Annotated in this window: 84 protein-coding genes and 6 pseudogenes; 42 read left to right on the top strand and 48 right to left on the bottom strand. The window is 55.1% G+C overall.

From position 1 onward, the window contains the following. Positions 1-45: 45 nt before the first annotated feature. On the bottom strand, positions 46-786 hold the full coding sequence (locus tag HFM78_RS06245; protein WP_287128566.1) for a Uma2 family endonuclease: 741 nt from the start codon (positions 784-786) through the stop codon (positions 46-48). 100 nt (positions 787-886) lie between these two features. On the opposite strand from HFM78_RS06245, the gene HFM78_RS06240 reads away from it, so the two are divergent. From HFM78_RS06240 to arsH, 4 genes are all read left to right on the top strand, one after another. After that, complete coding sequence (locus HFM78_RS06240) at positions 887-1,222, top strand: helix-turn-helix transcriptional regulator (RefSeq protein ID WP_287128565.1); 336 nt, start codon at positions 887-889, stop codon at positions 1,220-1,222. Positions 1,223-1,357: 135 nt separating this feature from the next. After that, a complete protein-coding gene (locus HFM78_RS06235; protein ID WP_287128564.1) occupies positions 1,358-2,035 on the top strand; it encodes an MIP/aquaporin family protein in 678 nt (225 codons plus the stop codon). Between the two features lie 3 nt (positions 2,036-2,038). Beyond that, positions 2,039-2,500 carry a dual specificity protein phosphatase family protein gene (locus HFM78_RS06230; RefSeq protein ID WP_287128563.1) on the top strand — a complete coding sequence of 154 codons (462 nt, stop codon included), beginning with the start codon at positions 2,039-2,041 and terminating at the stop codon, positions 2,498-2,500. Positions 2,501-2,504: 4 nt separating this feature from the next. After that, positions 2,505-3,107: an arsenical resistance protein ArsH gene (arsH, locus tag HFM78_RS06225; protein WP_287128562.1), complete on the top strand. Its 603-nt coding sequence runs from the start codon at positions 2,505-2,507 to the stop codon at positions 3,105-3,107. A 38-nt stretch (positions 3,108-3,145) separates the two neighbouring features. Here the strand turns inward: arsH and HFM78_RS06220 are convergent, their stop codons facing one another. The 4 genes from HFM78_RS06220 to HFM78_RS06205 all read right to left on the bottom strand — a co-directional run bounded on the left by HFM78_RS06220 (position 3,146) and on the right by HFM78_RS06205 (position 7,292). Then, entirely contained in the window at positions 3,146-3,511 is a 366-nt protein-coding gene (locus HFM78_RS06220) for a cupredoxin domain-containing protein (protein ID WP_287128561.1), read from the bottom strand. Next, positions 3,508-5,757 (bottom strand): heavy metal translocating P-type ATPase, encoded by a 2,250-nt coding sequence (locus tag HFM78_RS06215; protein ID WP_287128560.1) that lies wholly within the window; start codon positions 5,755-5,757, stop codon positions 3,508-3,510. The genes HFM78_RS06220 and HFM78_RS06215 overlap by 4 nt, the downstream gene beginning before the upstream one ends. A 137-nt stretch (positions 5,758-5,894) precedes the next feature. Next, positions 5,895-6,833 carry a M56 family metallopeptidase gene (locus HFM78_RS06210; protein ID WP_287128559.1) on the bottom strand — a complete coding sequence of 313 codons (939 nt, stop codon included), beginning with the start codon at positions 6,831-6,833 and terminating at the stop codon, positions 5,895-5,897. Positions 6,834-6,836: 3 nt separating this feature from the next. Further along, the gene (locus tag HFM78_RS06205) at positions 6,837-7,292 is read right to left on the bottom strand and encodes a BlaI/MecI/CopY family transcriptional regulator (RefSeq protein ID WP_287128558.1); all 456 of its coding nucleotides are present in this window, start codon (positions 7,290-7,292) and stop codon (positions 6,837-6,839) included. 101 nt (positions 7,293-7,393) lie between these two features. Here HFM78_RS06205 and HFM78_RS06200 point away from each other — a divergent pair, with 101 nt between their 5' ends. The 4 genes and pseudogenes from HFM78_RS06200 to HFM78_RS06185 all read left to right on the top strand — a co-directional run. Beyond that, positions 7,394-8,797 carry an efflux RND transporter periplasmic adaptor subunit gene (locus tag HFM78_RS06200; protein WP_287128557.1) on the top strand — a complete coding sequence of 468 codons (1,404 nt, stop codon included), beginning with the start codon at positions 7,394-7,396 and terminating at the stop codon, positions 8,795-8,797. Further along, a complete protein-coding gene (locus HFM78_RS06195) occupies positions 8,790-11,936 on the top strand; it encodes an efflux RND transporter permease subunit (protein WP_287128556.1) in 3,147 nt (1,048 codons plus the stop codon). The genes HFM78_RS06200 and HFM78_RS06195 overlap by 8 nt, the downstream gene beginning before the upstream one ends. A gap of 18 nt (positions 11,937-11,954) precedes the next feature. Next, complete coding sequence (locus tag HFM78_RS06190; RefSeq protein ID WP_287128555.1) at positions 11,955-12,344, top strand: hypothetical protein; 390 nt, start codon at positions 11,955-11,957, stop codon at positions 12,342-12,344. Between the two features lie 120 nt (positions 12,345-12,464). Next, positions 12,465-12,752: pseudogene (locus HFM78_RS06185) on the top strand (DUF305 domain-containing protein); the annotation flags it as partial. A gap of 194 nt (positions 12,753-12,946) precedes the next feature. Here the strand turns inward: HFM78_RS06185 and HFM78_RS06180 are convergent. The 7 genes and pseudogenes from HFM78_RS06180 to lysS all read right to left on the bottom strand — a co-directional run bounded on the left by HFM78_RS06180 (position 12,947) and on the right by lysS (position 20,024). Continuing rightward, on the bottom strand, positions 12,947-13,612 hold the full coding sequence (locus tag HFM78_RS06180) for an SOS response-associated peptidase (RefSeq protein WP_287128553.1): 666 nt from the start codon (positions 13,610-13,612) through the stop codon (positions 12,947-12,949). A 79-nt stretch (positions 13,613-13,691) separates the two neighbouring features. Then, positions 13,692-15,797, bottom strand: coding sequence for an acyltransferase family protein (locus HFM78_RS06175; protein ID WP_287128552.1), 2,106 nt, complete (start codon positions 15,795-15,797; stop codon positions 13,692-13,694). Between the two features lie 469 nt (positions 15,798-16,266). Further along, positions 16,267-16,390: pseudogene (locus HFM78_RS16190) on the bottom strand (IS4 family transposase); the annotation flags it as partial. A 63-nt stretch (positions 16,391-16,453) separates the two neighbouring features. Continuing rightward, positions 16,454-17,527, bottom strand: a complete 1,074-nt coding sequence (locus tag HFM78_RS06170; RefSeq protein WP_287128551.1) for a hypothetical protein — start codon at positions 17,525-17,527, stop codon at positions 16,454-16,456. Then, positions 17,493-17,708, bottom strand: coding sequence for a hypothetical protein (locus tag HFM78_RS06165; RefSeq protein WP_287128550.1), 216 nt, complete (start codon positions 17,706-17,708; stop codon positions 17,493-17,495). The genes HFM78_RS06170 and HFM78_RS06165 overlap by 35 nt, the downstream gene beginning before the upstream one ends. 28 nt (positions 17,709-17,736) lie before the next feature. Beyond that, complete coding sequence (gene rsmA / locus HFM78_RS06160; RefSeq protein ID WP_287128549.1) at positions 17,737-18,525, bottom strand: 16S rRNA (adenine(1518)-N(6)/adenine(1519)-N(6))-dimethyltransferase RsmA; 789 nt, start codon at positions 18,523-18,525, stop codon at positions 17,737-17,739. Beyond that, a complete protein-coding gene (lysS, locus tag HFM78_RS06155; RefSeq protein WP_287128548.1) occupies positions 18,522-20,024 on the bottom strand; it encodes a lysine--tRNA ligase in 1,503 nt (500 codons plus the stop codon). The genes rsmA and lysS overlap by 4 nt, the downstream gene beginning before the upstream one ends. Positions 20,025-20,380: 356 nt before the next feature. Between lysS and HFM78_RS06150 the strand changes: the two genes are divergently transcribed. Together HFM78_RS06150 and HFM78_RS06145 are read left to right on the top strand one after the other, a co-directional pair. Next, positions 20,381-23,557 carry a BPSS1187 family protein gene (locus HFM78_RS06150; protein WP_287128547.1) on the top strand — a complete coding sequence of 1,059 codons (3,177 nt, stop codon included), beginning with the start codon at positions 20,381-20,383 and terminating at the stop codon, positions 23,555-23,557. Between the two features lie 354 nt (positions 23,558-23,911). Next, positions 23,912-27,556 carry a BPSS1187 family protein gene (locus tag HFM78_RS06145; protein WP_287128546.1) on the top strand — a complete coding sequence of 1,215 codons (3,645 nt, stop codon included), beginning with the start codon at positions 23,912-23,914 and terminating at the stop codon, positions 27,554-27,556. Here the strand turns inward: HFM78_RS06145 and HFM78_RS06140 are convergent. The 3 genes from HFM78_RS06140 to HFM78_RS06130 are packed head-to-tail and all read right to left on the bottom strand — an operon-like array spanning position 27,549 to position 31,029. Further along, positions 27,549-29,255: an NADPH-dependent assimilatory sulfite reductase hemoprotein subunit gene (locus tag HFM78_RS06140; RefSeq protein WP_287128545.1), complete on the bottom strand. Its 1,707-nt coding sequence runs from the start codon at positions 29,253-29,255 to the stop codon at positions 27,549-27,551. The two genes, HFM78_RS06145 and HFM78_RS06140, sit on opposite strands and share 8 nt — an antisense overlap. 57 nt (positions 29,256-29,312) lie before the next feature. Continuing rightward, complete coding sequence (locus HFM78_RS06135) at positions 29,313-29,960, bottom strand: hypothetical protein (protein ID WP_287128544.1); 648 nt, start codon at positions 29,958-29,960, stop codon at positions 29,313-29,315. Next, on the bottom strand, positions 29,953-31,029 hold the full coding sequence (locus HFM78_RS06130; RefSeq protein WP_396032921.1) for a 3-deoxy-7-phosphoheptulonate synthase: 1,077 nt from the start codon (positions 31,027-31,029) through the stop codon (positions 29,953-29,955). Before HFM78_RS06130 ends, HFM78_RS06135 begins: the two co-directional genes overlap by 8 nt. 125 nt (positions 31,030-31,154) lie before the next feature. Between HFM78_RS06130 and HFM78_RS06125 the strand changes: the two genes are divergently transcribed. The 7 genes from HFM78_RS06125 to HFM78_RS06095 are packed head-to-tail and all read left to right on the top strand — an operon-like array spanning position 31,155 to position 34,861. Next, positions 31,155-31,544 (top strand): ATP synthase subunit I, encoded by a 390-nt coding sequence (locus HFM78_RS06125; protein WP_287128542.1) that lies wholly within the window; start codon positions 31,155-31,157, stop codon positions 31,542-31,544. Positions 31,545-31,561: 17 nt separating this feature from the next. After that, positions 31,562-32,311: a F0F1 ATP synthase subunit A gene (atpB, locus tag HFM78_RS06120; RefSeq protein ID WP_287128541.1), complete on the top strand. Its 750-nt coding sequence runs from the start codon at positions 31,562-31,564 to the stop codon at positions 32,309-32,311. A gap of 48 nt (positions 32,312-32,359) precedes the next feature. Next, a complete protein-coding gene (gene atpE / locus HFM78_RS06115) occupies positions 32,360-32,626 on the top strand; it encodes an ATP synthase F0 subunit C (RefSeq protein ID WP_287128540.1) in 267 nt (88 codons plus the stop codon). Between the two features lie 18 nt (positions 32,627-32,644). Further along, positions 32,645-33,157, top strand: coding sequence for a F0F1 ATP synthase subunit B' (locus HFM78_RS06110; RefSeq protein WP_287128539.1), 513 nt, complete (start codon positions 32,645-32,647; stop codon positions 33,155-33,157). Between the two features lie 9 nt (positions 33,158-33,166). Continuing rightward, on the top strand, positions 33,167-33,721 hold the full coding sequence (locus HFM78_RS06105; RefSeq protein ID WP_287128538.1) for a F0F1 ATP synthase subunit B: 555 nt from the start codon (positions 33,167-33,169) through the stop codon (positions 33,719-33,721). Then, entirely contained in the window at positions 33,708-34,265 is a 558-nt protein-coding gene (atpH, locus tag HFM78_RS06100) for an ATP synthase F1 subunit delta (protein ID WP_287128537.1), read from the top strand. The genes HFM78_RS06105 and atpH overlap by 14 nt, the downstream gene beginning before the upstream one ends. Next, on the top strand, positions 34,265-34,861 hold the full coding sequence (locus HFM78_RS06095) for a DJ-1/PfpI family protein (protein ID WP_287128536.1): 597 nt from the start codon (positions 34,265-34,267) through the stop codon (positions 34,859-34,861). The genes atpH and HFM78_RS06095 overlap by 1 nt, the downstream gene beginning before the upstream one ends. Here the strand turns inward: HFM78_RS06095 and HFM78_RS06090 are convergent. The 3 genes from HFM78_RS06090 to HFM78_RS06080 are packed head-to-tail and all read right to left on the bottom strand — an operon-like array spanning position 34,840 to position 37,265. Further along, entirely contained in the window at positions 34,840-35,883 is a 1,044-nt protein-coding gene (locus tag HFM78_RS06090; protein ID WP_287128535.1) for a glycosyltransferase family 1 protein, read from the bottom strand. The two genes, HFM78_RS06095 and HFM78_RS06090, sit on opposite strands and share 22 nt — an antisense overlap. Continuing rightward, on the bottom strand, positions 35,883-37,088 hold the full coding sequence (locus HFM78_RS06085; protein ID WP_287128534.1) for a hypothetical protein: 1,206 nt from the start codon (positions 37,086-37,088) through the stop codon (positions 35,883-35,885). Before HFM78_RS06085 ends, HFM78_RS06090 begins: the two co-directional genes overlap by 1 nt. A gap of 39 nt (positions 37,089-37,127) precedes the next feature. Beyond that, on the bottom strand, positions 37,128-37,265 hold the full coding sequence (locus tag HFM78_RS06080) for a hypothetical protein (RefSeq protein WP_287128533.1): 138 nt from the start codon (positions 37,263-37,265) through the stop codon (positions 37,128-37,130). Between the two features lie 366 nt (positions 37,266-37,631). Between HFM78_RS06080 and HFM78_RS06075 the strand changes: the two genes are divergently transcribed. After that, complete coding sequence (locus tag HFM78_RS06075) at positions 37,632-37,955, top strand: hypothetical protein (protein WP_287128532.1); 324 nt, start codon at positions 37,632-37,634, stop codon at positions 37,953-37,955. Positions 37,956-37,959: 4 nt separating this feature from the next. Here the strand turns inward: HFM78_RS06075 and HFM78_RS06070 are convergent, their stop codons facing one another. From HFM78_RS06070 to HFM78_RS06060, 3 genes are read right to left on the bottom strand one after another with little or no spacing between them, the layout of a single operon-like run. After that, positions 37,960-39,192, bottom strand: a complete 1,233-nt coding sequence (locus HFM78_RS06070; RefSeq protein ID WP_287128531.1) for a type II secretion system F family protein — start codon at positions 39,190-39,192, stop codon at positions 37,960-37,962. 29 nt (positions 39,193-39,221) lie between these two features. Further along, positions 39,222-40,379 (bottom strand): type IV pilus twitching motility protein PilT, encoded by a 1,158-nt coding sequence (locus tag HFM78_RS06065; RefSeq protein WP_396032919.1) that lies wholly within the window; start codon positions 40,377-40,379, stop codon positions 39,222-39,224. Between the two features lie 19 nt (positions 40,380-40,398). Next, positions 40,399-42,483, bottom strand: a complete 2,085-nt coding sequence (locus tag HFM78_RS06060; protein ID WP_287128529.1) for a GspE/PulE family protein — start codon at positions 42,481-42,483, stop codon at positions 40,399-40,401. Between the two features lie 244 nt (positions 42,484-42,727). Here HFM78_RS06060 and HFM78_RS06055 point away from each other — a divergent pair, with 244 nt between their 5' ends. From HFM78_RS06055 to HFM78_RS06045, 3 genes are all read left to right on the top strand, one after another. Beyond that, positions 42,728-43,495, top strand: coding sequence for an RNA polymerase sigma factor SigF (locus tag HFM78_RS06055; protein ID WP_287128528.1), 768 nt, complete (start codon positions 42,728-42,730; stop codon positions 43,493-43,495). A gap of 45 nt (positions 43,496-43,540) precedes the next feature. Continuing rightward, positions 43,541-44,263: a PIG-L deacetylase family protein gene (locus HFM78_RS06050; protein ID WP_287128567.1), complete on the top strand. Its 723-nt coding sequence runs from the start codon at positions 43,541-43,543 to the stop codon at positions 44,261-44,263. A gap of 184 nt (positions 44,264-44,447) precedes the next feature. Then, positions 44,448-45,170, top strand: coding sequence for a class I SAM-dependent methyltransferase (locus HFM78_RS06045; RefSeq protein WP_287128527.1), 723 nt, complete (start codon positions 44,448-44,450; stop codon positions 45,168-45,170). A gap of 110 nt (positions 45,171-45,280) precedes the next feature. On the opposite strand, the gene HFM78_RS06040 is transcribed toward HFM78_RS06045, so the two are convergent. Together HFM78_RS06040 and HFM78_RS06035 are read right to left on the bottom strand one after the other, a co-directional pair. Next, the gene (locus HFM78_RS06040; RefSeq protein WP_287128526.1) at positions 45,281-45,676 is read right to left on the bottom strand and encodes a DUF2267 domain-containing protein; all 396 of its coding nucleotides are present in this window, start codon (positions 45,674-45,676) and stop codon (positions 45,281-45,283) included. A 58-nt stretch (positions 45,677-45,734) separates the two neighbouring features. Continuing rightward, a complete protein-coding gene (locus HFM78_RS06035; protein WP_287128525.1) occupies positions 45,735-46,799 on the bottom strand; it encodes a spore photoproduct lyase family protein in 1,065 nt (354 codons plus the stop codon). Between the two features lie 174 nt (positions 46,800-46,973). Here HFM78_RS06035 and HFM78_RS06030 point away from each other — a divergent pair, with 174 nt between their 5' ends. Next, on the top strand, positions 46,974-47,795 hold the full coding sequence (locus HFM78_RS06030; RefSeq protein WP_287128524.1) for a YihY/virulence factor BrkB family protein: 822 nt from the start codon (positions 46,974-46,976) through the stop codon (positions 47,793-47,795). A 13-nt stretch (positions 47,796-47,808) separates the two neighbouring features. On the opposite strand, the gene HFM78_RS06025 is transcribed toward HFM78_RS06030, so the two are convergent. Continuing rightward, entirely contained in the window at positions 47,809-48,975 is a 1,167-nt protein-coding gene (locus HFM78_RS06025) for a bifunctional oligoribonuclease/PAP phosphatase NrnA (protein WP_287128523.1), read from the bottom strand. 168 nt (positions 48,976-49,143) lie between these two features. After that, the gene (locus tag HFM78_RS06020; protein WP_287128522.1) at positions 49,144-49,896 is read right to left on the bottom strand and encodes a DUF2993 domain-containing protein; all 753 of its coding nucleotides are present in this window, start codon (positions 49,894-49,896) and stop codon (positions 49,144-49,146) included. Positions 49,897-50,060: 164 nt separating this feature from the next. On the opposite strand from HFM78_RS06020, the gene HFM78_RS06015 reads away from it, so the two are divergent. Further along, the gene (locus HFM78_RS06015) at positions 50,061-50,936 is read left to right on the top strand and encodes an alpha/beta fold hydrolase (protein WP_287128521.1); all 876 of its coding nucleotides are present in this window, start codon (positions 50,061-50,063) and stop codon (positions 50,934-50,936) included. On the opposite strand, the gene prfA is transcribed toward HFM78_RS06015, so the two are convergent. Beyond that, positions 50,933-52,024, bottom strand: coding sequence for a peptide chain release factor 1 (gene prfA / locus HFM78_RS06010; protein ID WP_287128520.1), 1,092 nt, complete (start codon positions 52,022-52,024; stop codon positions 50,933-50,935). The two genes, HFM78_RS06015 and prfA, sit on opposite strands and share 4 nt — an antisense overlap. A gap of 306 nt (positions 52,025-52,330) precedes the next feature. Between prfA and HFM78_RS06005 the strand changes: the two genes are divergently transcribed. Next, on the top strand, positions 52,331-53,599 hold the full coding sequence (locus HFM78_RS06005; RefSeq protein WP_287128519.1) for a histidine phosphatase family protein: 1,269 nt from the start codon (positions 52,331-52,333) through the stop codon (positions 53,597-53,599). Positions 53,600-53,777: 178 nt separating this feature from the next. Here HFM78_RS06005 and HFM78_RS06000 read toward each other — a convergent pair whose 3' ends face one another. Further along, positions 53,778-54,131, bottom strand: coding sequence for a hypothetical protein (locus tag HFM78_RS06000; RefSeq protein ID WP_287128518.1), 354 nt, complete (start codon positions 54,129-54,131; stop codon positions 53,778-53,780). A gap of 111 nt (positions 54,132-54,242) precedes the next feature. On the opposite strand from HFM78_RS06000, the pseudogene HFM78_RS05995 reads away from it, so the two are divergent. Then, a pseudogene (locus HFM78_RS05995) lies at positions 54,243-54,401 on the top strand (transposase); the annotation flags it as partial. A 178-nt stretch (positions 54,402-54,579) separates the two neighbouring features. On the opposite strand, the gene HFM78_RS05990 reads toward HFM78_RS05995, so the two are convergent. The 3 genes from HFM78_RS05990 to HFM78_RS05980 are packed head-to-tail and all read right to left on the bottom strand — an operon-like array spanning position 54,580 to position 58,584. After that, complete coding sequence (locus tag HFM78_RS05990; protein WP_287128517.1) at positions 54,580-55,728, bottom strand: lipid-A-disaccharide synthase-related protein; 1,149 nt, start codon at positions 55,726-55,728, stop codon at positions 54,580-54,582. Then, positions 55,728-58,061, bottom strand: a complete 2,334-nt coding sequence (locus HFM78_RS05985) for a hypothetical protein (RefSeq protein ID WP_287128516.1) — start codon at positions 58,059-58,061, stop codon at positions 55,728-55,730. The genes HFM78_RS05990 and HFM78_RS05985 overlap by 1 nt, the downstream gene beginning before the upstream one ends. Before the next feature lie 37 nt (positions 58,062-58,098). Continuing rightward, positions 58,099-58,584: an allophycocyanin subunit beta gene (locus tag HFM78_RS05980; RefSeq protein WP_287128515.1), complete on the bottom strand. Its 486-nt coding sequence runs from the start codon at positions 58,582-58,584 to the stop codon at positions 58,099-58,101. Between the two features lie 90 nt (positions 58,585-58,674). On the opposite strand from HFM78_RS05980, the gene HFM78_RS05975 reads away from it, so the two are divergent. Beyond that, positions 58,675-60,453, top strand: a complete 1,779-nt coding sequence (locus HFM78_RS05975; RefSeq protein ID WP_287128514.1) for an asparagine synthase-related protein — start codon at positions 58,675-58,677, stop codon at positions 60,451-60,453. Positions 60,454-60,514: 61 nt separating this feature from the next. Next, positions 60,515-61,753 carry a DUF445 domain-containing protein gene (locus HFM78_RS05970; protein ID WP_287128513.1) on the top strand — a complete coding sequence of 413 codons (1,239 nt, stop codon included), beginning with the start codon at positions 60,515-60,517 and terminating at the stop codon, positions 61,751-61,753. On the opposite strand, the gene recO is transcribed toward HFM78_RS05970, so the two are convergent. Further along, positions 61,750-62,496 (bottom strand): DNA repair protein RecO, encoded by a 747-nt coding sequence (gene recO, locus HFM78_RS05965; protein WP_287128512.1) that lies wholly within the window; start codon positions 62,494-62,496, stop codon positions 61,750-61,752. The genes HFM78_RS05970 and recO overlap by 4 nt on opposite strands. 143 nt (positions 62,497-62,639) lie before the next feature. Between recO and HFM78_RS05960 the strand changes: the two genes are divergently transcribed. Together HFM78_RS05960 and HFM78_RS05955 are read left to right on the top strand one after the other, a co-directional pair. Beyond that, positions 62,640-63,803 (top strand): hypothetical protein, encoded by a 1,164-nt coding sequence (locus tag HFM78_RS05960; RefSeq protein ID WP_287128511.1) that lies wholly within the window; start codon positions 62,640-62,642, stop codon positions 63,801-63,803. 47 nt (positions 63,804-63,850) lie between these two features. Beyond that, a complete protein-coding gene (locus HFM78_RS05955) occupies positions 63,851-64,165 on the top strand; it encodes a 2Fe-2S iron-sulfur cluster-binding protein (protein ID WP_287128510.1) in 315 nt (104 codons plus the stop codon). On the opposite strand, the gene HFM78_RS05950 is transcribed toward HFM78_RS05955, so the two are convergent. The 7 genes and pseudogenes from HFM78_RS05950 to HFM78_RS05925 all read right to left on the bottom strand — a co-directional run bounded on the left by HFM78_RS05950 (position 64,143) and on the right by HFM78_RS05925 (position 69,634). Then, positions 64,143-65,777, bottom strand: a complete 1,635-nt coding sequence (locus HFM78_RS05950; RefSeq protein WP_287128509.1) for a WD40 repeat domain-containing protein — start codon at positions 65,775-65,777, stop codon at positions 64,143-64,145. The two genes, HFM78_RS05955 and HFM78_RS05950, sit on opposite strands and share 23 nt — an antisense overlap. Positions 65,778-65,838: 61 nt before the next feature. Next, a complete protein-coding gene (locus HFM78_RS16185) occupies positions 65,839-65,919 on the bottom strand; it encodes a hypothetical protein (RefSeq protein ID WP_396032917.1) in 81 nt (26 codons plus the stop codon). A 115-nt stretch (positions 65,920-66,034) separates the two neighbouring features. Next, positions 66,035-66,766 (bottom strand): annotated as a pseudogene (locus HFM78_RS05945) (DUF3616 domain-containing protein); the annotation flags it as partial. Positions 66,767-66,969: 203 nt separating this feature from the next. Then, on the bottom strand, positions 66,970-67,353 hold the full coding sequence (locus HFM78_RS05940) for a hypothetical protein (protein ID WP_287128507.1): 384 nt from the start codon (positions 67,351-67,353) through the stop codon (positions 66,970-66,972). Between the two features lie 106 nt (positions 67,354-67,459). Further along, positions 67,460-67,936 carry a hypothetical protein gene (locus HFM78_RS05935; protein ID WP_287128506.1) on the bottom strand — a complete coding sequence of 159 codons (477 nt, stop codon included), beginning with the start codon at positions 67,934-67,936 and terminating at the stop codon, positions 67,460-67,462. A 170-nt stretch (positions 67,937-68,106) separates the two neighbouring features. Next, positions 68,107-68,781 (bottom strand): M48 family metallopeptidase, encoded by a 675-nt coding sequence (locus tag HFM78_RS05930; RefSeq protein ID WP_287128505.1) that lies wholly within the window; start codon positions 68,779-68,781, stop codon positions 68,107-68,109. After that, positions 68,771-69,634: a DUF1338 domain-containing protein gene (locus HFM78_RS05925; RefSeq protein ID WP_287128504.1), complete on the bottom strand. Its 864-nt coding sequence runs from the start codon at positions 69,632-69,634 to the stop codon at positions 68,771-68,773. Before HFM78_RS05925 ends, HFM78_RS05930 begins: the two co-directional genes overlap by 11 nt. A 60-nt stretch (positions 69,635-69,694) precedes the next feature. Between HFM78_RS05925 and csaB the strand changes: the two genes are divergently transcribed. Then, positions 69,695-70,726, top strand: a complete 1,032-nt coding sequence (csaB, locus tag HFM78_RS05920) for a polysaccharide pyruvyl transferase CsaB (RefSeq protein WP_287128503.1) — start codon at positions 69,695-69,697, stop codon at positions 70,724-70,726. Then, a complete protein-coding gene (pyrR, locus tag HFM78_RS05915) occupies positions 70,723-71,250 on the top strand; it encodes a bifunctional pyr operon transcriptional regulator/uracil phosphoribosyltransferase PyrR (RefSeq protein ID WP_287128502.1) in 528 nt (175 codons plus the stop codon). Before csaB ends, pyrR begins: the two co-directional genes overlap by 4 nt. Positions 71,251-71,264: 14 nt before the next feature. Here pyrR and menA read toward each other — a convergent pair whose 3' ends face one another. The 3 genes from menA to HFM78_RS05900 are packed head-to-tail and all read right to left on the bottom strand — an operon-like array spanning position 71,265 to position 73,097. Next, complete coding sequence (menA, locus tag HFM78_RS05910) at positions 71,265-72,143, bottom strand: 2-carboxy-1,4-naphthoquinone phytyltransferase (RefSeq protein WP_287128501.1); 879 nt, start codon at positions 72,141-72,143, stop codon at positions 71,265-71,267. Next, the gene (gene ubiE / locus HFM78_RS05905; protein ID WP_287128500.1) at positions 72,140-72,829 is read right to left on the bottom strand and encodes a bifunctional demethylmenaquinone methyltransferase/2-methoxy-6-polyprenyl-1,4-benzoquinol methylase UbiE; all 690 of its coding nucleotides are present in this window, start codon (positions 72,827-72,829) and stop codon (positions 72,140-72,142) included. Before ubiE ends, menA begins: the two co-directional genes overlap by 4 nt. Before the next feature lie 40 nt (positions 72,830-72,869). Further along, complete coding sequence (locus tag HFM78_RS05900; RefSeq protein ID WP_287128499.1) at positions 72,870-73,097, bottom strand: hypothetical protein; 228 nt, start codon at positions 73,095-73,097, stop codon at positions 72,870-72,872. Positions 73,098-73,239: 142 nt separating this feature from the next. Here HFM78_RS05900 and HFM78_RS05895 point away from each other — a divergent pair, with 142 nt between their 5' ends. Then, positions 73,240-73,527, top strand: a complete 288-nt coding sequence (locus HFM78_RS05895; RefSeq protein WP_396032899.1) for a DUF4090 family protein — start codon at positions 73,240-73,242, stop codon at positions 73,525-73,527. On the opposite strand, the gene HFM78_RS05890 is transcribed toward HFM78_RS05895, so the two are convergent. From HFM78_RS05890 to HFM78_RS05875, 4 genes are all read right to left on the bottom strand, one after another. Continuing rightward, positions 73,512-74,147, bottom strand: a complete 636-nt coding sequence (locus HFM78_RS05890) for a TIGR04282 family arsenosugar biosynthesis glycosyltransferase (protein WP_287128497.1) — start codon at positions 74,145-74,147, stop codon at positions 73,512-73,514. The genes HFM78_RS05895 and HFM78_RS05890 overlap by 16 nt on opposite strands. Beyond that, the gene (locus HFM78_RS05885; protein WP_287128496.1) at positions 74,144-74,539 is read right to left on the bottom strand and encodes a MerR family transcriptional regulator; all 396 of its coding nucleotides are present in this window, start codon (positions 74,537-74,539) and stop codon (positions 74,144-74,146) included. Before HFM78_RS05885 ends, HFM78_RS05890 begins: the two co-directional genes overlap by 4 nt. 26 nt (positions 74,540-74,565) lie before the next feature. Continuing rightward, the gene (locus tag HFM78_RS05880; RefSeq protein WP_287128495.1) at positions 74,566-77,580 is read right to left on the bottom strand and encodes an SMC family ATPase; all 3,015 of its coding nucleotides are present in this window, start codon (positions 77,578-77,580) and stop codon (positions 74,566-74,568) included. A gap of 203 nt (positions 77,581-77,783) precedes the next feature. After that, positions 77,784-79,052, bottom strand: a complete 1,269-nt coding sequence (locus tag HFM78_RS05875) for a ChaN family lipoprotein (protein ID WP_287128494.1) — start codon at positions 79,050-79,052, stop codon at positions 77,784-77,786. Between the two features lie 324 nt (positions 79,053-79,376). Here HFM78_RS05875 and HFM78_RS05870 point away from each other — a divergent pair, with 324 nt between their 5' ends. The 6 genes and pseudogenes from HFM78_RS05870 (at position 79,377) to HFM78_RS05845 (ending at position 85,833) form a co-directional block, all read left to right on the top strand. Beyond that, complete coding sequence (locus HFM78_RS05870) at positions 79,377-80,027, top strand: hypothetical protein (protein ID WP_287128493.1); 651 nt, start codon at positions 79,377-79,379, stop codon at positions 80,025-80,027. Positions 80,028-80,440: 413 nt separating this feature from the next. Then, positions 80,441-81,964 carry a carboxypeptidase M32 gene (locus HFM78_RS05865; protein ID WP_287128492.1) on the top strand — a complete coding sequence of 508 codons (1,524 nt, stop codon included), beginning with the start codon at positions 80,441-80,443 and terminating at the stop codon, positions 81,962-81,964. Beyond that, on the top strand, positions 81,954-83,255 hold the full coding sequence (gene aroA, locus HFM78_RS05860; RefSeq protein ID WP_287128491.1) for a 3-phosphoshikimate 1-carboxyvinyltransferase: 1,302 nt from the start codon (positions 81,954-81,956) through the stop codon (positions 83,253-83,255). Before HFM78_RS05865 ends, aroA begins: the two co-directional genes overlap by 11 nt. A 51-nt stretch (positions 83,256-83,306) precedes the next feature. Continuing rightward, entirely contained in the window at positions 83,307-83,840 is a 534-nt protein-coding gene (locus tag HFM78_RS05855) for a hypothetical protein (protein WP_287128490.1), read from the top strand. A gap of 284 nt (positions 83,841-84,124) precedes the next feature. Beyond that, positions 84,125-84,765, top strand: a pseudogene (locus HFM78_RS16180) (MBL fold metallo-hydrolase); the annotation flags it as partial. Then, on the top strand, positions 84,742-85,833 hold the full coding sequence (locus HFM78_RS05845) for a flavin reductase (RefSeq protein WP_396034914.1): 1,092 nt from the start codon (positions 84,742-84,744) through the stop codon (positions 85,831-85,833). The pseudogene HFM78_RS16180 and the gene HFM78_RS05845, both read left to right, overlap by 24 nt. On the opposite strand, the gene psb29 is transcribed toward HFM78_RS05845, so the two are convergent. Both psb29 and HFM78_RS05835 read right to left on the bottom strand, forming a co-directional pair. After that, positions 85,830-86,465, bottom strand: a complete 636-nt coding sequence (psb29, locus tag HFM78_RS05840) for a photosystem II biogenesis protein Psp29 (protein ID WP_287128487.1) — start codon at positions 86,463-86,465, stop codon at positions 85,830-85,832. The two genes, HFM78_RS05845 and psb29, sit on opposite strands and share 4 nt — an antisense overlap. A 68-nt stretch (positions 86,466-86,533) precedes the next feature. Further along, on the bottom strand, positions 86,534-87,859 hold the full coding sequence (locus HFM78_RS05835; RefSeq protein ID WP_287128486.1) for a DUF3370 domain-containing protein: 1,326 nt from the start codon (positions 87,857-87,859) through the stop codon (positions 86,534-86,536). Between the two features lie 282 nt (positions 87,860-88,141). Here HFM78_RS05835 and rpsT (HFM78_RS16175) point away from each other — a divergent pair. The 3 genes and pseudogenes from rpsT (HFM78_RS16175) to rpsT (HFM78_RS05820) form a co-directional block, all read left to right on the top strand. After that, positions 88,142-88,417, top strand: a pseudogene (rpsT, locus tag HFM78_RS16175) (30S ribosomal protein S20); the annotation flags it as partial. 391 nt (positions 88,418-88,808) lie between these two features. Further along, a complete protein-coding gene (locus HFM78_RS05825) occupies positions 88,809-89,405 on the top strand; it encodes an RES family NAD+ phosphorylase (protein ID WP_287128484.1) in 597 nt (198 codons plus the stop codon). 41 nt (positions 89,406-89,446) lie between these two features. Continuing rightward, the gene (gene rpsT / locus HFM78_RS05820; protein WP_287128483.1) at positions 89,447-89,740 is read left to right on the top strand and encodes a 30S ribosomal protein S20; all 294 of its coding nucleotides are present in this window, start codon (positions 89,447-89,449) and stop codon (positions 89,738-89,740) included. Here the strand turns inward: rpsT (HFM78_RS05820) and HFM78_RS05815 are convergent. Then, the gene (locus tag HFM78_RS05815) at positions 89,730-90,908 is read right to left on the bottom strand and encodes an MFS transporter (protein WP_287128482.1); all 1,179 of its coding nucleotides are present in this window, start codon (positions 90,906-90,908) and stop codon (positions 89,730-89,732) included. The genes rpsT (HFM78_RS05820) and HFM78_RS05815 overlap by 11 nt on opposite strands. A gap of 202 nt (positions 90,909-91,110) precedes the next feature. Between HFM78_RS05815 and HFM78_RS05810 the strand changes: the two genes are divergently transcribed. Beyond that, positions 91,111-94,071, top strand: a 2,961-nt coding sequence (locus HFM78_RS05810) for an amidohydrolase family protein (RefSeq protein ID WP_287128481.1), incomplete at its 3' end; no start/stop codon positions are given.

Raw genomic sequence — 94,071 nt, 5'->3', positions numbered from 1 at the left:
TTTTGGACATTGAATAATTCCAGTATAACGCATTTTAAATGCTTGTCAGCTTACTCCGAGTTCTCGCAATTTAGCGGCTAGACGCTCAGCCCGTTGTCGTTCAATTTCTTTTGCTTGTTCCGCTTGGTCGGCTCGTTGTTGTTCAGCTTCTGCTGGGGCAAGGACTGGATTACCCGCTCGGTCATACCAACGCAACCACCATTGCGTAGACTTACTCCAAAACCCATACCACAATCCCAGATGTAACCCCAACTCCGCTATCCAAATGAGAGACTGGCTACTCACCTGTTGATACCGCCCCTCAACCAACTGAAATAATTGCAGCGTGCGGGTGTTCTCATCGAAAACCACATAGTTTGGAATCTGGAGAATCTGCTCGTACACTTCCCACTTCGTCGGTGGTCTCCCCGCTTTTCTCTGGGTTTTACCTAAGTCCTCCTCCGCTGTACTCGGGGAGAGAATTTCGATAGCCACCACCGGACGTACTTGCTCTTGCCACATCACATAACTCTGGCGCAAGTGTTGGCCTTGATAGAGACTAGCTACTCCTACTACGCCAAACCAATCCGGTCGTTTGTACCACAGGGTATGGTTGACATCGTAATAAAGATAGAGGTCATAAGCACTGAAGACCTGCACTCCAGGCCAACCCGGAGGACGAAAAGTCAAAGACAGCAGCGGCCCCTGTAGACAATGAAATTCATCGGGCAACCCCGGCTCTCCCACTTCCTCACTGGGTAAATCATACATGGTGGGTAGATGAGTCCGGGCTGGGGGTTGCAGCATTGATTCAGGGGTGCAGGTTGTCCATAGTTTAATGCATCGCCAAGAGCAGGGACCCCGCCCTCTGGTTAAACATTCCATAGAAATAAGCTTCAATAAAATTATGCAGTCACCCACGCTAGCCCCCGTCGCACCTGACTTGATCCCCGCTGGCTTTCAGGCCCTCTCAGAACCCCTACGTCTCAAAATCCTAGAGCTACTGCGCGAAAAAGAATTATGTGTCTGTGAATTATGCGCTGTACTGACGGTGCCCCAATCTAAACTGTCCTTCCATCTCAAAACCCTCAAGGAAGCCGCGCTCATCCGTTCTCGTCAAGAGGGACGTTGGGTTTACTACAGCCTCAACCTCGCCCAAATGGTTGCCCTCGAACAGTATTTGGCGGAATACCGTCGCTATAGTACCCTCCTCCCGGCGCGGCTGTGTAACGATCTGCCCTAAAACAATTTTTCTCACTACATACAAAACTAAATTCACCTAGACAGCTATTTCTCAACACTTATGCATCAAGTTTTATGGAAATATCCTTGCCCTCTGGCCCCCTGCTTGGTATGGTTGGGCAGACTGAGGCGAGCCATGAACGGGAAAGACTGGTTACAGCGCGAGGTTCTAGCCGAGGTCATTGGGACTTTTTGTCTAGTCTTTGCTGGCACTGGAGCTATCGTCGTCAATGATGTCTCAGGCGGTGCGATTACCCATCTGGGGATTAGCTTTGTCTTTGGAGCCGTGGTCGCCGCCCTCATCTACGCCCTGGGTCCGGTCAGTGGAGCCCATTTCAATCCGGTCGTGACCCTAACGTTTTGGTATCTCGGGCAATGTCCGACCCGTCGGGTGTGCCCTTTTATTGGGGCTCAACTCCTCGGTGCGACCCTTGCTAGCGGACTCCTCTGCCTCTGTTTGGGCAAGGTAGCGGCTTTGGGCAGTACGCTGCCCCGTGGAGGCAATTGGCCCCAAGCGTTTGTGATGGAATTGGTGCTGACTTTTATCCTGATGCTAGTCATCTGTGGTGCTGCCCTCCATCCGGGGGCGGCACCGGGCATGGCTGGGCTGGCTATCGGCTTAACCGTGGGCTTAGCGGCTGCCTTCGGGGGTCCGATTAGTGGTGCCAGTATGAATCCGGCCCGGTCTTTTGGTCCGGCCTTGGTCAGTGGTACTTGGCAAGCCCATTGGATCTATTGGGTGGCACCGCTGTTGGGAGCGATTTTGGCTGGCTGGCTGTGGCAAATTTTGTACCCGCTAAAAATCAAGGAGTGACCGATGGCGCAAGCAGAAGTAGTTCAACCCCTGGCCGCGAGCCTGTGGTGGGTCATCCCCAGTAAATTAGCTGGAGTCCGTAAGCCAGAGGTAGCAGAACTGGATGAGCTACGAGCGTTGGGCGTGGCGGCGATTGTGTCGGTGATGGATGACCCAGCCAATCTAGAGGCCTATGCCCAGGCGGGTCTCCCCTACCGTTGGTTGCCCACGAAGGGGGGCACGGCTCCGAGTTTGGCGCAGATCCAGGCGTTACAGGATTTTGTGGATGAACAAAATAAGCTCGGTCATGGGGTAGCGGTGCATTGCACTAGTGGTAGGCGGCGGACGGGTACCATGCTCGCGGCCTACCTAATCCGGCAGGGTGCAACCTATGCAGAGGCTATACAAACCGTCCAACAAGCTAATCCCCAAGCGGAACTGCGGTCGGCCCAAACGGATTTCTTGCAAGCCTTAGCGAGTCACTAAGCCCATGTTTGACCATCCGCCACGGATCTTGTTTCTCTATGGCTCCTTGCGAGAGCGTTCCTATAGTCGTCTACTTGCCGAAGAAGCGGCGCGGATTATTACGGAGTTGGGCGCACAAGTGCAGTTCTTTGACCCCCGCGACCTACCGATCTACGGCAGTGTTCCCATTGAGCATCCCAAAGTCCAGGAACTGCGGGCGTTAAGCCTGTGGTCGGAGGGGCAAGTCTGGTCTAGCCCAGAGATGCACGGACAGATTACTGGGATTATGAAAAACCAACTGGACTGGATACCCCTAGAGATTGGTTCCGTGCGCCCGACCCAGGGCCGGACCTTGGCGATTATGCAGGTGAGTGGCGGTTCCCAATCCTTCAACGCGCTCAACACCTTACGGTTGCTGGGACGCTGGCTGCGGATGTTCACCATTCCCAACCAATCCTCAGTGGCGAAAGCCTACAACGAGTTTGATGAAGCCGGTCGGATGAAAGACTCCAGCTACCGCGACCGGGTGGTGGATGTGATGGAGGAATTATATAAATTCACGGTCTTATTACGTCCCCACACGGCCTACTTAACGGACCGTTACAGTGAACGCAAAGCTACTCATTGAGCAGTGGCACAGATTTTGACAGCTTGGACTACTGACCGCTAACGGGCAATGAGTTTGCCCTTCAGCATATTCATCCCACAGACGAACTCATATTCACCGGGCTGACCAGGAGTTACTTCAAGCGTCACAGTTTGGTTCTGGGGGAGGTGGGAGCGCAGGCCAAAATCCGGGAGGACGATTTCTTCGCTACAGGCAGAGGATTCGCGGCGCGTGAAATTGAGGCGGACCCTTTGACCGACTTGGACCACAATCTCAGCAGGCCGATAGCCGCCCTGAACCGTAATATCTATTTCCTGGACTCCGCTCTGGTTGGTAGCTTGGACACTTTCACCCTTCCAGAGCCAAAAGTACCAGACGACCCAAACGATGAAGACGATGCCCAAACTGTTGACCAGCAGATTCATGACTTGACCTCAGCAAAGGATTGGGGCGCGAAAAAGCGCAGCCGATTGGCATTGGTCACCACAGTAATGCTCGAAAGAGCCATCGCTCCTCCGGCAATAATGGGCGAGAGCAACAACCCAAGGGCTGGGTAGAAGACCCCAGCGGCAAAGGGAATGCCTAAAGCGTTGTAGATGAAAGCACCAAAGAGATTTTGACGGATGTTGTTTAAAGTAGCCCGTGAGACTTCAATGGCGTAGACCAAGGCCCGGAGATTGCCCCCCACCAGCGTGATATCCGCCGCCTCAATGGCCACATCGGTGCCAGTACCCATCGCAAAGCCAACGTCGGCTTGGGCGAGGGCGGGCGCGTCATTAATCCCGTCCCCGACCATGCCAACTAAACTTTTAGCCTTGGTCTGTTGCTGGAGCGTCTTGACCATTTGGGCTTTATCAGCAGGGAGGACTTCAGCCAGTACCCGCGTAATCCCGACCTGACGGGCAATCGCTTGGGCGGTGCGTTGATTATCCCCGGTCATCATGATGACTTCAATACCCATTTTTTGCAGGGTACGGATAGCTTGGGTTGAATCCTCTTTAATCGTGTCAGCCACCGCAATTACCCCAGCGGCCTGACCAGCCACGGCGACAAACATGGGGGTTTTACCTTCATCCGCTAAGCGGTCAGTCGCGGTACTAAACTTGGCTAAGTCAATGCCCTGGACGGTCATCAGCTTGGCATTCCCGACCAAGACAACTTGTTGGTCAACCGTCGCTTGGACCCCCTGTCCAGGAATGGCCTCAAAAGCCTGGGGTTCAGTTAGCGTGAGGTTACGCTTCAGCGCACCCTGGACAATCGCTTGGGCCAGAGGATGCTCACTGCGGCGGTCAGCGATGGCAGCGAGGGTTAATAAAGTCTCAGCACTATAGCCCCCGAGCGGCAAGACATCGGTCAGGGCGGGTTGACCTTTGGTAATTGTCCCCGTCTTATCGAGGACTAGCACCTTGAGATGGGAGGCATTTTCAAGAGCCTCGCCGTTACGAATCAGCACCCCGTTTTGTGCAGCTTTACCCACGCCCACCATCAGACTCATCGGTGTTGCTAGCCCCAAGGCACAGGGACAGGCAATCACCAGTACCGTCACCATCGCCACCACCGCGAAGTTGAGGGACGGACCAAAGTTAAACCAAGCTAAAAAAGCCAGGACTGCCAAGATGACTACCGCCGGGACAAAATAGCCCGACACCAGATCCACAAGTTTGCCAATCGGTGCTTTGGAGGTTTGGGCTTGGGCGACCATCTGGACAATCTGGGCCAGGGTCGTATCTTTACCAACCTTGGTGGCCCGGAAGGTAAATGCGCCGGTTTTATTAAGACTGGCTCCAATCACAGTATCACCCGGTTTTTTGTCCGTGGGTACCGACTCGCCCGTTACCACGGATTCATCAATGGCGGACTCCCCGGTGAGGATCAGGCCATCCACCGGAACTTTCTCGCCGGGACGGACTAGTACGGTGTCGCCCACGATGACCCGCGCCAGAGGAATATCAAGTTCCTGGTTATCCCGAATCACCCGTGCGGTTTTGGCTTGGAGTTCGAGGAGTTTTTTAATTGCTTCGCTGGACTGTCCACGGGCTTTGGCTTCGAGGGCTTGTCCCAGGAGTACTAGGGCAATGACCACGACCGCAACATCAAAGAACATCCCCGCTGCCTCTGGCGGAAATAAACCGGGAGCTAGGGCATAAACCGCTGAGTAGAGCCAAGCTGAGCCAGTCCCCAAGGCAACGAGGGTATCCATATTGGCGTTGTGGTTACGAAAACTATGCCAAGCCCCCAGGAAAAAAGACCCGCCGGACCAAGCTAAGACGGGCAAGCTCAACAAGGCCGCACCGATACTCAGCACATGCCAACCCATGAGTGCCTCACGGAGGGCCGGGAAGTAGTCTGGTAAAGAAAGCAGCAACACGGGTACAGCCACAACTGCGGCAAACCAAAACTTCCGCATCGTGTCTTGATAACTCTGGTCTTCAGGGGTTATTGCCGTGACAACAGGCTCTTGGCGTATCGGCTCAGCATCCTGTACGGGGTACCCAGCCTTAGCCAAGGTCTCGTGGAGGTCTGAGGCGGTGGCCTGAGTGGTCACACGTACTTTTTTACCCGTCAAGTCTACTTCCACCCGGGCCGAGGGGTCTAAGGTCTGGAGGGCTGTGGTTACGGTTTTGGCACAACCCCCGCAGTGCAAGCCGGGAACTGATAGTTCATAGTTCATCAATCAAACCTCTTTGTGTTAGGCGTCCATCTGAGCTGGGGCTTGGTTGACTTCAAATTTTAGGGGAGTAATTCGATGTTAATCTCTATAGCTGGCTACAGAGTCAAGGCGGCTTCGCGCAATCGCCCTAAGGAGATTTAGGGCAGGTGGAGCAGATGGGGCAATTCAAAAATGAGCCAGCCTACGGGTAGTGGACTCAACAAAGTCAAGGCCAGTAGCCACAGCTTCTCTTGGTTTCCCTTGCGCTGTGGTCTTGGCTTCAGGTAATGGAGCCGGACCAAATTCTTCACGCGTAGGTCGACGGTGTCGGGCTGGATCAGTCCGGCGGCTGGGGAGAAAGCGGGATGACCAGGAACCGCAACTTTTAGCAGGGCACGGGCTAAAGCCACCGGCTTATCCGTCACACTAACCGCCAGTTCATCCGCCGCTAGCTCACGCTCTCGCAACAGATAGCCAAAGGCCCACCAGCTACTCGGCAAGTAGGCCGTGGCTCCGAGGAAGAAAACACTGACTAGGGCAATGAGGTTGTCTCGTCGCTGGATGTGGGCTAATTCATGGGCGATGACCTGTTCCAGTTCGACGGCGTCCAGAATTTCGAGCAGCCCCGGCGAGAGATAGATCCGGGCTTTTTGAATGCCCAGCGCGAAGGCCACGGGCTGTTGCGTAGGGATGACGAGTACCGGGGGAACTGCTATGCCAAAGCCTTGCGCTAGCCTATTTGCGGTGTCCTGGACTGCGGGGCTAGCTGGATTACACAAGGTAGCCAACCCGCCCACGCGCTGTTGTCGCCAGAGGTAGCCCCCGACAAATAGTGACCCAATAAACAACATCATCCCGAGCACGACGGTCAGCGGACAAATGACCCGGTGTTCATAGGTGGAATGGGCGTACATATCTAAGGACAGGTGCCCCACCCCCAAGGTCAGAGCTAGGGAAGGAACAAAAATACTCGCGTAGCAACTGAGCACCCGCCCATCGCGCAAGGCCCCGACCCTCAAAAACCAACAGGAAATCCCGAGAGCCACCAGCGAGATGAATAAGGCCGTAAACAGGGGTACCAGTGCGGTAAGGTCCATGGCTTACTCCTTGAGGTCGAGTACCGCCTCGACTAGACCAGGGGTATGCAGACCCTCGCGCTCCACCACTGCCGAGACTGCCCCAGGGAAGTCCTCAATCAGAGCGCAAATCACCCGCTCCACCGCCTGATTGATAAAGTCTTGTTGCGAAATAGTAGGCAGGTAGCGGTAGGGCTTGGTGGTGTCATCAATGACTCGCAGCAGTCGTTTAGTCACCAGTCGTCCCATGGTGCAGACTACAGTCGAGTACGCAAGCCGCTCCCCGCTGGGCATCCGCTCATGGATCTGTCGCGCCAAGACCGGCCCGCCGAGTGCCCACACCTGCTCCATGATCTCCGCTTCCTGGTCGCCGAGGAGCTTCTTGAGTCCGGGTCGGTGCGAGCGCAGGGCCATATTGTCAATGTATGGGTCCATGGGTTGCATGAAATTCCAGCAGAGAATATTGAGTAATTTCATCATAGATAGTTCTCAGGCAGTGAAAAACAAATGCTATATTTTGCATATACTACAAAGCCCCAGCGTGAGTCCATCGCTGTGCCCTTCTGTAGTTTAAGGAGCGCATGATGAAGCTCAAACAAGCCGTGGTCATGCTCCTGCTGCTAGGTTCAGGAGAACCAACCTGGGCACACGGCGGGCATAACGACGCTTTCAAAGAGGCCGCTGCCGCCCCCACGGTCGGGCAGGTGAAGGTAGCTCCCGATGTACAACAAGCTTTGGGAATTAAAACTGCACCAGCGGGGGAGCAATCTCTGAGCACTAGTCTCCAGGTCAATGGTCAGATCCAAGCCGTACCCAGCCAGTCCGCCCAGATTAGTGCGCCAGTTACCGGGCGGGTACTCAAGGTACAGATCCAACCAGGGCAAGTGGTCCAAAAAGGTCAGACGCTGCTCGTCCTCGATAGCCCAGAGATCCGGGAGTTGGCGGTGGAGGCTGAACGCACCCGGACGCAAGCCCAAGTCCAGGTCACCCAGGCTCAGTCTCGCGTCAACCTCGCCCAGCGCACCTATGAGCGGGAGCGGGAGTTGGTGGACCTCAAGATTTCGCCCCGCAAGGATTTCCAAGTGGCCCAGGCTGAACTACAACAGGCCCAAGGGGATTTGGTAGCAGCGCGTTCCTTAGTAAAACTCAGTGGGGCACTGCTTGCGACCCGGTTGGCACAATTGGGACGAGCCCGCGCTGATGGTCAAGTCGCTCTTTTGGCTCCCTTTGCTGGCGTGGCGACCCATCAGGAGGTGAGTGTCGGTGAGGCGGTCGAGCCCGGAAAAATTCTTTTTGAGATAGTCAACCTCAACCCCGTGTGGGCGGTCGCCCAAGTCTACGAAAAAGATCTAGGACGGGTCCGTGCTGGGCAAGCCGTCGAAGTCGTCACCGAGAGCTATCCCGGTAAGGTCTTCCGGGGACAAGTCACAAGCCTAGACCCCACCGTGAACGCCGAGACCCGGACCCTAGCCGTGCGGGTGGTGTTGGCTAATCCAGAGCGTCTACTCAAGCCCCAGATGTTTGCCACCCTGCGGCTAGTGACGGGCCGTACTGCCCAACCTGTAACTGTTATCCCCCGCTCAGCTGTCCTTGATGTGGACGGCAAAAAAATTGTCTATGTCCAAAATGGGGATGCTTTTGTGCCGACGGAGGTTCAGCTTGGTCAAGTCAGCGGCAAGCTCGTGGCCGTCACGGATGGGGTCTTCCCGGGCGACCAAGTTGTCACGGAGCGGGCTTTTCAACTGCGGGCACAGTCTCTAAGAGGAGATGTCCCTACCGAGGAAGGTGCTTCCAGTCAGGCGACAGATAAACCAGCTACGGAAGCTGCCATCAATACACTCCCGAACTGGGTCTGGCTCCTCGGAGCCCTCGGCTTCTCCACCGTCACTTTCCTGGCCGGGATCGGGGTAGCCCGCCGTGGGGTCGTGAATCAACCGCTCAGTCCGGCCTACTTTGACCGCGTCGAGAGCAAGAAGGATGCTTAACCGCCTCATCCTTTGGTCGCTGACTCAGCGTTGGTTAGTGGTGCTCACTTCTGTGGCTGTTTTGGTGGTAGGAGCCGTAACTATTCTGCGGATGCCGCTCGATGTCTTCCCAGACTTCGCGCCGACCCAAGTTGTCATCCAGACGGAGGCTCCCGGACTGGCCCCGGAAGAAGTCGAATCTCTAGTCACGTTGCCCTTAGAAAGTGCGCTTAATGGTACGCCTGGACTGACCGATATCCGCTCCAGTTCGGCGATTGGTCTATCGGTCGTCACCGTCGTCTTCGATTGGAACACGGAAGTCTTTCGCGCCCGTCAACTGATCACCGAACGGGTCCAGCAGGTCGCATCACGCCTACCCCAGGGCGTAAGCCCGCCCCTACTCTCGCCCATTAGCTCCCCGATTGGGGATGTCATCAAGTACGCGCTGACCCTTGACCCCAAGGTACAGACGACTAAGCCCACCCAAATTTTGGACCTTGCGACTCTTGCTAACTGGCAAATTCGCAACCGCCTACTCGCTATCCCTGGCGTGACACGAGTCCTAGTGATTGGTGGCGGGGAGCTTCAGTATCAGGTCTTGCTTGAACCAGCTCGCCTCAAACAGTTTGATGTCAGCCTCACCTGGGTCACTGAGGCCGTCCGTCAGGCCAATGTGAACGCGCCGGGGGGATTTCTAGTCACGACGGACCAGGAATTCCTCATCCGGGGCGTGGGTCGTACTTCCTCTCTAGTAGACCTCGGGAACTCTGTGGTCAGTGTGCGGGCTGGTGTCCCTGTACGGCTAAAAGATGTTGCCCGGATTCAAACTGGTAGCGGGATCAAGCGCGGGGATGGTTCCCTCAATGGGCAGGAGGCAGTCATTATCACCGTCACCCGCCAACCCCAAACCGATACCCCGACCGTAACCCGCGCCGTGGAGGCGGCGATGGCGGAGATTCGCCCTACGCTTCCTAAGGATGTCCAAGTCACGACCACTTTTCGCCAAGAAGATTTCATCGAGAAGTCCGTCAGTAATGTATTTGAGGCCCTCCGCGATGGCGCGATTATCGTTGCGGTCATCTTGGTGTTGTTTTTGGGTAATTGGCGCACCATGGTCATCACCCTGTCGGCCCTGCCCCTCTCCATTGCCCTGGGTCTATTGGTCTTGAATGCCGCCGGGATTGGCCTCAACACCATGACCTTGGGCGGACTCGCCATTGCTCTCGGGGAGGTGATTGACGATGCCATCATTGACGCTGAAAATGTCTACCGCCGCCTGCGCGAAAACCAACTCCGCGCCGACCCAGACCCGCCCCTGAAAGTCATTTTCCAAGGCTCCATCCAGATCCGGGGCTCGGTGGTTTTTGCAACCTTGATCCTCTGTATTGTCATCGCGCCCATCTTTGTGCTCTCTGGAGTCGAGGGCCGCATCTTCACGCCCCTGGGTCTGGCCTATATCCTGGCGATTCTGGCTTCGCTGGTCGTCGCGCTGACCGTCACACCCGCCCTGTGTTACCTACTACTGGCGAACCGACAGCTTCCTGAAGATGAGACCTGGACTGTCCGTACCCTCAAGGAACGCTACCGCCCAATACTACTTTTCGCACTCCGCCACCCCAACACCATCCTGGTCGGTTCAGTCTTGGCTCTGGTAGCCTCGCTGACCCTGGTGCCCGGTCTCGGTAAAACCTTCCTGCCCGAATTTCAGGAGCGCAACTTAATCATTGCCGTCACCCAATTACCGGGGGCCTCCCTCCAATCCACGCAGCAGGTGGGTATAGCGATTGAGAAGGCTCTCTTGAAATATCCCGAGATTGAGACGGCTCAGTTCCGGGCGGGGCGGGCCGTGGGCGATGACGATGCAGGGGGGGTCAACTTTGGGGAGTTGGATGTCCAGATTGCCGCCGATGCGCCTGACCGTGGGCGGGTCCTTGAGATCATCCGCGCTGAGTTTGCCCGTTACCCCGGTGTGGTTGCCAACGTCGGCGGCTTCATCTCCCACCGGATTGATGAGGTACTTTCGGGGACCCGCTCAGCCATTGCCATCAAGTTATTCGGCCCAGACCTAGACTTACTTAGAAACAAGGCTCAAGAAATCAATCAGGTCATGGGTACGATTCCTGGTGTGGTAGACCTCCAGGTGGAACCCCAGGTCCCCGTCGCTCAACTCTCGGTGCGCTTCAATCGAGAACAGGCTGCCCGCTATGGCCTGAGCGTGGGTGAGTTAGCCGAAACCATTGAGACAGCCCTCAACGGACGGGCGGTCTCCCAGGTACTCAAGGACCAACGCCTCTTTGATTTGGTTGTCTGGCTGGCTCCTGAGGCCCGGCTGCAGCCGGAGCAGATTGGCAACTTGCTCATTGACACCCCCATCGGTCAAAAAATCCCGCTCGCCCAGGTAGCAACTTTGGTCCAAGACAAGGGACCGAACACGATTAACCGCCAGAACGTTTCACGGCGGATTGTCATCGCCGCCAATGCCAGTGGTCGCGATATCGGTTCACTTATTGCCGAAGCCCGTCAGAAAATCTCCGCCCAAGTGGACCTGCCGACGGGCTACTTCATTCAGTACGGCGGTCAATTTGAAGCTCAAGAGCGAGCTACCCAGGAGTTGCTGCTGTTTAGTGCCCTCGCGCTCATCGGGGTCGCGGTGCTTCTCTATCAGGCCGTGCATTCGGTGCGCTCGACGCTTTTGATCCTGGCTAACCTACCCCTGGCTTTGATTGGCGGCATTATTGCGGTCTGGCTGGGGGGCGGGGTGTTGTCGGTGGCCTCCTTGGTCGGTTTTATCACGCTCTTCGGGGTCGCCAACCGGAACGGGATCATCCTGGTCACGACCTATTACCAGCGCATGGCAGCGGGCGAGCCCTTCGAGAAAGCCTTGGTCGAGGGCTCGATTGAACGGCTCTCCCCAGTGCTGATGACCGCCCTCACCGCCGCCCTCGCGATGGTGCCCCTGATGGTCGGGGCCGGGGCGGGTAAGGAGATCCTGCAACCCTTGGCAGTGGTCGTCTTTGGTGGACTCTTTACCTCCACCGCCTTGACCCTGGTGGTCATCCCGGCCCTGTTTGACCGTTTTGGTTCCCGCCGACCTCCGGCCCTCTCTGAGCAAGAGCTACGGGCGATGGGGATGGAAGGGATGCTGGTTGACCAAGAGTAATTCACAAATGGAGTGTCCATGTTCATCCGCACAATGTTCCATGTCCTCACCCTGACGGTCATCTTGACCGCCCCAGGCTTGGCCTACGGTGGTAAACCAGAATATGGCGGACAGACCGTCGAAGTGCAAGCGCACCACCTTGAGTTTGTGGCGGAACCCACAGCCCAGGCCACACACCTACACCTGTACATCCTTGACCCCCAGGACAAAAAAGTGACCAACGCCGGGGTCAAGCTCCAAATCCTGTCCCCAGACGGGCTAAAAACCGCCCTCGCTCTCAAGTACAACGTCCAAGAGGCGAGCTACGTCGGTGACCTCCCACTGACCGTAAAAGGCGTATACAAAGTGGTGGCCCTCACCACCATCGGTGGGAAAAAACTCAATGCCCGCTACACGTTTAAGCGTTGAAAATCCCTTCTCAAAACCTTACTCTCGGAGCACCTCATGAACCTACAACTCAACCGCAAATTCCTGACCGCTTTCGTCCTCGCCAGTGGTCTGATCCTGGGTGGAATTTATCTTGGTGCCCCTAGGAGTGTGGCCCAAATGATGAAGCAAGACGAGACGATGAAGATGGACAAACCGATGTCGGACATGGGGATGATGCAAAACCTCGGTCCGGCGGACAAGGAGTACGACCTGCGCTTTATGAACGCCATGATTGAGCATCATGAAGGAGCAATGGTCATGGCCCAAGACGCGCTCAAGAAATCCAAGCGGCCTGAGATTCAAAAGCTGGCTAAAGATATCATTACCGCGCAACAAAAGGAAATCGCCCAAATGAAGACTTGGCGCAAGGCTTGGTACCAAAAATAATCACTTCTTTAGTAGTGAGTTTTGATGTAGCCTTCTTGCGTCTGACCATGGGGGTAAGCCGTCTTCGTACTTGAAGATATAGATGCGCTTGCCCTCATCTGGACCAAGCTGCGGGTAACTCATGGTGGTGACTCTGTGTTGTAGTAAATGTCAAACTAAGTAGGCCGGTTAATTAAACATATACTTTTCTACTTTTATATCACCGGTTCAATACACACTGGACCATCCACGGCAGGGCTGTTGACTTGAGTTGAAACCGGGTAGCTCAGCATTTGGTCCGCCGGGTAGGGACCTAGGACCGCAAGTAGGGGCTCTACCCGTTGCTCCCCTGGGGTCAGCCACGATTCATAGTGCTCGGGGGCCAGGATGACGGGCATCCGCTCATGTACCGGGGCAACGAGACCGTTGGCCTCCGTCGTGATGATGGTACTGGTGATGACCTCATCCCCGTCGGCTCCCTCCCAGCGGTCCCACAAACCGGCAAAGGCAAAGGGTTTCTTACTGGTGAGTTGAAACAACATCGGCTGCTTACCCTTACCCATTTTTTGCCATTCGTAGAAGCCAGTCGCCCAGATGAGACAACGTTGCCGCTTCAGGGGTGCTCGAAAGGAAGGCTTCTCTGCTAGCGTCTCAGCCCGTGCATTGATAAGCCGATTACCAATACTTGGATCTTTGGTCCAAGACGGAATCAAGCCCCAGCGCGTCTGGGTCAGCGTCCGTTGACCGTCATTGAGGACCGTGGGGACGGGTTGGGTCGGGGCAATGTTGTAGCGAGGGTGCAGTAGTTCTTCGATACGTAACCCCGCTAGGGCCAGTACCAAGTCCGCCCGGTCAGCCGTAAAAATGAAGCGTCCACACATTTTTTTATGATATAGCGGGGTTAGGGCTTGGCTAGTCACGATAGGGGGCAAAGTGTCGAGTTAAGCTATGACGTCCTAACTATTCCCGTAGATCGCCTTCAACTCTTTTTCCTGCCGCTTGCGTAACATAAACAAACAAGCTGTGATCATGAAGAAAGGCAACAAAATCCTTGTAGATATACTCAGTATTCGCATAGTCGGTCAAGTGGTGCCGGTCAACATACAGGGGTTTCTTATACTGATCAAGTATTGAGCATTCGCCTTTATCACAGAGTACATTTGAGGGGTCGTAAATGACTATTTCTGGTGAAATTTGAGATATTATTTTGTGAGCATCTTCCCTACTTCTCTTAAGTTCAGACCGGGATTGACGACAATTAGCTAGCGATGTGAATTCGGGTCTATACCAATCGGGAATACATTCTTCCAAGCTAACCGGGAACTCTGGCGTAGGAGCGATCAACACAACGCTCCCGCCCCGCTCCTTCACTTTTCTGGCAAAACGGAGCAAATCTTCGGCTGTATTTACTTCTTCAATCCAGGTCTTGGACGGAGCATTGAGTTTGTTGTTGATGGCGATAGCATACCTGTTGGCAATTACTATGACATCACCCCTCTTCATATCTTTTAGAACGCGGAGCTCTTGTCTTATTTGGACATCTCCACAGTCTCTGTTCGTCTGCTGAGCGGGGAATGTGCAATTTGAAGTTGTTATCCCGTCTACGCTGACGTCCTGTCTTGAGGCGAGGAGATAGTGCATGGTACGAAAGTGGTCGGTATGAGAATTACCGACGAAGAAAAATGTCTGCTTACCATTCGCTATTCGGCAATCATTAACGGGCAAGGGGAAAGCAGACCAACCCTCAAAATCTAGACCCTTAAAATCTAGATGGCAGGCTGCGCCTGTGTAAGGTGTCTTATCTCTGCTGTTCTGAGCATGAGTTCTAGTACCCCCATTACTATCAGTATTTCTGGATCTGGTAATGAGATGCCGATATGGATAATCTCCCAAGAAGAGATACTTTTTGAACGGTCTAGTAAGACCGATAAGCACTATGGCTGTACTGACAATCGCACCTAGTCCATAGCCGATGGACTGCCAAGGGACAGTAGACCAATCCGCACGGCGCAGAGGTAGCTCTACATACCGATAGGAAATAAGCGATAGTAACAGCATGAGGGCAATCTGAAATGGCACAGACCACCAGTGAATACCAATAGTCCAACGACTGAGAGACAGGACACCCCAATGCCAGAGATATAGTGAGTAAGAAACCTGACCGACATAAACTACCTGTGGGTGAGTGAATAAGTCATAGCCAGCCGTTCCTGAGCGAAGGCAGGTCAGCAAAACCACCGTAAGTACTACCACAGCAACGGTTGCTTGCACTGCAAACTGGAAGGTCATAAATAAAATTACAATAACAGCACCTGTGACTATCAAAGGTGGTATGTTCTCAAGCGCACGAGAAAACCTATCCGAATGCTTTAAACTCAAAAATAATAAGCATCCAGCCCCCAATTCCCACAGACGGGTCGGCATCAAAAAGTAAGCCGCCGGTTGGTTAGTCTGGTAGAGGTAGACAAAACTAATCAAGGAAGCGAGGGATAGTGTCACCATCACCCAGAATAGATTTCTAGGTCCTTTTGTAGTCAGACGACCAAAGCCAGTCAACCAAACCAACAAGGGGAACAGGAAGTAGAATTGTTCTTCCACGCCTAGAGACCAAGTATGAGTGAAAGTATTTAGTTCTGTGGCGGCGGCAAAGTAATCTGTGGAATCTCTCAATAGATGAAGATTGGCAAAACCAAATAGAGCGGCGATGCCCGTATTTAGCGAGACAACTGGACTAGGATTAAAGAGACAGATGAAAAAACTAGTAACGAGTACGAATAGTATTAAAGCTGGTACTAAACGTTTAATTCGTCTGGCGTAAAAACCTACCAGAAAGTCGCGGAGGTTACCGCTAGGACGACCTGCTAGCGAAGAAGTAATAACAAATCCAGAAATAACGAAAAAGATGTCTACGCCTAGATAGCCGCTTGGCAGAAGATCTTTGTTGAAGTGGTTAATTATGACCGCAGTCACTGCCAATGCTCTTATTCCATCAATTTCCGGTCTATAGGAAGACTGATTTTCCTGGGCTGTGGATGTAATTAGCACAGTGTTTCGCAGAGCCTCCATCGTTGCAGTTTATTGGGTCACAACTGTGTTGACTTGCAATGGGTGGAGCTTCAAAACTGGGGTTGACATTTAGATATTAACTACCAGAGACAAGGGTGTCAACTGCTGGGGTTAAATTTCATAATTTTCTTAATTCGTGGGTAGTGCTGAAATCATACTACTGAACTGAAGTTTACCTAACAAACAAAGAATGTTCCTGAGCATCCTTAAAAACCCGAAGCATTTTGTACAGATGGGTATTGTGGGTGATCCTACCTAGCTTGAATCACTTATCTCCATCAAGATACTGTCTTAGCCCAAAGTATTTTGAGGCCACCCTCACCACGAATAACTGGATAATAGCCCAAGGCTCAGAGCAATTTGCTGGTTAAGGTAATGGTGGTGGAGTCAATCGGATAGATAGGGTAAGCGTCTAGGGCTTTACTACGCTTGACTTGTTGAAGAACTTTCTCATAGATTTTAATAAAGTCAGCGTTGCTTCTATGTTTAGATGCTTTAGAAAAGGTGGAGATATCCACTTCAATCCCTGTGTTATTGAGGCGTTTAAATAAGTCCTGCATACTGGTTATACTTTTGTCCATGGCGTAGGCCAACTAGGTCTGATTCCTGAAATTGACGCAGGAGTAGGCGTTCGGTTCTGAGGGTCGTCATAGTGGTCAGTTCCCGCCCAGGATCGGGAAGCTTTTGTTCTCACTAGAGACCGATTCTCTGGGTAAAAGGGGGGTTTTCGTCTGGAACCGAAACAAGTAAGTCTGCCAGCGTTGGTCTCCCCAGGCCAGGGTGAGCAGGATATTGAGATGGGTATAGGGGTCAGTTACTTCGGGTTTACTCAGATTAAAAGCCGCAATCCGGTCAGCAATCACCGAGGAACTTGTGGTAGTGCTCGCCTGGAGATTAAAAGGGGTACTCGGTGTGGGCCGGACCACGATGGGAACTGGGACGGATTCCTCCGCAAGTAGAGCGGCACGGGTAGTGGGTTGGGCAAGCGGTTCAGGCTCCACGGGCACAGAGGTCGGCGGCTGGTCACGGAACTGGTAATCCCGGTAGGTGGTCTGAATCGTCAAAGGACCCTTAAAAGTTCGGGCACTAAAGCCCTGAGGTACCCAAAAATTAAGCTGTATTTTGACCAGCGAGGCTACGGGCAACCAATACTCCCCCACGGGTCCCAGGTCCATGAAAATCTCCGCTGTGCCATAGGAACCGCTATCTACCCAATGAATCCGGCGGGGCAAAAACCGTACCGGGTCCAGCCAAAGTTCCCGGATTGGCACCCCCCCAGCAAAAGCGAGATAGTTGACGGGCTGCCCCGCCCAAGTCTCAGCCCGGGCGGTACGGATTTTTTCAGTGGTAGGCATGAGGGGAAAAACAGCTTCCGGGGCCAGCCGTTGGGGACGGGTCACGTAGGCATTGTAGATAGCCAGCCGACTTTTATAAAAAACCGGGTCAAGCTGGGTACGGTCCAGAGTGCGTTGGCGGTCTAGTTCGGTAATCCGCGCTTGCCAAGTGCCGGGGCTGGTCCGAAAACTTAGCTGCATGTCCCCTTCTTGCCAACCGCTCAAGACCGCTTGCTGGGTGAACTGCAGGGTGGACGGAGCTTTGAGGGCAGCAAGGGCCAGTTGGTAACGGTCCAACCAACCCGTCTCAGCCCAGACAGGAGCAACAACCAATCCGCCGAGCCCCACCACCAAGGCCCGTCTAGTCAATCGCAATCCGCTGTGGTCCGCGTCCATTACTGTCCCCGTTGTGGCTGGGTTCTGACGGTCGCGCCTGTCCCCCTTTCATCTGTTCCACTAACCAATCCTTGACGGGCTCCTCATTGGCACTCAGGCGAAAAAGTCCCGAGAGGAAGCCCCTGGCAAAAGACAAAGGGTGGTCGGTCAAGGCACGCAAAATAGGACTGAGTTCATCCATTGAGTCAACTCCACAAGCTCCCTCCAGTTTAAGGGACACTCACCCACTGATTCGCAAAACGGACCCACTGGGCGACAGACAACATCTCGGCGCGGCTGTCGGGGCGTTCCTGAAGGTCCGTTAACAATCGGGCGACGGCTGCGGGGTCACGCCAGGGCTTGAGGTTGTTTTTGAGCATTTTGCGGCGTTGCCCAAACCCTTGTTTCAAAAGTCGGTGGAATAGCTGGGGGTCTGTGGCGGCGGGGCTGAATTGGTGGGGAGTAAGAGAGATGATGGCGGAGTCTACTTTCGGTTGGGGCTGGAAGGCGCGGGCCGGAACTACCGCCACCAATTCCACCCGGGCGAGGTACTGCATCGCTACGCTCAGCCCGTTGTAGCCGGGGGTGCTGGGCGGGGCGACCAAGCGTTCGCCGATCTCTTTTTGGACTAAGAGGACGACCCGGCGAAACTGATGGTTGGGCTGGGCTGGGCTGCCCAGGAGTTTTTCGAGGATGAGCCCGGTAATGTAGTAGGGGATGTTCGCCACCACCACTGGGCAGTGGGCGGGCAGAGGTTCAGTCAGGACATCCCCGAAATGGACTTGAAGTGGCTGATGGGCAAAGCGTTTAGCGAGGATGGGGGCAAGCGTCTGGTCTAGCTCAATCGCCGCTACGCCCTTGGCGGCCTGTAATAGAAGCTCCGTCAGGTTCCCAGTCCCCGGACCAATCTCAAGAACGGTTTCATCGGGCTGGATCTCGGCACTCTCGACAATCTGTCGTAATACGCCTTGGTCCCTGAGCCAGTACTGAGCGTAGCGTTTCTTGGGGAACGGGTTCATTCGGGGCGCAGGGTCGGGAAAGCGATCACATCCCGGATGCTGGGGCTGTCGGTTAAGAGCATCACCAAGCGGTCAATCCCCAACCCCATCCCGCCCGTAGGCGGCAGACCGTACTCGATGGCGGTCAAAAAATCCTCGTCTACCGCGTGGGCTTCTTCATCTCCGGCCTGACGTTTGCGGGCCTGCTCCTCGAAACGGGCACGTTGGTCTAGGGGATCGTTGAGTTCGGTGAAACTATTGGCGGTCTCCCGTCCGGCGATATAGAGTTCAAAACGCTCGACCAAACCGGGTTGGGTGCGGTGTTTTTTTGCCAGCGGAGAGTTCTCAATCGGGAAATCCATGACAAACGTCGGTTGGATGAGGGTGGTCTCGACGGTTTCTTCAAAGAAAACCACCAGCAACTCCCCCAAACTCAAACCCGGTTTAACCCGTATCGCCAATTGTGCGGCCTGCTCGTAAGCCTGGGGAGCCGTCAGGTTGTTGAAATCTACCCCGGTCACTTCCTGGACCAACGCGTGCATGGTGGCGCGGCGAAAGGGTTGCCCCAAGTCAATGGCCTGTCCCTGATAGCTGAGGGCCGTGGTGCCACAGACGACCTCAGCACAGGTACGGACCAGAGCTTCTGTCAAGTCCATCATGTCGAAATAATCGGCATAGGCTTGGTACAACTCCAGGCTGGTGAATTCAGGGTTATGGCGAGTAGATAGCCCCTCATTGCGGAAGATGCGCCCAATCTCATAGACCCGCTCGAAGCCCCCGACTACCAACCGTTTCAGATGTAGTTCCGTCGCAATCCGTAAATAGAGGTCGAGGTCCAAGGCTTTGTGGTGGGTGGTGAAGGGTTTGGCGGCGGCTCCCCCCGCCTGGGTATGGAGGACCGGGGTCTCAATCTCCAAGAAATCACTGGCATCCAAGAAATTACGCATCGTCCGCACCGTGAGGGCACGCTTCTTGAAGGTTTCACGGACTTCCGGGTTGACCATCAGATCTACGTACCGTTGGCGATACCGTTTCTCGATATCCGTCAAACCTTTATATTTATCCGGCAGGGGTAACAGCGACTTGGTTAAAATCTCGTAGTGAGTCACGTATACCGAGAGTTCACCTTTTTGGGTGCGAAACATCGTCCCGACCACGCCTAGGATATCCCCACTATCAGTGAGTTTATCCAGCAGTTTGAACGCTTCGCCACCCATGGCAGCGGTAATCCGTTTTTTGTCAAAGTAAAGCTGGATCAGCCCAGAGCCGTCCTGTAACTGAAAGAACGCTGCTCCGCCCATCACCCGCCGTGCCATTACCCGGCCCGCCACCCGGACTTCATCCGCCGCTTCGGTGCCATTACCTAGGTCGGCATAAGCTGCTTGTAGAGGTTGGGCATGGTGAGTTTGGGCAAAGTTATGAGGGTAGCGGGGTAAGCCCAAGCTCGCCATCAGGTCTAATTTGCCAATACGTCCGGCGCGGATCTCCGCCAGGGTCGAGGTCGGGGTTGTGTCAGTCATGGTCATGTTTAAGCTGATCTACTATACCTTGACGGTCATGTTCCCAGGGGCAAGGAACGCAATGCTGCCTACTACCAGTAGTTACCACCATTTCACAAAAATATTTTGCGTATATTTACAATTGCGTTGGGAGTAGTTTTTTAAAGATACAAGTGTTTTTGCCCAGAGATTTAGCTGGGGCTTAAATGCAAAATTCAATCAGAATTGTCCGTATAATCCACACTTCAAAAATATTGATTATTCAATTATGGAAGTTAGTTTCTGTCACCAGATATACGGATTTAGATTATTTGAAATCGGGGTATTCTCACATACATTCAGACAGCAAAAACTCTTCTTGCTGTAAGCGGGGTGACGTGAATACAACAAAGCAGATTTTCAAGAAAACCCTTTCAGTTCTAGCGTTGGGGCTGGTTGGATGGTTATGGAGCGTCACAGCGGTTTTAGCTCAAACTGCGGTCTGCCCCGCTCAAACCACTGACCATCAAGAGATTGAGGGCGGTATCATGTGTGTGATTCAGCCTAGTTTGACCGATTCACGTATTGATGACCAAGGCGAGTTTAATGGTGGTTTCGGCTACCACGTCGTCGCGATTCCTAACACTAACAGTAAGGGTACTTTTTTGTATCTCCTCGGCACGGGCGGTACGCCCTACGACCCGGACAATCAGGATTACCAAGCTAAGAACGTGATACAAGAAGCTGTCGCCAAGGGCTATCTGGCGATTGTACTGGCCTATGCCAATGGCAATGGCGGTACCATCGGCGACCTGTGTGCAGCCCAACCCGGTACTCGCAACTGCACGGGGTATGCCCACCAAGAGATTATCTATGGCGAAGATGTCTCGACGGTGGTGAGCGTGGATGAGCCCAACAGCGTGATGTACCGACTGGATGCGCTGCATGATTTTCTAAAAGCCAATCTACCTACAACCTTTGCTTTTCCGGCAGCCCTTAGCGGACCAGAAATCAACTGGCCCCAAATGCGCCTCGGGGGTCACAGCCAAGGTGGCGGGAACGCCGGGACGATTGCCCAAGACCTCAGGGTCCAACAGCTTTGCTATTTCGCCTCACCTGCGGACTATCTGGAGTCGAGGAACTCGGTCTCTTCCGTTGCCTGGATCGAAGATATCTTCATCACCCCCACTTCACTGATGCGTGGCGTGGTTCACGTAAACGATGACTACTACGCGGGGATTGCCGTCAACTACGACACCCTGGGGATGATCCAATCCACTAATGAGACTGCTCCCAACAATAGTTGGGTCGCCCTCACCCAGGCGGTCAGCAACCCGCATGGGGCTGTGGTCACGGAGGAACAGTTCTCCTATGCACGGACTTGGGCTTGTTTTGAAGATGCCCCCCTTGTCCTAGCCAAAGTGCTGCAAGTCAGTCCTCGAGCCGCTCCCCTGGGTGCTCAGGTCACTATCACCGGGACTAATCTGGAGAGTACCCGCCATGTTTATTTCAACGGACTAGAGGTCCCTTTTATCATTAACTCCAATACCCAACTCACCGCCACGGTGGAAACCCTGGAGAACACGGGTCTCGTGAGCGTCTACACCCGTCAAGGCGGGATGGTTAGCACGGATCTCAGCTTTACCGTCAGTCCCGTCGTGACCAGTCTCACGCCGACCACCGGACCTGTGGGGACGATCACGACCATTACCGGCACCGGCTTCATGGGGACGACAGGCGTACGGTTCAACGGGGTAGCTGTGCCCTTCACTGTGGTCTCCGATAGCCAACTCACGGCGCGGATTACTTCCGGGACGAATACCGGGACGCTCAGTGTCACTACCGCCGCCGGGACAGCCGAGACCAACTTGAAATTCAAGGTCCTCGCGGCCCTAACTGGTTTCACCCCTGACTCTGGACCCGTAGGCACCGTCATCACCCTTACGGGTACGGGCTTTACCGAAGCCATCAAAGTTTCGGTGGGGCTAGTGGATGTCAGTAGCTTCACGATTAATTCCGACACCAGGATTACCGCGACCGTCGCCCCGGAAACCCCCGCTGGATTTGTGCGGGTGACGATTCCCGTCGGGATTGCGACGGCGAGTGTCGAGAAATTCACCGTCATCACTGCGCCCAAAATCACTAGCTTCTCGCCAGCCGCCGGGTTAGTCGGGACGGTGGTGACGGTAAAAGGAAGCGATTTTGTGGGTACAACCCAGGTCCTACTCAATGGGGCACCGACGAGTTTTGATGTACGCTCTAGCACATCCATTGGGATGACGGTCCCGACTGGGGCGACGACCGGACGGATTACCGTGATTAACGCCGCTGGGAGCGCGACCAGTACCACCAACTTCCAGGTCTATCCCAAACCCGTCGTGACCAGTTTCACCCCGACCACGGGTCCGGTGGGGACGCAAATGACGATTACCGGTTCAGGGTTCACCGGGGCTACCGATGTGAGCGTGGGCTATGAGGCGGTGTCCTCGTTCCAGGTGAACTCGGATACGCGCATCACGGCAACAATTTCCCCAGGGATAGACCAGGGGCTAATCCGAGTGACCAATCCTGTGACCACGGGGACGAGTGCCGATAGCTTTACGGTCATCCAGCCGCCGGTCCTCAATAGCTTCAGCCCGCTGGTGGGGATCGTGGGGACAACGGTCAAGCTCAATGGGGCCGAGTTGGGGACCACGACTCGGGTAACCTTCAATGGGGTCACCGCCACCTTCACGATTACCTCTGGTACTCAAGTCCAAGCTGTGGTGCCCGTGGGTGCGACTACCGGAACGATCACACTCACCAACCCCGCCGGGAGTGTCACCAGCACCATGAGTTTCGGGGTCTATGCCGTCCCGGTCATCAGTGAGTTCTCACCCACCACGGGTCCAGTGGGGACCGTAGTGACGATTACCGGCTCGGGCTTCAATGGGACGACTGGGGTGACCTTTGCCCGCAACGCCGTCCGTAGCTTCACCGTCAACTCCAACACCAAAATCACGGCTACAGTTGCCGACGACACCAATACTGGTTCCATCCGCGTTAGCAATCCCGTGGGTACTGCTGTCAGTGCTGAGGAGTTTACCGTGATCGATCCGCCGACCTTAACGAGCGTTAATCCCACCGCTGGTTTGGTTGGAGACACCGTGACGCTAGCGGGGACCAACCTGGGGACCACCACTCGGGTGACCTTCAACGGGGTATCTGCTACTTTCACCATCAACTCCTCAACTCGGGTCAAGGCGGTGGTGCCCGTGGGAGCTACCACCGGACCTGTTGTCCTCACCAACCCCGGTGGGAACGCGACCCTCCCGAGTTTCGGAGTCTATCCGCTGCCGGTGGTCACGAGCTTCACCCCGACGAGTGGACCGGTGGGAACCGTGGTGACGATCACTGGCAGTGGTTTCACGGGGGCAGACCAAGTGTCATTTGGCTATGACGACGCAGCGAGCTTCACGGTGAACTCGGATACACAAGTCACCGCTACCGTTGCCGTCGGTACGCCCACGGGTCTAGTCCGGGTCTACAACCCAGCCGCCGCTGGGGTCAGTAGTACTAGTTTCACAGTCAAGTAAAGGGTAAACAATGTCTCTCTCCGCTGAAATTTTTCATGGAGAGAGACATTTTAGTTATTCAATCAGCAGGGACCATAGTCTTCGTTTATCTGTGTATTTACAGTCATGGAAGCCTAACTTCCTAGTAATTCCACGTATTTACACGAGTAAATTTTTGAATAGATAAAAAACAAGATCTAGCTAGGAGTATCGGCATAATCCGCAGTTCAAAAATATAAAGATTTCATTTATGGACATTTATGCTTACCGACAGATTTACGGATTCGCAAATCTTTACAACTGAGTTATTCTTTTTCAAGAATCACATTTACTTAGCAAATGACCCCCCTCATTTGCATTAGACGGAGCACAGCAATGGAAAGCATGAAGCAGTTGATTGGCCTTTGGGTCATTTGGGGCTGTTGTTGGTTATGCAGTTTTCAAACTCCTGTTTTGGCCCAAGAGGCCGTCTGTCCGGCTAATACCTTCCAGCAAAAAATCCTTACCCAGGGCATTCTCTGTGCAATTCAACCCAGTTTAACAGACCCGCAGATCAAAGATACGGGCGGAACCAGTAAGGGTTTTGGTTATCACATCGTAGCTATTCCTCACAATCCAACTACTATAAAAGGAACTTTCTTGTATTTGATGGGTGCCGGAGGCATACCTTACGCTACCAATGCTGGCACTTTTCAAGTCACAGAACTCATGCAAGAGGCAATGACAAGTGGTTACCTGGCAATCACCCTTGCCTACGCTAACAGTAATGGTGGTACAATCGGCAATCTTTGTGAAGCCCAGGATGCTATCCACAACTGTTACGGTTTAGCCCATCACGAGATTATTTATGGTGAGGATACTTCCACGGTCGTCAGTGTAGACAGCTTCAATAGTGTTATGTACCGTCTGGACGCGCTACTTGTTTTCCTGAAAGCGAACTCGTCTACCGATTTTCCTTTCCCAGCCGCGCTAGCTGGTCCAACAGTGGATTGGTCTCAGATGCGCTTGGGTGGTCACAGTGAAGGGGGTGGCAATGCCGGTACGATGGCCCAGGATTTTCGGGTTCAACAAATCTGCTACTTAGCCGCCCCAGCGGACTACCGAATTTCAGGAGACCAGACTTTATCTCCGCCTTGGATTGAGACCCCTTTCGCTACACCCACGTCTTTGATGCGTGGCCTTGTCCATATGAATGATACCTTCTACGACGGGATTGCAATTAACTATGATGCGCTCTGGCTACCCCCGTCCACCAGTGAGACTGTACTTAACAACAACTGGGTCACCTTGACACGGACACTAACACGCCCTCATACGGGGATCACTTACGATAATCGCTTCGCCTCTGCGAGGACTTGGGCCTGCTTTGAAGACGCGCCCTTAGTTCAAGGGTCAGTGACGGACATCACCCCGCGCGCTGCACCCGTGGGCACGACTATTGTGCTGACAGGCACCGAATTAGCCAGTACCCAGCGCGTCCTAATGAATGGTCTAGAGGTTCCTTTCACCGTAGTCTCAGACAGCCAACTCACAGCTTTAGTAACTTCAGTAGACAATACGGGTCCAGTCAGTCTCCACACCCGTAAGAGTGGTGCCTTCGCCACGGGCCTAGACTTGCGGGTCAGCCCGGTGGCAACGGAACTAAACCCAGTCAGTGGTCCGGTGGGTACGGCTGTAGTTATTGCGGGGACGGGTTTCGCGGAGACGACCGCCGTAGCTTTCAACGGGATCGCCGTACCTTTCACCGTAGATTCAGATACCCAACTGACGGCTGTAATTACTTCTGGGTCGAATACCGGAACCCTCGCGATCAGTACGGCGGCTGGGACTGCCTACACCGACTTGGGTTTCGTCGTCTTACCCGCCCTAGCGGATTTTAGCCCAGCCCTAGGACCCGTGGATACGGTCATCACCCTCACCGGCACAGGCTTCAGCGGAGCTACAAAAGTCAGTATCGGTTGGATAGAGGTTAGGGATTTTCAAATTGAAAGTGATACGCAAATTGTTGCCACGGTCGCTTCTGACACACCGAGCGGTTTGGTGCGCGTGACAGGTCCCCTGGGTCTCACCGCCACCAGTGCCACTGAATTCACGATTATCGTATCGCCCACCCTCACAGGCTTCAGTCCTCTAGTCGGTATAGTCGGCACGGTCGTAACGATCGAGGGAGCCAATCTAACGGGAACAACAGCGATTGTGTTTAACGGAGTGTCTAGCTCTTTCACCGTGGCTGCTGAAAATTTAGTCAGGGCGGTCGTACCCGAAGGCGCGACCACCGGCCCGGTTACCTTAACCAACCCGGCGGGGAGTGTGACCAGTGGTGATTTTGCTGTTTACCCCCAACCTGTGGTGACGAGTTTCTCCCCTGAGACGGGTCCGGTGGGAACGCAGTTGACCATTGCGGGGACGGGCTTGACCGGGACGACGAGTGTAACGGTGGGTTTTGCCGAAGCGGCTTTCACCGTAGACTCAGACGCCCAGATTACGGTCACGGTGGCGGAAGATACGCCCACGGGGTTGATTCGTGTAACCAATCCGGCCGCTACGGGAGCAAGTACGAATAGCTTTGTCCTCATCCAGCCGCCCACCTTCAATTTGAGCCCGACAGCAGGTCCGGCGGGGATGACTGTAACGCTCACTGGAACTAGCTTGGGAACCACTACTGGTGTGTCCTTCAACGGTATACCTACTACTTTCACCGTGGTTTCAGGAACTACGGTCAAAGCTGTGGTGCCCGTGGGTGCAACCACTGGCCCGATTACTCTGACCAACCCCGCCGGGAACATGACCAGTGCCGAGAGCTTCACAGTCTACCCGATGCCCACCGTGACGGCTTTCTCCCCGAGCTCGGGTCCGGTCGGGACGGTAGTTACGATGACCGGCACAGGCTTCACCAGCACCAGCCGGGTGCGCTTTGGGATGACCGATGCCGCGAGTTTCACCGTGGATTCCGACACGCAGCTTACTGCTGTAGTTGCAGCGGACACCACCAGCGGGACGGTGCGTGTCACTAATCCTGCTGGAACCGCTAGCACCACGGCTGAATTCATCATCATCCAACCATTGCTACTAACGAGTTTCAGTCCAGCCAATGCGACGGTCGGGATGGAGGTGACGATTAAGGGGACGAGTTTGGGAACCACGACCGGCGTGTCCTTTAATGGAATCCCTGCTACTTTCACGGTAGTTTCAGGCACAACCGTCAAAGCAGTCGTTCCCGAAGGCGCAACCACGGGTCCGATTACCCTGACCAACCCGGCGGGGAGTGTGACCAGTGCTAATTTTGCCGTCTACCCCCAACCCGTGGTGACGAGCTTTACCCCCGAGACGGGTCAGGTGGCAACGAGCCTCACGATTACCGGGACGGGTTTCACCGGAGTCACGGCAGTCGGCGTGGGTCTGGTGGAAGCCACAGCTTTTACCGTGGTCTCCGACACTCAGATTATCGCTACGGTTGCAGTGGGTACGACCACGGGTGCAGTGCGGGTGAGTAATCCCGCCGTCAATGCTGTGAGTACGACTAACTTCACGGTGATTCAGCCGCCCATGCTAACCAGCTTGAGCACCAGTCAGGGCATACCGGGAACGGTTGTTACCTTGACGGGCACGAGTTTAGGAAGCACAACCGGGGTGACGTTTAATGGAACCCCGGCTACTTTCACGGTGGTCTCTGGGACTTCAGTAAAGGCAGGCGTTCCCACGGGAGCAACTACGGGTCCAATCACGGTGACGAATCCAGCCGGGAGTGTGACGAGCGCGGTCTTCACCGTTCATGCGGTGCCCAAGATCGCAAGTTTCACACCGGCTCGGGGTCCGGTGGGGACGACGATGACGATTATGGGCACAGGGTTTACCGGAGCCACGGCGGTGACCGTGGGCTTTATTGCAACGACAGGATTCACGGTAGCTTCAGATACCCAAATCACCTGCACCGTCGCGCCCGGTACGCCCACCGGACTCGTCCGAGTCGTAAACCCGGCGACTGTTACTGCCAGTACGACCAGTTACACCGTCAAGTGAGCCCAACCGAGGGACGAGGAATTAAGGTCTCTAAGTAGGGCAGACCGACCCGCAAACAATAATCCCCGAACGGCTCCTTCAAGAGCCGTTCGGTCTTGAAATGGACGAATAAAGACTGCAAGATCCCTGGTAGCTCGTCGCGGTGGACCCGCTCTAGAAACAACTGGTTGAGGCGTGTGGACTCCAGGTTGCCCGCCAAGAAAAGATGGTAGCGGTCAGCCGCCGAGCCGACCAAACCAATTTCGCCTAGGTACGGACGGGCGCAGCCATTCGGACAACCCGTCATGCGAATGGCGATCTGCTCGTCTTCCAATCCCAATTCCTGTAACTGCAAACCTAGTTGGTCCACCAGCGTCGGCAAGTACCGCTCAGCTTCAGTCAAAGCCAGACTACAGGTCGGCAAAGCTGGACAGGCCATACTGTAACGCTCGGTGTTGGCGATAGCTTGGACCGGGCGGACACCATGTTCGGTCAGTACCCGGTCAATTTTCGGCATCTGTTCTGGGCCAATATCAATCAACAGGAGATTTTGTTGGGGTGTGATCCTGAGCGCGAGCCCCAGGTCCCGGACCAGTTGGGCCAAGGCCGATTTCAACCGAAACTCCCCTTCATCCTTGATCCGCCCGTTAGCAATCGAGACCCCGAGGAACCATTTCCCGTCCCCCTGCTCATGCCAGCCGAGGTAATCCTGATAGGTCCAAGCAGGTAACTCTCGCCACGGTAAAAGAGCTTTCCCGAGTCGTTCCTCCACTTGGGTCCGAAACCAATCTAGGCCCCGCTCATGGATCGTGTATTTGAGACGAGCGTGTTTGCGGTTGAGTCGGTTGCCGTAATCTCGTTGCACCAGCACCACGGCTTGGGCGACGGGGATTAGGTCCTCGGGTAGGACAAAGCCCAGGGGGTCTGCCAAGCGCGGAAACGTATCTTCACTGTTATGGGTCATGCCCATCCCGCCGCCGACCACAACGTTGAAACCGAGGACTTGCTGGTTCTCATCGGTCAACAACACAAAACCCAGGTCATTACTCCACAGGTCCACCGAGTTATCCCCCGGTACCGTGATGGCAGTCTTAAACTTGCGGGGTAAATAGGTCGGCCCATAGAGGGGTTCGTGGTCGAGGGTAGTCTCGCGGTGGACTTGCTCACCATCGAGCCAGACCTCGTAATAGGCCCCGGTGCGGGGGGCTAGCGCGTCGGATAACTGTTGGGCATAGTCTTGAACTAACTGATAGTTAACCTGGGTCAAGGGCGCGGGGGGAGCCATGATATTGCGTTCCACATCGCCACAGGCCGCCAGGGTCGTCCCCAAGACCGCGTGAATATGTTGCATAAAGGGCTTCAAATCCCCCTTCAAAATCCCGTGTAACTGAAAAGCCTGTCGCGTCGTCGTCCGAATCGTCCCACTTCCTAGCTCATCGGCTAACTGGTCCACGGCGAGATAAAACTCTGGCGAGACCGCACCCCCGGTATTTTTAGTCCGAACCATCATTGAGTAAGCGGGTTCGAGGCCCTGTTGCTTACGTTCCTTGGCCTGATCCCGGTCGGTCTGTTGGTAAATGCCATGAAACTTTAAAAGCTGGATACTCGCCTCATTAAAGTGGTCGGTGTCCGCCGCCAAATCCTGGACTAGGGTGCCGCGCAAGTAGTTACTCTCTTCTTTGACGCGCTCGACTTTTGACCTGCGAACGGTATCGGTCATGGCAGCCCCTCTGTACAAAGTCCAGTATACCCCAGTAACTCTATCGGGATAGGGGCTTTAGCCCGCCGTCGGTTGCAGGCTAGGCCGGAAAATTAAGTAGGCCAGGGGTCCAAACAACGGAATAAAACCAATCCACAACCATGGACGGACCTTGAGACGACGACGGGCCAAATCGTAGCGCACCAAGACAGACAAGAGGCCTGTCACTAATAAGAAATCCAACGTCATCACATTGACGAACCGTTCCTGCCGCCACTGCGCCCAATAAGCCCCCCAATCGCCCCCCGACCCGCTGACGATTAACCAGACCGTCGCCCCCGCTAAGACCAAGGCCAGCCAGCGCGAATCAAAGAGCTTCACCCACCAGGGAATCCGGCTGACGGCAATCCGTTGGGTCGGACGAAACGCGAGGTAAGGCAGCAACGCGAAGCCCCCCACCGCCATCATCAAAGCGACAATCACCCCGGCGGGGAATTTACGCCCATGGTCCGCCGGGATCAAGAAACAACCACAGATTAAAGGTAGAACCCCCAACAGATTAAAAACGCTGGCGAGAATTGGGTTGATCCCCGGTCCACCCTGGATAATTTGCATCATCAAACTAAAAGTATCCGTGCGTTCCGGGGGTGCGAACCCAAACGCATAGATCCCCAAGGCGAGCCACAACCCCCCGAAAACCAATCGCTGGGTCGTTTGTCTAGCCATGGACTGCCATACCTTGTCGTTGCCGTTGTTGGACCGCTTGGGCTAGTTCCTTAAGTAGAAACTCGGTTTCCGCCCAGCCAATACAGGCATCGGTGATACTCTGCCCATAACACAGAGCTTGGTCAGACTGGATTTCTTGACGACCCGCAATGAGATGACTCTCCAACATCAACCCCAAAATCCGCCGTTCCCCCGCCCCAATCTGTTGGGCTAATTCCCTCAATACCGTAGGTTGACGAGTATGGTCCTTCCCACTGTTGGCGTGGCTACAGTCCACCATCACTCGCCCAGCCAGCCCTGCTTTCTCCAGTTGGGCAGTAGCTTGGGCAATATGTTCCAGGCTGTAATTAGTCGTCCCGCGCCCGCCCCGCAAAATAATGTGACAGTCTGGGTTGCCTGTGGTTGCAAAAATAGCTGACTGGCCCTGCTTGGAGTGCGAGAGAAAGGTATGGGGATGGGTTGCGGCTTGGACCGCATCAATCGCAATCTGTAAGTTCCCCGAAGTCCCATTCTTAAAACCAACCGGACAGGAGAGGCCCGAGGCCAATTCCCGGTGGGCTTGACTCTCGGTCGTCCGTGCGCCCACCGCCCCCCAACTCACTAGGTCCGCCAAATACTGTGGAGTGATGAGATCCAGGAATTCCGTACCCGCCGGGACCCCTAGTTCCGCTAGATCCATCAAGAGGTGGCGAGCCAGACGCAGGCCATCGTTAATCTTAAAACTGCCATCCAGATAGGGGTCATTAATTAGCCCCTTCCAACCCACCGTCGTCCGGGGTTTCTCAAAATAGACCCGCATCACGATACATAGCTGGTCCGCCAAATGCGTGACCAAACCCGCCAACCGCGCCCCATACTCACGGGCGGCAACGGGGTCATGGATCGAGCAGGGACCGACTACGACTAAGAGCCGGTCATCCCGCCCTGCCAAGATCGCACGAATACTACTGCGGGTACGATGGACTGTCTCTGAAGCCCGTTCACTCACCGGGAACTCCTCCTGCAAAAAGGCCGGGGGATGGACCACCCTAGTCCATTGGATACGCAGGTCATCGGTAGGATACATCAGCAGCAGGTGACAGAATAATGACCATCCTAACGCCCGTGGTCCCCCCGTCCCCCACTAGCTAGAAACTATTACAGAATGTTTCAGCAACCTGTGATATCTTAAAAACGAATTAAGCTTGTGCGGGCATGTTGCAAACAGAACGAGAGCAAACGAGCAACGCCATGGCAGAGTATTACGCCCTGCAAAGGCGGTTGCAGCAGTTGGGCGCGGGCTTGGTCGCTATCGTTTTCGTCAGTACCTATCTGTTCTACTCGTTCAACACCGCCTTGAGTTACCTCCTGGGGGCTGGCACTGGGATGTTGTACTTCCATTTATTAGGCAAGACCGTGGCGGGTATGGGCAAGCAGCCTTACCGTTTTGCCAACCTCCGCTTCCCCTTGGTAGTCCTAGCTTTTATCATCTCCATCAAACTTGAGATGTTAGAAGTGGTCCCTACGTTTCTTGGCTTCATGACTTTCAAAGTTGCCATTTTGGTGGATGTCTTTCGAGATATGTACCAAGACACCGTTCGTTAACCGTCGGGACAAAAACCATGCTGAACCTCTCCCTCTCCTTTACACCCCTGGCCTCCCTAGAAGTAGGCAAGCACTGGGACTGGAATATCGCGGGTGCCACCATTCATGGCGAGACCATCGTTGCCACTTGGTTAGCGATGAGCATCATCATCATCATCGGCTGGCTGGGCACTCGTAAACTAGAGCGCGTCCCCAGTGGACTCCAGGGTTTCTTGGAGTACGGCACTAGTTTTACTGCCAATATCGCCCGTGAGCAGATTGGGGCCAAGGACTACAAGCCCTATGTGCCGCTCATCTCCGGTATCTTCCTCTTTGTCTTGGCGGCGAACTGGTTGGGGCAAATCCCGGCCCGTCTGATTCCTCTACCGGAGGCTGAGATCCTCACCCCCTCCAACGACATCAACACCACCCTGGGGCTGGCCCTAATCGCAATTCTTGCCTTCTTCTTTGCGGGCTTCAAGACAGCGGGGATTAGCTTTTTCAAGTTTTTCATCATGCCTAACCCGCTATTTTTACCCCTCAAAGTGCTGGAGGTGTTTGCGCGGATCATGTCGCTGACCTTCCGGCTTTTCGGGAATATCTTGGCTGAAGAACTGGTCGTCGCCGTGCTAATCTTACTCGTGCCTTTCTTCGTGCCGATTCCCCTGATGGTGCTGTTTTTGTTTACCAGTGCCATCCAAGCTTTGATCTTCGCCACCCTTACCGCTTCTTACATCGGTGAGGCCATTGAAGAAGGTCATCACGCGGTTGAACCCCATCATGATTAAATGAGGGAGTCCAACCTTCACACACCACAAACCCGGAGAAGTGCATCCATGGAAATCGCAATTGCAAGTACAGTGATCGGTGCGGGTCTGGCGGTGGGTCTGGCCTCCATTGGTCCTGGCCTAGGTCAAGGGAATGCTGCGGGTAGTGCCCTCGAAGGGATCGCCCGTCAGCCGGAAGCTGAAGGTAAGATCCGGGGTACCCTGCTGCTCTCCCTCGCGTTTATGGAGCCCTTGACCATCTACGGTCTAGTGGTTTCTTTGATCCTCTTGTTCGTCTTCCCTGGTACCATCAGCTCCATGCTGGGTCCGAACTAGACACCGTAGGAGCAGCAAATGGTACTGGAAGGATTCTTGCTGCTGGCGGCGGAAACCGTGGGGGAGGCTGTCTACCCTCGCGGTCCGCTTTGCCCAAGTGGTCTGTTGTGTGTTAATGGGACCTTGTTTTTTCAGGCCATTAACTTTTTTGTTTTTGTCATCATCATCAATGTCATCCTCCTCAAACCCATCCAACGGGTGACGGAGGAGCGCGAGAATTACATCTTGACCAACCGCAATGAAGCCCAGCAACGGTTGGCTGAGGCCAAGCGACTCGCGGACCAGTACGAAGCCGAATTGGTGGACACCCGCCGGGAAGCGCAGGAGATCATTGCCAAGGCTGAGGCTGAGGCCATGACCATCCGCACCCAGAAGCTTGCGGAAGTCCAACAGGAGGCTGCTGCCCGTCTGGAGCAATCGCGCCTTGAGGTCCAAGCAGCCAAGGAAACGGCTCTCGCTGGATTGCAGCAGGAAGTGGTCAAGTTGAGTGCCCAGATCACCGCCAAGTTGTTGGCGACTAGCCCCCGATAGGTAGACGCGATGTGGTTGAATCTTTGGTTGCTAGCGGCGGAGACAGCGGAGGCGGAAGCTGAGGGCGGATTCCTGGAGTTCATTGCGGAGAAGAACCTCCTCAACTTCGCCATCATTGCTGGCCTACTGTTTTACCTGGGTCGCGGGATTTTGACCAAGCTCCTCAATGACCGTCGTCAGGCGGTCGAGAATGAAATTACTGAGGTGGAGACCCGCCGTAAACAGGCTGAAGCCGCCTTAGTCGAACAGAAGAAGAATTTGGCCCAAGCCGAGAGTGAGGCGGTCAGCATTCGCAACAATGCCCTCACTAATGCCAAGCGGGTCCGCACCCAGATCCTGGAGCAAGTGGACCGCGAGATCCTCCAGATGCGCCAAGACTCCCAGCGTGAACTCGACAGTGACCGGGCACGGGTGGTGGCTCAGTTGCGCCGCTTGACCCTAGAGCGCACCTTCCAAAAAGTAGAGACGGACTTACCCGCTATGCTCAACGACGAAGCCCAAGGCCGTTTAATTGACCAGGGACTCTCCCTACTTGAAGGGAGGTTAGACCGTGCAGGACAGTAAACTCGCCCAACGAGTAGCCCAACGCTACGCCGAGGCCCTGATTGACCTGGGTAGACAGGAAAACAGCTTGGACCGCTTCGGCGCAGACTTGGACCTCGTGGAGGCGGTATTGACCCGTAATCGTTCTTTTCGGGACCTACTTGCTAGCCCGGTAATCAAGATCCTCCCCAAAAAAGCGGTCCTCCAACAGGCTTTCGGGGCTGATCTCCATCCTTTCACCATGAACTTTATCAACTTACTGGTGGACCGCCGGCGCAGTATGTTCCTCGTTGAGGTCTGTCAAGCTTTCCGTCGCCTGTTGCTGGATCTCAAGAAGACGGCCCTAGCGGAGGTCACTTCAGCGGTCGCCCTCACCCCCGCCCAGGAAGCTCAACTCAAGGCCCGTCTCATCATCTTGACAAAATCCACAGACATCCAGTTACAGACGCGGATTGACCCCGAGTTGTTGGGCGGCTTGGTAGTGAAATTTGGCGACCAGATTATTGATGTGAGTCTACGCGGTCAACTCCGCCGTCTGGCTCTGCAATTGTCCCTGGCGACCTAATGGCTACCCGTCAAGTCGGGGTTTTTATTTTTGATGCGGTCGAGGTCTTGGACTTTGCGGGTCCCTTCGAGGCTTTTGGGGTAGCGGGGGTGGGCTGGGATAAGCCGCCCCTTCAGGTCTTCACGGTGGCTGAGCAGTTGCGTCCCGTGCTGGCGCGTAATGGTTTGAGTGTGAACCCCCAGTATTCCTTCTCGGACTGTCCGGCCCTGGATATCCTCGTCATCCCTGGCGGATACGGTACCCGCCAACTGGTGAATAACCCCACGATTCTGGACTGGCTCCAGCAGATAGCCCCCCAAGTTGAAATCATCCTCTCGGTCTGTACGGGCTCACTTTTGCTAGCTAAAGCCGGATTATTAACGGGTTTACAGGCGACGACCCACCATTTGGCCCTGGACTATCTCCAAGCCCTCGCCCCAGACACCCAGATTTTGCCCGGTGAACGTTGGGTGGACAATGGGCAGATTATTACTTCGGCTGGGGTTTCGGCGGGTTTGGATGCTTCGCTCTATTTAGTAGGTCGGCTCTTGGGGGAAGCACAGGCGCAGACTACGGCGCGGTACATGGAGTACAACTACTTCTCTGCGACCGCTTGACAAACCGCCCAGGTTTTCGCCGCCGTGATTGACCAGTCGAACTGAGCAGCGCGAGCCAAACCCTGGTTCCGCAAATGGTCTCGGTACCCAGCGTCCCCCACCACCCGCTCCAGAACGCCCATTAGTTCTGCCACCGAACGCGGTTCAAAATAGGCCACCGCCTGTCCGCCTACTTCGGGCAGGGAGGAAGTATGAGCACTGACCACGGGCGTACCACAGGCCATCGCTTCCAGGACGGGCAGACCAAATCCTTCGTAGAGACTGGGAAAAACAAACGCTGTCGCGCTTTGATAGAGTCCCGGTAGGTCCGCGTAGGGCACATAACCCAACCAGCGCACCCTGGCCCCCAAGTCCGCCACCCGTGCTTGCAATTGCGGGGTGTAACGCGGGTCAAAACGACCCCCCACCCAGAGCGATCCCGCCCAAGTTTGACTCAATGCCCGGAAACTATCAAGGAGCGTCACAAGATTTTTGTGGGGCTCGTGGGCACCCAGGTACAACAGGTAGGGCGTTCGGGTAGCCTTAGGACCGGGTATGAAGTGGGTCCGGTCACAGGCCAAGGGAATGACCGTTATCTTCTCAGGGGACAAGTTATAAAAAGTCACTAAGTCCCGTTGGGTCTGCTGGGAAATACAGATAATCTGCCGAGCCGAACGCAGGGACAGCGGTACCCAGTAACGGAAGTACGCTACCTTGCGCGGGTAGAGTTCCGGGTAGTGCAGAGGGATGACATCATGGGCTACACTCACCTGAGGACCCCTAGCCCAGCCGCCCTCAGGCACTGGCTGAAAAACCACGTCCCCCCGCCCTGCCATGCGGTTCCAGTGCCACTGATTCCACAATAGGCGCGTTAGATGATTCGTCTGTGGAATCGCTCGGAAACCAAGCGTCCCCGCCCACGCTGGGGGTAAGTAGGCGACTAATTCCGGCTTGTTCTGCCACTGCATCAATAAATTTCGGCAATAAGTAGCGATCCCCGTCTGGGGAAGTTGTAAGTAACTGCCGTTAAAAAGAAGCCGCATTAACTCGCCAAGGGTTGCCGGGTGTAGGGAATGGACCAGCCCGGAGCCTGCCGTTTGAGGTCCCGGATCTGGATAGTCTGCCACTGGCCCTGCGGGTCTTGGCGCACCTGGACTTTAAATTGAAAGGGACCTTCCACGGTATACTGGAACCCTTTTTCTTGCCAGGGCTGGGTATCGGTTACTGCTAGCCCTTGTTCGAGCGGAGTGTAGCGGGGTGCCTCGAAACTGGGGGCCTGTTGCAGCATCGCCCGGACCCGGGACGTGAGGAAGGCGCGGGTCCAAGCTGGGGCAGCTTGTTGTTTGACTAGGGTGACGAGGGCGGCGTAGAGAGCATTCTCGGGTTGGTTAAGGATCTGGCGGTCCACCAGTTGGTAGCCCTGGTCCGTCCACTGCCAGAGGGCACGCTGACTGACGAGACCACAACTGTCACAGGCCGCCATGATTCGCTCGGGGTCCAGCAATACCGTATCCAGCTTGAGGTTAGCGGTCTGGCCCAAGAACTCCCCAGTACCAAAAGTATCCAGTAATTCTAGGGGTAAATAGTCGGCGGTCTTATCGAGTAAGTCCGCACCGACTTCCTGGTAGACCTTGAGGAAGGGAGCGGTGTCTTCCAGTTGCCGGGTCTGACCCTTGGCAATGAGAAACCGTTGCTTATTACGGGTGAAGTAGCGTACCGCATTGACTTGGGCTTGCCATTCGGTCTCGTAGTTGTTGAGGGCCAAGACGCGCTCCCCGCGTTGCCAGAGAGCGAGATGACGCACGTCGAACTCATTCTCCGTAACGCTGACTTGGATCAGGCTACCCTGCGGACCCAAGCTCGTGTAGGCAAACTGAAACTGCGCATCCGGGGCGAGGGCTTGTAACTTGACGACCAAGGGTTCTGAGGGGGGCAGTTTCGCCAACACCGCTAGATATCCACCGAGAACTAGGGCGAACTGTTGCCGCTGTCCCCCCAAGAAAGTATCAGTCCGGGCCAGGGCCGGTCCATCCCCGGCCTGGAGTGCCGCATTATAGCTATTGAGTTGCTGAGCATAGTCGGCTAGATAGAGTTTTAATCGCTGTTGGGCTTCCTGGACTAAGGGTTGCTGAGGATTCAGATTAGGGATGAGGGCACTACTGCCCCAATACAACCCACTACTCAGCAATAGAGTAGCGACCAACCAAGCTACGGGATGATGGAAAGGGAGACGGCGGGCAGAAGCCATATCATGCTCCAGGTCAAAAACCGGAACTCTCGTGAGGGTTTACTCCTCAGTGGTACCGTGGGCGGAGCCATTGCCCGTGTACTGGCTGGTGTTATAAAACCCTTCCTTGGTCGCGAAATAAAACAAGGTGGGAATAAACAAAACCGTGAGCAGCAGAATGACTTGTTTCGTGAGCATGGACTTGCTTGGTGGGATACTTTCAGTAAAGCACATCCCTTCATTCTGAGATATTAAAGTATCCTGAGGACTGAAACCCAGTCAGCATCAGACAATCAGCCGCCGCCAAGGAATTCTCCTTAAGTTTTTTAGTCTAGGGTCTACCCCAAAAACTGGCCTCCAACCCCAGCCGGAAGATAATCGCAGGACTTGACCATCCACAGTGTTAAATAATTCATGACGGGTATCCCTAGGGGGTAGGCCGTTGTATCAACTCAACTGTCCAGCCATAGCTAGCCCTTATCTAAATAGCATAACTGATCATCCCGGAGGCGACGCCCAGCGTATACTACAATGCATATTACGAAATTCCACAGGAGCCGCTACATGACCGTCAGCCCAAGGACCCCGACTACTGAGATGGAAGTCACTAGCATCCGCCTCGAACGCGGACTCAAAGAAAGACTCAAGGAGCTTTCTAATAACCAGGGCTATCAGGCATTGATCCGAGACATCCTATGGGAATACGTACGGCAGCGGTCGAATTTAGCTCCCTTGGGTTTAGCGGATATTCGGGTGAGTATCCCGGCGGTGGCCCAACAGGAACAACGTTGTGCCCTGACAGGCCGCTTATTGCGCCCCCAAGAGCTGATCCTACTAGGACTGACGACCCAGGGCGAACTCGTGCCCTTCAGTCGGGATCTGGAGTAATTGCCTAACGCACTTGGTCAAAGATGGTGAACATAGGCAGGTACATTGAAAGGATGACGGAGCCGACCATCCCGCCGAGGACGACAATCATGATCGGTTCGAGCAGACTGGTCAGGGCCTTGACGGAGAGCTCCACTTCCATCTCGTAGTATTCCGCCACTTTAAACAGCATGGTGTCGAGCTCCCCGGTCTCCTCGCCGACGCTCATCATCTGGGTCGCCATGGGCGGGAAGACCTGTTCTTTTTGAATAGTGACGGCAATCTGACCGCCCTCACGGATCGCAGCGCGGGCCTTATCCACAGCGTTAGCGATGACTTGGTTGCCAGAGGTGTCACGGACGATCTCTAGGGAGGTCAAAATCGGTACCCCCGAGCGGGTCAAAGCTCCAAAAGTCCGACAGAAACGAGCCACGGACGACTTCTGAATCAGGTCCCCGAAGAGCGGGATTTTGAGTTTGATCCGGTCAATGACCTCACGACCCGCCCGTGTCTTGTAAATGTAGCGGTAGCCAAAAATCGTCCCGCCACCAATCACAAAAAGTAAAATCCAGCCCACTACCGATTGCAGCGCGTCACTGATCCCCAGCATGAAGAGCGTGAAAGCAGGCAATTCGCCGCCCAACTGCTTAAAGATCCCCCGGAATACTGGCAGGATAAAGGTCACCATCGCCAAGAACAAGCCCACCGCCAAAAATAGCACCGTGGTCGGGTAGGACAGGGCAGCTTTGATTTGGCGGTTGAGGCGGTCCTGGTCTTCTAGGAGTTTACTCAGTCGCTCAAGGACCTCATCGAGACAACCCCCCACTTCTCCGGCTTGGACCATGGCGACGTAGAGATTATCAAAAGCCTTGGGGTGTTTACGCATTGCATCAGCCAGGGAACTACCCTGCTCGACATCCAAGCGGATGCGTTCGATAAATTTTGCCATCTGGACGTTCTTGGTCTGTTCCTGGAGGACCGAGAGGGCACGGACAAGGTTTACCCCCGCGTTGATCAAGGCCGAGAACTGACGCGAGAAAATTGACTTGTCACGGATTTTAATCGGGGTCAAGGCGTTGTTGATACTAGTCAGGTCAAAGTCCCGGCTCAGTAACCCGCCCTTGACTTCCTGGATCTGGAGGACGTAATAGCCCTGTTCGCGTAGGCTACTCCTGAGGACTGTCGCATCGCGGGCCTCGACGGTCTTCTCGACGGCAACACCTTGGACATTGCGGACTTTGTACTTGAACTGAGCCATGGGGGAGAACCTCGTTGGGTTAGGGGGAGTTAAGGACGGCGACCGGGGACAATGGTTTGAGCGGTGCGGGCGGGACCCGTAGGCGGAATACCCGGTTTAGCGGCTGGAGGACCGCCAATCATCCGCAACAACTCCTCAGGGCGGGAAGTCTTGGTCATGGCTTGGTCGAAACTGATGCTGTCATTGAGATATAGGTCGCGCAGGGCCATCTCCATCGTCCGCATTGAGTACTGGCCTCCGGTCTGGATCGCTGAATACATTTGGGCAGTTTTTCCCTCGCGGATCAAGTTGGCGATGGCCGGAGTGACAATCATGATCTCTTGGGCCAGACAACGCGAACCCACACCGGGCTTGGGGTCCTTGCGAGCGACCAAAGTTTGCGAGAAGACCGCCACCAGCGAGCTTGAGAGTTGGACACGGATCTGCTGTTGCTGGATCGGCGGGAATACATCCACCATCCGGTCTACGGTCTGGGCGGCACTGCTGGTGTGGAGCGTACCAAAGACTAAGTGGCCCGTCTCCGCTGCGGTAATCGCTAGTTGGATGGTCTCTAGGTCACGCATCTCCCCCACCAAGATCACATCGGGGTCCTCGCGCATGGCGGCGCGTAGGGCATTGGCGAAACTCTTGGTGTCCTCCCCGATTTGTCGCTGGTTAATGAAAGACTTAACAGGCTTATAGATGTACTCAATCGGGTCCTCTACGGTGATGATATGTTCAGCTTTAGTCGTGTTGATGTAGTCCATCATCGCGGCGAGGGTCGTCGTCTTCCCCGAACCTGTTGGTCCCGTCACCAGTACTAGACCCCGGGGCTTATCAGCAATCTCTCGCATAATGGGCGGCAGGTTTAGCTGCTCCATCGTCGGAATTTTACTGCTCAAGGAGCGCAGGGCGGCGGCGTAGGAGCCTTTATCCTTGTAGACATTGACTCGAAACCGCCCTAGACCGACGACGCCGTAGGAACAGTCCAGTTCCCAGTTCTGTTCCAGGTGTTTGCGCTGGTTATTGTTGAGCATCGAGAAGATCATGCGCTGGGTATCTTCAGCGGAGAGGGAATCTTTGCCGAGGTAGTTTAGTTTCCCGCCCGCCCGGATACAGGGAGGCAACCCGGCGGCGATGTGCAGGTCTGAACCACTGCGGTCTACTACTTCTTGCAACAGGTCTTCAATCATCAAAGTCGTCGTCATCATCGCTCCAGGGTGAGGTTCAGGTTTTGATCCTAGGGGTCGTGCAATAGGGACAGTCAATCCACTCGGGGTGTAACTCCGCCTCACAGGTCCGGCAGACCAGGACCCGGCGTTTGCCCGCCTCCAGCCCTGAATCTGACAGCGTGACGCGCTCCACTTCCTCCAAGGTGGTCTGACCCCGGCGGACTAGGTTCAAGGAATACATCAACAGGGTGTTCATGCCCTCTTCGACTGCCGTTTCCCGTAAGAGTTCCGTATCAGCCTCCCGGTTAATCATGTCGCGCAGCTTGTTCGTCACGCGCATCACCTCGTAGACCCCAATCCGGCCCTTGTAACCCACCCCATTACAAGTGCCACAAATCGGTTCATTTTTTTGACGGCGTTCCTCGACCTGCTGGGGGCTAAAGGTGCGGGCCCGGTGGAAGATCACTTCGCTTTCACGGGCTGAGACCAACCCAAACTGGCGTAAACGATCGGGGTCGGGGTTGTAGGACTCTTTGCACTCCGCGCAGACCTTCCGCATCAACCGCTGGGCCACAATCCCAATCAAGGAACTGGAGACCATGAAGGGCTCTACGCCCATCTCCGACAGGCGAACAATCGCCCCAGGCGCGTCGTTGGTGTGTAGGGTCGTCAAGACTAAGTGCCCGGTGAGGGCCGCTTCCACCGCACATTTTGCCGTCTCTAGGTCACGGGTCTCCCCCACTAGCATGATGTCTGGATCTTGGCGCAAAAAGGCCCGCAGGATGCGTGCAAAGTCCATGCCCTTATCGCGGATGACCTGGACCTGGGAGATTCCCGCTAGCGTGTATTCAATCGGGTCCTCCGCTGTGGTGATGTTGACGCCTGGCTCGTTGCGCTCCGCTAGAGCCGAGTAGAGGGTCGTCGTCTTCCCAGAGCCCGTCGGTCCCGTGACCAGGATCAGTCCATAGGGTTTGGCGACCATATCACGCACAATCGCCAGGGTATCGGGGTCCGTAATCAGTTGGTCTAGCCCCAGCTTGGTTGAGGAGTTATCCAGCAGGCGCAGGACAATCTTTTCGCCATACCGAGAGGGCAGAGTACTCACGCGAAAGTCAATCGTCCGGTTCTGGTAAACCCGGCGGATACGTCCGTCTTGAGGTTGCCGACGTTCCGCGATATTCAAATCAGACATGATCTTGAAGCGCGAGACTAGGGCGGGAATAATTTTTTTCGGGAGTCGGCCCATCCCCTGAGGGGCTTCACGCAGCACTCCATCCTTACGAAAACGAATCCGCAGTTCTTCTTCCTGAGGCTCAATGTGAATATCAGAAACCTTCTGCTCGATAGCCCTGAGCAAAATTGAGTTGGAGAGTTTGACAATCGGCGCGTCTTCCGCTGCCCGAGCCACTTCCGCGAGGTCCTGGGTTGACTCATCCGCGCTTTCTAAAAGCGTCTCATCATTAAGCCCCTCGATATACTCCACGACTTCCTGGGCGGACTCGGGCAGGACTTCGGTGGGGAGGTCCACGGCTTGGGAGTCCAGACACTTAGCCAGGAAAACTTGGTAGTCCTCTGGGGTAATGGCAATGCGTTGGAGGGTCAGACTCCGGCTCTTGACCCGGCGGTTGAGGTCGTCTAGGGCTTCAAGGTTCTCCGGGTCCACCATTGCCACAATCATTGTGGACTCGACCTGCTGGATGGGCAAGAGCCGATAACGAGTACACAACTCCAGAGGCATCCCCAAGTCACTCAACAGGTGGCGCACCTGCTGGGTATCAAAGAGGGAGCGGTCCTGCTGCACATCCACGGACTCAATCCCGTAGAGCAACTGGAGCTCCATAAGTTGCTGTTCTTTGTATTCCTGCACTAGTTCAGGCGGCAGGGAGTTCCCCGTCAACTCCTCTAAAATCTCTACTAAGGAGCGAGCATGGCGTTCATGGGTGTTCTTGCGTTCTTCCAGGGCCTTCTGGTAAACCTCATCCGTAACAACACTCAAGCGGACCAGTTTTTCGCGAAAAGGCGTGACGGCGGAACGGGTTGCCAGCGACCGACGAGTGCCGGAGAGCGCGGGTAATCCACCGGGGGTACGTCCGGTGTCACCACGCGCTGGGACTGGGGCGGGTAGGTTGTTATTGTTCATGCCGACACATGCCTATTTTCTCCCTATGATGCCCCGTTTGGAGCTAAACCTCTATCGGTGATTCCGGGGACTCTCCTAGTAGTTTCGCTGTTACAGCTCAAATGGTTCAAAAAGTGGGTCCGTAATATCACAACATCTTTATAAATACCCCTTGTGACTGATTCTTTAATTGGACATCATGATGATCAAGCGAGACTAAGTCAGGGCTTGGTTAAGTACACATTGAACACGGGGGGAGAGGATCATGGTGTATGCCCAAGGTGAGAAAGTTGAAAGTCTAGAACTGCTTCAAGCTTATCGCGAAAAGCCCTCGGTTCGCCTACGGAACGAACTAGTCCGGCGCAATGTGGGCCTAGTCCGCAAAGTAGCCCACCAAGTCTCCCGCCGCTGTGGTGAACCCTATGAAGATCTAGTTCAAGTGGGATGTTTGGGCCTAATCCGAGCAGTCGAACGCTTCGATGTAAGCCGGGGCCATTCTTTTAGTTCCTTCGCAGTCCCCTACATCCGGGGCGAGATGCAGCATTATTTACGCGACCGCAGTTCAGCCGTCCGTATCCCCCGTCGGCTCCAGGAATTAGCCCGTCGCGGTCGTCGCGCCGGTCAAGAAGCGACCCAGGCATTGGGCCGGACTCCCGGTGAAAAAGAACTAGCGGACCTACTGGAGATCTCTTTTGAAGAGTGGCGACAGGTGAAGCTGGCGCGTTCCAACCGCCTCCCCCTCAGTCTAGATGCCCCGGTGAATCTTCAGGAAGACGCGACTTTCTGTCTAGGCGACCTCCTCCCCGACTATTCTTACCAGAGTTTTTGTCTCGCTGAAGAAGACCGTTTACGGCTACAACAGGCCCTCACCCACCTTGAGGATTCCACCCGGCAGATTATCGAGTTTGTCTTTTTCCAGGACTTGACCCAAACCGAGACCGCCCGTCGCCTGGGTCTCTCGCCCATGACCGTCTCGCGCCGCATCACTAAGGGCCTACGCGAACTGTGGGGCGTACTCAATAGTCCCGTGTAGTATTCGTCCTAATAATGAGTGCAGTTTTCGGTACCGCCCGTGTTGATGATCCCTGACCTACTGGAGTCGCGCCGTGTCCTCTGTATCCAACCCCACCCAGATGATGCGGACATTGGAGCCGGCGGGACCTTGGCACGGTTGGTGGAGCGGGGGGCTGAGGTCATCTATTTGACTGTGACCGATGGGACCGCTGGCAGTGATGACCCGGACCAAGACCCCAATCAATTGAAATTATTACGCCGTGGGGAACAGCAAAAAGCACTCGATGTCCTTGGTGTCCCCGCTGAATTAGTTTGGTTAGATTATCAAGACGGCTATCTCAGTCCTAGCCTGACCCTCCGCGATACATTAATCAACTACATCCGTCAGTACCAACCAGACCTAGTGTTGACCGTGGACCCTTGGTTGCCCTACGAAGCCCACAACGACCATCCCGTAACGGGCCTGATGGCAGCCCAAGCGGTTATGTTCGCTAGTACGCCCCGGATCGCGCCCTCTAGCCTACCGCCGCACCGCGTCTGCGCCATCGGTTTCTTCTTCAGTGCGCGGCCCAATACCACGGTGGACGTGAGCACAGTTTGGGAACAGAAGCTCCAAGCGATCCAATGTCACCACAGTCAGTTCGGGTCACAGTGGGCTGAGTACAAAGATTTTTTTGATACTCAAGCGCGGAGTTGGGGTGGACCTCAGGGCTATGCACGGGCTGAAGTCTTCAAAGTATTGACACCCCTACATTTACACTGCTTCCCCAATGCCGAGTCTAGTTAGGGAATTCGGGAAAAATAGGGGAACGCTATACCAGGGAAGACCCGAAAATAGGGGGGAACCCCTTTTTCAGCCCGGCAAGGAGATCACGGGTTCCCCTTGATTAAAGTGTACCAACTCCAAGTGTCAGTTGTGCATCGCTTGATTTTGTCTCTGGTGCGATCTTTTGCCCGGATAAAATAAAAATATGAAGAACACGCTGCCCTATCTATTGCTGTTGACCCTGGGCTTAAACTCCTGTGCCCAAGCTCCCCTAGCGCAGACCACCAATACCACTTACGAAGAGCGGACGCTCCACGACCCCGACGGAATTGGTAAATTTTACATGGGCCGCGAGATTGCCAACGTTATGGGCTTTGACGGTGCGGCTTGGCTGGAGCGGCCCAGCCGTGAAGTGACCGAGCAACCCGACCGTGTTGTCCAGAGCTTGGGCCTCAAACCCGATGCTGTCGTTGCCGATATTGGTGCAGGTACAGGCTACTTCAGTTTTCGACTCAGCCCCCTAGTCCCCCAAGGCCGGGTCCTCGCCGTGGATGTCCAACCCGAAATGGTCCGCGTCCTGACTGGGTTGGCCCAAGACCGCAAGATTACCAATGTCCAAGCTGTCCTCGGCACCATCACCGACCCCAAACTCCCCGAACCCGTGGACCTAGTTTTGATGGTGGATACCTACCACGAGTTCTCCTACCCCAAAGAGATGATGTCCGCCATCGTCAAATCCCTCAAACCGGGTGGACGGGTCGTTCTCATCGAATACCGTGCTGAAGACGCCAATGTCCCCATCAAGCCCGTCCACAAAATGACCCAACAGCAAGTCCGCCTAGAACTAACTGCCGCCGGACTAGTCTGGCAGGAAACCAAAGACTTTTTACCCTACCAACACTTGATGATCTTCATTAAAGCTTCCTAACAGGCCCCTCCGCCCCATACCCTACTGGGCACAGGCGTGGTGGGGGACCAAGGCATAAGAGGCCCCCCTTAGCCCCTCTTGAAAAGGGGGATTTAGGGAGATCTCTCGTTTTAACGCACAGGAGCTTTAAAAAGAGCCTCATACTCAGCCGGGAACTGGGCACGGACCCCGCGCATCAGGCCCTCTGTCACCGCCTCCGTCAAAACCTCAATGACGATTTGAGCATGATGTTGGGCCTTCTCAAGGTCAACTTGTTCACGGTCACGGACCCGCCCATAAAACTCAGTGAGCGAAAACCGTTCCCCACGCGCCTCAGCCCGCTCCCCCGGGTCATGGTGGAGATATTGGGAGATCTCCAAAGGCAGTTGGGAGGCGAGATTGTGCGGCTCACGCCCCGCCATGTGTTCACTCAAAGTCTCCAGGACCGCCTGAACCGCGTAGACTGCCTCTTGATGGTCCAAATCTGCCCGCCGCCGCACCTGAGCTAGGAATTCATCGTATTTCATCGGTCATCCATCGCGACTTTTTCACCCTAGCGGTGGCAAGGCGGCAGCTACGTCACCCCTAAGTCCAATACAAGACTTGAGCTTTGGGAAAACGGCGGGCAATTTCAGTCTCGAAATAGCAACGCAATTCACGCATCACGTCTTTTGGATAGACGTACTTGAGTCCACCGAACTTATTACGCTTGGTAGTCCGGGTCGTCTCATCTAGGTCTAGGGTCGTCTGGGGATACCAACTCTGGAGGACCTCCTTAGAGCCGGGGGTAAAACGGTGAGAAATCAGTTCAAAAGTCAGGTCACAATCAAAATCTAGGCTCTGGGCCACAAGGTCCAATAGCTCCCCGTAGTGAGTAGGCCAGTCAGGACCGGGCATAATCGGGGCAATTACCAGCCCTACCGGATACCCCCCACCGCCCTGAGCCGGGGATAAAGCCAGACGGCGTAAAGCATTTAGTCGAGCGGGGACCGACGCAGTGCCGCCCTCATATTGACGAGAGATGGTCAGGGCATTGACACTCATACGGCAGCGAGTCCGCCCGTTGTGGGGGAGGTCCAATAAATCTGCCACTGCATCGAACTTCGAGACCCAACGTAAATGACCATCCGGGCGCGTCCCAAAGTAACGGATACATTCGGCAAGACTCCCCGTCAGATGCTCAATCCCCAGGGGATCGGTGTAACAACTGACCTCAAAACTGGTCCCTTGTCCGGGTCGTTCGTAACTTTTGAGGTTTTCTAGGAGCTGGGGCAAGTTGGCGTAAGCCCGGATCACCGGCGGTCCCGACAAACTTCCAGCGAGATAACAGTATTGACAATGGGCAGGGCAACCCTGGGCTAAGTGAAACTGCCAATCAGCCGAGGGCGGGATCGGACTGAGTTTGAAGTCACCGGGCGGAGCCGTCACCACCGCCAGGGTCCGCTTGGCTTGGCGGTAGGTAGCTTGGTCGTCGTCACCTTGTAAGCCTGTAAGCCGATTACGAGGAAGTTCGACCACGGGGATATGGAGTTGCTGGACCCGTTTGAGGATACGTTGGCCCCCGGGCTCAGCGAGAGCCGCCGGGGTAAAAAGAGCTTGTTGCGGTTGCCAGAGCATAGGCCGCGTCGGGGCCGGAATAAAGGTAGCCATAGGACTCCAATGGGTACAACCCAGCAGCAGGAATTGAATTGGGTAAGATTATTGGCGGATTGGGAGGCTCATCCCCACGCTTCATCTATTGTAACAAATATAAGTTTTCAACCCAGGATAGACGTGCTTAGGGTTCAGACCACTTTAGATAAGAGGATAAGTACGGGGTGCCTGATGGAGTCTCTGGTAATTGCGTTCCGGCGGGCGGTGGATGACCGTCTACCCAACTTAGCGGCGGAGATGGCTTTTAACTTGATGTTGGCACTGCTGCCGACAATGCTAGTCCTCGTGACGGCGATTGGGCTGTTTGGTGGGTCGGCTGGGGAGACCTTCGAGTGGTTGATCACTAACCTGGGCCGTTTTGTGCCCCAAGAAGTTATGGAAATCCTGCGTGCCCCCCTGCGTCAAGTAGCTTACAGCGAGGAAGGAAATCTATTCTCCCTGAGTCTGCTGGGTAGTATCTTTGCTGCTTCCGGGGCGGTGGTGACGGCGATGGAGTCCTTAGATATCACCCATGAAGTCCCGCCCAACGAACGGCGGCCCTTTTGGTTGCTCCGGTTGGTGGCAGTTGCCCTGTTGTTCGGGACGGTTTTACTGGTAGTGGCGGCCTGTTTGACGTTATTCCTGGGGAGTGCTGTGCTGACCTGGGTGAGTAATCGTCTCCCAGAGAGCACCTTATTACTGACTTTATGGGAGGGGTTACAATGGCCCTTAGCGTTACTTTTAATTATTGGTGCCTGTGCCCTGCTCTATCGTTTCGGCCCGACCCGGCGTGACCCGGCAACTCCACTCTGGCCCGGTGCCCTCCTTGCCAGTGTCTTGTGGTTGGGTGTTTCAGCAGTGTTCAAGTTCTATATCCAGAACTTCAGCGATTACAACCAGACCTACGGCAGCATTGGGGCAGCGATTATCCTACTCCTGTGGCTACAACTCAGTGCCGCCGCTCTTCTATTCGGAGAACAGTTTAACCGGGCTTTGCTAAGGAAGGGTGCCTAGCTGAAACAGGGCGTCAGTAACTAAATAGACTGCTTTTTTCAGCGTTACTCTTGTTCTTTTTATTATCCATGTCGGGCTGGATGAATCGAGCGAGTTTCTGCTTGATCTGCAACTCGTATACTTGCCACTTATGCAAGCTATATTCACTGTCCTCAATCGAACCTGTCAAGAACCCAATTGGGATCTCAAATCCCCCAGCCCGTTGCCTACCCCCGCCGAAATACCTTCCTTGAGCATCCTGTCCTAGAGTTTGTTTGAGGAATTCATCGGGATCGAGGGTCAACTTATTGGTCCGCAGTGAACCTGTTAGCACCTCACGCTCGTCCTCCCCGCTAATGATCCCAAAGACTAAGGCGGTATGGACATTCTCCTCTGTCAACAGAAAATCCGCCGCTTGGGGAATCGCATCACGGTCGGTGTAGGCCAGATAACCAACGCCAGCGACAGAGAAACTATTGATCACTTCACGGTTTGCCAAGGCTCGTTCAATGACTTCCATCACCTGGCGTGAACGAGAAGTTTGAAGGATGGTTTGTAGTAGTTTGTTGTCATAAAATCGACTTAGGTAGGCGGCGGCAAGAAAATCATCCTCATTAGCTGAGAGTAAATTTAAAGTCTCCGAACGAATCCCGTGCATCAAGGCAGTGGCAACTTTAATATGTTCAGCGTGCTGGTTGTTGAGGGTGACAAGCCCGCCACTGAGGAGATACTGGGTAATCATCGTGGCGGTGGCTCCCTGTTGCGGGCGGATATCTACAAATTCTGCCGTTAAATCTTCCTGGGGTTGATGGTGGTCCACAATCGCCACGAGAGGAATTTTAGCCTGTTGAATTGTAGATAAGCCCTGACAAGTCGTGCCCTGACTATCGAGTAGGACAGCACCTTGGTAGTTCCCCAACTGGCCCTGGACTTTTTGCCAACGCTGGAGCGGGAGGTTGGTGAGTTTGACCAAGGCCACGTTCTCCTGATGGCTCAAAGCTCCGGCGTAAACAATATCCACAGTGATCTCAAAAGGCTGGCAGATCAATCGCCAAGCCCAGGCCGCTGAGAGTGCATCCGGGTCCGGGAAGTCCTGCAATAAGACGAGATGTCGTTGGTGACGACGTTGGGCGAGCACCTCCCCCAATTGCTCCCAGCCGGGCTTGGTACTGTAGCCATTCACTGGTTCCGCCTGATTCACCCGTCTGCTCCCTAATGACTACCCCAGTGGGTCCTGCTTTTATTTTAACGTTCGGGCCGGGACAGTGTACTCAGCCCCATTTCAGGCTGAAGATAGTCCACGCCGGTAGTGCGGCAGCAGAGGCTAGTAGCCGAGTCGTTTTAGCCGGTTAGGGCGTAATTTATCCGCTTAGGTCTCAAGTCGGAAGCTCCCTTCAAGGAAAAGGAGGCCAGATTGGATCTCAATGCGTCGGGCTTCCATTTCGGAGCCTAGATTGATGGTGAGGCCAGCCAAGGCGGGGATAGAGACCTGTTCGCCGGAACTCAGGAGTCGGGGGTTTACCAAGCGCAATTGTCTGGGGGAGACCAGTTCTATGCCCGTGGTCAGTTGGGTCCGCGTCGGTTCACCCTGGTTGACGCGCAGGGTGGCCATGAGCACGAAACGGCCCGGTTCGAGACGGGCATCGGGTTGGCGGATCTCTAGAGGGACGGATTGCCCCGTGCCACCGAGGGTAGCGGGTAATGGCACGGAGAGGTCCCGGATCTGTTCTTGGAAACCAGGAGAGTCGAGATAGGCATTCACGTCCTGTTGGGTCAGGCGTAAGCTGAGGTCAGTGCGCACGGGCTGCAATAACTTGAGGCCCTCGCCGCGCAAGGCTCCGGCAGTGTTAAGGGCAATATTGGTACCGCTTAGATTCACTTGGCTCGCGGAGATGCCTTTGTAGAGGACGTTGCGTCCGTTAAAAGTGATGCCTTGAATCCGTCCGTTGGCAATCTCACGGTCGGGACCGCGCACAGTCACGCGCAGGTCCTCGACCTGTTGGACCTGAGAGCGCACCCAGATCTCTAGTACAGGACTAAGCAGATTGTTAAAAATCTGAGCAGTCGCGGGGGCACTCCCCAGACAGACCAGCAATAAAGCCAAGGCCGGACGGATGGACACGGATAAATCCAAAGCACATCTTATCCAAGATGGCCTAAACCCCTAGATGTTCCCTAGTCCCTTGGATGAAGAACCACTGCTGCTAGTTCCTCCCCAAGAGCAAGGCACTAACCCGAGCCCGTCCTTAGATTTAAGACAGATTAAGTTCAATTACAAGACGGTCAATGGCTCTAACCTTACCTCGCCCCACGGTTACACCAGCCCAAAACTGGACTTGGCAGGGTCATCACATCCACTATCTACAAGCGGGCTTGGAGCACTCAGGTACGCCTATCCTGCTTATCCATGGCTGTGGCGTGTCCAGCAGTCACTGGCAAAAAAATATTACCGAACTCGCCCTTCACCGCCCGGTCTTTGCCCTAGACCTCCTGGGTTTTGGACGCTCGGCTAAGCCTAACTTGGTCTACAACGGCGAATTATGGCGCGACCAACTCCGGGAATTTTGTGAGCAAATAATTGGTGGGCCAGCAGTAGTAGTGGGCCATTCTCTGGGTGGGTATGCAGCTTTAATTCTGGCGGCGGATTACCCGGAGTGGGTAGAGGGCTTGGTGCTAGTCAACAGTGCGGGTTTTTTTGCTGAGGACTACTGCCCGGACTCCTGGAAACAGTTCTTTGCTCAGATTGGGAAAAATATGTGCCGTCATCCCGTGGTGAGTCGGCTACTGTTCCACCTGATGCGCCAACCTTCATTTATCCGGCGGACCCTACTCAAGGTCTACCATGATCCCAGTGCGGTGACCGAACAACTAGTTGAGGATATCCATCGCCCTTCCTGTGAACCGGGGGCTTTTCAGGTCTTTCGCTCGGCCTTCCAGGCAGACCCGAGCCGTTATGCCGATGCGCTTTTGGCCCAACTGCGGCGGCCCCTTTTATTGCTCTGGGGTGAATGGGACCCCCTGCTGGCTCTCAGTCGCGGTGAGCAGTTCCGCACGGCCTATCCCCAGGCGCAACTCTTTACAATCCCAGCCGGTCATTGCCCCCACGATGAACGCCCAGAGTTAGTGAACCGCTACTTACTAGAGTGGTTACCCCGAGTCTAGTTACGGGACTGGGCCAGGGCATCAAGTTGGAGCTTCTGGTCGGCAGCGATACAGGACTGGATCAATTCCTCAATATCGCCTTCCATAACCGGAGTGAGGGAGAAGTTCTGACCTAGACGGTGTTCCGTCAGTCGGTTGTCCTTGTAGTTGTAGGTGCGGATCTTCTCGGAGCGGTCCCCGGAGCCGACTTGTGAGCGACGCAGGGAAGATACCTCTTCCTGTTGGGCCCGGAGTTTCATCTCGTAGAGTTTCGCCCGTAGGATCTGCATCGCCCGTTCTTTGTTCTGCAACTGGGAACGTTCTTCGGTGCAGTGGATGTGTAAGCCGGTCGGTTTGTGGACTAAGTGGACGGCGGTTTCTACTTTGTTGACGTTCTGGCCCCCGGCCCCACCGGAACGCGCCGTGGTGATCTCGATGTCGTTGGGGTTAATCGTCACGTCCACGGCTTCCACTTCTGGCATGATTGCAACCGTGGCGGTGGAGGTGTGGACCCGGCCCTGGGTCTCGGTGACGGGCACCCGTTGGACGCGGTGGACCCCGGACTCAAACTTCAGGCGCGAGTAGACCCGTGCTCCTTTGATCTCCACGATGACTTCTTTGAAGCCGCCCATTTCCGCTAAGGACTCACTGACGAGTTTGACTTGCCAGCCCAAGCGGTCAGCATAACGGGTGTACATCCTGAGCAGGTCGCCCACAAAAATCGCCGCCTCATCGCCGCCCGTCCCGGCTCGGACTTCAAGCATGATGTTCTTTTCGTCGTTGGGGTCCTGGGGCAACAAGAGGAGGGTAAGGTCCTGTTCTAGCTGACGAATCTTAGCTCCGAGGTCGGTAATCTCCATTTCGGCAAGTTCGCGCAGGTCGGTGTCGTTCTCATCGCGCAGCACCGATTGGGCACCCTTGAGTTCTTCTTGGTACTGCGCCCAGAGGTCATACTTATCCACCAGGGTCTCTAGGTCCGCCCGTGCTTTGGCGACGCGATAGGACTCTTTGGGGTCTTCGAGGACGCTGGGGTCGGTCAATTTTTGGGTCAGTTCTTCGTAGGTCTGCTTGATATTGGTCAGCTTGGCAATCATCAACGGGTCAGCCATGGTCCACCTCCCTAGGGTTATTGGTTATCAAAAGTCAGGGCTGCTAGTGGAAAGGCAGGAGGGGCGACACAGCGCGGTTCCTAGGCGACATCCATTAGCGTAGCGCAAAAGCCACCCCCCAGCCCCCTCCCCCGCAAGCAGGGTAGGAGGAGCAAGAATAAGAACTTTAGCTGTCACTGACCACTCCTTACTAACCACGGTCTATCTTGACTCCCTACTATTTACTAGCCCCTGTCCCCGCTCTTCTGCTGGGTCCTCTTGCGGTATCATACGCAGGGGCAAGGGAGTAGGACACTGGCAAAACGGGTGGTTTTGGTCCGTCATGGACAGAGTAGTTGGAATGTGAAAGGTTGGATTCAAGGCCGCGCGGACGAGTCGGTTTTGACGGAATTAGGGATAGAGCAGGCCCGTCGTTGTGGCACAGTCCTCGGGGCAGTGCAGTTTGACCAAGTTTTCAGCAGTCCACTGAACCGGGCGCGGCATACCTGCACACTGATTACGCCCATCCCGCCTACCTTGCTTGCGACGCTCCAAGAGATTGACCTCCCGCGTTGGGAAGGGATGACGGCTCAGGAAGTGGCTCAACGCTTTCCCCAAGAACATCAGATTTATCGCCTTAACCCAGCGGAGTTTGAGATTGCTGGTCGTTATCCAGTGGTGGAATTGTGGGCGGAGGCCCGCGCTGCTTGGGAGGTCATCCTGGCGAGTCCTGGTCACTGTGTTTTGGTGGTGGCGCATAACGCCATTAACCAAGCTTTAATCAGTACGGCCCTTGGTTTAGGTCCCATGGGCTACCGGGCTTTGGGTCAGAACAACGGCGGGATCAGTGTCCTCAACTTTGATGACCAGGGCCAAGTCCAACTGGAATCCCTCAACCAGACCGCCCACCTCACCGAAACCCCCAATTTCACCCCCAAACCAGGGGTAACTCGTCTACTTTTGATTCGCCATGGGGAGACGGACTGGAATCGGACGGGCCGTTTCCAGGGTCAACTGGATATCCCACTCAACGCCACAGGCGTAGACCAAGCGCAGAAGACGGTGGCTCTCCTCAAGGACCTCGCCTTTACCCAGGTTTTTGTCAGTCCCCTCCAACGCGCCTACACGACTGCCCAAGCCCTGCTCGCCCACCAACCCCACTTGGCCTTGACCATCCTGGACGACCTCCAGGAGATTGCCCACGGTACTTGGGAAGGGAAATATCACCCAGAGGTGGAAGCCGAGTACCCCGGTCTCCTTGCCGTGTGGAACCAGCAACCCGAGACCGTCCAGATGCCCGCTGGCGAGAGTCTGCAAGAGATTTGGGCACGTTCGGCGCAAGCTTGGGCGGCGATCCTCCAGCAAGTAAACGGACTTACCTTAGTAGCGGCCCACGATGCGATCAATAAAGCTCTGCTCTGTCAAGTGTTGGGCTTAGGACCCGAGGCTTTTTGGCGGTTTAAGCAGGGGAATGGTGCGGTCTCTGTCATTGATTATCCCGACGGTATCACCGGACGCGGTGTTCTCCAGAGCCTCAATTACACGGCTCACCTGACGGGGAATATTTTTGATTGCACCGCCGCTGGTGCCTTGTAAAAACTCATTTAAATCCCATTGATCCGGCATTTGACACCACGGATCGCACGATCAATATGAATGATTGTGCATTTAATGCCATGGATCGTCCGATAAAAAGGGGGCGTAGCGTCTATCTGAGTTGCGCTGGCACAACAAGCTCTTAAAGTCCCCCTTTTTAAGGGGGATTTAGGGGCTCTTAGAAAGTCCGGCTGAGAGGGTCTTTTTTGAGGAGTTGGGCTTCGTAATTTTCACTACCTTTGGCATGAATTCTAAAGGTCATGTAACGGATTGTCATCGGGTTTAACTGATACTCAATAGTGAACTTGCCTTGGGACGGTGAAATGCCCTCGGGTAGGGTGATGAGCGATGAGGTGGACTGGAGGAGACAGGTCTTCGGGGCTTCCTGGGTGAGTAAACGCTGACCCAAGGTAGTGAATTCAGTCGCGGTAATTAACTCTTTGTCCAAAGCTGACTTGAGGGTATTGAGTTGACGGTCTATGTCGGCAGAACCAGGGAGGTCACTAGACCTCTTGAATAAATACCGTGGCATGGGTCAATGGTGGTAAGCAGGTAAGTAATTTATTTATCAAGTCCAAGCTCTGAAACCCAGTCCTAGATGGAAAATCTATATAGCTATGGACGGTTTAAGCCTCCCACCTGCTTAGCACAACAAAGGATAGTCGTGGAGCATGTAAATCGAGTACTAAAAGTATTCTGTATCCTGGCTAGCCCTTACCGGAATCGTCGTCGTTTTGGACTAAGGCTGAGCCTGCTGGCAGGGATTTATAATTTTGAACTGGCCTTGCCACTTCTATACTGATTCATGCAAGAGGTCTATCGAGAGCGGTCAAGTCAAATCCGTGAGTTTCAAGGTGGCTAAGCAGTAGCGATTTCTTTACTCAAGTGAAAATTCTCTCACCGTTCCCCAACAGAGGAATGGTGCTTTTTTTGAATGCTTGGCGTATCGAATCTGGGCACTCGTCTATACGAGGGGAACCTTAAGGCACCAAAGCCTGCTGGATAAATCGGGCAATATCTTGAGCCGCTCCCGGTTGACCCATGCGCGTCAGACCATTGGCCTGAATCCGCGCTAATCGTTGGGGGTCAGCGAGGACTTGCTGGGCGACCTGGGCGGCCTGTTGGGGAGTTTGGCATAGTAAGACCGACTCACCGAGTAACTGTTCTTGAAGCTGGGCGAAACGGGCGGTGAACTGAGGACCCGCGCCGGGAATTGTCACTACAGGCCGACCGAGTCCGACGGCCTGCTCCGTCGCCGTCCCCGCCATGGCAAAAAACAACCGACTCTCCTGGAGGACCTGCCCAAAAGCCCCCGTCCGCAACCACACCTTGGTCTGGCCCTGGACCAAGTAGGGTTCCTGCCACTGCCAGCCCTGACTCAGCGCGGGTTCTACAAAAGAGGCCAGGGGTAAGCCCGGTGCAAGGGCTGCCATGAATTCGGTCCCGGTCATCGCTCGGGCACAGGTGAGTAGACAGAGGAAATTGGCTTGGGCCTCCTGGGGCCGGGAACCCGGTAGTAACCCTACCCCTGTCGGGACTAGGGGACCCACCTCCGGTAGACCATCCATCATCGGATTGCCGAGGTAACTGGCGGGGACCCCGGACTGCTGGAGCCGATGGGCGGTCTGGGGGTCACGGGCGAAACTATGGAGACAACGACGGGTCCGCATCAACCGCTGCTCCGGCCAAAAGTAGCAACTGCGACCGGGCGAGTAGTAGTCCGACTTGGTACAGCCCAAAAAGATATAGGGCCGCTTCAAACCCCAAGCCAGGGCCAAAGGTAAAATATCGCCTACGGCAAGGGTTAGACTTACCTGCTGCTTCAAGTTCAAGGCCCGTTGGGTCATGTGCCAACCATGGGTGACCAACCCCCCCTGGAGGTCTTGCCAGAGGGCCGGAAAGTGTTTAAAAGTAAATCCTCCCGAGGGCAGCCACCGCCCCCCCACCACCGGGATTTGTTCACGCTGGTAGAGTTCGCCCTCGCCCACCAAGGGCAGGGCTGACAGATGGACCGGGAATTGTTTTTTGAGGGCCAAGGCGACCTGTACCCCCACCCAGTCCTCACCGTTCCCATTGCTGAGCAAGAAGATATGAGGAGCCTCCGCCAGGACCGATGAGCGCGTCAACATCAAAAGGGCGACGTGAAGGGCACATTAAGCCCCAGACCGATAGCGAGACCGTTATCAGCAATGACCCGCATACTCTGATAGGGCGAGAGCCCGAGACTATTGGTCAAGTAGAGGTCAAGACTGGCGGCGCGGGGGACCAAGGGCGAATCCAGGGTCAACCGGGCCGCCAAGTTCCAGGGCAAAGTGTTTCCCCGCTGGCTGCCGATGAGGACGTTTTCCCCAGCAACAGGCGTGACCTCCCCCAAAACTTCGAGGGCTGGACTCAAGCGCACCGCCCCACCCAAGGAGACGCCACTCAAAGCCACCGCCGAGGCATTGGAACGACTGGCCTGTTGCACGTAGGAAACCTTGGGATTGAGCCACCAAGTAAAGGTATCCCCGGCCTGTTGCAGAGGAGCCGAGAGGGTGAGGATTAAAAACTCCCCCAACCGCTCCGTGACTAAACCAAATAGGTTGGGCGGCAGGGGTCCCCGGTCCCCGACCCCAGCGTTAAAGGGGTCCTCATGGTTATTGGAAGCGTTGCGGTCCTCACGCACAAAATTTAAGAAGCGGTTACTGGTGCGCCCCAGGGTGAAAACCCCGCTCAAGGTAAAGGGGTCCCCTGCCGCTTGGTTCATAAAGCGGATTTTGGTACTGGTCCCCGCCTCGGATTCATCCACCGTACTACCCGTAAAATTCACATAAAAACCCGTCTCAAAGTCATCCAGTACCCCGGTGCGGAGACTAGCTAAAAAGCCATTACTGGTGCCCTTAAGTTGGACAAAACTGGTCCCCTCAGGAATCGTTCCCCCGTCCAAAAAGCCAATCCCGCCCTTGAGAAAAGCCTTACGCCGTGCCGCATCCACGGTCAGGTCAAAGGCGGGGTCTAGTTTGCTATTCTCCGGGAGGTCCAGGATAAAAAAGCGACTGGGCATAAACGTCAAGGCCACCGCCAACCCCGTATCCCCCTGACGGCCCACCAAGGCCCCAGTCCCGGTGGTGGCGTAGCTGTTGGTGGCATAGAGGTCCAGTCCCAAGCGCGGGTTGATCAGATAGCGAAAGCCCGCATTGAAGACCGGTGTGGCGGCGGGGACCCCCTGGGCATCCAGGGTGTTGTTCCCAAAGAGGATGGAGGTGAAATCGCCCCGCAACTGGAGGCGTTCCGACAGGCGCACCGTCGCCCCGGCTCCCACCGCTCCCAAAGTACCAAAACTCCCGCCCAGCAAGGGATTGACCGCGACAAAACTTGCGTTATCCGCCGGGAAAAAGGCCAATTTAGGGTTAAAGGTCAAACTCACATCCGTCCCCGCCCAAGTCACGGGCAACTCGATTACGGGGATTGGCGAGAGGCCATAATCCTGTTCAAAAGACGGACGACTGCCATCCACTGCACTAAACCGGAAAACCCTCGTTCCCGCTGTCGCTGAGAGGATTAAAGCACTCTTGAAATCCGGGGTATCCACTAACCGGAACTTCCCCTGGACCGTGAACTCCTGAAAAGTATTAGAAGTACTCCCAGCAACCGGCGCGAAACGGTCCACCAAGAAAGGGCCAAGCGTGCCGGGGCTGTTGTTGTCTTGGCCTTGGAGGGCCAAGGCGACTTCTACCCCGTCGGTGAGGCCATAGGTATAGGACTGGGTAATGCTCTGGAAGGTATCGTCATTGGTACTATTCGTGTTGTAAACCCGCAGGGTCTGACTGTCCACGAACTCGCCGGGATTGAGGACAGCCCCGCTCTCTAGCCCCTGGGTCCGCCCCGCCACTCGCTCTAGGGCCGAGGGTATGAAAGTCGGCGGGGCGGCGACTACGGTGGGCGGGGTGAGTTGGGTGGTATCTAAGGGCGGTGGAGTATCACTGACCAATAGCGAACTATCAAAGGAAACTGGGTCTAAGTCCAACCGACGGGCCACGAGAGCCGGAGCGGCAGCGGGTTTAGGCGACGGGGCAAGGCGCGGTGAAACCCTTGGCGCGACAGCTAGCTTAGGGACTTGTCCTAGGTCAAACCGTAAAACTCCACCCTCTGAACCCAGAGCTACGGGCGGTGTTGCGTTCTGGATTTCGAGGGTGACACCGTTTGCTACTGAAAATAACCGGGCGAGTAGTTCCCCGCGACTGGTATTCATCGGCGCATCAAGACTGGCTTGAGCCAGGAGTGTCCGCCACCGCTTAGTTCCCGGTACCTGTTCAAACCGAATGGGTGCAATCACCGACCCGAGGTGGTCTACCTCTAGGATCAATCGGCCTCGCTCAGCCCGAACCGCTAGCCCCGTAACCTGGGTCAATTCGTCGGCTCGGACCTCAGCCACCGCCAGGGTAAGTACGACCAGTAGGGACCATAGACGGGAATGGGGCATGGGCGGGCAACAGCATTGATCAAGAGTGTACCAATTCCTAGCTCAGGCCACGCGCTAGGTGGTCGAACTGTTTCGCCATCTCCTGACCGGCGGGGGAGCCCACCTGCCCCGTGACTACGTCTTTGAGCGCATTGATTGAGCGCACCGTGGCATCCAGGGGTACGCCCAGGGCCCGGTAAGTCTCCACCAAACCCTTCAGCACGTACTCATCCAGGAGTGAGGTGTTGTCCGCCAACATCGCAAAGGTCGCGTAGCGCAGGAAGTAATCCATATCCCGGATACAGGCGGCATAGCGGCGGGCATAGTACATATTGCCCCCCGGACGGGTCACGGGCGTATAGAGGAGGGTCCGAGCGACAGCGGCGCGGATGATATTCTCGGCGTTAGCGGTGATAGACTGAGCCGCCTTGACCCGCAGCTCCCCCGAGGTGTAGTAGGACCGTAACCGCTCTAGGGCCGCGCCATCCAAGTACTGACCCTTGGTATCGTATTCTTTGATCACTTGGTCAATGACATCAAGCATGAGATACCCCTAAGTGACTGTGACACTCTCTTGCCAAAATACACCCTGGAACGACCCTAGGCGTAAGAATTTGCAATCGGTACCAAGGACATGAGCGGGATCTTAGCCGTCTGGCAGAGCCGCCAGCCTACCCCTTGGTCCGTGATGCTCCAGGATCTCGCGGTCTTAGGCGGGGATGACCAGGGGGATTGGCATGACCCCTGTGGGCTGAGTCTCGGGCGCACCCAGCGTTACAACACCGGGCAAGCTCAACAGGAACCCCCGGTTCTCCACGACCAAGGCTGTGTGCTGGTCTGGACGGGCCGCCTGGACCAGCGCGAACCGGGCTGTCAAACCACCGATGGTCAACGGTTAATCACCGCGTATCGGTCAGGGGGGCTGGCGAGTTTAGTGGGGGACTATGCTTTTGTCCTGTGGGACCCAGGGGCTGACCGCTTACTAGTGAGTGGAGACCTGATGCGGCGTAAACCCTTAGCCTACTTCTGGGATGGTCAGACGCTTTTAGTGAGTTCGCGGGTGGTCTCCCTGTTGCATCACCCCCAGGTCAGCGGGGCACTGGACGAAGACTATTTGGCCCATACCTTCGGGGAGTGGTGGCAGCAAACACCGGGTTGTACCCCTTTTAAAGCGATCCGTCGTCTCAGATTGGGGGAGACTCTGGTCCTGCAACGCGGTCAGTTAACCCGTCAGTTCCGGTCCCTCACCCCGCTGGATGTGCGCTACCAGACTCCAGGTGAGTATTACGAAGCTTTTTGGGAGGTGCTGGGACGAGCAGTTAGTGACCGCCTCCGTCATCCCCGGCCTGCTGGGGTCACCCTCAGTGGGGGCCTGGATTCCACCACGATTACTGCGGCAACCCTAAAGCATCTACCGACTGTGGACGCGCTCTCCTTCGTCACTGAGATCTACCCTGAATTTGATGAGCGCGGGCCGATCCAGACTTTTTTAGACCATTACCCGCAGACCCGTTGGCATCCTATCCCCAGCGACGACACCCACGGGTTTGCAGTCCCCTGGGCGACCTTACCCGTTCCTGACGATCCGATTCCAGTCTGTACCACGCCCCTGCATTTACGAGCCATGGCCCAAGCCCGGGCTCTCGGGTTGGGGACCCTATTGGACGGCGAGTGGGGCGACGAGATTTTTCGGGAGAACTTCCCAGCGTTATTTCGGGCGGGGGCGGGGGGGCTGGCTCTCAGGTTGATGCTCGGGCGCCAACAGGCCCCGGCTTGGCTCTGGCGAGAATGGGTCATGCCCCGGTTGCCCCAGTCTTGGCAGTGGCGGTGGATTCTCTTCAAGCGGTCACAGCCTGACCCGTTGCCCCCCTGGTTTTACCCCAGCTATGTGGCCCAGCCCCTCGTCCAAGCTAGCTATCGTCAGTCTCTAGAGAATTCTCGGTCCCAGGATTTCCAGACTGGCCTAACCTGGGGGCTAAATCAACCGCCCCAGCAGGATATTTTGTATGCTGCACACGGACTAGAACCCCTCTCGCCCTTCGCCGATGAACGGCTGATTCGCTTTATCCTTGCCATCCCGCCCCAAATCCAGATTGACCCCCAGCACCGCAAGATTTTTCTGCGACAGGCGACAGCGGGCTATTTACCCGAGGAAGTGCGCTGGCGGCCCAAGGTCAATTACTTCGACCCCCTCCGCCGCTCGGGTCTGTTGAGTGAATGTGCCCGAGAGCTCTGTCAGCAAGTCCGTGACTGCCCGCCCCTAGCGGAAATCGTGGACCAGCCCCGGTTGGCCCAAGCCCTCCAGGAATTACATACTCAGGGTGGCTTAGAGGCCCATATAGAAAACAGTCTTTTCCTATTACTTGATTGGACGAACTGGTATCTAAATGTAAAAGCGAGGTATCCAATTTAGGGGTGTTTGCCGCTGCCCAAAAGCTAGAGCCATAATTTAAATACACCCCGGCCCCGAAATCATGGAAGTTACCTTTTGGCATTACATTTTGCCCCCGGTGGTCGGTTCGGTGATTGGCTTTACTGCCGATACCATTGCCATCAAAATGTTGTTTCGTCCCTATCGGCCCCTGTTTTTTCTGGGTCGTCAAATCCCGTTGACCCCAGGACTATTCCCCAGGGGCCAGGAACGGTTTGCCCGCAAAGTCGCCACGACGCTGACTGATAAACTTCTGACCCCAGAAGAAGTCCACCGCATCGCCCGTCGGCTCTTGGGCCGCGAACAGTTGGCGCAAGGTATCCGTTGGGTTCTACTCTACGGCTTGGGCCAACTGAATGACCCCCGGCAACGGGAACGGCTGGCCCAGGGCTTGGGGGGCTTGTTACAGCGCATCTTAGAGGACTCCTTGCCCCAGTGGACAGCAGAACTAGGCCGCTCCTCCTTCACTGACCAAGCCCTAGGCCAAGTATTTGACCGGATGGTGTTGCCCTTCACCCTCAGCCGCGCCCAGGGCGAGACGATTGCTGGGTGGATTAATGAGAGCGTTCTCACCCCCGAACTGTTGCGTCAAGCCCTCGTGAATGGCCTCTCCGCCACCACAATTGATGAACTCGACCGTCAGGCCCGCGACCGCTCCCAGGGCGGCTATTGGTTATTGGCGAATGTGATTGGGGTGAAGGGTCCCCTCGGTCGCCTCAAGGATTTCTGCCGCGACCAACCGGAACAGGCCCGCGCTTTATTCAAAGATGTATTGAGCAACATCCGGTTGCGGGACCGACTGACGGACATATTGGTGAGCGCGAGCTTCCAAAAACTTCCCCCTGCTACTCTAGATGCCACCAAGACCCAGCTCGTCGGTGCCCTGGAGCAGGCCCTCACCGCCACCATCCCGGACTTCTCCCAACGGATCAGTGAAAGTATCAACTGGACGGAGCAGGCAGAGGCCCTTTTAAACCGGGCTGTTACCAGCGAGACCATCCTGGAATGGATTGACCCGGTGGCAGAAGAAGGCGCACGGATTTTAGACCAATACCTCAGTGAGGAACTAGAGCAATTAGTGACAAAACTCCTCCCCTCCCTGGGTCTGGAGGAAGCTGTAATCACCAAGATTAACCAGACCTCCCCGGCGGAACTAGAGGATGCCATCCAATCCGTCGCCCGCTCCGAACTACAAGCTCTACCCTATGTGGGAGCCGTCGTGGGTTTTTTCGCTGGGTTCTTGGAGATGGTCCTTCTGGTCTATATCCTGCCCAATCTCTAGGCCAGACAGACCGCCAAGAGGTCGGCAGAGCGGACTGAGCGTTGCAAATAAAATTCCAAGTAGCGGCGTAACAGCCGCTCCACATCAGACCAAATCGGGTGGACTAGCAGTTCTGGGGGCAGGACGGGTTGGGGGAGCCACTGGAGGGCGTTGACCTGTTCCTGGGTGACAGGTTGGGTTTGGGTGAGGTCACTAAGGCATTCGGTAGCCACTAACCCGCCGAGGGGCAGACTAAACCCCGCTGCTTCCTGACTGAGGACCCGGCCCGTCGAGGTACAGTAATCTACGACCGGGGCAACTCCGCTCACTTGGAGAAATTGGTAAAGCCCATGGACTAGCTGGGCCATGATCTCTGGAGTCGCACAGGACTCCAGACGACCAAGATGTTCTAGGAATAGGTCAAATAATTCTGGGTGTCCCTGACCGGGCACCGCCTCCGCCAGTACCGCTTCCGCCCAGTATTGAGCACTCCCCAGACGACCCAAGTCTCGACTGAGCCGATTGAAACTGTGTAGAGTCTCAGCTTGGACTACTTGGTCTAGGCTGCGGCCTGAATAGAGTTGTAGGTCATTGACTACAAAAAGGTCGAGTCGGCCCCCCATTTTGGCGCGGGCCTTGCGTGCTCCCTTCGCCACCGCCTTGAGGAGGCCCTGTTCGCGCGTAAAAATAGTTAATAAAAGATCCGCTTCGCCTAGAGGCTGACGCTTGAGGTTGATGCCCGTAGCGCGGTAATAACGGCTCATCCTGACCCCAATCCCCTGACTCTTCTATTATCACCTGCTACTTCTCCAGCCCCGACAATTATGAAACTTCTGTAGGAAATGCAGTTATTTTTTGTTCTCTAGAATAACATGCTAAAGGTGACCTAGCCCGATGGAGAGCATTTATGTCTGTTGTCAAAATGGACCCCAAATTTACCAAGGTCCAAAATGCGCTTTTCGAGCGTGCCCACAGCCAACCCTGCGAACTCAAGTTCGTTGCAATTGGTCTGAGCAAGCAAGGTATTCAAACTGGGAAGCTCTATTCTCACCCGGAGATGATTCCCCTACCGATCATGATGTGTGATTACCTGTCTAAGTTGGGACCTGAGCACCGTTCGATCCTCTCAGCCCTGACTTGGACCCACGCCTATAAGTATATTGCCCGTTCTGAAATGCAGACGATTGCTTCTAACATGTATGTCGCTGAACGTGTATTCGACCAATACTCTGATGACTACATGGTTTTACAGCAAGAAACTAATGAAGAATATGACCACATTTGGTCCTTCCGCACGATCCACAAGATGGTCTGCCGTGAAGCTCAGTTGCCCAACGAGAAGTTTGACGAGATTGGTTTCTTTGATGGCGAAGTAGGTGCTGCCCCCGAGACCAAGGACCTCCTCGGTTCTGAGTACAAGTTCATGCATTACATGGTCGGTAGCGCGGTTCAGAATATGCCTAATGAGGTCGTCCAGGGGGCCGGGTTGGGTGCGCTGTGGCTGTTGTACCGCTACATCGCCAACGTGCAGCTTAAGCAGACTGAGGCTTTCTTCTTTGAATCCCCCGAGAAGTTTAACTATGATCCCCTAGCCGTTGAACTGACCAATGCTCACCTGACCGATGAGGCCCGTCACTACACCACTTCTCTCGATATGGGGATGGAGTTATTCAGGGCGGCGGACCCTTGGGCCAAAAAGTTCATCCGTCTGATGATCACTGAGATGCTCCAAAACTACATCCGGGCCTACTACGTGACCTACGGCGAGATGATTCACCTCGGTGAGACCCAAGGCGTTTACTGCACGCCCTATAAAATTGGTCTCAATGCCCTACGGGTTGCCCTCAACCACCCCGCCTTCAAGGATCACCCGGTGGAGATTAGCACCTTGACCCGTGCTTGGCATGAGAAGCAAGTCGGGATGGAGCTCGGTCCTATCAACAAAAAGCGTTGGCGTTATGCGGCCCAACAGATAGAGCGGCTGATTGACGCGCTCGGGCTGAAACTGGATGCCGATGAGATTGGGGTCAACTACGAACGTCACCAGAAGGCTCTAACCTTCGCGTCCTAGGGACCCTGGGTACACTGGGAGGGGGGATTTGTCTCCCCTCTTTTTTCATGAAACGTGAGGATAACGCGGTGACGGTGAATCTGTATTTTGAAGATACGAGCAAGACGATAACTGTCGAGTCGGGCCGCCGGTTCATGGAAATTTGTGATGAGTACGACAGCCCGGTTTTCTTTGGCTGTCGGGCGGCTTCCTGTGCTACTTGCCTAGTTGAGATTACGGCTGGCCTGGAAAACCTCACTCCCATCACCCCTGATGAAGAAGTCCTGCTCTCGATCCTGGCGGAGGGCAACCCCAAGGCGCGGCTGGCCTGTCAGTGTGTAGTGAATGGTTCGATTGCCGTCAAGGTGTTGGCCCCCAGCTAGTGGCAGGCCAGACCCGGAGGGTGCGGTCCTTACTGCCACTGCTGAGTACCTTGCCATCAGGACTGAAAGCTACCGCAACCACCCAGTCTTGATGTCCGGTCAAAGTCTTGAGCAGGCTACCCGTCGAGATGTCCCACAACTTAATTAAATTGTCACGGCCACCACTGGCTAGGGTCGTGCCGTCGGGTTGGACCGCCAGACTCAAAACCCGGTCCTGGTGTCCAATTAGGGTGTGGCGGGTTACGCCAGTGGCAAGGTCCCAGACGCGCAGGGTTTTATCCCAACTCCCACTGATTAAGTGTCCATCGGGGGTGAAGGCTAGGGCACGGACAGCCTCCCGGTGCCCAGTGAGTGTCCGGTGTTGTCCGGTGGCGAGGTCCCAAATTTTAATCGTGCGGTCCTCACTCCCACTCGCAAGGGTCTGACCGTCAGGACTGAGGGCGACGGCGTAAACTCGATCAGTATGTCCAGTTAGGGTTTTCAGTAACCGACCCGTACTCACTTTCCAGACTTTAATCGTCCGGTCCCCGCTCCCACTAACCAGCGTTCCCTCAGCACCAAGGGCTAGGGACCAGACAGGCTGGGTATGTCCCGTCAAAGTCCGCACCAAGCGGCCTGTGGAGACCTCCCAAACGCCAATCGTCTGGTCGCCACTGCCACTTACTAAAGTTTGTCCGTCAAGACTGAGGACCAGTGCCCGGACAATATCGCCATGGGCCAACAGGGGCGAGCGGGGGGTACCCGTACCCAGGTCCCAGAATTTAATTAACTGGTCGGCACTGCCACTGACTAGTTTTTTTTCATGAATGGCGACCGCCCACACGGTATCACGATGTCCCTGGAGGGTGAGTGGGGGTTGGTTCACCGTGCATTCGCCTTGGAGCACGCTAGCTTCAGCGCGGAGGGCAGAATCCGGCGCGACAGCGGCGGCTTGGGAGCGGCACTGCTCATAGTCCCCGGCCCGGGCAAGGACCCGCGCCGTCTGGATGAGGGTGCGGTCGCGTTCTGAGGGTTGGGTGGACTCCCACTGGTTATAGCCGACCATTGCCACCCCGAGGAGAATCCCGACGGCTCCCAAACCCCAAGGCCATCGCGACGGCAGCGGGGCTAAGGTCGGCACGGGCAGGAAGTCCGACGGTTGTTGGTTGGCTGTGAATAAATCAAGGGAAGGCGCGGCTTGACCAGGAAGGGTCAGCCGTAATCCGGGACGCACTGGCGTATATTTACTTAGCTCTGGCAAGTCCACGGCGGGAAGAGGGTCAGCGGGGGGTGTATCCACCCACGTCGGAGGGCCTTTTTCGAGATAGGCCAAGAGGATCTGCCGTGCTGCATCATCTAGAGGTTTGTTGCGGTAATAGCACAGGAAATAGGGTACAGGTCCGCCATCTTGCGCCATGCTGTAAAGCCAGCCCCAGAGGTATTGCGCTGGACCCAGTTGCAATAAATAGACAGCGCGGTAGCCCACCGCTGGGGGTTGACTCATGGACCAACGGTTATTGACCACTTGGAAGACAAAAGCCCGACGGATTGCAACTGGGACCTGCACGCTCGCCAGAACACGCAAGCCCAAATCTGGAAATTTACTATAGACCAATTGACCCACTTGACTCATAACTGTAGCCTAGGAGACTGTCTAATCTTAACTACGCTTAGACAGTTGGGTCCAGTTTCCCCTAGAGCGTAAATAGGTCCGCCCATATTTGGCCCTCAGCCTTAAATCGGCTTGGTGCAGGCCCATCGTAGACCACGAGCAATCCCTCTGGGGTCAGGGCAATGCCTTCGGCCCGGTCGTATTTTTCGGCAGGGGGGGGTCTCAAAGAGGACTTCTAGTCGGCCCGGTTGCTGAGTAATAAGACTGGGTTCAGCCAAAAGTAAACCCTTGACCAACCGGAAGACACGAATAACCCCCTGGAGGATCATCGTGGGTCCTGCCAGGATCAAGAGGTCATCCCCGTCGCGACATAGTTCACGGATACCCAAGCCGCCAAGGTCTAGAAAATGTTTACGGTACGCGAGTCCGTCTGCACCCCGCCGAAAGCGTAAAAGCCCCGGTCCCCGCGCTTCCACGGTCAGTTCAAGTAAGATGGCCCAACCGCGTAGCACTGGACCCCGTAGCCCCAGCCAGACTTTGTTTCCCATTACCGCCAAGCCCTCGACATCAAACCCGTTATCCTTGCCAGGAATCCCAGCCGTCAAAAAAGGTCCGAGGTGGGGGTCTTCTTCCAAGAGGGTGAGGAGTTTGGTCCGTCCGATGGCAGCAGCGGTGAGTTGTTCCCCTAACTGGCTGGGGTGGGGACAGGTTTTGTACAAAATTCCGTCAACTAAAGGAATCCGGGCCAACAGGTAACGGTTGGGGTCGGCTTCAATCTTGGTAAGACGACGGATATTCTCCAGATCGCTGCGGTCTGGGCGGACTCGTTTGCGCTTGGTGGCATGGGAGCCGACTAACCATAAATAGTGGTCCTGGTAGTCCAATCCCTCAATATCTACTTCCACCCCCGCCCCGGTGGTGTCGTCCACCAAATCCAAATATTCAGTCAAGGGAAATTGTTGGGGCTGGTCATAACCCGTGGGTGAGGGGGACAGCCGTTCCAGGCTCATCGTCTCATCGGAAGCCAGCCAGAGATGCTCAGTCCAAACCGCCGCCGAGAGGTCCTGACAATTCGTTCCCAGCACCAACAATTTTTGCTGAATCTCCATACCCTTCACCCAATTTGAGCCATCCTACCACAGTGGGGAGAGGGGTCCTTGAGTCCCCGCATCCTGATAACTGATCATTACAGCTAAACCTTTACATCTTGCAGTTAGAGCTTAGACCAATTCAGAAATTGGTCAATTTTAGTTACATATTTACGAATGCCTACCAAGTCAAGTTGCTCTGTTACTATTTGTTCTTTAAAAAAGTCGGTGTAATTATTCGTTAACAGAACTTTCCTCTCTGATAGATTCGTACGAGCATGAGCTAAAATCGTATGTAAAATCAAGTTATCCGTCGGCTCTTTCATATAACGCTGATTAAGACTTTTAGTGGCAGTAAGAGGATCGAAAGGAATCACGATAGCGTTACCTAAAGTCCATTTCAAAATTATATCTAATCGCTCTTGGACATTTTCAAAAATCCTGCCGCTCTCAATATTAACTAGATTTAAGTCTGTACTAATTTTTTGTGCTTGTTCTGAAAGTTTCATGCCGCTCACTACTTTAGCTAAGTTATTAGTGTCAAGCTGAAACTTTACATTTCTTTTTGATATTTAGCATGACCGATTAAGAAGTTTGTCTCGACATAAAGAAAAATCATAAAATCACGCTCCCAACGGACTGTTTCAGCCTTTTTAGAATGCCTTGCTCCTTAAGTTCAACTTTGTAGGGAGGGTTCTCTGACTGCCATTCATCAATTAAATCTTTTAACCAAGCTTCGATTAAGGTCTCAGCATAATACTCTGATATTTGTTGGTCTGTTTGTTTATACTCCGGGTCGTATTCTCCCAAGACAACACTCGTTTCAAGTGTGAGTAACGGAGCAGAGAGTGGTCCCTCACTCCAGGAATAAATGTTAATTTTTTGACGGTCTACAAACATAGCATAAGGGATATTTTTGTTATGCTTCTCCTTCATAAATTGTAAATAACTAGCAAGCTGTTCAAGGACCTCAGCTTCTTTATGGATAAGTCGCGTTCTGACCTTAACGGCTAAAACAATAGTCCCGTCCGCTCCCTGCACGGTGAGATCAGGGGGAAAGTAGGTAAAAGTTTCCGTTTCTTGTTCAGGCATGATGACCAACTCTCCTAGCATTGCTGTTCAAGTGTGCTTAGTGTAGCTTATGAGCGAGGTGGGTAGAGCTTATGGTCACAGTGAATAGCCTCCGTGAACTCGTGTAATAATCTTTAGACTTTTTAGCGTTTTTGTAACTGTTTGAAACAACTATGGCGAACACCATAACGCTAATCATGCAACCAACCGGGGATGAGGTGAATAGACTGGCGTAGTCGGGCCTTGTAGTCCTGGTGGTCAGGCAGGTAACTTGCCACCAGGGACCAGAAGCGGGGGGAGTGATTCATTTCATGGGTGTGACAGAGTTCGTGGACCAAGACGTAATGCACTAGATCGGATGTGAGGAAGAGTAATTGGTAGTTGAGGCTGATGTGGTGTTGGCGCGAACAGCTACCCCAGCGCGTCTTCTGGCCCCTGACCGTGGCTTGGGTGAAGGTTAACCCGGTGGCATGACTGATTTGTTGGAGCCGGGGGATAAGGTGCAGACGGCCTTGGTGGGCCAACCAAGATTTAAGGTGGGCGATACTAGGGGCACGTTCAGTGGTCGGAATCAGGAGTTGATTCGGTTTTTCGCCGCGCTCACCGTAAACCACCGTCCAAGTTCCCAACAAGGGTAAAACTAGTTGCTCGGGTAGGGGACAGCTTCCCAGCGGAGTTTGGACGGCTAAACGACCCAGGCCAGCTAAGATCCACTGCTTGCGCTTTTGGAGGATGGAGGGGATATGTTTTAGGTCAAAACCCCTAGGAATCACTACAACTAAGCCTTCTTGAACCGTGAGGCGCAGGTTGACATGGCGGGCACGGTTACTGATGCGGACCCGGTAGGGTACAGGTTCAGTGGACATTGGTGGAGTCAAAAATCCGGTCGGCATTACTGACCACAAACCCCTGGTAATAGGAATCCCAACGACCATCGGGCTTCCTCTCAGGCAGGGGATGGCGAAAAGCAAATTCCACAAAGGCGTAGGGCAACGCATAAAGTCCCTCCTGGAACTCCACCCTACTTTTCGCCCCTAGGGTTGCACTCTGCTCCAGCCCGCACTGGGGTGAACCTTTAATCAGACCGCCCTGGGTATTCATCGGAATCTGCAATTGTTCCGTCAGGAATTTATTAAAATCCACTAGTCCGGCAAACCGTTTCATCAAATGCACACTGACCGTAAAATGATTCACCCGATGCCCAAAAGCCAGGGTCCAAGCCGCATATTCACTCTCGCGCAACAGTAATTGGTAGTCGGCATACTGGGGCCGTTGCCAGGGCCGACCGCTCAAGTACATCAAGAGCGTTTCGGTTATATCCTCAGCGGATTGCAGTTGGGCCAAGGGCGTAGCTTGAACCGTGCTGGTGTACTTATACAAAACTTCCTGGAAAGCCGGGGAGAATTGGTCGGGGATGAGTTCACTAATAAAAACCTTGGGGGCCGTCTGGCAACTATCAAGTCCCGATACCATCGGCGGCTCCAGCCAAAACGCCCGCAATTGTTTATCGGCAAAGTACAGGTCATCGCGCCGCCGATAACCCAACAACGCAAACATCGCTTGCAGGATGTGCGCTCCGGTTTCGGGGCCGGGGAGGGTCCGCAGGGCCACATGGTCCTCCACCCAAAGCTCCCCCTCAGCGCGGAGGACATCCTCAATGAGCGGGACTTGGGGCACCGCCTGCCGGTACTGCTGCCATAGCTGAGCGAAGACTTCCATCATCTAAATCTGCACTGCATTTACCGTAGCGCAAGGATGGACAGCTAGTACACTGAGTTCATGCAAGCCGTGTTGTGTGGGTATTACGGGTTCGGGAATGGGGGGGATGAGGCGTTGCTTGCGTCCCTGCTCCAGATGCTCCCGCCCGACCTGACCCCCATCGTCCTTTCCCATACCCCCAAATTGACAGAGACCACTTATCAAGTCAGGGCGGTAGACCGTTGGGACACCCCGGCAGTCATCCAGGCCATGCGCTCCAGCGATTATTTCATCCTGGGGGGCGGCAGTATCCTCCAGGACGTGACCAGTCCCCGCAGCTTGCTCTATTACAGTGGTTTACTCTGGTTAGCGCAGCGGCTGGGTCTCAAAACTGTGGCTTGGTCCCAGGGCCTCGGGCCCTTGAATAAAAGCTGGTCCCGCCGCTTAGTGCGCCATCTTTTGCAGGGCTGTGATCACCTAAGTGTGCGCGACCGCAACTCTGCCCAACTCCTGGCCTCTTGGTCTCTGCTCTATACTCAGACCGTAGACCCCGTGTGGGCCTTGACCGGCAAAGTCGCCCATCTACCAGACCTCCCCCGGCCTCGCGGTGCTGTGGTCCTCCGCCCCCACCCGGACCTCACCCCCGAGCGGCTGAGCGTCCTGATGGAAGCCCTAGGACAGTTCCAACGGGCGACGGAAATTTGTTTATTGTTGGTACCCTTTCAGTTGCCCGGAGACCTCGCTTTGGCCCAGCAAGTCCAACAACAACTTCCCGGTCCCAGTGTGGTCCTCGAACTCAGCGATCCGCGCCAGTTACGGGGACTATTCGACACCGTGGAATGGACCTTAGCGATGCGTTTCCATGGGGTTTTGATGGCAGCGGGGGCGGGGTGTCCGGTGTGGGGACTGAGCTATGACCCCAAGGTAAAACAATTGCTCCAGGAACTCGATGCCCCCGGTCTGGACCTTATGGATTTACCCAATGCTGGCAGACTTACCCAACTTTGGTTGGAACATTACGCCAACGGCGAGGGTCTAAGTGAAACCCAGCGGGCCTGGTGGCTAGACCGCGCCCAGATTAACCAGCACATCCTCAAAGACCTCCGCCCATGAACCAAGTCGAACTGTTGAATGCCCTAGAAATGCACTTGATGTTACGCCGTCTGGCCCTCCAGATCCTCGAAGCCAACCGGGGCGTCCAGGATTTGGTCCTCGTGGGTATCCACACCCGTGGCGTACCGCTCGCGTATCGTCTGGCCCAAATTATCCTCGAACAGGAAGGGGCCATCGTACCCGTGGGGGTTCTGGATGTGACCTTGTACCGCGATGACCTGCGTGACATGGGCGTCCGCGCCACCCATCCCACGGACCTCCCCGCCGACCTCGACCAGCGCGTGGTCTATCTAGTAGATGATGTAATTTACAAAGGCCGCACCATCCGCGCCGCCCTCGACGCGCTCAACGACTACGGACGACCCCGCGTGATCCGACTCGTCACCCTCCTTGACCGGGGCCACCGCGAACTCCCAATCCACCCCGACTATGTAGGTCGCATCGTCCCCACCGCCCGCCACGAGAGCGTGAAAGTGATGGTCAGGGAGACGGACGGTCAAGACGGAGCGATACTATTTTCTTGAACGCGAGAATGAACCTAAACCCAGCGACTCGCCACCAAGCCCACAACCAGGGCTACCCCACTCCAGAAGTGAAGCTGGATCACCAGCGGCATCGCTTGGCCCACTTGTTCGGGTTTGTCGTGGAAGAGATTGACCCACTGGTAGAGTTGACGGCCCAAGGGCAGGGTGAAGAAGAGCCCCAGCGTAGTCCAGGGTAGAATTCCCAACAAGACAAACACACTCAATAACCCGTAGAGCATCACGAAGAGCCAGAGGAACCGTTGGGCTGCCAGTTGCGTCCCCCATTGCACAATCGGTGTTTGTTTACCAAAAGTACGGTCGTCCTCCATCTGCGGGAAGTGATGGGTATACAAAATCAAACTGGTAATCGTTCCCACCAACAGGGAAGCAGCAAAACTCAGCCAGGACCACTGCTGGGTCTGGGCATAGCTACTGACCATCACCGCAATCGGGCCGAAACAAGTAAAGGAAATGACCTCCCCCCAACCCCGGTAAGAAAAGCGCAAGGGCGGACCCTGGTAGCTATAGCCCAACAGACAACCCACCAAACTCGCCCCGGCAATCGTCCAGTCCTGCTGCAACCAAGCCAGGAGCGCGAAACTCACCACCCCCAGGACTAAAAAAAGATTCCCGACCGCGAGAATGAATCCCGGTTGCCCCGTCAAATTGACCAGAGACCAGGGCTTATTGCGGTCCACGCCCGTCTCAGCATCGAAGACATCATTGGTCAGGTTAATCCAGGCTTGAATCAAGACCAGACCGACTAAGGCCAGCCCAAACCGGACTAGATCAATCGTACCCGTCTGGGCAAAAGCCACCGCCGTCCCCACCAAGACAGGGACCACAGCGGCGGAGTAGATAGCGGGATTGAGTGCGGCTTGCCAGGGTGTCATTTTTGTAAAACGAGAAAGTGGATACCGCCATTTTCGAGGCTGCGGTGGGTCACAGTACGAAATCCAACTTGCCGAGCAAGGAGAGCCAAGGCCGGAGGCTCCGGGAAACGTTCTAGACTGGGCGCGAGATAGGCGTACTGGTCCGCAAGGTTAAACCAGGCACCGAGTCTCGGCACAACCTCCGTCAGATACCACCGCTGGAACCCATCATCCTGACGCAAACATAAGTCCAGAATGACGGCCCGCGCTCCCGGCTTGAGGATACGCTCGATCTCCCCTAGACACTGGGGAATATCCCCGACATTACGTAACCCAAAAGCCATCGTCACCCCGTCCATCTGACCCGCTGCAAAAGGCAAGTCCAACACATCCGCCTGTAACCAACGAATCCGACGGTCCAATCCGACGCGCTGCCGGGCCTGACGCAACATTCCCTCCGCAAAATCCACGCCCCAGATCACTTCAGCCCGGGGGACCACACGGGCTAACTGCCGAGTCAGGTCCCCGGTCCCGCAGCAGAGGTCCACCACTTCACCCAGGGGTTGAGCCGGGAAACACCACTGGGCCGCTAATCTCTTCCAGGCCAAGTGACGGCCCCAACTCATCAGCGTATTGATCTGGTTGTACCGGGGCGCAATCTGGTCAAATAGGTCGCGCACCAGCGTGGGATTAGGCGTAGGGGTCATTTTCAAAAACCACAGGGCCGACTCAGCCTAGCTTACCGGCTTAAACCACTGGCAGTTTGTACTCGACCAATTTCGCAAACCAGGGGTCTGCCGTCACATTGCGGTAACTGATGTAAGAGTTGCGGTCACAGTCATCCACCAAATCATATTTCTGAGAATAAATTAACTTGAATTTGAAACAGATCCCAGTAAACCCGCAGTATTCCCAGATGCAAAGGGTATCGGGGTGATAGTAAAAAGTCCCCTTCTTTAAGGTTTCAGTGGCCACGGTGCGTTCTCCAAAATACATGGTTACTCACGCCGTCTCGTCTACCTTGCTCGGGATGACGAGATGTGGACATTATGGTAACACTTCCCCATTGTTCTGTAGTAAACATGAGTAAGGTAAAATGCCCCTGTACTCACCCAGGATGACCATGCCCGATACCACTGGTGCCGATGCGGTGGATATTGCCATCGCCCGAGGTCTAGACTTCGACGGCACAGCAATTCCCCAAGCAAAACTTGACCTCTATCAGCAAGTAATGGCAATGGAAACAGACCGTCAGCGCAGTGGCGTAAGTAATACCATGCGTTCGCGGATTGTGCGGATTGGCGTTAAGCATCTCCCTCAAGCCGATCTAGACCCCATGCTGATTGCGGCAGGCTTCGCGCCCCTCAAAGATAAAGAAGTGACCTTCTATTACGGCGGTAAATGACCTTCCCACTGAGCAAGTAGGCGGGTGGTGTGGCCCTGGGGTAAGTGCGGACGTTGGCTTTGGACATCGGACCAGTAGTCGAGATCGCCCAAGGGGGGAAGTAGCCCGACCCCGAGTCCGAGTTCCTGACAACGGGTCTGGGTTGCGGTAAATAGCTGGTCTGTCCCCATCGGCATCCCCAGAAATAACGGCTCGAAACGGTTAAGACCGATTAGGTAGTAGCCTCCGTCTAGAGCTGGACCGAGGACGACCGGGTACTGTTCGAGTAATTGGGCGGCTTGCTGGAGGTAAGCGGGAGGCAGGTGGGGGCTATCGGAGCCGATGCAGAGGACGGGCTCGTGCCAACGGAGCATGAACTGGAGGCTGTGGTGGAGACGCACCCCCAAGTCTTCACCCTGCTGGCGGAACAAATAAAAATCCGGGCTGTGGTAGTCGAACCAGTCACGGGAGCCACTGTAAGCCAAGTAACGACTAGAACTCACAGCCCGCAAAAGATTAAGGGTATCCCTAAGCAGGGCTTCATGGAAAAGACAAGCTTGGGCGAGGTCGAGGGGCGGGCAAAGCCGAGTCTTGACTTGACCCACCTCGGGGGCTTTCGCCATTAGCAAAACGGCGGTCATCCCTGGCTGGGGGGGGCTTGGGCCTGGAGATGGTCCAACTGGACCGACAGGAGGTCAATCTCGCGTTGGAGCCGGAGCTTGTGCATCTCTAGGTCTTGCTGCTGGCGGTCAAGTTGTAACTGAAGCTCGGTGATGTGCTTCACACCTTCGAGATTGACCTTGAGTTCCTGGGTCAGGTGCTTGATGTAGAGGAGACGCTCGACATCCCGCGCCGAATAAAGCCGGGTCTCCCGTTCGCGCCGGGTCTTACCTTGGCCTTGACCGGGTTGGCGGTGGGGTTTGATGAGACCCAGTTTCTCGTACAACCGCAAGGTCTGAGGATGCATCCCGACTAGCTCAGCAGCCACGGAGATGATATAAACTGGGCGGTCCTCGGGATGGTCAACTCCCATACTGCGTCCCACATTAGTACACGAATTTATACTACCACACTCAAGTGGGAGCCCCGGTCGCCCTTCTCGACCTCAATGCGGGCCGGAAAGACTTCTTTGAGGTCGGTGATATGGGTAATGACGAGGATACAGGCGAAATCAGCGGCGACGAGATTGATCGCTTCAATCAGGCGTTCGCGCCCTTCGCGGTCCTGGGAACCAAAGCCCTCATCAATAATTAGAGTCTGGAGGGCGGCCCCGGCGCGGCGGGCCAGTAGGCGAGAGAGGGCAAGCCGGATGGCAAAGTTGACCCGGAAGGCTTCTCCGCCGGAATAGGTCTCGTAGGGGCGGGTACCGCGATTGTCGCCAATTAAGATATCCAAGGTTTCGATGAGTTTGGCGGTTGTCTTGGTGGTCTTCTGGGTCTGGAAGCGGACGTGGAGCTGATTATCGCTGAGGCGGGCTAGCAGTTGGTTGGCCTCGGCTTCGAGTTCCGGGAGGACGCTCTCGATAATTAGGGCTTGGATGCCGTTTTTGCCGAAAGCGGTGACGAGTTCTTTGTAGAGGGTGTGTTGATAGTGGCTATGGTCGAGTTGTTGTTGGTCTTGGACACGCTGGGTCTGGAGATTGTCGAGGAAGGCCAGTTGTTGACAGGTGGCCCCGAGGTTTGCCCGGTGCTGGTCTTGGTGAATGCGGTTGAGTTTGAGTTGGGTCTGGTGGTCAACTAGGGCCGGGGCGGGGTCTGGGGTTTGGGCTAGTTGATGTTGCAGGTGGGTGAGTTGCTGGGTGAGTTGGTGGACTTCGGTGGTGAGGGCTTGGGCCTCGTGTTGGATCTGGGTCAGGCGTTCCTGTTCGGGGCGGATTTGGGCCAAGGCGCGTTGGAGTTCTTCGTAGCGGTGGAGGAGGGGGCGTTGTTGTTGGACCTGTTGCTTGACCTGTTGGTGGTGGGGATGGTCGTATTGGAGTTGGTGGAGTTGTTGTTGGACCGCTTGCAATTGGGTCTGTTGCAGGGGACAGAACTGCTGTTCATCAATCAGTTGTTTACCGTTGCTGCACCGTTGCTGGAGGGTAGGGATTTCCTGGTCTAGGCGGTTAAGTTCGTGCTGGGCTTCTTGCAGGAGTTGGTGGCGAGATTCAGCCCAACGGTGACGGTCTACTTCGGCGTGATGTAGGGGATAGTCGTTCTCGTTGAAGTCTAGCCGTTTGAGTTCCAGATCAATCAACTGCAATTGCTGACGGATCTCTGGACCAAAACTTTCTTCTTCAAGTTGGTGTTTGAGGGTACGTTCTTGAATTTTAAGTTCTTTGAAGGCGGCTTCTTTTTCACGGTAGGCTTCGAGCTGTTGGTGGAGACGGCCCTGTTTTTGGAGTTGACTGTCTAGCCCGTCTAGTTCCAGATTTAGCTCAGCCCAGGTGCTGCGGAGGAGTTTTATCTCTTGTTCAGCGTAGCTAATTTGGTGTTGGAGCAGGGTCCGCTCGTCCTCTAGTTGCTGGGCTTCCTGTTGGTGTTGGGTCTGGATCTGTTGACGGTGATTATCATCTAGTTCTTGATTACACAGCGGACAGTTGGTTAAGGATTGATGCATAAGTCGGTCTTTGTCGCTGAGCCCGCTCAGACGTTCCTCACAGTCAGTGAGTAGACGTTCGAGGCGTTGTTTCTCGGCTTTGCGTTCGTAACCTTTCTCTTTGACCCGCTCTTTGTAGACAGCTTGGCGTTGTAGTTTTTCGTTTTGTTGGCTTAGTTGCTCCAGTTGTTTTTCTAGGAGAACCCGTTTAGATAGCTCACTGCCTAAACTAGTGGTCTGGTAGCGGACATCTTTGTAACGGGCTTCGAGTTCTAAACGTTCACTCATGAGTTGCTGGGTGAGTTGTTGCCGTTGTTGCATTTGGGGCTGGGCGATGGCTTGGCGTTCTTCGTAGGCTTTGAGGTTGGCACGGGCTTGACGTAGGGCTTCTAGTCCTTTATTGACCGTGGGTTGTTCGTTTAACTGTTCACGATACTTGCGCTGTTGTTCCTGCAAGCCTTCAAGTTTAGTCAAAAAGGCTTGGAGGTGGACGCTGAGTCGGTTGCGTTCCTGGTCAATCTCGCGCTCTAGTTGTTGACGAGTTTCGCTCAGTTGTTGATATTGGTCTTGATGTTGGTCTAGCTGGGCGGCCTGGGCGAGGAGTTGCTGGTATTGCTGATAATTCGCTTCAATCGTGGCCTGTTGGTCCAAAATCTGGGTGAGGTGTAGGATAAGTTGTTGTTGGCGGTGTTGTTCATCTTGAATCCGCAATTGAGTACGGGTAATGGTTTCAATCTGTTGGTGGAGGAGTTGACATTGTTGTTTTTGGGCTTCAGCGAGTTGGACCTGTTGTTGTAATAGTTGAATCTGGGTTTCAAGCTGGGTTTGTTGTGTGCTTAGCTGTTGGAGTTGGGCTGCAAGTTGGGTCTGTTGTTCCTCAATCTGGGGACGGGTGAGGAGTAAGGTATCAATTTTCTGAAGTTGCTCTTTAAGTAGGTCAATTTGGGTCTTGAACTCGCGGGCTTTTTCCTTAGCTTTTTCAGCGAGTTGGTCGTAGCGATTGAGACCCAGGATCTCCGTCAGGACTTCTTTGCGTTCTGTGGGTTTTTTAATCGTAAATTCATCGGCGTGGCCCTGTCTTAAGTAGGCCGAATTAATAAAGGTCTCGTAGTCCATTTTAAGGGCTTGAATAATCAGGTCCTGAGTCTGGCGGTTGGTGCGGCTGGTCACGACTCGAAACTGCTGCCCACCATCCGGGGAGACTTGAAACTCCAGGGTCCCCGCTTTGCCCTTGACCCGAATCCGCAACACCCGGTATACCGTCCCCTCACACCGAAACGTAAAATCTACTTGGGCTTCGGTGGTACCACTGCGGATCAGGTCCTCTTCATTGGTGGCCCGACTTTTCCCCCACAAGGCCCAGCCCATGGCCTCAAGCAGAGCCGACTTACCCGCGCCATTGTCCCCACAGATACAGGCCGTGTGCAGACTGGTGAAATCCACCTGACCGTGCCCATAGCTCAAGAAGTTGGTCAGGGTTAGTTGTAGTGGGATCATGACTCATCCTTTGCCTTCCATCATTAATAACCCAGATGGGCGCGAAAGAAGCTCCCTAGCCCCCACATCCTAGAAACACAAACACTGATATAGCTTCAGGCTAGTGACCATACCCCATGGCGCACTCGTCAACGGTATTAATGCGTGTGACTATCGTGCCGATGACACGGACCTGGATTAAACCGTTGGATAGTGACTATACCTCAGTCCCAGTCATTGCTGGCAATACTCGTTTCTATCACTGGGGGCAGATAGAAGTAGTAGTCATAGCGACGTTCCCAAGACGTGAGGAGGCGGTCTTCAAGGACAGGGGGGAGAGCGATCATAAAGGCTTCGGTAGTCACTCCTCTCCGCACCAATTCAGTACGAATATATCGCCAACCATAACTCGCGGGGACATTGGGAATAGGGGCGGGGACCGGACGGTTGGACTCAAACATCGCCGTCACTACCTTGCGTCGGGGCAGGTACTTATGGATGAGGGTGGGGATATCGGGGACAGGATGGGTGCGCGGTAATAGCCGTAAGCCTTGAAACGTGTCATGGGAATATCCGGCATGGTTAGCTCCGATTAGGACCACTAACTTTTGGCTGAGATGTTGACGTAAAAAGGCTAAGACATGATGGGCCAACTGGAAGTTACGGTTCTCGGTGATATAGCCGCCATCCTGGGGTAAAGTCCTGTCGGCCTGACCGAGGGCCAAGGGCCGGATGCCCAGGCTTTTGAGCCGTTCAATTAAGTCTGCATATAGAGAAGGATTACTCCAGAGCAACTTCTCAACCAGTAAGGGACGCTGGCTGGGTTGGTACTGGTCTAAAAAAGCTTGGTCATCGGCAGATACAAATTCACAACCAAAGTGCATAAAGCCCTTTAGTTTGAGCAACGCTAACTGCTGGTCTAAAAACTGATGGGTACTCAGTTGGTCATGGGTCTCCCCGAGAAACACTACATCACTGCCCTGCAAAAGGGGGGCGAGGGTGACGGGCTGGCGTTGAGGGAGGAGCAATTCACCAAAGCGGTCAATACTGGCGTTGCGTTCGTCGCTGTTCTGTCCCCGCGACTCTAAAAACACACTCCCCGGTCGCCGTCCATTGGGGAAATCTTTTAATAAGGCCAACTCCCGGTCCAAGTCCGTCTGTTCACAAAATGCTAAACAAGCCTGTAAATTGGGGTCCCGGCGTAGGGGGTTGAGCTTGACGAGATCTGCCATCGCTGTCAGATCTGCCCGACTGATCGTTGTGAAGAAGCTCAAGAACTGATAGTCCACGCTATAGAGTAAATCCGTGTTTTGATGACGGGCGTGGATGAACTTGATGGCTTGCTGGGGGTCGCGGACGATGGTGAGGACATCGGAGCGAGGCGATTCAGTCAAGGCTCCGACAGGAATGCTCAGGGTGGCTCCCAGAATAGTCTTGAGCCAGTGACGACGGGTGTAAACCAAGGGCGTTGCACCATCAAGATGCCCCAGCATATCCCACCACCCAGAGCCCTAAACAGTCCTTAATGCTACAGAAGTCTAGGGCAGTTCTGGGGGGCTCTCCTGTAATCATCCCGGCTAGCCGTACTACAGGCGCAAGAGAGCATGGGGTTCGTTCTCTCTATCAGTTACCCTCAGCATGACACCGGGCACGTTGATGGCACAGGTCCCGAGCCAGAGCATAATCCAGGCGTGGGGTTGAGCATGACGATGGATGCGCACGGCGGAGGGTATATGGACAACGCCTTCAAGTGGAACTGCTTAACAAACAACCGTAACTTTTTGTTAAGATATGAGTATTAATACCTCTGATGGCAGATGACATTTTTCAACCCAGTTGAACCAGTCCTGCGTTGTAAACAACACGAACTTGCTTTTCAGGACGCTGAGGGTTGTCTACACCTCCAGTGGCGGGTGGGCTACATTACTTTGCTGGACTCGTTTTATACCCGGATTGACCAAGTTTTTGTGGTCTGGGGACTCCTGACGCTGGTTATTTTTGGGACGGCTCAGTTCTTGCCCTTGGATTGGGCACTCCAGGCGATGCTCTGGACGGGGTTATCCCTGGTCGGGGCGGGGGCGATGGTTATTTTGAGTTGGTTCTGGGTGGTGGTAGAGCGGGTGGCGTGGCTTTTGGGGGCTTGGGTGGGGCTGGTGGTCCTCGGTTTGGCAGTGACGGACTTGAGCATTTTTTATGTTTGGGGAGATGTGTTGTTGCATTTGGGTCCCCTCTGGCTGGGTTTGATGGGCGTGGGTTATCTCGTGACGGGAACTACGCTGCGGTCAAGAGCCTTAGTGCTGACGGCGGTCGTGCATGGGCTGAGTGCCCTAGTCTTCTTTTTCTTCACGGACTGGCAATTCCTTGGTGCCGGGTTAGTTCAAGCGGGCAGTCTCTTCTTGTTGAGTGAATGCCAATGGGATATGCGTCTACCCCAACAGGGCGAAACTGCGTTTAATAACTCTCCCTGAGACTGAGCGTGAGTTATGCCTAGGGGGAGAATACCGCTCGGATTGGAAACGGCACAATGAATTCATGGAACACAAAGCAGCACACCCACTGCTTGATTGTCCAAACCACCGCAGGGGTTTTACAGTCTGACCTGCTCATCACTCGCCCGAAGGAGAACGGCTTGCCAGGGCGGTGAGTGGTAAAAACTAAAGTCCGAGTTCAAACGTGGTGCAGGGTTTTTGCCGTTTCCCTTGCTTTGTGGTCTCTTTGGGGATGTTAAACCATCCGTCAGAACTGTCCTGAGAACCAACACACTGTAGCTTCAGGCGCGAATGAAATATAGATGTGCGGTGCTGACCCCGGCGGTTTAGCACCGCGTATTTATTTATGAACAATGTCCTAAAATGAGAGGCCGATGCGCGGTGGGATATTGATGCAGACATTGAGCAAGACTGAACAGAAATTTACTGAACTCAAGACCCGCTTGGTCGAGGTCAATGACCTCAGTGCGGCGGCTTCCTTACTCCAGTGGGACCAATCCACCTATATGCCCGTCGGTGGGGGACCCGCCCGCGCCCGTCAAATGGCAACGCTCCAACAACTCGCCCACGAAAAATTCATCGCGCCTCAGATTGGGCAATTGCTCGCGGACTTGGGGGACTACGAGGCGAGTCTACCCGTGGATGATGATGCCGCCAGTCTATTGCGCGTCACCCGCCACGATTATCAAGAAGCCTGTCAAATTCCGGCCCAGTTCATGGCGCGACTCTCTAACCATGTGGCTACTACTTATGAAGTCTGGACCCGTGCCCGCCCCGCCAATGATTTCACCCTGGTCCAGCCCTACCTTGAAAAGACCCTCGCTTTCAGTCAGGAAATGGCCCAATTCTTCCCTGGCTACGAACATATTGCCGATCCCTTGATTGGGTTTGCGGACTACGGGATGAAAACCAGCACCACCCGCGCCCTGTTTGCCGAGTTGCGGAATCAGTTGGTGCCCTTGGTTCAGCAAGTAACCAGCCAACCCCTGACCGACCGTTCCTGTCTGCAACAATATTTTCCAGAGGCGGACCAACTGGCCTTTGGCTTGGCAGTAATCCGGGAGTTTGGCTATGACTTCACGCGGGGACGGCAAGACAAGACCCACCATCCCTTCATGACTAAGTTTTCGCTGGGGGATGTGCGGATTACCACCCGTGTCCGGGAGCATGACTTGACAGAAGCGGTTTTCAGTACCCTCCATGAGGCGGGCCACGCCCTCTATGAACAGGGCATCAACCCCAGTTATGAAGGCACGCCTCTAGCCTCGGGGACTTCAGCGGGGGTCCATGAGAGCCAGTCCCGGTTGTGGGAAAACCTCGTGGGTCGTTCGCGGGAGTTTTGGCAATTCTTTTATCCCCGGCTCCAGCAGTGTTTCCCTGGTCAGTTGGGGGCGGTCGAGTTAGAGACTTTTTATCGGGCGATTAACCGGGTCGAGCGGTCCCTAATCCGTACCGATGCTGATGAATTAACCTATAACCTCCACGTGATGATTCGTTTTGAGCTAGAGCTTGCCCTCTTGGAAGGGAAGCTTGCGGTGAAAGACCTCCCCGAGGCGTGGAACGAAGCCTATCGCGCAAACCTAGGGTTAGTGCCCACGACCCTCAGTGAAGGCGTATTGCAGGATGTCCACTGGCACGGCGGAACCATCGGCGGGGCCTTCCAAGGCTATACCCTGGGCAACCTGATGAGTGCCCAATTTTATGAAGCAGCCCAATTCGCCTATCCCGAGATCCCCGCTGAGATGAGCCAGGGCCGTTTTGACCGTCTGCATGGCTGGTTGCGGCAGCATATTTATCAGCACGGACGCAAATATAATGCCGCCGAAGTCGTGGAACAGGCCACGGGGCAACCCCTGACCATCCAGCCCTACCTGCGCTATATCCGCCGCAAATATGGTGAACTCTATGACCTCTAGCCTAGTCATTACCGGCTGTGACCGTTTGCGCGGTACGGTCCAGGTCCCCGGCGACAAATCAATTTCCCACCGGGCCTTGATGTTTGGGGCCTTGGCTCAGGGCACCACCCGGATTCAGGGCCTCCTGGCAGGGGAGGACCCCCAGAGTACGGCGCGGTGTTTGCGGGCTTTGGGAGTGGAGATTACCGATTTAACCGCCCCGGAGGTCTTAGTTACGGGCGTAGGCTTAGGTGGACTCCAGGAACCCTTGGGGGTCCTCGATAGCGGCAATTCTGGGACAACGCTGCGTTTGTTGCTAGGGGTGACGGCGGCCCAGCCCGGACTTTTTACGACTTGGACCGGGGATAGTTCCCTCACCCGGCGGCCCATGGGCCGCGTCGTCCAGCCCTTGACCCAGATGGGAGCCAAAATCTGGGGACGCGCGGCCGGTAAGTTCGCGCCCTTGGCGGTCCAGGGGACGGCGTTACAACCGCTCCACTATGTCAGCCCCGTGGCCTCAGCCCAGGTTAAATCCGCCCTGTTACTGGCGGGACTTTTGAGTGAAGGTGAGACTTTGGTTACGGAACCCCACCCCTCACGGGACCACACTGAACGGATGCTCAGGGCTTTTGGTTGTCCGGTCACGGTCAAGGGGACGACCGTAAGTGTTATGGGACCCGCTGCCCTGACGGCCCAGAACATCATTGTGCCGGGGGACATTAGTTCAGCGGTGTTCTGGCTAGTCGCTGCCACAATTACGCCCGATAGTGAATTGACCCTACTTAATGTTGGTCTCAACCCGAGCCGCACCGGAGCTTTAGAAGTCCTGCAACAGATGGGGGCCGATATCACCATCCTCAACTGCCGTGAGGCAGGCGGGGAACCCGTGGCGGATCTCAGGGTCCGCTCGGCCCAGTTGACTGGGGCCGTGCTTGAGGGCGCACTCATCCCCCGGTTAGTTGATGAGATCCCGGTGCTAGCTGTAGCGGCAACCCAAGCCACAGGCACAACCACCATCCGCGATGCTCAGGAGCTGCGGGTCAAAGAGTCCGACCGTCTCCAGGCTGTGGCCCAACAGCTAGGCATCCTAGGTGCCGATATTACGGAGTACCCCGACGGTCTGGTGATTCGGGGCAAGACTGAGTTACGAGGGGGTGCAGTCAGGAGTCTAGGCGATCACCGGATGGCAATGGCCCTAGCCGTAGCGGGTTTGGTAGGTCGGGGTGCGGTGGAAATTGAGGACGCGCAGTGTGCCCAAGTGTCCTATCCTAATTTTTTCAAAGTGTTAAAAGAACTGAGAAATGGGCAATGAGCGCGATCCCTAACCTCTGCTATGGTTAGGGGAGAAAGTTTGTAGCTTCTGATGCGAAATCAAGACTGGTCTTCCCTGGGGCAGGGGGTTGATCCGGCGAGCAACCGTTGTCGCTGGCGGACCCTGGGGCTTTTTCTTAATGCCAAAAAAACGCTGGAGACCATCGCGCTGCTGGAGAGCCTCAACATCCGCCCCTCGGATATCTTGGTTCTGACCAGTGACCCTCCCGGCTCACTACCCCCCGTCAACTGGGCTCCGATGACGTTGGCAATGCCCGGTTTGTTGCTGGGACTGGGGTTGGGCTTAGGGATTGGGGTCTTGGGTTGGGTTTTAGGAGCGGGGCTTATCCTTGGTCTCTTGGGGACGTTGGCTTGGGGCATCCTCGGCGCAGTGGTGGGTTGGCAGGTGGGCGTGAAACGACCCCGCGCCTTGGTCCAACCTTTTTGGCGCGATATCCATCAGGGCAGCTACCTCGTCTTGATTTACGCTACTCCCGGTGCCCACCAACGAGTCCTCCATCCCGTGCGTGGCATCGTCGGCAACCTCTATGAAGCGCGGGGTCTGGTCGGGAGTCCGGGGTCTTAAGAGGCCCCTCCGCCCCACATGGTGGGGGACCAAGACCACGTATATAGAAGAAAGTTCTTATTCTCGCTCCCCTACCCCACCACGTGGGGTAGGGGCTGGGGGTAGGGTCCGTCCTGGATCTGGCGTTGCCCATCTTGCAGGCGGAGGGTTGTGCCCGTTTGGGGGAGGTGCAGGCCATTCCCGCTGACCATGACCCCTGCCTCTTGCAGGGGTTGGGCATAGGCCCCAGTAAGCAGAGCTTTGCGGATTATACTGACAGTACGTACGCCTTGAGGGAGGAAGCCATGGTCACCCTTGTCACGCCCGCCCGCAAAACCATCCAAGTCCAGACCATTGCCCGTGATACTGTTACGATTCGTTCTCTGGACTGGGACCGAGACCGTTTCGATATTGAGTTCGGGCTCCAGAATGGGACGACCTACAATTCTTTCATTATCCAAGGTGAAAAGACCGCGCTGGTGGATACCTCCCATGAGAAATTCACAGAGCTATACCTAACCGCTTTACGTGAACAGATTGACCTGAGTAAACTCGATTACCTCATCGTCAGCCATACCGAACCGGACCATAGTGCCCTCATTCCCTTAGTGTTGAAGTTGGCTCCCCAGGCGGTTTCGTCTGTTCTAATGTCGCGGCGCAATTCCTGGATAATATGATCCACGCGCCCTATGCCCGTCGTTTGGTCAAGACTGGGGATGTCTTGGACCTAGGCGGAGGCCACCGTTTGGAGTTTGTCCAAGCCCCTAATTTGCATTGGCCCGACACGATGTTTACCTATGACCATGGCACTCAGGTCCTTTACACTTGTGATGCCTTCGGAATGCATTTTTGTGATGAGCGGACCTTTGATGAGGATTTTGAGGCGATCGCCCCGGACTTCCGATTTTATTATGAATGCCTGATGGCTCCTAATGCCCGGTCGGTGCTGACCGCCCTCAAACGCATCACACCCTTCACATTAGAAACCCTGGCGACGGGTCACGGTCCCCTACTGCGTTTTAATATCCCTGAGGTCACGCGCCGCTATGACACTTGGAGCCAGAAACAAGCCCAAGCTGAAGCCGCCGTGGTGGTCTTCTATGTCTCGGACTACGGCTACAGTGACCGCATTGCCCAAGCTATCGCCCATGGCTTGACTAAAGGCGGGGTGGCGGTGGAGATGTTGGACTTACGGACAGCCGACCTCCTGGAAGTACAAGAAACTGTCCAACGCGTCCAAGGTCTCGTCCTGTGCCCCCCGCCCACGGAATCAACCCATAGCCAAGCCGTCCTTGGGTCCATCTTCGCCGCCGTCCAAGACAAGCAGCGGATCGGGATCTTTGAGTCCTACGGCAACCAAGAGAGTCCCAGCCAGATCTTGGTTAATCAACTGGTAGACCTAGGCTTGACCCTAGCCTTCCCCACGCTGAAAGTCACCCAGGACCCCACCCCCGCGCTCTACCAGACCTGTGAAGAATCGGGCACAGACTTGGCCCAAGTCCTCATGCTCAAACAGACGATCCAGAAGTCCAAAGCCGTCGCCCCGGACCTTGACAAAGCGATGGGGACTTTGGTGGGCGGGCTTTATATCATCACCGCCCGTCGGGGCGACATCCAGACCGCCATGCTTGCCTCCTGGGTCAACCAAGCCAGCTTCAACCCGCCAGGGATCTCGATTGCCGTGGCGAAGGACCGGGCGATTGAGTCCCTGATGCACCCTGGGGATTCTTTTGTGCTCAATGTCCTCGCGGAGGCCACCTATCCGCCCTTGATGCGCCACTTTTTGAAGCGGTTCAAGCCCGGTGAGGACCGTTTCGCTGGGGTTAAGACCTATACGGCGACCCACGGTGCTCCGATTTTGGCGGATGCCCTGGCTTACCTTGAGTGCCGGGTGGTCAGTCGGATGGAGACCAATGACCACTGGCTCGTCTACGGGGTAGTGGAGTCTGGGGATGTCTCCGATAGTGAAGGGCTCACCGCCGTCCACTACCGCAAAGTCGGCAACCACTACTAGGGCGAGGCGGGTTGCCGTTTTTTGCGGACCGACTCGTTGGCTTCTTCCATGGCTTCTTTTGACTTCCGTACTTGGTCCAAGGCCTGGGAATAGAAATCCAGGTCTTTGCGGACGCGGGTGGCATTTAGCCCCAAGCGCGTACAGATTTGGTCGAAAATCTCTGTCCGTTTGGCCTCCAGTTGGGTCTGGAGATGGGGTTCGAGGGCAGTGGTCAGACCCAGGGCAAAGATCCGGCTGTACTTAGACAGAGGAGCTTGAACTAAGGATTGAACTGCTTCAGGTAGGGTCGGCAGGATGTTTCCCTCTTGCAGTGCAGCAAGGAGGACCGGGGCTGAAGTCTGCTGCACTGCTTGGGCATCCCGCTGCAACTGCCCATCCGTGAAACCCAAGGCTCCTGCCAAAGCCGCGAAGATGGGTGCCTTATCTTCCTTGGGAAAGTAACCGTCCAGGAAACGTTCATAGAGTGTGACCAAGCCCAGGCCAAAAAACGGGTCATAACGAAACTGGTGATGGACGGTCAAGAGATGGACTTCTACGAGTAGTTCATCAATGACGCGCCGATAAACGGAGTTCAAAGGGCGGGTAAAAAGGGCAAAAAATGCCTGTTTGGTATCGGCGACGGTCTTAACCACGAGTCAACACAAGGTACTGTATTCTCATTTTGCCATCCACCCTGGTCTAAAGGGATAGTTTACTTGAATTACGGAGCCGAGGTCCGCAGGGTCAGCACTTGGGGGGGCGTACTATCGGGAGGATAGAGATAATCCACATAGACCAAGCGTTGACTCGTGGCGGGCAGAATAAGGGTGAATAAGGGGCTACCCTGTTGACCGCGCCGCAGGACCAAGTGGGCATAGCGGGTCTGGGGCAGGTCGGCCTCGTCGTTGTAGCGGACCCGGACCGTACCCCGGAAGGTGACTTGGTTATCTGGAGGGTCACTGAAGCGCAGGGCGTTCTCGGGGACATCTTGTAGAGGCTTGCGGGGGGACTGCAAACTCAGGGTCACGGTCTGGGGCTGAGCTGTAGAGTTGGCGAGGGTGAAACTGAGGTTGTACTCAATCCCGTAATTGCCATGGGCGAGGTAAGCCGTGTCGGGGTAGCGGACCTGCATGGGCGCACTCTGGACCTGTTGGGTCCCTAGCGTCCCGAAACTCGCGGTACTAAGGACATAGGAGATGGCAGAGCCCGGTGTGGGGATGGTCAAAAAACGAGCCTGAGGACTATCGCTCAACTCCGCCTGCCAGCGCGAACCCAAGGCCACGCCCGCCACTCGCCCATAAATGAAGTTCCCCGTACTCCCCGGCGGGGTCGGAGCCAAGTCACGGGGAGCCGCCAAGGTTCCGGTCGTGAGCAGGTTTTCCCAATCAGTCAGGGTAGGCAAGAATTCCTGTCCGGTGAAGTCAGTCGGAGCCACCAGAGCCAGACTTGCGGCGTAAATGGGGCCTGAGCTTCTGAGGCGAGCCAGGGTAGAGCGTCCGTTGTAACCGTAGATGGGTAAGACCGTGAGCATTTGACTGGTTCGAGGCGCGAGGATAACCTGACCGGGCCAATCCGCTTGTCGCACGTTCCGCAAAATATCATTCGTCACCCGACTCCCCGGCCCCGCAAACACATTCCCCAACAAGTTATCCACGAGGGGCGGCAGATCAAGGAAAGGCGCGTCCGGTTGCGTCAGATGGCTGGCAGCCTGGAGGATATCCACGGTGACGGGCTGCAACCCCGGATTGTGTAACAACAATCCCAGGTAGAGCGTCCGTCCGTCAGGCGTCTTCGCAATGTGATGAGCAAACAGGTCAAACCGACCCTTCAGTGCAAAATCGAGATGAGCTTGGGGATTCTGTCCATAGGATGGCGGAAAAGTTGAGAGTAAAATCCCATTCCCCGTCACCAATTCCGGGCTGTTGCTATTAAAGGTAGGTATCTGGTCCAAACGACCAGGCAGAGCCCGCACCGACTGGAGTTCAAGGATACCCACAGGCGGGGTTTGGGCCTGTGCCAGCAAAAGTAAAGGCCAAAGAGGAAGCATGGGCAACCGCACAAAGTTTCAAGAGTTTAACAAAAAAATTCGCCGCTCCACGAATTAAGAGGCCCCTCCGCCCCACTAATAGGGGACCAAGGCAGAAGAGGGAAGAGCGAGAGCGGAACCTTAGATGCCTGTCCTCGCGGGCTGTTGGGGATATTGCAAGCAGTGCGAAAGATAAATCAACAAGACCCAAAAATCTAAGGCAAACCCCACTTGCTCAACACCCAGCAGCCTTGATTCGTGAAATACGGTATTATTAAAGATTGTCGCCAAACTGGATCAACCATGCCCAACATTAAATCTGCCATTAAGCGGGTGGATGTGGCTGAGCGCAATCGCCAGCACAACCTAGCCTATCGTTCGTCTATCCGTAGCTTGGTCAAACAGTACACCAACAGTCTGCGGACCTTCACCCAAGCGCGGACCCCCGAAGCCCTCCTCATTACCGAGACCGCCCTCTCTGCGGCCTATAGCAAGATTGACCGGGCCGTGCGTTCCGGGATTATCCATAAGAATAATGCCAACCGTCGTAAAGCTCGTCTTAAAAAGATGCTGAACAAGGCACAAGGTTCGTTTGAACTAAACATTAACACCGTGAGTAAGCAGAGCAAGATTAACGCTGGAACTCGGACTATTCCTAGAGAAAACGATAAGGTTTTAATTGGCGATGATCTTCATCATCAGAACTTTGGTAATGTTAAAGGCAAGAATTCAGGAGCAACCGTACCTGTGATTGATAAAAAAAGCGTGGAGGACTTAAGAGAACGACTTAGTTACTTGCTGAGTGGCAAGACAGAGTTGGTTAACAAGTGGCTAACCTCACAGAACCCCGAGCTTGGCGGTCTTACCCCTCAGTCCTACATTGATAAGGGTCAGCTTGAAGTAGTAGATACCCTTATCTACATGATTGAAGTCGGACAACCGGGCTAACCCCTATCATTGAGAATTCCCGATGCTCTTTGGTGAAGAACTTATGTCGGCCTTTGCCGCCCTCTCCCCTAACTCTTTGGCAGGAACAGGCTATCGTGTTATTAATCTACGTTACGCAGACTCCCCTCTCTCAGGAGCAGGTGCATTGAAACATGGCGGCAGGTTCAACTATGGCGCGATTTACCATCCCGGTCAGGAATTCGAGGCATTATATGTAGCCGAAGGTCTTATGACAGCACTTACTGAAGCAGATATTGTTGTTAGGGGAGCAACAGGATACGACGAGGGCGTACCAAGCATTCCAAGGGTCATCTTCTCAATTGAGTATAGACTGAGTGCTGTGATTGATTTGACTGAGGATAGTGTCCGAGACTCGTTAACACTGACTCCTAATGAGTTAGAAACCCATTGGCTTAGGCTTAATGGGGAAGGTAAAGCTGCTCCTACGCAAGTCTTGGGCTATATTGCTTATCAGCAAGGAAATATTTCAGGATTAAGATACCCGTCGTTCAAAGACCCCGACTTCTGTAATTTGGTCATTTTCGATAGGCACGTTCCTGGAGACTACCTATGGATTTTCCAGCGGCCTGAGTCCAATAATCCCGGCCTCGCTCCTTAGAATGCGGTATTATTAGAGATTGTTGCCAAATTGGAGTAACCGTGCCCAACATTAAATCTGCCATCAAGCGGGTTGATGTGGCTGAGCGCAATCGCCAGCACAACCTAGCCTATCGCTCCGCCATCCGTAGCTTAGTCAAGCAGTACGTCAACAGTCTGCGGACCTTCACCCAGGCGCGGACCCCCGAAGCCCTCGCCACCAGTGAGACCGCCCTCTCTGCGGCTTACAGCAAGATTGACCGGGCCGTACGTTCCGGGATCATCCACAAGAATAATGCCAACCGCCGCAAAGCCCGTCTCAAGCTCATGCTCAACAAAATTGTCCTCAAGCCTTAGTTTTGGGCAGGGCGGCATTAATGAGGAGTAGCGCGACTAAGATCCACAGTCCCGCACTCCAATAAGGGGCGGTGTACCCAATCCGGTCAAAAATCGTTCCCGCCCAGAGCGGACCGATGACCATGGCAAGACTCGCCAGCGACTGGGAACCGCCAATGACCCGGCCCTGCTCCTGAGCCGAAGCCCGCTCCGACAATAAACCCCGCAAGGTCGGCAAGCACAGCCCCACCCCGAGGGCAAATACGCCCTGGGTAACGTAAAGCCAGTTCCCACTGGGCACCAAGGCTACGCCTGTCACTGCCAGACCCGCCAAGGCCAGTCCCCACCGCGCTAAATTAGCATCCCCAAAACGCGGGATCAAAGTGCGGATGAAAACCCCCTGCACCAAAGATGAGACCAGCCCGATGTAGGCAAATAACCAAGCATTCTCCTGGGGTCCCCATTCAAAACGGTCTCGCGTATAGACCGCAAAGTTACTCTGGAACCCAGCAAAGGCAAAGTTGAAGAGGAAAAACCCTAGCAAGAGGGGCCGGACAGCGGGATTACTAACTAGGGCCTTGAGTTGGGTGAAAGGATTGACCTGACGCCAGGGTGTCGCTTGACGTTTCTCTGGAGGTAGGGACTCCGCCACGGTGAAATAGCCCAGACCCGCGTTGGCAATCGCTAAAGCTGCCGCTAGAAAAACGGGTAACTGTAAACTGTACTGGCCTAAAAAGCCGCCAATCGCGGGTCCCATAATAAAACCCAGCCCAAAGGCCGCCCCCACCAAGCCAAAATTCTTAGTCCGGTCCTCGGGTTTAGAGATGTCCGCAATATAGGCTTGGGCTGTTGCCACCGCTCCCCCCGAAGCCCCGCCGATAATCCGGCCCAGGAATAATAAAGGTAAAGAGTTCGCTAGCCCAAAAACGATAAAGCCTAGTCCTGTCCCCACTAAGCTCATCAGCAGGATCGGACGGCGACCAAAACGATCCGATAGAGCCCCCAGGGTCGGTGCGGCGAAAAATTGGGCTAAGGAAAAACTAGAGACCAAGAGGCCAATCGTGAAAGCATCGCTCTGGTAACGACCAACGATATAAGGAATGAGCGGGACGAGCAGACTTGCCCCCATGAACTCAATAAAAATAGTCAAAAAGATAAATACAATCGGCGAGGGCCGGAACTGCTTCACCCTTTCCTCCCCACCCACTCTTGATAACAAAACTTCATGCTTTAAGGATAGCGGTCAAATCGCACTGTGCTACTCCCCTGGGTTAGATTCCCAGCAGTGAGCTGACAAAACTTAAAGATTCGTCCAGATTCTTAATTCACTTGGGTCCTAGGGTGAGTCGGGGAGGGTCCTATTATGTTGAATACTCTACCGTCCCGCCCTAATGCCGCGCCAACCCCGTCTGTTCCCGAGCTTATTGGTCTGTCTCTGGGGCCTACCCATCCTCGCTCAGGTCCCCACCGCCCCCGTGGAGGGCCTCCGTGATAATAGTCCCCGCGTCCATGCACTTGTTAATGCCCGGATTGTGGTGGCTCCCGGTCAGGTTATTCCCAAAGGCACCCTCGTTATCCGTAACGGGGTTATCAGTCAGGTCGGGACGATGGCGGCCCCTACTGAAGCACGAGTCTGGGATCTGGCGGGGCGCACAGTCTACCCCGGTTTCATAGACAGCTACTCTAGTTTGGACTTGCCCAAAGAGTGGCAAGCACCGCAACCGGGAGAGGAGAATAAACCTCCCGAACTGGCTAAAAACGGCTCACGGGCCTGGAATCCCCGCGTCACGCCCCAGCGCGATGCTGCCGATAATCTGACCGTGGACCCCAAACAGACGGAGAAAGTGCGGGGGTTGGGCTTCACTGTGGCCCTGGTTGCTCCAGCGCGGGGGGTTTTTCGGGGAACGAGTACGCTCATCAACCTCAGTGGTAATGATGCGAACAAGAGTATCGTTCGTCGTCAGGTAGCCCAGCACGTCGCTTTTGAGCAGAGTGGTTTCCGCGAAGCCCAGTACCCCGATTCGCTGATGGGGAGTATTGCGCTAATCCGGCAGACCTTTCTAGATGCCGATTGGTATAACCGCGCCCAGACGAATTATGCCCAAGCCCCCCAGGGGTTAGAGCGGCCCGAGACGAATAGTGCCCTGGCTGCCCTCGCCCCTGTAGTCACCGGGGAGTTGCCCGTGGTCTTCAAGGCGGAGGACGAACTAGACCTGTTGCGCGTGTTGCGGGTTGCTGAGGAATTTAAAACTACCCAGTCTTGGGTCCTGGGGACGGGCTACGAGTACCGGGTCTTGCCCCAACTCGCCGCCCGGAAAATACCGCTAATCTTGCCCTTGGATTTCCCCGAAGCTCCAGAGGTCGAGACCCCGGAGAAAGCTCTTGATGTGGACCTTGAAGTCCTCCAACACTGGGAGCAAGCCCCGAGTAACCCAGCGCGGCTCGCCCAAGCCGGGGTTATGTTTGCCTTGACGACGAGCCAACTCAAGAAACCCGAAGAGCAGTTCTGGCCTCGGGTCCGCCAGTCGGTGCGTCGGGGTTTGACCGTGGACCAAGCCCTCGCCAGTCTCACCACCACCCCGGCTAAATTCCTGGGGGTCTCCGGTCGTTATGGCACCTTGGAACCGGGCAAAGTCGCTAACCTCGTCATCAGTGACGGGGACCTTTTCACCAGCAAGGCCAATATCCTCTCGGTCTGGGTGGACGGGCAAATTTATGAGACTGACAAGGGCCGTGAAGTGGACCCCCGTGGGACTTGGACGGTGACTTGGCAAGGCGTTCAAGCCGATACCAACCTCGTCCTGAGCGGCGACCCCAAACCTAAGGCCACCCTGGGCGGCAAAGATACCCCCGCCGTCCTCCAGGGCAGTCAACTCTTACTGTTTCCCCCGGCCCAAGGCTTTGGGCCGGGTCAAGGTACGGTGCGATTAACCGCAAGTATAAATGGCGACCAGATGCAGGGGACTGGGCAACTCCCCGACGGTCAAGCCTTCTCCTGGCAAGCCCGCCGTACCCAACCCGCCGCTGCCACACCTACCCCGGCGGAACCCAGCGACCAAGCCCTCACCACGCCCACCACCTACCCCGCCGGAGCCTTTGGACGGACGGGGAAACCCAATCAACCCGAGTGGTTACTGGTCAAGGGCGCGACAATTTGGACCTCAGGACCCCAGGGCCGTTTCCTGGGCGACCTGCTCATCCAGCGGGGCAAAATCAGCCAAGTCGGACCCAATCTCACCGCCCCCGCCGGGGCCATCATCATCAATGCCCAGGGTAAACACGTCACTCCCGGTCTGATTGACTGCCATTCCCACACCGCCATCAGTCGCGGGGTCAACGAAGGCACCCACGCCGTCACCACTGAGGTCCGCATCGGGGACGTGCTCGACCCCACGGATATTGCCATGTACCGGGAACTCGCCGGGGGCTTGACCGTTGCCAACCTCCTCCACGGCTCCGCTAACCCGATGGGCGGTCAGAACCAAGTGATTAAGTTGCGGTGGGGCGAACACGCCGAGGGACTCAAGTTTACCCAGGCTCCCGCCGGGGTAAAGTTTGCCCTGGGAGAGAACGTCAAGCAGAGCAACTGGGGCGAAAAATATACCACCCGTTACCCCCAGACCCGCATGGGCGTAGAACAGCTACTGCGCGATACCTTCATGGCGGCCCAGGACTACGAACGGGCTTGGAGCCAGTCCACCAAGGCCATCCCGCCCCGCCGTGACCTCCGCCTAGAGGCCGTCCTGGAGATCCTGCGGGGTCAACGCTGGGTCCACATCCATTCCTACCGCCAGGATGAAATCCTAATGTTTGTGCGCTTGGCCCAGGAATTCAAGCTCCCAGTCGCCACATTTCAGCACGTCTTAGAAGGGTACAAAGTTGCCGATGCCATCGCCCAGATTAAAGCCGGGGGTTCATCCTTCAGTGATTGGTGGGGCTTCAAGTTTGAGGTCTACGACGCCGTGCCGACCAACGGGGCTTTGATGAAACAGGCCGGGGTCCTGGTCTCCTTCAATTCTGATAGCAACGAATTGGCCCGTCGCCTCAACACCGAGGCTGCCAAAGCGGTCAAGTACGGCGGGGTCAGCGAAGAGGAAGCCCTCAAATTCGTTACCCTTAACCCAGCGCAACAGTTGCGGATTGACCGTTACGTGGGTTCGTTGGAACCCGGCAAGGATGCGGATTTCGTCCTCTGGACAGGTTCACCGCTATCGAGCTATAGCCGCACCGAGGAGACCTGGATTGAAGGCCGCAAGTATTTTGACCGCACGGAAGACCAGACCCTGCAACAACAAGCCAGCCAGCAGCGTGAAGCCCTGATTCAAAAAGCCCTACCCGAACGCCAAAAAGCC

Origin of the sequence: Candidatus Cyanaurora vandensis (assembly GCF_013285555.1) — a bacterium.
In the GTDB taxonomy this organism is placed as follows: Bacteria; Cyanobacteriota; Cyanobacteriia; order Gloeobacterales; family Anthocerotibacteraceae; genus Cyanaurora; species Cyanaurora vandensis.
This window is presented reverse-complemented; position numbering and strand designations above follow the sequence as displayed.

What these genes read in the sequence shown, in the direction of transcription:
- HFM78_RS05835 (WP_287128486.1), bottom strand. Translation starts at nt 87,859, where the DNA reads ATGCTTCCTCTTTGGCCTTTACTTTTGCTGGCACAGGCCCAAACCCCG.
- HFM78_RS06230 (WP_287128563.1), top strand. Translation starts at nt 2,039, where the DNA reads ATGGCGCAAGCAGAAGTAGTTCAACCCCTGGCCGCGAGCCTGTGGTGG.
- HFM78_RS06180 (WP_287128553.1), bottom strand. Translation starts at nt 13,612, where the DNA reads ATGTGTGGACGCTTCATTTTTACGGCTGACCGGGCGGACTTGGTACTG.
- HFM78_RS06030 (WP_287128524.1), top strand. Translation starts at nt 46,974, where the DNA reads ATGGAGTCTCTGGTAATTGCGTTCCGGCGGGCGGTGGATGACCGTCTA.
- HFM78_RS06170 (WP_287128551.1), bottom strand. Translation starts at nt 17,527, where the DNA reads ATGGACGCGGACCACAGCGGATTGCGATTGACTAGACGGGCCTTGGTG.
- HFM78_RS06040 (WP_287128526.1), bottom strand. Translation starts at nt 45,676, where the DNA reads ATGAAATACGATGAATTCCTAGCTCAGGTGCGGCGGCGGGCAGATTTG.
- HFM78_RS05895 (WP_396032899.1), top strand. Translation starts at nt 73,240, where the DNA reads ATGACCATGCCCGATACCACTGGTGCCGATGCGGTGGATATTGCCATC.
- HFM78_RS06215 (WP_287128560.1), bottom strand. Translation starts at nt 5,757, where the DNA reads ATGAACTATGAACTATCAGTTCCCGGCTTGCACTGCGGGGGTTGTGCC.
- HFM78_RS06145 (WP_287128546.1), top strand. Translation starts at nt 23,912, where the DNA reads ATGGAAAGCATGAAGCAGTTGATTGGCCTTTGGGTCATTTGGGGCTGT.
- HFM78_RS06245 (WP_287128566.1), bottom strand. Translation starts at nt 786, where the DNA reads ATGCTGCAACCCCCAGCCCGGACTCATCTACCCACCATGTATGATTTA.
- HFM78_RS06085 (WP_287128534.1), bottom strand. Translation starts at nt 37,088, where the DNA reads ATGGCTTCTGCCCGCCGTCTCCCTTTCCATCATCCCGTAGCTTGGTTG.
- pyrR (WP_287128502.1), top strand. Translation starts at nt 70,723, where the DNA reads ATGAACCAAGTCGAACTGTTGAATGCCCTAGAAATGCACTTGATGTTA.
- HFM78_RS06080 (WP_287128533.1), bottom strand. Translation starts at nt 37,265, where the DNA reads ATGCTCACGAAACAAGTCATTCTGCTGCTCACGGTTTTGTTTATTCCC.
- HFM78_RS05845 (WP_396034914.1), top strand. Translation starts at nt 84,742, where the DNA reads ATGGCTCCTAATGCCCGGTCGGTGCTGACCGCCCTCAAACGCATCACA.
- HFM78_RS05975 (WP_287128514.1), top strand. Translation starts at nt 58,675, where the DNA reads ATGAGCGGGATCTTAGCCGTCTGGCAGAGCCGCCAGCCTACCCCTTGG.
- HFM78_RS05935 (WP_287128506.1), bottom strand. Translation starts at nt 67,936, where the DNA reads ATGCCTGAACAAGAAACGGAAACTTTTACCTACTTTCCCCCTGATCTC.
- HFM78_RS05960 (WP_287128511.1), top strand. Translation starts at nt 62,640, where the DNA reads ATGTCTGTTGTCAAAATGGACCCCAAATTTACCAAGGTCCAAAATGCG.
- HFM78_RS05885 (WP_287128496.1), bottom strand. Translation starts at nt 74,539, where the DNA reads ATGGGAGTTGACCATCCCGAGGACCGCCCAGTTTATATCATCTCCGTG.
- HFM78_RS06090 (WP_287128535.1), bottom strand. Translation starts at nt 35,883, where the DNA reads ATGCGGCTTCTTTTTAACGGCAGTTACTTACAACTTCCCCAGACGGGG.
- HFM78_RS06200 (WP_287128557.1), top strand. Translation starts at nt 7,394, where the DNA reads ATGATGAAGCTCAAACAAGCCGTGGTCATGCTCCTGCTGCTAGGTTCA.
- HFM78_RS05865 (WP_287128492.1), top strand. Translation starts at nt 80,441, where the DNA reads ATGCAGACATTGAGCAAGACTGAACAGAAATTTACTGAACTCAAGACC.
- HFM78_RS05890 (WP_287128497.1), bottom strand. Translation starts at nt 74,147, where the DNA reads ATGACCGCCGTTTTGCTAATGGCGAAAGCCCCCGAGGTGGGTCAAGTC.
- aroA (WP_287128491.1), top strand. Translation starts at nt 81,954, where the DNA reads ATGACCTCTAGCCTAGTCATTACCGGCTGTGACCGTTTGCGCGGTACG.
- lysS (WP_287128548.1), bottom strand. Translation starts at nt 20,024, where the DNA reads ATGACTGACACAACCCCGACCTCGACCCTGGCGGAGATCCGCGCCGGA.
- HFM78_RS06135 (WP_287128544.1), bottom strand. Translation starts at nt 29,960, where the DNA reads ATGGCTAGACAAACGACCCAGCGATTGGTTTTCGGGGGGTTGTGGCTC.
- prfA (WP_287128520.1), bottom strand. Translation starts at nt 52,024, where the DNA reads ATGGCTGACCCGTTGATGATTGCCAAGCTGACCAATATCAAGCAGACC.
- HFM78_RS06220 (WP_287128561.1), bottom strand. Translation starts at nt 3,511, where the DNA reads ATGAATCTGCTGGTCAACAGTTTGGGCATCGTCTTCATCGTTTGGGTC.
- HFM78_RS06070 (WP_287128531.1), bottom strand. Translation starts at nt 39,192, where the DNA reads ATGGCTCAGTTCAAGTACAAAGTCCGCAATGTCCAAGGTGTTGCCGTC.
- HFM78_RS06110 (WP_287128539.1), top strand. Translation starts at nt 32,645, where the DNA reads ATGGTACTGGAAGGATTCTTGCTGCTGGCGGCGGAAACCGTGGGGGAG.
- HFM78_RS06175 (WP_287128552.1), bottom strand. Translation starts at nt 15,797, where the DNA reads ATGGAGGCTCTGCGAAACACTGTGCTAATTACATCCACAGCCCAGGAA.
- HFM78_RS06190 (WP_287128555.1), top strand. Translation starts at nt 11,955, where the DNA reads ATGTTCATCCGCACAATGTTCCATGTCCTCACCCTGACGGTCATCTTG.
- HFM78_RS05990 (WP_287128517.1), bottom strand. Translation starts at nt 55,728, where the DNA reads ATGTTGACGCGCTCATCGGTCCTGGCGGAGGCTCCTCATATCTTCTTG.
- HFM78_RS06235 (WP_287128564.1), top strand. Translation starts at nt 1,358, where the DNA reads ATGAACGGGAAAGACTGGTTACAGCGCGAGGTTCTAGCCGAGGTCATT.
- HFM78_RS06210 (WP_287128559.1), bottom strand. Translation starts at nt 6,833, where the DNA reads ATGGACCTTACCGCACTGGTACCCCTGTTTACGGCCTTATTCATCTCG.
- rsmA (WP_287128549.1), bottom strand. Translation starts at nt 18,525, where the DNA reads ATGAACCCGTTCCCCAAGAAACGCTACGCTCAGTACTGGCTCAGGGAC.
- HFM78_RS06065 (WP_396032919.1), bottom strand. Translation starts at nt 40,379, where the DNA reads ATGACGACGACTTTGATGATTGAAGACCTGTTGCAAGAAGTAGTAGAC.
- HFM78_RS06055 (WP_287128528.1), top strand. Translation starts at nt 42,728, where the DNA reads ATGGTGTATGCCCAAGGTGAGAAAGTTGAAAGTCTAGAACTGCTTCAA.
- HFM78_RS05870 (WP_287128493.1), top strand. Translation starts at nt 79,377, where the DNA reads ATGACATTTTTCAACCCAGTTGAACCAGTCCTGCGTTGTAAACAACAC.
- HFM78_RS06125 (WP_287128542.1), top strand. Translation starts at nt 31,155, where the DNA reads ATGTTGCAAACAGAACGAGAGCAAACGAGCAACGCCATGGCAGAGTAT.
- HFM78_RS05875 (WP_287128494.1), bottom strand. Translation starts at nt 79,052, where the DNA reads ATGCTGGGGCATCTTGATGGTGCAACGCCCTTGGTTTACACCCGTCGT.
- HFM78_RS06045 (WP_287128527.1), top strand. Translation starts at nt 44,448, where the DNA reads ATGAAGAACACGCTGCCCTATCTATTGCTGTTGACCCTGGGCTTAAAC.
- menA (WP_287128501.1), bottom strand. Translation starts at nt 72,143, where the DNA reads ATGACACCCTGGCAAGCCGCACTCAATCCCGCTATCTACTCCGCCGCT.
- HFM78_RS05970 (WP_287128513.1), top strand. Translation starts at nt 60,515, where the DNA reads ATGGAAGTTACCTTTTGGCATTACATTTTGCCCCCGGTGGTCGGTTCG.
- HFM78_RS05955 (WP_287128510.1), top strand. Translation starts at nt 63,851, where the DNA reads ATGAAACGTGAGGATAACGCGGTGACGGTGAATCTGTATTTTGAAGAT.
- csaB (WP_287128503.1), top strand. Translation starts at nt 69,695, where the DNA reads ATGCAAGCCGTGTTGTGTGGGTATTACGGGTTCGGGAATGGGGGGGAT.
- atpB (WP_287128541.1), top strand. Translation starts at nt 31,562, where the DNA reads ATGCTGAACCTCTCCCTCTCCTTTACACCCCTGGCCTCCCTAGAAGTA.
- HFM78_RS06165 (WP_287128550.1), bottom strand. Translation starts at nt 17,708, where the DNA reads ATGGATGAACTCAGTCCTATTTTGCGTGCCTTGACCGACCACCCTTTG.
- HFM78_RS05940 (WP_287128507.1), bottom strand. Translation starts at nt 67,353, where the DNA reads ATGAAACTTTCAGAACAAGCACAAAAAATTAGTACAGACTTAAATCTA.
- HFM78_RS06075 (WP_287128532.1), top strand. Translation starts at nt 37,632, where the DNA reads ATGACCGTCAGCCCAAGGACCCCGACTACTGAGATGGAAGTCACTAGC.
- HFM78_RS06140 (WP_287128545.1), bottom strand. Translation starts at nt 29,255, where the DNA reads ATGACCGATACCGTTCGCAGGTCAAAAGTCGAGCGCGTCAAAGAAGAG.
- HFM78_RS05925 (WP_287128504.1), bottom strand. Translation starts at nt 69,634, where the DNA reads ATGGAAGTCTTCGCTCAGCTATGGCAGCAGTACCGGCAGGCGGTGCCC.
- ubiE (WP_287128500.1), bottom strand. Translation starts at nt 72,829, where the DNA reads ATGACCCCTACGCCTAATCCCACGCTGGTGCGCGACCTATTTGACCAG.
- HFM78_RS05930 (WP_287128505.1), bottom strand. Translation starts at nt 68,781, where the DNA reads ATGTCCACTGAACCTGTACCCTACCGGGTCCGCATCAGTAACCGTGCC.
- HFM78_RS06205 (WP_287128558.1), bottom strand. Translation starts at nt 7,292, where the DNA reads ATGATGAAATTACTCAATATTCTCTGCTGGAATTTCATGCAACCCATG.
- HFM78_RS05950 (WP_287128509.1), bottom strand. Translation starts at nt 65,777, where the DNA reads ATGAGTCAAGTGGGTCAATTGGTCTATAGTAAATTTCCAGATTTGGGC.
- HFM78_RS06240 (WP_287128565.1), top strand. Translation starts at nt 887, where the DNA reads ATGCAGTCACCCACGCTAGCCCCCGTCGCACCTGACTTGATCCCCGCT.
- HFM78_RS05825 (WP_287128484.1), top strand. Translation starts at nt 88,809, where the DNA reads ATGCTCTTTGGTGAAGAACTTATGTCGGCCTTTGCCGCCCTCTCCCCT.
- HFM78_RS06035 (WP_287128525.1), bottom strand. Translation starts at nt 46,799, where the DNA reads ATGGCTACCTTTATTCCGGCCCCGACGCGGCCTATGCTCTGGCAACCG.
- HFM78_RS06015 (WP_287128521.1), top strand. Translation starts at nt 50,061, where the DNA reads ATGGCTCTAACCTTACCTCGCCCCACGGTTACACCAGCCCAAAACTGG.
- recO (WP_287128512.1), bottom strand. Translation starts at nt 62,496, where the DNA reads ATGAGCCGTTATTACCGCGCTACGGGCATCAACCTCAAGCGTCAGCCT.
- HFM78_RS06095 (WP_287128536.1), top strand. Translation starts at nt 34,265, where the DNA reads ATGGCTACCCGTCAAGTCGGGGTTTTTATTTTTGATGCGGTCGAGGTC.
- HFM78_RS06060 (WP_287128529.1), bottom strand. Translation starts at nt 42,483, where the DNA reads ATGAACAATAACAACCTACCCGCCCCAGTCCCAGCGCGTGGTGACACC.
- HFM78_RS06000 (WP_287128518.1), bottom strand. Translation starts at nt 54,131, where the DNA reads ATGCCACGGTATTTATTCAAGAGGTCTAGTGACCTCCCTGGTTCTGCC.
- HFM78_RS06195 (WP_287128556.1), top strand. Translation starts at nt 8,790, where the DNA reads ATGCTTAACCGCCTCATCCTTTGGTCGCTGACTCAGCGTTGGTTAGTG.
- HFM78_RS05985 (WP_287128516.1), bottom strand. Translation starts at nt 58,061, where the DNA reads ATGCCCCATTCCCGTCTATGGTCCCTACTGGTCGTACTTACCCTGGCG.
- HFM78_RS05880 (WP_287128495.1), bottom strand. Translation starts at nt 77,580, where the DNA reads ATGATCCCACTACAACTAACCCTGACCAACTTCTTGAGCTATGGGCAC.
- arsH (WP_287128562.1), top strand. Translation starts at nt 2,505, where the DNA reads ATGTTTGACCATCCGCCACGGATCTTGTTTCTCTATGGCTCCTTGCGA.
- HFM78_RS05855 (WP_287128490.1), top strand. Translation starts at nt 83,307, where the DNA reads ATGCGAAATCAAGACTGGTCTTCCCTGGGGCAGGGGGTTGATCCGGCG.
- HFM78_RS05980 (WP_287128515.1), bottom strand. Translation starts at nt 58,584, where the DNA reads ATGCTTGATGTCATTGACCAAGTGATCAAAGAATACGATACCAAGGGT.
- HFM78_RS06105 (WP_287128538.1), top strand. Translation starts at nt 33,167, where the DNA reads ATGTGGTTGAATCTTTGGTTGCTAGCGGCGGAGACAGCGGAGGCGGAA.
- HFM78_RS06050 (WP_287128567.1), top strand. Translation starts at nt 43,541, where the DNA reads ATGATCCCTGACCTACTGGAGTCGCGCCGTGTCCTCTGTATCCAACCC.
- atpE (WP_287128540.1), top strand. Translation starts at nt 32,360, where the DNA reads ATGGAAATCGCAATTGCAAGTACAGTGATCGGTGCGGGTCTGGCGGTG.